The following is a 115343-nucleotide window of genomic DNA, read 5'->3' on the forward strand; positions in this document are numbered from 1 at the left end:
CGTGAGGGCTGCGGGAAGGAGAGCGGCGTCGGTGGCGAGGACGTGTGCGCAGGCGGACAGCAGGACCCCGGTGGAGGCAAGCCCCAGGCCGAGCGCCGGCGCGGGGAGTCGTCCCGTTGCGACGGGCATGATCGCGTGCGGGTGCCAAGGGCGGGCCTTGTGCGGGTGCACTGATCCATGTCCACCTCCTTCTTGACTCTCTCCGCGCTCTTCTTCGCGTGGGTTCGCGCAACTGACGTAGGGCGTCAGGGCGTCAGGGCATGGGGACGTGGGGCGTGACCCGCCCCTGGAGCGTCACGCCACTGTAACCAGTTGATTAGATGAATATCTAGACAGTCGCTGTTCCTCGCCCCTAGGCTCACCACGCCTCACACACCTCAGGGGGAGTCGGACGTGGCCAGAAGCAACACCCCAGTCAGCAGGCGGCAGTTGGTCCAGGGGGCCGCGCTCACGAGTGCGGCCCTGGTGGTGGGTGCGCCGTCCGCCGACGCGACGGGCCGGCCCACCCCCGGCGCACCCGTCGCCACGGCCGAAGGGGCGCAGTCGCTCAACTTCACCGAGGGCTCGGCAGCGATGGAGCCCGACAGGACGGTGACCAGTGCCTGCCAGTTCTGCAACTCGAACTGCTCCCTCTCCGTCGACGTACGGGCCGACCGCGTCATCGGCGTACGAAGTGGCGCCGACGACCCCGTACAGAACGGCAACATCTGTGTGAAGGCGCCGATGATGGCGGAGCTCGCGCACAACCCTCTGCGCCTCACCCACCCACTGATCCGTACCGGCGGCCGCAAGGGCTCGAAGGACTCCACCTTCCGGAAAGCCACCTGGGGCGAGGCGCTCGACGTCATCGCCCGGCAGTTGCTCGCCCTACGGGACAAGGGCGAGGCCGCCTCCATCGCGAACCGGACCACCGGCCGGTTGCCGCGGGGCACCGGCTCCCTGGTGGCCAGGCTGTTCACCCTGCTGGGCAGCCCGAACAACACCGATGTCGGGCCCGTGTGCAACGACGCGGGCGGAAACGCTCTCAAGGCGACCTTCGGCCTCGGCAACTTCACCAACGGGTACGGCACGGACGGCGCCACCGGCAGGGACGACCTGGGCTCGGCCGACTACTACCTCTTCCTCGGCACCAACCAGGCCGAGACCCACCCGGTCACCTTCGACTACCTGCTGCGCGGCCGCGCCCGCACGGGCGCCCGGCTGGTGGTGGTCGACCCGCGCCGGACCCCGACCGCCGCCGTGGCCGACGACTGGATCGCGCCCAAGCCCCACACCGATCTGGCCCTGGCTCTGGGGATGCTCCACCACATCCTCGACACGAACCTGCACGACCGCGCGTTCGTCGAGCGCTGGGTGGTCGGCTTCGCCGAACTCAAGGCCCACATGGCGGCCTCCCACTACACCCCGGAGTGGGCCGCCGACGTCACGGGTGTCCCGGCGGCGACCATCCGCCGCACCGCCCGCGACTACGCGAGCGCCAGGTCCGCGGCGCTCTTCTGCAACGCGGGGATCTCCCACCAGCTGGGCGCCTTCGACACGTACCGCGTACTCACCTTCCTGGCAGCCGTCACCGGCAACATCGGCAAGCTCGGCGCCGGCTGCAACTTCATGCACAACACCTGGCCCGGAGACCTCCACCTGCCGGCTCTCACCGTACGGACCCCGGATCCCGGCCAAGCCCTCCCCGTCGGCCCCGACTACTTCGCCGAGGCCGTACTCACAGGCCGGCCCTACCGCCTCAAAGCCCTCATCACACAAGGGAATCCGCTGGTCTCCTCGGCCAACACGGAGAGGGTGAAGGAGGCCTACCGCCGACTGGACTTCTACGTCTACACGGGTCTGTTCATGGAAGAGGCCGCCTACTACGCGGACGTGGTGCTGCCGGTGAGCTCCCCGCTCGAGTACGACGGGGTCTACATGCGGCGGGACGACCGGGCGATCCGCTGGCAGCAGGCCGCCGTACCCCGCTGCGGCGAATCCAGGCCGGACTGGGAGATCTGGATCGATCTGGCCCATGCGCTGGGCCGCAACGACAAGCGAAAGGGCTCCGCCTACTGGGCCGACGCGTTCCCGCGCGCCTGGAAGGACTACTCCGTCCTGTGGGCCGAGTTCGTGCGGCACACCCCGGGGGCGGGCGGGATGACGGAAGCGCGCATGCGCAGGCGGACCGAGCCCTTGCGCTGGCCCTGCCCCACACCGCACCATCCCGGCGTCAGCGCTCTCTACCAGGACCACCCGTCCTGGTACGAGGCCGCGGCATCGCTCGGCGGCGCCCCGGGGCAGAGATTCCTCACCCCCAGCGGCAAGATCGAGATCTACACCAGCGCGCTCGACCAAGGGCTCGCCGTCGCCGGACACCGGGCCCTCCCCGACTTCTACACCCATCCCGAAGTGACGGGCGCGCACCCGACGCTCGCGTACGAGACGCGTTTCGTCACCAGCCCGGTCAACCCGCAGGCCCTCACCCACCCCGTGAAGCTGGGCGTGAAGGGCAACGGGGACGTGCACCGCGGATACCCGCTGATGGGGATGACCGGCCGGCCCGGCGTGGCCCACTTCGCCACGGTCACCCACTGGACACCCACCGGCGCCCGGCTCAACGGGATCCGCTTCCTGCAGATCCACCCCGACACCGCCCGACGGCTGGGTATCGACGACCGCGACGAGGTCGTCGTGGAAAGCCCGCGCGGCAAGGTCACCGCCACGGCTCTGTACTGGCCCGGCATCCGCAAGGACACCGTGTTCATCCCGAACACCTTCGGCCCCGCCCAGCATCTCGCCGAAGACCTCGGGGGCACCCGGTACGAGGCCGTGAACGCCCTCGTCGACGACCGGTACTACGACAACCTCTCCGGACAGCAGGCGTACAAGTGTTTCGCCTGCCGGGTCACGAAGACCCCTTCCTGAGCCCTTCGGCCGGCCCGGCGCCGGCCCCGGGCAGGGGCCCGCCGCGCTGCCAGCTGGTTGCGCAATGATTAGACCGCTGTAAAACTGGGGCTGTGTCAAGCCTGGAAGTAGTTACGTCAGCGCCCTGCTGCCCGCCCGTCACCGCCGCGCCACTGGAGGCTGAGCGGGCCTCGGACATGGCCAAGATGTTCAAGGCGCTGGGTGACTCGATCAGGCTCCGCCTGTTCTCGATGATCGCGTCGGCCGCCGGTGACGAGGTCTGCGTCTGCGATCTGACGGGCCCCTTCGACCTTTCCGCCCCGACGATCTCGTACCACCTCAAGATCCTGCGCGAGGCGGGTCTGGTGACCTCCGAGCGCCGCGGCACCTGGGTCTACTACCGGGCCCGGCGCGACAAGCTCGGCATTCTCTCCGGACTCCTCGCCGTGGACACGGTGCCCGAGGCCTGCGCGGTCTGAGCCCGCGGAGCCCCTTCCTCGCACCGACCGGGCGCCGCCCTCAGACGCGCGAGACGATGCGCGGCGACCCCGCGGTTCCGGTGGCCGACCCGGACGGCTGGGTCTCCCGGGACGGCAGAGGGCGGTCGTCGGCGCAGGCGCACGGCCGGAGCCAGCCGCGATCGACGGCGTTGGCTCCGGCCTCGAACCTGCTGCGGGCGTCCAGGCGTTCCATCAGGTCCGCGATCATGCGACGGGCGGTGCGCAGACCGACTCCGAGCTTCTTCCGTACGGCGTCGTCGGTCAGTCCCTGGCTCATCAGGCGGAGAATCTCCTTCTCCATGGGGGTGGGCCGGTCCTGCGCATCACCCCCGCACAGGGAGTCCAGTGGCCTCATGGTCTCGCAGAGGCGCTCGAAGAGCGCCACCAGGCCCGTCAGGAACCCCGCCCCGCTGACCTGGACGGCCCCCGCCGCAGGGTTCCTGGGATCTATGGGCACCAGAGCGGTGGCGCGGTCGTAGACGACGAGCCACATCGGCAGCGTCGGAACCGTACCCACGCGTCCGCCGTCGCGCGCCAGCCAACGGGCGTAGCCGAGGGCCGCACGGTCGTTGTAGACGCTCTCCAGATGGATGTTCCAGACGGAGAGGCCGCGCTCCAGCATGTGCTGGTCGAGGGGGCGCCGCGCGAGCAGAGCCTCCTCCTCGACGGTCTCCGCGGGCAGCAGGGACATGCATCCGACCGTCGCCCGGCCGGCGAGCCGCTCCATCCGGGCCAGCACCGCGGCCTGCGATTCCAGACGCTCCCAGCCGGAGTGTGACGTCGACGGCTGAGCGACCTCGTACTCCTCGGCGAGCTGTTCGACGGCGTCCTTGATGTCGGCGAACTCCTGCTGTTTGCTCATGATCTCGGCCTGCCGCTGCTGGAGCAGGGTTCGCAGGGCGAGAGAGGGCTTCGCCGGGACGAGCGTTCCGCCGAGGGGGCGGAGCAAGGAGAGTTCCAGGAGCCGGTCGACGCTGCGTCGGATGTCGTCCCGGGGTGCGCCGAGACCGCTGAACAGGTCCTCCGGCGAGCAGCCGGGCCGCCCGAGTGCGAAGCGGTAAACCGCATGTGTCAGGTCGTCGAGTCCCAGCGGCTGCGACATCCGCCCCCCAGATGTGCTGGTGCTTCGAATGTCTTGAAGTTAGCACGGTCGGGGGCCAGTTGGGCGATCAGAATCGGCCGATGGCGCGGGGGCGACAGGTAGTTGCCGGGCAGCTTGCTGCCTCACCGGGAACTTTCTTCACCGGGGCACGACCCCTCAGTATCTTCCCGATTGCCACTGGCGTTCGACGCCGACAACCATGGGGAGACGCGTTGAGTTCTGTCGAGACCGACCCGCGACTGAAGGCCGAGAGTGTCACGATCAGGCCCCTGACCGCCTTCCGGAAAACCGTTCAGGTCCTCGGCTCCAAGAGCTACTCCAACCGCTACCTCGCCCTCGCGGCGCTCTCGGGCGAGCCGACCGTCATCGAGGGTGCTCTCGTCTGTGACGACACCCGGTATCTCGCCGATGCGCTGACCCGGTTCGGCCATGTCGAGGTGGAGGTCGACGCGGCGGCGGAGCGCATCACCGTCACACCGACCGGCCGCGCCATGCGCGCCCCGGAGGAGGACGTGTACGTCGGCGCGGCCGGCACCCCGATCCGTATCCTCATCGCCATGGCCGGGCACGCCGAGGGCACCACCGTCCTCACCGGGACCCCGCGCATGCAGGAGCGGCCGATGGGCTCCCTGCTCGAAGCGCTGCCGGGCCTCGGAGTGACGGCCGAGGCCGTGAAGGGCAACGGCAGCCCGCCCGTCCGGGTCACCGGTCCGAGTTTCCGCGGTGGCTCGACGCGGATCAGCGGGGCGGTCAGCTCCCAGTTCACCTCCAGCCTGCTGATCAACGCCACGCGCGCCGAGCAGGACACCGAGGTCCACGTCATCGACGAACTGGTGTCCAAGCCGTACGTCGAGATGACGATCGCGGCCCTCGCCGAGATGGGCGTCGTGGTCGAGCGGGACGGCTACACCCGGTTCGCCGTCGCCGCGGGCCAGAAGCTGCGCGGCGGCACGGTCCAGGTGGAACCCGATGCCTCCGGCATGTCCTACTTCCTCGCGGCCGCCGCCGTCCTCGGCGGCACCGTCACCATTCCCGGCATCGGCAAGGGATCGCACCAGGGGGACGTCGGCCTGGTCGCCGCTCTGACCCGGATGGGATGTACGGCGGACATCACCGACGACTCCATCACCCTGACCGGCGGCGAACTGCGCGGCATCGACATCGACATGGAGACGATGCCGGACGTGGTCCCGACACTCGCCGTCGTCGCGGCCTTCGCCGAAGGCACCACGCACATCAGCAACATCGCCAGCCTGCGGATCAAGGAATGCGACCGGATCGCCGCCGTCGCCACCGAACTGCGCAAGATGGGCATCACGGTCGAGGAGCACCCCGACGCGCTGACCATCACCGGCGGCACGCCCCGCGGAGCCGTCATCGACACCTACGACGACCACCGCATCGCCATGTGCTTCGCCGTCGCCGGACTGCGTACGCCGGGGGTGGTGATCAAGGACCCGGGGTGCGTCGCGAAGTCCTTCCCGACCTTCTGGCAGAAGCTGGACACCCTCGCCGGCCCGACCTCCAGCACCCTGTGAGCGCGGCGCGACCGGGCATCCTGCTGGTCCTCGACGGATGGGGGCACGCGGAACCGGGCGAGGCCAACGCTCTCACGGCGGCCGACACCCCCTGTCTCGACCGGCTGCTCGGCACCCCTTTCGCCGTTCTCGCGGAGGCGTCGGGCAGTGCCGTCGGCCTGTTGCCCGGCACGGTCGGCAACTCCGAGATCGGACACATCGTCATCGGGGCGGGACGGCCCGTCCCCTACGACAGCGTCCTGGTCGAGGAGCGGATCAGCAGCGGCGCTCTGCGGTCGGACGAGACCCTGAGCGCCGCGCTGACGGGCGTCGCACGCACCGGTGGCTCGCTCCACCTGATCGGTCTGACATCCGACGGCATGATCCATGCCAATGTCCACCATCTGCGCGAACTGCTGCACATCGCAGCCCTGTTCGCGGTTCCCGAGGTCAGGATCCACGCGATCACCGACGGTCGGGACGTGGCGGACGGCACCGCCGCCACCTATCTCGAAACGGTCGAGGGGTACGCCGCGGAAGCGGGCATCGGGAGGATCGCCACGGTCACGGGCCGTGGGTACGCCCTGGACAAGAGCGGTGACCTCGCGCTGACCGAACGGGCGGCCCGCGCCATCGCCGACGGCGCGGGCCACTTCATCGGTGAGCCGAAGGAGGCTCTGTCGACGACCGGACGCGGCGAGGAGTGGGTGGAGCCCAGCGTTGTCACCGGCGGTGACGGTGCGCCGGCCGGCCCGGTCCGGGACGGTGACGTCGTCCTGTTCACCAACTTCCGCAGCGACCGCATCCAGCAGCTCGCCGATCATCTCCACCGGGATCTGGCGGCCCGGGGCGTGACCTTCCTCAGCCTGGCCCAGTACGACACGGACGCGGCCATACCCGCGTTGGTCCACCGGGCCGACGCCGGGGGAGGGCTGGCCGCCCGGCTCGCGGAGATGGGTCTGCGGTCGGTGCGGATCGCGGAGGCCGAGAAGTTCGAGCACGTGACGTACTACCTCAACGGCCGGGAGGCCGCCGTGGCTCCGGTGGAGGAACACGTCAGGATCTCCGGTGCCACGCCGCCGGACTACCGGGCCGGACCGGAGATGAGTATCGGTCAGGTCACCGAGGCCGTCGGTTCGGCCGCCCGGCGCGACGACGTGCCGCTGGTGGTCGCCAACCTGGCCAACATCGACGTGGTCGGCCACACGGGGGACCACGCGGCCACCGTCCGGGCCGCCGAGCACACCGACCGCGCCGTGGAAGCCCTGTGCCGGGTCGCGAGCGAGACGGGACGCTGGGTCCTCCTGGTCGGTGACCACGGCAACGCGGAGAAGATGCTCACCGAATCCGACGGAGTCCGCCGCCCCTACGGCGGTCACACCACCAACCCCGTACCCGCCGTGCTCGTCCCGGCGGAAGGGCAGCAGGTGGACCGCCCGCAAGGGGCCGCCACGCTCGCCGACATCGCTCCCAGCGTGCTGTCGCTCCTCGGGGTCGGCCCGGCGCCCGCCATGACCGGCCGCGCGCTGTGGTGACGGTACGTCCCCAGCACGGAGAGAGCACCAGAACATGCCTGATCCGCCACCAAAGGAGGCACGTTGATGACTTCCCGGCCGAGACTCGCCCTCGTCGGTGACCGCAGCGATCGTGTACCCGCTCACGCCAAGTTCGACGAACTGGTTCCGCACTTCGGGGTGGAGGTCGACTGGCTGCCCAGTGCGGCGGTGACCGACGCCGTCGCCGACTACGACGGGATCTGGGTGATACCCGGCTCTCCCTACGTGAGCCAGGCCGGCGCCCTGCTGGCCATTCGTACGGCCCGTACGGCAGGCATCCCCTACCTGGGAACCTGCGGCGGCTTCCAGCACGCGCTCATCGAGTACAGCCGTAACGTCCTGGGGATCAGGGACGCGGAGGACGTCCAGTACGACGCGGATGCCACGACCCCGCTCATCGTCCCGCTGGCCTGCTCCCTCGTAGGGGAGACCGCGCCGCTCCACTTCGCCGCCGACAGCCGACTCGCCTCCGTCTATCCGGGGCGCGAGTCCGCGGTGGAGACCTATCACTGCAAGTACGGTCTCAACCCGGCCTACGAGAACGAGCTGCGGTCCGGTCAGCTCCGGATCAGCGGCTGGGACGCGGAGAAGGCGCCGAGGGCTGTCGAACTGCCCGGCCACCCCTTCTTCATCGGCAGCCTGTTCCAGCCCGAACTGTCCTCCACACCGACCGACATCCACCCGCTCATCAGGGCCTTTCTGGCGGCCGTCAGCGTGCGAGCCGGAGTGCGGGAACGCGGTCCGGTGGCTGTGGGGGAGTGAACCCGACCGTTGCCATTGACACGACGATCACGCTGATTCGATACTTGTTTAAGTAAGTGTTCATCGAATCAATGATCGGAGAGCAGCGGACATGAGCAGTGATCCGTCCGACGCATCTGAGCAGAAGCCCGTCGGTGGCTTCATCACGGAACCGCTCGTGTCCGCGGCGGCCACCACCGGTGGCTGCTGCGGCGAGCCCGCCGATGCCACGGGCGCGGTTCCCGGCGGCCAGGGCAGCGGTTGCTGCGGTGAGCCCGTGAGCGAGCCGAAGGCCGAGCGCAGCAGCTGCTGCGGCGAACCCGCCGCCCAGACCCCCCGAAGCTGCTGTGGTGACCCCACGGCGGCAGGCTGAGGAAGACACCCTTCACATGACCGGGACGGCACACGACCAGGGGCCCACCGCGGCAAGCGGGCCGGCGGACTCCTTCGACACCGAGCGCGCCCTCGCCACGCTCCGCTCCCTGTGCGTCCCGGACATGGCCGGGCGCGCACCGGGCAGTGCCGGACACGACCGCGCCACCCGATTCCTGGTGTCGGAGCTGACCGGCAGCGGTCTCTCGCCCGTCCTGGAGCACTTCGCCATCAGCGGGGTGCTGCGTCTCTCGGCGCCGCCGTACTGCCGTGCGGACGGGCCCGAGGGCGTCCGCGATCTCGTCCACCGCGCGGAATTCGCCGAGCACCCCCGTTCCGCCCCGATGCCGGCGCCGGTCTCCGGCGTTGCCTCGGCGGAGCCCGGGCCCGGCCGGTGGGCCATCGTGCGAGGCCCGTCCCAGGGGCCCGACTTCGCGGAACTCGCCGATGAACTGACGGCACGCGGGGTGGTGGGCATCCTGGTGGCTCAGCACGCCGACGCATCCGGGTACCTCACCAAACGGGTCCAGGGCCCACCCCCCGTACAACTGCCGGTCGTGGCACTCCTGCCGGAGCTGCTCGACGCCGTCACCGACGCGGCCGTCACCGCCCACGTACCGCTGGAGCGGGTGCCCGCCGTCGGAGCCAACATCATCGCGACACTGCCGGGCCGCGCTCCGGACGCCCGCCCGATCCTCCTGTCGGCGCACTACGACGGGGTCGGATCCGACCCCGAACTGCACTTCCCGTGCGCCGGGGACAACGCCAGTGGCGCCGCCGTACTCTGCGAGACGGCCCGCGTTCTGAGCCGGGCCGAACCGCTGAGCCGCCCCCTGATCTTCGCGCTCCTGGACGCCGAGGAGATGGGCACCCTTGGGTCGGGACACCACGCCCGGCAGCTGAGCGAGGCGAAGGTGCGGCCCGACGTACTCAACATCGACATGGCCGGCAAGTTCAACGGCAAGGTGGCCGTGGAACTGGGGCCGGCCGACCCGCCGCCCGACGGCCTCATCGCAGCGCTCGATGCGTCCGGCCGGCACCTGGGCATCCCCCTCCACGCCGCTCCCGTCGCATCCGACAACCGGCGTTACGCCGCCTCGGGCTTCCCCTCCGCGGGCGTCGGGCTCGGCGCGGCGCACTACCACTCACCCCTCGACAGCCCGGAGCGGATCGAGCCCGACGCCCTGCGCAAGGCGGGACAGCTCACGCTGGCCACGATCCGTCATCTCGCCGCCCACGGCTGATCCACCGACCGTCCCCCTTCATCCTGAGGAGCCCCTCCATGGCGACCACGCCCCAGCAGTCCGTCTCGACCCAGCTCATCCAGCTCGCCCCGAGCGTCGGCGAGCACCACGCCGCCTTCTCCAAGAGCTACCAGGACTTCTTCGGCGCCGTCTTCGACCACGACGCCCTGGAACCCAAAACGCGTGCTGCCGTCGCTCTCTGCGCGGCCCTGATGCAGGACCGTGAGGAAACGGTTCGCTCCTTCCTCGCCGCCGCCAAGAAGCTCGGCCTCAAGAACGAGGAGATAGGCCAGATCGCCGGCATCGTCGAAGCGATGAAGCTGGACGAGCTCCAGCGCCCGGCCGTACAGGCGGTCGCGGCCGCCGCGAAGAAGGCCAACACCTGCTGCTGAACAGGCCGGCCGCCACGCCCACCAGCCCACTCCACCTCGACGAAGGACATCGGTAGTGCCTGAACCATCCACCCCCGTGACCGGCACCGTCGTGATGCTCGGTGGCCGCAGCGAGCGAGAGTTCGGCGTCGTCAGGGAGCTCGGATACCGGGTCGTGCTCCTGGACGAACGGATTCCGTGGCACTGCATGCCCTGGGTCGACGCCCACGTGGACATCGGCCTGGACGACTGGGGCGCGGTGGCGGACGCGATCCGCGACGAGCTCGGGGACGAGCGGCCCGCAGCGGTACTGACGCACACCGAGCCGCGTCTGCCGCTGATGGCGCACCTCGGCAGCCTGCTGTCCCCCGGCTCGCCGGGGCTGGACGCGGAGGCCGCGGCCAACTGCCGGGACAAGTGGCGCACGCGCACCGTCCTCGAAGCGGCCGGCCTGCCCGTACCGCGCTTCGCGCTCGCCACGAGTGAGGACGAGGCGGTGGCCGCGGCCTCACGCATCGGCTACCCCGTGGTGGTCAAACCCCGCGACGGGGCGGGCGCCTTCGGTGTCCGGTGCTGCTTCGGGGAAGCCGAGGTGCGGGAGGCCTTCGGCGCGCTGGGCGGCTTCCTGCCCGACGGCCTGCCGGGGGCGCTGGTCGAGGAGTACGTCGACGGCCCCGAGTTCGCCGTACAGACCCTCACCCGCGGCGGAACCACGCAGCTCCTCAGCGTCTTCCGGCAGCGTACGACCCCGCCTCCCGTCTTCGTGGAGCTCGGCTACGAGCACCCGTGCGGCCTCGCGGCGGCCCACCACGAGGAGCTGGCACAGCTTCTCCAGGACACGCTCGACGCGCTCGGTCTGCGGGACTGGATCAGCCATACGCAGGTCCGGCTCGGCGCCGAGGGGTTCCGCGTCATCGAGGTCAACGCCCGCAGACCCGGCGGACGCCTGGTGGAGATGACCACCGCCGTCAGCGGCGTCGACATGGTGGAGGCCGTCACCCGCCAGGTACTGGGTCTGGAGCAGGCCCTGCCCGGTCCGGCCGTGGCCTTCGCCCGCTACACGAGCATCGTCTTCGACGAGCCGGGGACGGTTCTCTACGACGAGTTCGTGCCGGACGGGGAAGGCCCCGGCAGACCCGTCGTCGAGCTGGAGATCGCACCCGGCGAGACCGTACGGCCCAAGGAGGATCCCCAGGGCGGTGTCTACGGCCGCATCGTGGTGTACGGCGGGAGCGCCGAGGAACTCGACCGGGCGGAGCAGGACGTCCGCCGGGCTCTGGACCTCCAGGTGGTGTTCGGCGACGGCCTTGATCCTGCCCCGTCGGACAGCCGTGAATTCAAGTCGTGCTGCTGAGGTGCGCCCGATGATCCTCACCGACCCGGTCGGCCACCTGACCGGACAGCACCGGATCGAGATCCTGTCCACGATCCACGACGCCGACGCCGACGCGTGGAACAGGGTCGTCGGCCTGGCAGCCGGAAGCGTCTTCCACACCTGGCAGTGGCTCGCCGCCTTCGAGGACGCTCCGCCAGGAGAGTTCGAGCCCCGCCACATCGCCGCCTACCAGGGCGACGAACTCGTCGGGATCTGCCCCGCCTACCTGGTGCACGACTGCCCGCGCCTCTCCTACCTCGTCGAGCTGGGTGACTTCGCACCCACGGGACCGATACTCCTGGCACACAGCCTTGCCGCGCTGGACGGCGGCCCGTTGGCCGTGCCCGGACACGACGGCGCGGTGGACGCGCTGCTCCACGCTCTGGGGGAGGCGGCGCGTTCCGCCGGAGCCCGGGTCTGGGGTGTGGCCAACGCGTCGGCGGACCGGCTCAGCGGAAGGCTCATGCGGCAGGGCTTCGCCACCGCCCACATCACCACGTCCTACCGCTGCGCCACCGACGTGGAGACGGTCGAGGAGTACTGGGCCTTCGCCGAGGGGCACCGCCGCCGCAAGCTGGCCAGGGAACGCAGGCTCGCGGCGAGCGACCACACCGTACGTGACCGGCCCGCCGACACGGACACGACGATCCGTCTGATCCACTGCCTCCTCCAGGACCGCGACACCCCCACCGACGTCCTGCCCGCCACGTTCCTCCGGGCCATGCAGGCCAGGCTGGCGCCGTTCGAGCGGTCCATCACGGCCGTCGACGGCGCCGGACACACCGTCGGCGTCTTCGCCGGCTGGCAGTTCGGCCCGGTCTGGTCGATGTGGCTGGCCGGTCTGGACACCGAGCGCCTGCCGTCCTTCGTCCCGTACCGGGCGATGGCCGGCCGCATCGTCGAGAGCGCCGTCGCCACGGACGTCGCCACGGTCGACCTCGGCCGCTCCAACGGGATGGAGAAGCGCAAACTCGGTGCCCACCCCGTACCGCTCCACCTGGCGCTGAAGGCGGCCGACCGCGATGAGCAGGCCGCTCTGCACGCGTCCTGCCTGTGCCTGGAACAGCGTTGCCAGGGCCCGGAGGAGCAACTCGACATGACCAGGCGGTGCTGCTGATGAGCGCCGACATCCGTCCCGGTGTGGCCTGCCTCTCCGGGCGCCGCGTCGTGGACGTCCTCGATGCCCTCGACGTACACACCGTCCTGCTCGACGATCCCACGCCGCTGGAGCTGGCCTGCCGGGTCGACGTGCCCCTCGACATCGACCTCAGCGACTGGGCCGTGGTGGAGAGCGCGGTGAGCCGCATCCACGCCGGCCGGCCGCTCGAAGCGGTGTTCAGCGTGTACGACGCGCATGTGCCGCTGGCCGCCTACCTGGCCGCCCGGATCGGGGTACGCGGGCTCGACCTCTCAGCCGCCCTGGCCTGCCACGACAAGGCGCGCCTTCGGATGATGCTGGCCGCCGGCGGCGTACGGACGCCCGACTCCCTGGCGGTCGCCGATCCGGCCGATGCCCGGGCGTCGGCCCGGAGGCTGGGGCTGCCTGTCGTGGTGCGGAAGTCGGTCGGCAGGGGGCAGTTGCTCTGCCGCGATCCGGGCGAGGTGAAGCGGGCATCGGAGCTTCTCGGTCCCGGCGCGCTCCTCGTGGAGAAGTTCACCGACGGGCCTGAGTACGCCGTGCAGAGCTTCACCGTCGACGGGGTCACCGAGATCGTGAGTGTGCTGGCCCAGCACACGGGTCCGGGCCCGGGGCGGGCCGAGACCGGCTACGACCACCCCAGCGGTCTCGACCCGGTCCAGGAGTCGGAAGTGAAGGCCTTCTGCGTCCGGGCCCTGTCCGTACTCAACTTCGACCACGGTGTCTCCCACGTCCAGGTGAGGCTGACGGACGACGGGCCCGTCCTCGTCGACGTCGCCGCCCGGCCGCCCGGCGGGCAGCTGTGCGCCGCCACCGAACGGGTCAGCGGGATCGATCTGACGCGCGCGGCCGCGGAGATCGCGCTGGGACGGCCCGTCACACGCAGGCCGCCCACGGCGAGCCATGTGCTGTACCGATGTGTCGGCTTCGACCGCCCGGGCCGGATCGACTACGACGTCCGGGGCCTCGATTCCCCGGGCGTCTGGCTCGACGTCGAACCCGGCGACAGCGTCCGCAGCGTCGACGACCCCGAAGGCGGCAGCTGCGGCCGCATCGTGGTGTACGGCGACGATCCGGCGGAGCTGGAGTCCACGTACCACTCCCTCTTCCACTCGCTCCGACTCCGCGTCGAGCCAGACATCCAGTAGGTGATGGACCCTTGTCCACGCGCATTCTCGTGCTCGGCGGTCGGCGTACCGTTCAGCAGCTCCAGGAAGAGAGCGACTACGACGTCGTGTTCGCGGAGGAGAACATGACGCTCGAACAGGTCATGCTCGCCGACTACCCCTTGGAGGTCGACTTCGGCGACTGGGCCTCGGTCTCGCGCCAGGTGGCCGGGGTCCACGCCCAACAGCCGATCCACGCCGTCGTCACCGGGGTCGAGCGTCTCGTTCCGCTGGCCGGCCGGTTGCGGGAGGAGCTCGAGCTCGACCACGGCATCACCGAGCGGGCGGCCCGGAACTGCATCGACAAGGCGGCCACCCACCGCCTCCTCGAAGGGGCCGGAGTTCCGGTGCCGCGCACCCGGGTCGTGAGCGGAGCGCAGGAGGGCGGCGAGGCGGCCGAAGGGCTCGGTCTGCCCGTCGTGGTCAAGCCGCGCGACGCGTCCAGCGCGGCCGGGCTGGCGTACTGCGACACCCGCGCCGAGGTCGAGCAGGCCATCGCAGGAATCCTTGCGGGCGGCCGGGACAGCGCTCTGGTCGAGGAGTACGTACAGGGGCCGGAGTTCGGTGTCTTCGCCGCCCGTACGGCCGGAGCGACCCGGGTCCTGTGGGTGGTCGAGGGCGAGGTGGGGCCGCCGCCGACCTTCGTCAAGGTGGGCGGCCACTTCCCCGCCAGGCTCGGCGAGGAGAACAGGCGGGAGCTCGACCGGCTGGCGGACCTCGCTCTGACCGCGGTCGGCCTGGACGACTGGGTCGCGGCGCTCCAGTTCACCCTCACGGCCGACGGCTGGCGGGCGGGCGAGATCAACCCCCGTGTTCCCGGCGGCCAGGCCGTCGAGATGATCAGATCCACCACCGGCTGGGAGCCGAGTCTTGTCGCTGCCGAAGCCGCTCTCGGGCGGCAGGGGGAACCCCGGGCCGCCGACGCCGCCTGCGGCCTGTACCGGAGCATCGTCTTCGAGGAGGCGGGGCGCATCGACTACGACGCCGCTGCCATCGGCTCGCTCGGCGGACTCGAGTCCTCGCATCCGCCCTTCGTCGAGTTCGACGTCGCACCGGGCGAGCCGGTGCTGCCGGTCGGCCACCCGCGCGGCGGAGCCTTCGGCCGTATCGTGCTGGCCGGCGAGAGTCCCGAGCAGCTGGAGCGGGACCTCGCACGGGTCACGGAACAGCTGGCAGTCCGGCTGGCGGACGAGCAGGTCAACGAAGGTTCCGTGGACCGGGCGCATACCAGCTGCTGCTGACAACTCCCATCGGAGTCAGACCACTTGACGCTCCCGAGGCTCCGTGATTCGATACTTTTGAAAGTATCGAATCAGCGAAAATGAGAAGGGAGATGCCATGGCCGACGACATGATCGGATCCGGCTGCTGTGAGACCAGCGGCAACGAGGACGTCGCGGAAGACGGCACCGAGTGCGGCTGCGCCTGCGCCTGCTGCGACTAGTCCAGCGGCATGACGGCGGGCCGCACCCTTCCGGGTGTGGCCCGCTCGGACCGACTGCCCGAACCAACTACCAAGAGGGGGCTCGACGTTGAACGACTCGCTACGCGCGCTGCGCTTCATCTATGGCTACCCGCTGCGCTACCGCCGCGAGATGACCATCGCCACCGTGGTCATGTTCCTCGGTCTCCTCGGCAACATCGCCGTGCCACTCCTGACGCGGTACGCCATCGACGTCGGGGTACTCGGCGGAGCGACAGAGACCCTGCTCTACACCTCCCTGGGCGTCCTGCTCGCCGGCGCGGCGACCACCGCCCTGCTGCACTTCGGCAAGCGCATCAGGTTCTCCGTGGCCAGCAAGGCCGTGAACGACCTGCGGGAGGATCTCTTCCGCAAGCTCATCCACCTCGGCCCCGCCGACATCGCCGAGGCGTCCGGCGGCCGCGCGCTCACCCGCCTGATATCCGATGCCGTCTCCGTCCGCGGTCTCACCAACGGTGGTCTGCTGGAGCTGCTCAACCAGGTGCTCGTCACGCTCACCATGCTGGCCACGGCCATCGTCATCGACGCGCGCACCACGCTGCTGGCCGTCATCCCGATGGTCTTCGTCATCATCGGGAACTTCACCGTCCAGCTCCGCCTGCAGAAGGCGTTCACCGAGCTCAAGAGCCAGTTCACCAAGCTCCTGAGCGGGGTCGGCGAATCCCTCGCCAACATCAACGTCGTCAAGTCCTACGGCCGCGAGTCGGACGCCTCGGGCCGCCTGGACAAGGTCAACCAGGCGCACGCGGCGCGTGACGGCCAGATGAAGCGCACGTACAGCCGGTGGGAGGCGATCCTCAACGTCATCGGCGGTCTGCCCACCCCGATCGCCCTGTGGGTCGGCGGGCAGGGAGTGCTCAACGGCACCAGCACGGTCGGCGATCTCGTCGCGGTCGTGGCCCTGGTGATGATGTTCCAGATGAGCATCCACATGCTCGCCATGCACACCAACGGGGCCTTCCGGAGCGTCGTGACCGCTCAGCGCCTCCTGCGCGTCATGGACGCCCCCTCCGTCATAGCCGGCCACGACGGCCGCACCGACGTCCCGGCCATCGGCACCGTCGACATCCGGGGCATCGACGTCGACATCGCCGGTCGCCGTGTTCTGGACAACGTCGACCTCCACGTGGAGCCGGGCGCCGTCATCGCCCTGACCGGCCCGACGGGAAGCGGCAAGTCCACGCTCCTCCACGTCCTGGCCCGGCTGCGCGACCCGGACGGCGGCACCGTCACGTACGACGGCGTCGACGCCCGCGCGTACGCTCCCGAAAGCCTGCGCCGGCACATCGTGTGCCTGCCGCAGCGGCAGTGGGTCTTCGAGGGCACCCTCGCCGAGAACGTCCACTTCGTACGGCCCGAGGCCACGGACGAGCAGGTCGCGCAGGCGGTCACCGCCGCCGGCCTCTCGCACATCCCGCTGGACCGGCGCTTCGGCGCCAGCACCCTGGACCTGTCGGCGGGGGAGCGCCAGCGCATCGGCCTCGCCCGGGCGTTGCTGGTCAACCCCGACATCCTGCTGCTCGACAATCCGACGGCGAACCTGGACGCGGAGACCGAGGCCGCACTGCTGCAGACCATCCTCAAGGTGCGCAACGGCCGCACCCTGATCATCGCCTCCCAGCAGCCCGCGGTCACCCGGTACGTCGACCGCACCGTCAGCCTCGCCCTCCCGGAAGTCCCGGCGCAGGCCGTGGCGTCGCTCGCCGGGGCGGCCACCCCAGAGGGAGGAAAGGTTTCATGACCGTCACCTCGCACGAGGCACCTCTGGAGGGCAAGGAAGCCCGGCAGGCCCTGCTGAAGGCGGCCCGCAGATTCCTGCCCTACCTGCGGCCCCACTGGTTCTGGCTCAGCGTCGCCACGCTGATGGCCATCCTGAACTCCATCGCCACCATTGCCGTCATGTACACGGTGATGGCCGGTATCGGACAGATCGTCATCGGTGACATGAGCGCCGTACGGTCCACCGCCATCAACCTCGTCGTCCTGACCGTGGCGGAGAACATCATCCGGATCATCTACAACTCGGCGATGATCCGGATCAACGAGAGCCTGTCCGTCACCATCCGCAACGACCTGGTCGTACGCCTGCACAACGTGCAGCTGTCCCGGCACGTCTCCCAGGCCAGTGGCGAATGGGTCACCCGCGTGCTCTTCGAGGCGAACCGGTTCCGCGGCTTCCTCACCAAGTCCCTGATGGAGGTGGCCAACAGCGTCATCTGGTTCCTCGCGTTCGCCGTCTTCCTCCTCGCCCTCAGCCCCCTCGTGGCGCTGCCCACCCTGGTCACCATCCCCCTGATGGTGTGGATCGCGGTGGTGTGGACCAAGCGACTGCGTCCGGACACCCGGAAGCAGCGCGAGAGCTGGGACCAGATGGTGGGCTACCTCGACCAGCGCATCGAGGGCCTGGCCGACATCCGTTCCTTCGGCCAGGAGGAGGCCGTACTCGCCGACCTGCGCGCGCGGTCCGAGGAGTACAGCACGATTCACAACCGGCTCTCGCGCAAACGCCTCTGGCTCACCTCCCACCTGGGGTTCAGCGTCTTCCTCGCCCTGGGCCTGCTGATCTTCTTCGGCGGCCTGCAGATCATCAACGGGCACCAGCTCGGCTCGGGCTTCTTCTTCGACATGGCCGCCGGCATGATGCCCATGACCTGGATGCTGATGGGCACGGACACGATGATGGCGTCCATGGGCATGGCGTCCGGCACGGCGCTGGCCGCCGGCACGCTCGCCGCCTTCGCCCTCTTCGTCAAGCGCATGCTCAACCCCGTACGTGACCTCGCCCACCAGCTCGGACAGTCGTCCGACATCGCCACCTCCGCACGCCGCATCCTGGACGTCCTCGACCTGGAGGAGGAGCGGAGCGGCGCAGATACCCTGCCGCCCGTCGAAGGCTCCGTCGCCTTCGAGGACGTCACCTTCGCCTACGGCGACGGCCCCGACGTCCTCCACGGCATCACGCTGCGCGCGGAGCCCGGACAGCACATCGGCATCGTCGGCACGAGCGGCGCCGGCAAGAGCACGCTGATGCAGCTGCTGGTCCGGCTGTACACACCGACCGGCGGCACGGTCAGCATCGACGGGCACGACCTGACGGGCATGAGCAGCGCGTCCGTCCGCTCGCAGGTGCTCCTCGTCACTCAGGAGGCACAGCTCTTCGACGGCACCGTCACCGAGAACATCCTCTTCGGGCAGCCCGGCGCCACGGAGGAACAGGTGATCGACGCCGCGAAGACCCTCGGGGCGCACGAGGCCATCATGAGCCTGCGCAACGGTTACGAGACCCGCGTCGGCGAGCGGGGCTCCCGCCTATCCGTCGGTGAGCGGCAGCTGATCGCCCTGGCGCGGGCGATGCTCGCCGACCCCCGCGTCATCGTTCTGGACGAGGCGGTCTCCAGCGTCGACCCGGCACGTCAGCGACTGGTCCTCTCGGCGATACGCCGCCTCCTGGAGGGCCGCACGGCCGTCGTCGTCGCGCACTGGCTCCCCCTGGTGGAAGACCTCGACCAGGTCTTCGTCATCGAGGACGGACGGATCGTCGAATCCGGCCTGCCCGTCGAGCTGTTCACCGCGGGCGGGCGGCTCACCGAACTGTGCGACGCCCAGGAGGGCCGCACCCCCAGGAACACCCCCGGAAAGGACAACGCCCATGTCTGACACCAACCTCGGCAACATGTTCTGGAACGCCACCCAGCAGACCCCGACCGCGACCGCCGATGAGCCCAAGAAGGCCTCCTCGTGCTGCGGGCCGAAGCCGGCTGCCGAGGCGGCCCCGGCAGAGCCGAAGAAGGCGTCCTCCTGCTGCGGCCCCAAGCCGGCCGCCGACTCGGCCGCCGCGCCGAAGAAGACGTCCTCCTGCTGCGGGCCCAAGCCCGCCGCCACGACGGAGACCGAGGGCGCCGCGGCCCCCAAGAAGTCGTCCTGCTGCGGCTGATCACCACCGTACGAACGTCCCGAGGAGGACACATGACCTGGCGCACGGCCCCCCACCAGCCTGACGGAGAGGCCACGACAGCGGCGCACCCGGCCGGGCCCCGCACCACCCGGGGGGCTGCGCGCCGGGCCGCCACCGCGACCGTGTTCCTGCTCGCCGCGGTCCTGACCGGCTGCGGCGGCACCACGGACGCCGCCGGCGGATCGACCCCCGCCGGCGACCTGGACGAGAACTGCCGGGCGGCCAGGTCCGACGCGGGCCTGGAGGTCACGCTCACCGTGGCCCCCTGCCCGCCCACCGGCGGGGGAGCGGCCGGGACGGCCGGTATCGCGGTGAAGGACGCCGACGGCAAGGCGGTACCGGGCGCCAAGGTCGAGATCAACCCCGAAATGCCCAACATGAAGATGAAGGGCGGGAACCAGACGGCACGCCCCAAGGGTGACGGCTATGAAGCCAAGCTCGTCCTGGGGATGGCGGGTGACTGGCGGATCACTGTCACCGTCACTCCCGCGTCGGGTGAAGCGTCCACCACCGCGTTCAACCTGACGGCGAAGGACTGATCCGTGCTGAGCAGCCGCGCACGATCGCTGCCCGCGTCCAGCACCGCGGCCCTGGACGCCGAGATCAAGGCCCGCATCGCCGACGGCGCCGACATCATCAACCTCACCGGCGGCGAACTCGACTTCCCTACCCCGGAGCAGGCGGCCGACGGCGCTCGGCGGGCCATCACCGAAGGCCTCACCCGGTACACGCCGGTCGCCGGTGTGCGGCCTCTCAGGGAGGCCATCGCCCGGCGCCTCTCGGAGCACTGGGGCTGCTCCTACGACGCGGCGCAGATCGTCACGACGAACGGCGCCAAGCAGGCACTCGCCCAGGTCTTCACCGTCCTGTGCGAGCCCGGCGACGAGGTGATCCTCCCGGCCCCGTACTGGGTCAGCTTCCCCCACATGATCGCTCTCGCAGGCGCCTTGCCGGTGACGGTCCCGACCGCCGGCACCGGCTTCAAGCTCACCCCCGATGCGCTCCGGGCTCACCTGACTCCACGGTCCAGAGTTCTGCTGCTCAACAACCCGTCCAACCCCACGGGCGTGGTCTACGAACGCTCCGAACTCCTGGCCCTTGCCCAGCTGGCCGTGGAGCACGGGCTGATCATCGTGACCGACGAGATATACGGGGACCTGGTCCACGCCGGTGCGTCCTTCACCAGCGTCGCCTCGCTCGGCCCGGACATCGCCGAACGGACCGTCACGATCGGCGGCTTCTCCAAGACGTACGCGATGACCGGATGGCGCATCGGATTCGCGGCGGCGCCCCTGCCCGTCGCCGCCGCCCTCAGGGCGGTGCAGGGTCACACCAGCTCCGCCCCCTCCTCGATCTCGCAGTACGCCGCGCTCGCCGCGCTGACCGACGGCACCGAGACCGAACTGGCCAGACGGGCAGCAGAGTTGAGCACCCGGCGCACGATCATGCGCGACGGGATCCTCAACCTGCCGCCCATCCGGCTGACGGCACCGCCGCAGGGCGGATTCTTCGTCTTCGCCGACATCAGCGCCCTCTGCGCACGGCCGGGCGACGACGCCGGCAGCGTCGCCCGAGACCTTCTGGAACACGCGGGCGTCGCGGTCATGCCCGGCAACGACTTCGCGGCCCCGGACCACGTCCGGTTGTCGTACGGGGTCGCCACCGAGGACATCGCCCGCGCCCTCGACCGCATCGGTACCTATCTGAAGTCCACCGGAACCGGAGTACACCATGGATAAGGCCACCATCTTCGAAGTCCGCGGGATGACCTGTGGAGGATGCGCCAAGCGCATCCGTACGGCCATCGAGACCGACCTCGGTGAGGACACCACGGTGACGGTCGACCACAGGAGTGGCCGAGTGACCGTGACCTCCCCGCACGACGTCACCCCCGAGGCCGTCCGGTCGGCCGTGGAGCGCACCGGGTACGAGTTCGCGGGAACGGCGGCGTGAGCCCCTCCATCCGGCTCACGCTCTACGCCGCCGTCCTCGTCGGATGTTTCGGCCTGGCCTGGCTGCTCGGCAGAGCCCTGCCACCTCTCTAACCCGACAGCCCTACCGAAGGAGACCGCAGTCATGGCCGGCACTGCCACGACGGCACCAGCCGTAGTCACGCTCGATATCGGCGGCATGACCTGCGGGGCCTGCTCGGCCCGCATCGAACGCAAGCTCAACCGACTCGAGGGCGTGACGGCTGAGGTCAACTTCGCCCTGGAGCGCGCTCACGTCAGTTTCGACGACCGACACACCGTCGACGAACTGATCGACACGGTCGGCAAGATGGGGTACAGCGCTGTGCTGCCCCCGCCGCCCGAGGCCGCGACCCCGTCGGCGGGACCCGGCGAATCGGCGGACGAGGCCGCTGACCGTGAACTGTCCGCCATGCGGCTGCGCATCCTCGTATGCCTCGCCCTCACGCTGCCGGTCATGGCCATGGCCATGGTCATGCCCCTGCAGTTCGACCACTGGCAGTGGCTGTCCCTCACGCTCGCGGCTCCCGTCGCCGTCTGGGGTGCCTGGCCCTTCCACACCGCGGCCTGGAAGAACCTCCGTCAGGCCGCCGGGACCATGGACTCCCTGGTCTCCATCGGAGTCCTCGCTTCCTTCGGCTGGTCGCTGTACGCCCTCTTCTTCGGCTACGCCGGGGTGACCGGCATGCAGATGCCGTTCCTCATGGTCCCGACGCCGGGGCAGGGCTCGCACCACATCTACCTCGAAGTCTCCACCTCCTTGACCCTCTTCGTCCTGGTGGGCCGGTACGCGGAGCACCGGGCCAAACGGAGGGCGGGAAGCGCGGTGCGGGCGCTGCTCGAACTCGGCGCCAAGGAGGTCACCGTCCTGAGGGCCGGTCAGGAGGTCGGCATCCCCGTGGGCGAGCTGCGCGTCGGGGACCTCTTCGTGGTCCGCCCCGGCGAGAAGATCGCCACCGACGGCAGCGTCGTCGAAGGTGCCTCGGCCGTGGACGTCTCCATGCTGACCGGTGAGAGCGTGCCCCAGGAAGTGGCCGAGGGCGACGCCGTCACCGGAGCCACCGTCAACACCAGCGGTCGCCTCGTGGTCCGCGCGGAACGCGTGGGGGCCGACACCCAGCTCGCCCACATCAGCCGGCTGGTCTCCGAGGCGCAGGCGGGCAAGGCCCCCGTTCAGCGGCTCGCCGACCGGATCGCGGCCGTGTTCGTCCCCGTCGTCATCGGCATCGCCCTGGCGGTCGCCGGATTCTGGATCGGAAACGGCGGAGGCGCGGCCGCCGCGCTCACCGCCTCGGTCGCCGTGCTGGTGGTGGCCTGCCCCTGCTCCCTCGGGCTTGCCACCCCCACCGCTCTGCTCGTGGGTACCGGACGTGGCGCACAACTGGGCATCGTCATCCGGGGACCGCACATTCTTGAATCGACCCGGCGTATCGACACCGTCGTCCTGGACAAGACCGGCACCGTGACGACGGGCCGGATGCGGCTCGTCGCGACGGCATACGCGGAGGAAACGGACCGCGACGAACTCCTCACGCTCGCGGCCGCCCTGGAGCAGGCTTCCGAACACCCCATCGCGACGGCGGTGACCGCCGCGGCCGCCGAGGTGGCACCCGTGCTGCCCAAGGTCGACGCATTCCGTGCCAGTGCCGGCTTCGGCGTGGTGGGCCGCGTGGGGGAGCGCGACGTGATGGTCGGCCGGCCGAGCTGGGTCGGCGAGCGCATGGAGATGCCGGACGGCCTGCGGAAGAGCCTGGACGACCTGGAGAACAGCGGCCGGACGGCGGTGGCGGTCGGCTGGGACGACGAGGTGCGCGGACTCCTCTTCGTCGCCGACGAGGCCAAGCCCACCAGCCGTCCGGCGATCGACGAGATGCGACGGCTCGGGCTGACGCCCGTACTCCTCACCGGTGACACCACCGGGGCGGCCCGACGCATCGCCGACGACATGGGCATCACCGACGTCCACGCCGAGGTGCTTCCCCAGGACAAGGCGGCAGTCGTCCGCCGCCTCCAGGAGGAAGGCCGCACCGTGGCCATGGTGGGCGACGGCATCAACGACGCCGCCGCCCTCGCACAGGCGGACCTGGGCATCGCCATCGGAGGGGGAACCGACGCGGCCATCGAGGCGAGCGACATCACCCTGGTCCGCGGCGACCTGCGGGACGCCGCCGACGCCGTACGCCTGTCCCGGCGCACCCTCGGGACGATCAAGGGCAACCTGTTCTGGGCCTTCATCTACAACCTGGCGGGCATTCCCCTCGCCGCGTCAGGCGTCCTCAACCCGATGATCGCCGCCGCGGCCATGGTGCTGTCCAGCATCTTCGTGGTGACGAACAGCCTGCGGCTGCGCCGCTTCACGTCCTCGTCGCAGACGGACGCCGGCCGCTCCAGGACGAGAACGGCTACGGCACCGGCCTCTCCCCGGGACCTCGCGGGCGTCTCGTGATCGTCCACTCCCTGGGGCTGCCGGTGGCTCTCGTCGACGTCGATCAGGCCATGAGCGGCGAGTGGCGTGACCACGAGCACCAGGTGGACGTGGTCAGGGTGCAGGACCCGCCCCACCACGCATGGCCATGGCTGAGGGAGGCGGGATTCCACCCGAAACCCCAGGTGATCATGTGGCGCGCCGAGGTACTGGAGTCGGAGGACACCTACCTCGCCGCCCTTTCCGGGAAGGACCGCTACGACATCCGCTCCGCCTACCGGCGGGCGGGCGAGGCGGGCCTCCTGATCCGTACCGAGACGCTGACCCCCGAACTGCTCGACCAGTTCATCGAGCTGTACGAGCGACAGGTCGCCGGCATGAGGCACGGGTGGGCAGTCGCCGTCCACCAGCGTGCCGACATCCTCGACGAGGCCGATACCTACTGTGCGGTCACGGTCCGCAGCGGCAGCACCTTGGTGGGAGCCTGCCTGGATCAGGACCTGCCGGATCGTCAGGAGATGCGTGCGCGCTTCTCGGCCGTGACACCGGGACAGCGGAGCGACAGTCTCTCCCGGGTCCTCTACTGGGAGACGATACGGGAAGCACGGCTGAGGGGGAGGCGCTGGGCGACGCTCGGCCGGGACGTCAACCTTTACGGGCACCTGGGCAACGCGGGGCTGTTCAGCTTCAAGTCGAGGCTCGGCTTCACGGCAGTGCCCGGCCAGCTGGTGGAGCCCGGCACCGGATCTCACCAGGCCGACCGGGTGGTCGGCTTCGCCGCCCTGTCCGATCCCGCGCTGCTGCTCTCCTATGCGGCTGTGGACGGGGAGGAGGCGGCCGTGTCGGCGCCGCTGCTGGGCAATCTGTTCAGTGCCCGGGAAGTGGACCCCCGCCCCTTCCGAGGAGCTGGGCTGGCAGGGCTGACTCTGCATGAAGTCCGTCCGCCCGCGTGAGCCGGGAATGCCGTACGACGTTGCGCGGCGCCCCTGCCGGATGAGCGGCGGCGGGGGCTCGCGGTCGGCCGAAGCCGGAGTTCACCAGTGGCCGGGTCACGCCTTTGCCGAGGCTGCGGAAAGTATGCGTCCCATCGCCGCGAGCGTTGCCGGATCGACCCGGTAGTAGATCCAGGTGCCCCGGCGCTCGGAGATCAACAGCCCCGCCTCCCTCAGCCTCCTGAGGTGGTGAGAGACCGTCGGCTGGGAGACTCCGACGTCGGACACATCGCAAACGCAGGCCTCGCCGTCCTTGTGCGATGCGATGGCTGACAGGAGGCGCAGGCGGATCGGGTCGCCGAGCGCCTTGAACAGCTGAGCGGCTGCTTCGGCCTCTTCACTGCTCAGGGGACGTTCGGAGAGCGGGGGACAGCACGACTCCACCGCACGTTCGTCGACGAACGGGGTCGTGGACAGTGCTCTCATCCTGTTCATGGCTCTATATTGACATATCTCGAATCAGAGTGGCAGTGGCAGGTGGTGACCGGCTTGGGTCTTTGTGATCCTGGCGCTCCCTGGCGCTCGAAAACACCTCTCTGCGGTGTACACGCGCCCCCGCGGAAGCACCCGTCCGGACGCCCCGGGCAGGCGCTCCGCCCCGGGCAGTGGCCAGGATGGAAGGGGCTTCCCACGTACGAGGGAGAGGTATGACCGAGAACCGCTCGGACAAGGTCGCACGCGGTCGGCCCCGGGAGCATCGGAATCCACTCCCCGGCCTGCCCGACCTGCGGCGGGTCGGGGCGAACCCGGACTTCTGGTACCCGGTCGCGCTCTCACGGAGAGTGCGCAGCGGGCGGGTGGCCGCCACCGCGTTCGCCGGGGAGCGCATCGCGCTCTTCCGCGGCCGGAGCGGTGCCGTCCATGCGCTGGAGGACCGGTGCGCCCACCGGCAGGTGCCGCTGAGCATGGGCGTCGTGGACGGCGAGACGCTCCGCTGCTGCTATCACGCCTGGGCCTACCGCGGCGACGGCCGCATCTCGCAGATCCCCTACCTGTCCAAGGGCGACGGCCGGCCGCCACGCGGCGTGCGCGCCTACCCGGTGCGCGAGGCCTACGGCCTGGTGTTCGTCTTTCCGGGCGACCCGGAGAAAGCGGCGGTCACCCCGCTGCCCGACGTACCCGGCTTCGCCTCGTCGAAGTACAGGACCATGACCTTCTCCCGGACCGTGCGCTGCCACTACTCGTTCATGCACGAGAACCTGCTCGACATGAACCACCAGTTCCTCCACCGGGGCGTGGTCGGCAAACTCCAGCCGCAGCTGCTGGCGTACGAGAGCGGCTCGCGTTCGGTGGAGGCCCGGTATCTGTTCACCCACACCGGGGGCAAGCGCAACCGCAGTGCCCGCCTGCTCGCTGCCGAGGGCATCGGCGGCCGGGCGTCCAGCGACGTCATGACCATCCGCACCGAATACCCCTACCAGACTCTGGACCTGCTCCCGGAGAAGGCCGATCACCCGGCACTGCGTCTCTGGGCTGTGTACGTGCCCGAGGACGCGGAGCAACGCACCTGCCACGCCTACGGCCTGCTCATGATCGAGAAGCCCAGGATTCCCGCCGCACTGCATGTGGCCTGGCCGTTCATCCGGCACTTCACCGAACGGGTCTTCGCGGAAGACCGCATGGCCGTCGAAGCCGAACAGCGGGCGTGGGACGAGCAGGGCGAGGACCGCAACCACGAGGTCTTCTCCCTGATCCTGGACGTCCGCGACGTGCTGCGCACCAACGGCGTCCCTCTCACCCCCGACGCCACCGCCGGCACCCGGGCGTGCGACACCCGGGCGTGCGACGACCTGGTGCCCTGACCCGGCCCGCTCACCGGCAAACTGCGGACAGTGCTCACCCCTGATCAGAGCGTAGCGAATCGCGGGATTCACCCGCACCGGATCCTGCGACAGCCGTGGGTGTGCGCGTGCGCGTACGGGTGGCGCAGGGGGACGATGGGGAGGCCGGGGTACGGACTCCGCGGCCTCCCCATCGTCCGGCAGGCAGCGGTCCGGTCGGCGGCTGGAAGGAGCCTGGGTTATGGGTGTGACCGAGTCCTTTCGGGGCGAGCCGGGTACGGCGGGCGTGGTTCCGGCCGGACGGGGTGGCCTGCTGGATGTGCTGAACGTGGCCGCCGTCCTCCTCGATGCGGAGGGCAGGATCGACCTCTGGAGCCCGCAGGCCGAGATCCTCTTCGGCTACAGCGCCGAGGAGGCCCTGGGCCAGTACGCGGCCCAGCTGCTGATCGACAAGGAGCACCTGGACACGGTGCTGGCCTTGTTCGCCAGGGTGATGGACGACGGCGAGAGCTGGGCAGGGGTCGTTCCCGTCCGGAACAAGGACGGCAGCACGCGGCGGGTGGAGTTCCGCAACATGCGGTTGCAGGACGACCAGCGCGAATACTGGGCGCTGGGTCTGGCCACGGACCAGGCGACGCTGCAGCAGGTGGAGCGGCATCTGGCGCTGTCGGCCCAGCTGGTGTCCCAGTCGCCGATCGGGCTGGGCATGCTGGACACCGATCTTCGGTACGTCTCCGTCAACCCGGCGGAGGAGCGGATGAACGGTGTGTCCGCCGCCGAGCATGTCGGACGGCACGTCCACGAGGTGCTGCCCCACCTGGACCCGTCCTTCGAAGCGGTCATGCGGGAGGTCCTGGCCACCGGGGTACCGATGCTGGACCAGTACACCGTGGGCCGGACGGCAGCCGACCCGGACAACGACCACGCCTGGTCGATCTCCTTCTACCGGCTCGAGACCCCCAGCGGGGAAGTGCTGGGAGTGGCCACCTCCAGCGTCGATGTCACCGACCGGCACCGCGCCGTGGAAGAGCAGCGCCACACCGCTCTCACCCTCCAGCGCAGCCTGCTGCCCCATCCTCCTCCGCAGCGCCCAGGTCTCGACATCGCCTTCCGCTACCGCCCCGCACAGGCCACGATGGAGATCGGCGGGGACTGGTTCGACGTCATCCCTCTGAGCGGCGACAAGACCGCGCTCGTCGTCGGCGACGTCATGGGCAGCGGCGTCGGGGCCGCGGCCACCATGGGGCAGCTGCGCACCGCCACCAGGACCCTGGCCGATCTCGACCTGGCTCCCGCCCAGGTCCTGTACCACCTCGACCACATCACCGACGGTCTCGAGACCATCGCAACCTGTGTCTACGCTGTCTTCGACCCCCGCGCCCTGCTGTGCCGGCTCTCCCTCGCCGGGCATCTGCCGCCGGTCCTTCTCCACCCGGACGGCACACGCCGACTGCTCGACCTACCCACCGGAGCACCCCTGGGCGGCTGCGGCGTCTCTTTCGACACCACCACCATCTCCATCGCGCCGGGCGACCAGCTCGTCCTGTACACCGACGGTCTGGTGGAGACCCGCGACCAGCCGATCGACGAACGCCTGGGCGCTCTTCTCGACGTCCTCGACGACCCGGGCCGCTCGCTGGACGCGACCTGCGACCTTCTTCTGCACACCCTGCGTGCGGTGGGGGACCGCGACGACGTAGCCCTGCTCATCGCCCGGGCCGGTTCCTGAGCGCCCGCCGGACCGGCCGCGCTCAGGAACCGGCCCGGACCGTCGCGGGCTTCTCGGCGGGGACGAGACGGGGGACGAGACGGACGTAGAGGACCATGCCGAGTACTTCTACGAGGGTCTGGGCGACGACCACGGCCGCCGCGACCGACAGGGCGTCGGGCAGGGCGAGCGCGAGGGGCAGGACCACCAGTGAGTTGCGGGTCGCGCCGGAGAAGACGACCGCCCGGGAGGCCGGGGTGTCGAGACGGAACAGCCGGGCCACCAGTTTCCCGGCGAAGGCCATGATGATCAGGAAAGCCGCGTAGAACGGGATGACGGCGGCGACGTCGGCGAGGCTGTCGCCGAGCTCGGGGACCTGGGACGCGACCACGACGAAGAGGGTGGCGGCCATCAGCGGGACCATCGTGGTGGTCGCGGCGTCGGAGACCTTCCGCCCGGCGGGCCGACGGGCGGCCCATGCCTGAAGGGCCCAGGCCAGGGCGAGCGGGATGACGATCAGGACGACGAACGCCTCGACGAACGGGCCGGTCTCGACGATGTCGGCCAGTGCCGAGCCCATGAACAGGTACAGGAACCCGGGCAGCAGCAGCATCTGGGCGACCAGCAGCAGCGGTGTGGCGGCCAGCAGGCGGCGGCCGGAGCCGCCGGCCAGCCCGGAGAAGACGATCACGTAGTCCACGCACGGGCAGAGCAGGACGAGCAGCACGCCGATCCGTACGGCCCGGTCGGCGGGGAGGAGGACGAACATTCCGGTGACCACCAGCGGTACCACCACGAAGTTGACCACCAGGGCGGCGGACAGGAACCGGCCGTCGCGCAGCGAGCGGACCAGCTCGGCGGCCGGGACCTGGAGGAACGTCACGAACAGCAGCGCGCCGAGCACCGGGTTGATGGCGTGCTCCAGGCCGGGCCCGAAGGGCGGTGCCGCCCACCCCACCAGGGCGCCCGCCGCCATGGCCCCGAGATACACCGCGATCTGGTGGTGCTCCATCCGCTCGACGGGACCCGACCGTTCCTGCGACACCGCATGCTCCCTTGCCTACCCGCCCGCACCTGGCGGCGGCCGTTTCCGTCATCCTCACAGGCCCGGCTTCCGCCCCTGGCACGGGTGCCGGGATCACAGGCCCTGGTTTGCGGTGTTCCATCAGCAATTGCCTGGCAGGTGCGATGCGGTCACCATGGGGCCTTCTCCTCGGTACTACCGTCAGGGCGACGGCCGATGAGATCGCGGCCGGTACATCCGCATGTCTGTGAGGCACTCCATGGCTCTGAGTATCCGCAACCAGTTGGCCGGTACCGTCACGTCCGTCACCCCGGGCGAGGTCATGGCCACCGTGCAGGTCCGCCTCGAAGGCGGCCAGGACGTCACCGCCGCGATCACCCTGGAAGCAGTGAAGGACCTCGGGCTCGGGGAGGGCAGCGAGGTGGGGATCCTGGTGAAGTCGACCGAGGTGTCGCTGGCGACCGGCCCGGTGGAGGGCCTGTCCATCCGTAACCGCTTCCCCGGCACCGTCACGGAGGTCGCGACGGGCGGTGCGATGGCCTCGGTCAAGGTCGCGGTCGAGGGCGGAAAGCTGACTGCCGCGATCACCAAGGACGCGGTGGACGACCTCGGCCTCGCGGTGGGGACGCCCGTCGTCGCGCTGGTCAAGTCCACCGAGGTCTCGCTGACCGCTCGCTGAGAGACCCTGGGGGGCGGCTCGCCAGGTCCTGGCGGGCCCGCACGGGTCGCATGGATCGCACGGGTTGCACGGGCCTCGTGCGGGCGAATCCTCAGGCCAGATCGAGGAGTTGCTCGTAGAAGCCGCCGAAGCCCCGCGCCCGGTCCACGAGATGGATTTCGAGGATCCAGTGGCAGGTCCGCCCGGCCTTGTCCGTCCGCCGCAGCGGGGTGTCGTTCTCCGGCGTGATGTAGGACTCCGCCTTCGCGCCGTCGTTCACCTCGTGCGGGAACTCGCCTACGAGGTGCCCGGCGTGCCAGATGCCGATCTCCCACCCCGCCTCCCGCGCGAGACGTTCCACCTCGGCGTGGAGCCGGCGGCCGGTGATGGCGGGGTCGGCGGCGAAGAAGGCCCGTCCCGCGTCGAAGATCCGGGGGAGGTCGTCGAGCAGCCGGTGCTTGTGCGGGTCGTCGCCGAAGACGTAGGTGCGGCCGAAGTCCGCCTCGTACTCCTCGAAGATCGGGCCGAAGTCCGCGAACGCGACGTCGTCCTCGCCGATGGTCCGGTCCGGCGGGTTCTCCCGGTAGGGGAGCAGGGTGTTGGGGCCCGAGCGGATGATGCGCTTGTGCCAGTGCTTGGTGGTGCCGAACATCTCGTTGGCCAGGTCCCGGATGCGGTCGCTCACCTCGCGCTCGCCCACGCCGGGCGCCACCAGGCCACGCGCGGCCGTCTCGTCGAAGAGGGCGACCGCCTTCTCCTGAGCCGCGACGAGACCGGCGGCCCGGCGACTCTCGTCCGGTCCTGCGTGATCGACCCCGAACGTCATCCCGTTCCCCCGTCCAACTGCCGCCGTAGATCGCGCCCATCCTCACATAGGCGAGGCCCGGTCGGGGAAAAGGCCGCACATACGTCAGGGGAAGACGGTGCTGTGGACGCGGCGGAGGCTGAGGGTCAGCTGCGCGGGAGTGGAGCGGCGCCGTCGTCCTCGTACGCGTAGCGCCTGCCGGTCCATACGTCGCCGATGAGGTGGTAGCCGCGCTCCTCCCAGAACCCGGGCCGGTGACCCGAGAGGAGGCACGGTCGGCCGCTCTCCTGGCACTGGCGCCGTCTCCCTGCGGGCCGCTACGGCGGGACTCCGAGTCCCCTCGCACACATACTCTCCCCGACATCCGCGGCCGGAGCGGGCGGCACCCCCCGGGGCGCGTCCGGTGCGTGCCATTCGGCGGCGGCCCCCGGCCGGGTTCTCGGGCAGGTCGGGTCGGCTGTGAAGCGGCGGGGGTGCAGTAGGGTCCCCTCCCGGCGGTCCCCTTCCGCACGTCGGACCGGGCCGCACCACACCACCCCGCACCGAGGATCAGCCTTGACCCCGCATTCCCTGGCGTTCTACGTGGACGTCGTCACCACCGGCACCACGCTCGGCGTGGGGCCCGCGGACTCTCCGGACCGCGTCACCGAGGTCCTCGGGCCGGACTTCGCCGAGAACACCTTCGGCAGTCGCAGCATGTGCCGTGACTACGGCCTCGCCGAGTTCCACTGGGACCGCGCTTTCGCGGACCGCCCCTGGTCCGGCAGCCACTTCACCCTGCAGGTGCACCGGCTCGCGTACCGGGACCGCACCCTCGTCAACGATGAACTCCGGGCCCGGTACGGGAGGTTCACTCCCCGGCTCCGGTTCGAGAAGCTGCAACGTCTGCTGACGCGGCGCGGGGTCCCCCTGCTGGAGGTCCCGGAAAGCCCGGGGAACGCCCCGTACTTCCGTACTTTCTGGCAGCCCGGTTCGCATGTGGCCGTCTCCGTCATCGGCACCTACGGCGAGTACAGCACGCCGGACAACCTGCGGGTCGGTGACGTATACAGCATCCAGGCCCCGATGGCCGCCGCGGAAGTGGAGTGGCGGCGCAAACGGGTGGCCGGATGATCAGTGACGGAGACGGTCTTCCGGCCTGTTCACCCCGTGGGCCCGTCGTCGTGAGAGGTGGGCCGAAATGAGGCCCCTCGCCGTGGCCGCGGCGATACAGCCCGGCCAACGCGTCACTTCCCGAACGGGCGTGGTGTCATCGCGCCATCACTTCAGCCGGGCGGCGAGGCCGATGATTCCGGTCCTGACCCGAAGCCGCCGGTTACCGTGCCCCCGGCCATGCGCCGACCCAGACCCGGGTGATGGCGCTGATGTAGCGAGCCCCGCACCGGTCGACGGGCACCACCAGCTGGCTGCCGGCCGCGTCCAGGTCCTCATCGTCCAGACGGGTGGCCAGGAGGACGGGGGCGTCGCCGAAATCGGCGTCGATCTCCGCCCACGCCAGCACCGTATGGTGCCCGTCGCCACCGGACACCGCCAGGGCGAACCGGGACCGGTCCTTGCGCCGGCGGGTGTCGAAGAGCGGATGTGAGGCGAGGGCGACCTCGCGCAGCAGGGGCCCCTCGAACACATGGCGCTGCGGCCCGCTGGTGGCGCAGTCGAAGACGACCTCCGCCCGGTGCTGCTTCCATCCGTCGCGCAGGTCGGGCACCGTCAGGGTGGCGGGGCGGCCGACATCGCCGAGCACGGCCAGCGATGCGAGCTGTGTGGCAGGGGCGGGGTGTGGCGCACGGAGTCGGCTCATGGAGGATCCCCCAGTCGGACGGCCCGCGGGGCGGCTGCCAGGGAGGTATGCCCAGCGGGCGATCCGTCGAATCGTGCCTGCGAGGCCCTGTGCGCCTACGGCCTGGCTTCTGGGAACCCGTCCAGGGGATCCTCTTCACATCCGCCCACCCGACGGGTAGGCCCGGGCCCAGGTCGTGTGGACGCCCTCAGGCCTGGCTTCCGGGGCGATCGATGTGCACGTTGGTCGACTTGACCCGTGCCGTCGCCAGCACTCCCACTTCGAGGCCGAGTTCCTCCACGGACTCGCGGCTGATCAGCGACACCAGCCGGTGCGGACCCGACTGGATCTCCACCTGGGCCACGATGTCGTCCATCCTGACGGCGGTGACGATCCCGGCGAACGAATTGCGCACCGATGTCAGAGCCCCGCCGTCGGGCACCGGGTGCAGGCCGGCGGCACGCTCCGTGGCGAAGGCCGCCAGGCTCACCCCGTCGATCACCCGGTTCCCCGAGCTGCCCCGGTCCATCACGAGGTGACCGCCGTCCGCCCACCGGCGCACGGTTTCCGGACTCACGGCCAGCAGCTCTGCGGCCTGGCCAATGCTGTACGAAGGCACCCCCGCACTCTAGGCCAACGGCGAGGCCCCGTCGTCGCACCGGCGACTCGTCGACTCAGCGAGCACTGCGGAGGTCCGCTCCGCCGCGCCACTCTGGTCACTTCATGTCATGCGCAGCTCACTGCGACCGACAACGACGTTGGCCGGTCATTCAATTGACGTGACATCAGTCGTCCAGGTATCCGCTTTGCCCTATCGACAGCCCCGATCCAATTAGCTTAGGCTCACCTAAGTCGGGCTGGGCCGCTCTGTCGGCGTGCCCATCTCGCCTACCTTCCCCGGCGCCTGACAGGCGGCTTTCCCGCACGATGGGAGTGACATGTCACAGGTTCATCCTGGCGACGCACCACTGGTCCACGACCTCATTGGGATCGGCTTCGGCCCCTCCAATGTGGCCATGGCGATCGCGCTCAGAGAGCACAACACACGCGTCGGCGGGCAGGAGCCCGTCACCGCCCACTTCTTCGAGCAGCAGCAGAGCTTCGGCTGGCACCGCGGCATGCTGATCGACGACGCCACGATGCAAGTGTCTTTCCTCAAAGACCTGGTGACACTCCGGAACCCGGCCAGCGAATTCAGCTTCCTCTGCTACCTGCAGAGCAGGGGCCGGCTGATCGACTTCATCAACCACAAGAACCTCTTCCCCCTGCGCGTGGAGTTCCACGACTACTTCGAGTGGGCCGCGGCCAAGGTCGACGACATGGTCTCGTACGGCCACGAGGTCGTCTCCGTGACACCCTTCGTCCATGACGGCACCGTGGAGTACCTGGACGTGACCGTCCGGTCGGGCGGCGGCCTCGAAGTGCACCGGGCCCGCAACCTCGTCATCGGTACCGGGCTGCGGCCCGTCCTGCCGGAAGGGGTGCGGCGCGGCGAGCGCGTCTGGCACAACTCCGATCTGCTGCGCAAGGTCGACGGACTGGAGGGCACCTCGCCCTCACGGTTCGTCGTCGTGGGCGCCGGACAGAGCGCCGCCGAGAACGTCGCCTACCTCCACCGCCGCTTCCCCGAGGCCGAGGTCTGCGCGGTCTTCTCCCGCTACGGCTACAGCCCCGCCGACGACAGCAGCTTCGCCAACCGGATCTTCGACCCCGGGGCGGTCGACGAGTACTTCGCAGCGCCCGACAGCGTCAAGAGCCAGCTGATGGCCTATCACGGGAACACCAACTACTCCGTGGTGGACATCGACCTGATCGACGACCTGTACCGGCAGATGTACCGGGAGAAGGTCCTCGGCACCGAACGGCTGCGCTTCCTCAACGTGTCCCGGGTCACCGACGTCGAGGAGAAGCCCGACAGCGTCCGTACCACCGTGAAATCCCTCGTCACGGGCGAGGAGACGCCCCTGGACGCCGACATCGTGGTGTTCGCCACCGGCTACAGCCCCGCCGACCCGCTCGGACTCCTCGGTGAGGTCGCCGACCGCTGCCTGCTCGACGACGAGGGCCGCGTCCGGGTCGAGCGCGACTACCGCATCGCCACCGACCCCGCCCTGAGCTGCGGAATCTATCTGCAGGGCGGTACGGAGCACACGCACGGCATCACGACGTCGCTGCTGTCCAACACCGCGATACGGGTCGGGGAGATCCTGGACTCGCTGCTCGACCGGAGCGTCAAATCCACCTCGGACGAGGCCCGCCCGGTCACCGACGGCACCGGCAGCGCCGTCGCGTAGGCACATCAGGGGCGCACCCGGCGGCGGGTGCGCCCCCGCCCGGCCATGGGTTTCGGTGGATCAATAGGGATAACGTACGTCCATATGAGCACGACTGCAGTCGAGCGCCCCGTGCCCAGGGGTGCGACAGAGATCCGCCGCGGGCGGGTCGTGGGATTGGGCACGCTGGTGGCGTTCCTCGCGCTCGTCGCCACCCTGTCGTTGGCTGTGGGTGCCCGTTCGCTCACCCCCGCCGAGGTCTGGCACGGGCTGTTCGCGGCGGCGGACTCCGATCAGCGGCTGACCGAGATCCGGCTCATCGTGCAGACGGTCCGGGTGCCCCGCACGGTCCTCGCGATCGTGGCGGGGGCCGCCCTGGGCGTCGGCGGTGCGCTGATCCAGGGGTACACACGTAACCCCATTGCCGACACGGGGTTGTTGGGCGTGAACAGCGGTGCCTCGTTCGCCGTGGTGTCGGTGATCGCCGTGTTCGGCTTCACCGACCCGTTCCAGTACGTCTGGTTCGCCTTCGTGGGCGCGGCGCTCGCCGGTGTCGTCGTCTTCGGCCTGGCGAGCATCGGCAGGGGAGCGGGCAATCCGCTGACCCTCGCCCTGGCCGGGCAGGGCATCACGGTCTTCCTGATGGCGATGACCACCGCGGTCGCGCTGACCGACCAGAAGTCGCTGAACGCGCTGCGGTTCTTCAACGCGGGCTCCGTGGCCGGGGTGGGGTTCGACGTCATCTGGCCAGTGACCGGGTTCATCGCCGTCGGGCTCGTCCTGGCACTCAGCATGCTGCCCTCCCTCAACCTGCTCAACCTGGGCGACGACGTGGCGCGCGGGCTGGGCGTGAACATCGTGCTGAGCCGGGCCGTCGGCATCGTCGCCATCACCCTGCTGGCGGGCGCGGCCACGGCGGCGTGCGGCCCGATCGCGTTCCTCGGGCTCATGGTCGCCCACGTGGCCCGGTATCTGACCGGGCCCGACTACCGCTGGCTGGTGCCGTACGCGGGTCTGCTCGGCGCCGTCGTCCTGCTGGTCTGCGACATCGTGGGGCGCCTGGTGGTGCGGCCCGGTGAGCTGGAACCGGGTGTCGTGGTCGCCCTCATCGGCGCCCCGTTCTTCGCGGTCCTGGTGTGGCGGGGAAAGTTCAAGAGCGCATGAGCAGAGCAGACATGAGCAGGGCGGACATGAGCGCAGCGGACATGGACAGGGCAGGCGTGGACAAGGCGGACGCGAACCCACCGCTGGCGCCGGGCGTGCGGCTCGGGCAGGTGTCGTTCGTCTGGCGGCCCTGGCTCGTCCTGGTCTCGCTGGTGCTGGCGGGGGCCGCCTTCCTGGTGTTCTGTCTCTCCATCGCCGTCGGGGACTTCCCCATCGGCCTGTCGCGGGTGATCGCCACACTGCTGGGCCAGGGCGAACAGGTCGACGAGTTCGTCGTGATGGACCTGCGGATGCCGCGCGCCCTGGCCGGCCTCATCGTGGGGATCGCCCTCGGCGTGTCCGGCGCGATCACCCAGTCCGTCGCCCGCAATCCGCTCGCCAGCCCCGACATCCTCGGGATCACCAGCGGGGCCAGTGCGGTCGCGGTGTTCCTGGTGACGGTGTCGGGCGGAGCCGCCGCGGCGGTCGCGGGCACGGTGGGGCTGTCGGCGGCGGCGCTCCTCGGCGGTCTGGGCACGGGCCTGCTGGTCTACTTCATGGCCTGGCGGCGCGGGGTCGACGGTTTCCGGCTCATCCTCATCGGCATCTCGGTCACCGCCGTGATGCAGGCGCTCACGACCTGGCTCCTGGTGTCGGCCGACATCAGGGACGTGGCGCGGGCCCAGGCGTGGCTGGTCGGCTCGCTGGACGGCCGGTCGTGGGGCGAGGTCCACATCGCGTTCTGGGGCTCACTGGCCCTTCTTCTCGTGGTGGCCACCGCCGCTTTCCAGTTCAAGCCGATGCACCTCGGTGACGACGTGGCCGCCGGTCTTGGCGTCCGGTACACGAGGGTGCGAGCCGTCCTCCTGCTGTGCGCGGTGCTCCTGGCCGCCGTGGCGGTGAGCGCGGCGGGCCCCGTCCCGTTCGTCGCGCTGGTGGCGCCCCAGGTGGCGATGCGGCTGGCGAGGTGCCCGACGCCGCCGATGGTGGCCTCCGGGCTGCTGGGGGCGCTGCTCCTGATCGGTTCGGACCTCATCGCGCGGACAGCGCTGCCCATCACGCTTCCGGTCGGTGTGGTCACCGCCGCGATCGGCGGCCCGTTCCTCGTCTACCTGCTGGTACGGGCGAACCTCCGCCAGGGCGTGTAAGTAACGTCCTGAGGCGAACTCCCGCCGGAGGCAATAAGGTTAGGCGAGCCTAATTCGAGGGGGCGCTTGTGGTCGCGCAGTTCATCACCGAGACCCGGACCGAGGTCGAGGACGTCGCACGGCTGGCGGCGAGGGGCGTCACGGTCGGCTACGGCGGACGGGCGGTCATCGACGATCTCGACGTATCCATCCCGCCCGGCGTGGTCACCACGATCATCGGCCCCAACGGCTGTGGTAAGTCGACGCTGTTGCGCACCTTGACGCGCCTGCTCAAGCCGGCCAAGGGGACGGTGGTGCTGGACGGCGAGGACATCGACAGACTCAGGACCCGGGACGTGGCGAAGAAGCTCGGCCTGCTGCCGCAGGCGCCCGTGGCGCCCGAGGGGCTGACGGTGGGCGACCTGGTCGCCAGGGGGCGTCACCCGCACCAGAGCTGGCTGCGGCAGTGGTCGTCGGACGACGCCGGTGTCGTGGAGCGCGCACTGGCCATGACCGGGGTGGCCGATCTGGCCGACCGTCCGGTCGACTCGCTCTCCGGCGGCCAGCGTCAACGCGTCTGGATCTCGATGACCCTGGCCCAGGGCACCGATCTGCTGCTGCTGGACGAGCCGACCACCTATCTGGACCTCGCGCACGCCATCGATGTGCTCGACCTGGTGGACGACCTCCACGAGTCGGGGTGCACCGTCGTCATGGTGCTGCACGACCTCAACCTGGCCACGCGCTACAGCGACAACCTCATCGTGATGCGGGCGGGCTCGATCCTGGCGCAGGGGCATCCGCGTGACGTGATCACCGCCGAGCTGCTGTACGAGGCCTTCGGGCTGCAGGCCAAGGTGATCGACGATCCGGTGGGCGACCGGCCGCTCATCGTCCCGATCGGACGTACGCACGTACGGCTCGAACCCGTGACCGACCCGCTGGCGAAGTGAGCTCGAAACAGGGGGACTTGGCCGTTCGCTCGGCTCCGTCCGAGTGCGGGAATGTTATCAAGTAAGGCTAGGCTGGCCTCACTTCGGCGGGATAGGGTTTGCTCGCCCTCATAAAGGGGCGCAATGGACAGCGCGAAAGCAAGGGATTCCGGATGCTTCTCCATCGAACGACGCTTGTGAAGCCGTGGCGGCGGCTGGCCGCGGCACTTTCCGTCGCGACCCTCGGCGTCGGCCTCCTCGCCGGATGCGGTTCCGACACGGAGGCGAAGAAGAGCGACGACGCCCCGGCCGCCGACGCCGGCGCGTTCCCGGTCACGGTGGAGCACGCGTTCGGATCCACGAAGGTCGAGAAGGCCCCCAAGCGTGTCGTCTCCGTCGGCTACACGGACGACCAGGCCATCCTGGCGTTCGGCATCAAGCCCGTCGGCATGGTCGACCAGTACCCGAACCCGGTCGGCCAGACCCCCGACATCAACACCCAGTGGCCCTGGGTGAAGGAGCAGTGGGGCGACACCCGCCCCGAGGTCATCATGAACAACGGTGACGCGGGCCCCAACTACGAGAAGATCGCCTCCCTCCGCCCGGACCTGATCATCGCGGTCTACTCCGAGGTCGACCAGGCCGCCTACGACAAGCTCTCCAAGATCGCGCCCACCGTCGGCCGCACCAAGGCCGAGAAGGAGCCCTTCAGCGCTCCGTGGCAGGACAACGCGGTCCACATCGCCAAGGCGCTCGGCAAGGAGACCGAGGGCACCGCACTGGTGAAGGGCATCCAGGACAAGCTCGACACGGCCAAGAAGGACAACCCCGCGTTCGCGAGCCAGACCGCGGTCGCCCTGTCCTGGTACAAGGGTGCGGTGTACCCGTTCACCTCCACCGATGTGCGCGGCCAGCTCGTCACCGGCTCCGGGTTCGGCTACCAGACCGAGATCGACAAGATCGCCGACGGCAAGTTCTCCACCGAGCTCTCGCCCGAGCGCATCGACCTGGTCGACGTCGACCGCATCTTCGTCATCAACGACAAGGCGGACACGGAGGCGCTGAAGAAGTTCGAGCTCTTCGCCAACCTGCCCGCCGTCAAGAACGGCAAGGTCTCCTACCTCCTGGACAGCGAGGGCCCCGCGATCGGAGCCGCCATGTCCCAGGGCACGCTGCTCTCCCTGCCGTACGCGATCGACGAGCTCGTCAAGTCGGCCAAGTAGAGATGACGGCCGAACCGCCCTTCCCCCACCGAGAACTGGCGATTGCGTGACAGTCACCGACACCCCTGCGGTCCCGACGAAGCTGCGTACGGCGACGGGGAGGGAGGCCACCGGGTGGGTCGCGGCACACTGCCGCCGAGCCCCCTGGCTGACCCTCTCCACCGTGCTCACCACCGTGGCGGGAGCGGCCCTCCAAGTGGTCCCCGTGCTCCTGCTGGGCCGGGTGGTCGACGGGGTGGTCGGTGGCGAATCACGCTCGGTGCTCGTCACGGTCGGGGTGCTGATGGGGGCCGCCGCGCTGTTCGGCGCGGCGGCCACCGCGGCCTCCACGTACCTGATCGGGCGGCTGGGGGCGGAACTCCTCGCGCAGCTCCGGGAGAGCGCCGTCCGGGCGGTGCTGGGGATGCCGAGCGCCCGCGTCGAGCAGGTCGGCCGGGGCGATGTGCTCTCCCGGGTCGGCGACGATGTGGCCGTGCTGTCCAAGGGCATCCGGCAGGCCATCCCCACGGTGTTCTCGGCGGGGGTGCTGGTCGCCATCGCCACGCTCGGCATGTTCGGCCTGGACTGGCGGCTCGGCCTGGCCGGGGCCTGCGCCCTGCCGGCGTACGCGCTGGCCCTGCGCTGGTACCTGCCCAGGTCCGCGCCGCTCTACCGCGATCAGCGCATCGCCCAGGCCGACCGCGCGCAGGCGCTGATCAGCGGCCTCAACGGAATCGACACCGTACGGGCGTACCGCCTGGAGGGCGACGTCCGCGAGAAGGTCACCGCCGAGTCGTGGCGGGTGCGCAACCTGGGCGTCGAGGTCTTCCGGTTCTTCGGCCGGTTCGTCGGCCGGGAGAACCGCGCCGAGTTCATCGGTCTGGTCCTGATCCTGGTGGTGGGGTACGCCCTGCTGGAGGCCGACGCCGCCACGCTCGGCGAGGTGTCGGCGGCCCCGCTGATGTTCCACCGGCTGTTCACTCCGCTGGGCGCCATCATGTTCACCTTCGACGAGGCGCAGAAGTCGGGCGCGAGCCTCACCCGTCTGGTCGGGGTGCTGGGGGAGCCTGCCGAGGACCGGCTGGTGGGTGACGTGTCCGTCGCCCGGGCCGAGGCCGTACCGCACGCGGTGACCGTGGAGGGCCTGACCTTCAGCTATCCGGACACCGAGGAACCGGTCCTGCGGGACGTGAACCTGTCCATCCCGGCCGGCGGTTCGCTGGCGCTGGTGGGCGCGACGGGCGCGGGCAAGTCGACCCTGGCCGCGCTGATCGCCGGCATAGGGATCCCGCAGGCCGGGGCCGTACGCATCGGGACGCGGGACCTCGCGGGGCTCGACGAGGCCGAGGCGCGCTCCCTGGTGAGCATCCTGACCCAGGAGACCCACGTGTTCTCCGGGTCGCTCGCCGACGATCTGCGGCTCGCCGCACCCGAGGCGAACGACGAGCAGCTGATGGACGCGCTGCGGACCGTCGGCGCCGACGGATGGGTCGAGCCGCTGCCCGGCGGGCTGAACGCCAAGGTCGGCGAGGGCGGTGAGCGCCTGGATGTGACCAAGGTCGCTCAAGTCGCTCTGGCGCGGCTGGTGTTGAGCCGCTCGCCGGTGGTGGTCCTCGACGAGTCGACCGCCGAGGCGGGCAGCGAGGGCGCCGCCGAGCTGGAGCGCGCCGTACTGGCCGCCTGCGCGGGCCGCACCACGCTGTACGTGGCCCACCGGCTGACCCAGGCGATGGCGGCGGACCGGATCGCCGTGCTGGACGCGGGGCGCGTGGTGGAAGAGGGGACCCATGAGGAGCTGGTGGCTCTGGGCGGCATGTACGCGCGGCTGTGGCGCGCGTGGCGCGAAGGTAGTTAGGTCAACCTCAGTAAGGTTAGGCTAACTTGTATGCCTTGGAAGGGTGCTGAGTCTTCGATGACGGAACCGACCGCTCCTCACGTTCTTCTCTCTCCCACCCACTTCGCCGATGTACGCCGGCGCATCGGCGAATACGGCGACCGGACCATCGCCGAAGCGTGCGCCATCGGACTGGCGTACTGGGCCACGGGTGCCGGCCCCGACGGCATCGACCTCACCCCCGGCACCTCGTTCGCCGACGTCCTAGGCTGGGTCGACAACGGAGGTGGCGGCAGCCCGGGTTGGGAGGTCGGTGCGGACGGCCTGAGCATCACCGTCCCCGACGGCGTACGGCCCGCCGAAGCGCGGCTGGCACTGCAGGATCTGGCCGACTTCCCGGACCGGCCCGTCGGCACCATCGGCCCGTCCGGCATCGAGGCCCGGATCGCGACCCTGGCCGGATGGAACGACAACCGGGCCGACCGCATCCGCCCGACCATCATGGAGATGTTCCGCGAGCAGGCCCGCACCAGGCCCGACGCCGTCGCGATCATCGATGAGCACCGGACCCTGACGTACCGTGAGGCAGCCGATAAATCGGCCCAGTTGGCCCATCACCTCGTCCGGCGCGGCCTCGCATCCGAGGAGGTCGTCGGGATATCGCTCGGCCGCTCCGCCGACATGGTCATCGGACTCCTCGCCGTGCTCCAGGCCGGATGCGCGTTCGTACCGCTCGATCCGCAGTGGCCCGCCGCCCGCAGGGCCGTCGTCGTCGAGGACGCCCGGGTCGTCCTCCAGCTCAACAGCTCGGGCGAGTCCGACGGGGCCGAGCCGGACGCCGTCGCCGTCGACCTCGACGACTGGGCGTTCGGCTCCTGCCCGGCCGAGGCGCCCGAGGCGACGGTCCACGCCACCTCACTGGCGTACGTCATCTTCACCTCCGGCTCGACCGGGCGGCCCAAGGGCGCCATGATCCGCCACGAGGCGATCAGCGAGCGCCTGCTGTGGCAGGTGGGCGAGATCCTGCGGTTCGGCCACGACGACGCGTCACTGTTCAAGGCGCCGCTCTCCTTCGACATCTCCATCAACGAGATCTTCCTGCCGCTGGTCTCCGGCGGCAGGCTGGTGATCCTTCGGCCCGGCGGCGAACGCGACCCGCACCACCTGCTGAGCGTGATCGCCGAGCACCGCGTCACCTTCACCTATCTGGTCTCGTCCATGCTGGACGTCCTCCTGGAGATCGAGGGGGGATCCGGCCGCCTCGACAGCCTGCGCCACGTGTGGTGCGGCGGCGAGGTGCTCACCCCGGAGCTGTACGAACGGTTCCGCACCCGGCTCGACATCCCCATGTACCACGGCTACGGCCCCGCCGAGACGACCATCGGCGTCTCCCACGTCATCTACCGGGGCGAGGCCGAGCGCCTGTCGACCTCGATCGGCAAGGCCAACCCCAACACCCAGCTCTACGTGCTGGACGACGAACTGCGCCCGGTCCCGGTCGGTGTCGGCGGCGAACTGTACGTGGGCGGCCTCCTGCTGGGGCGCGGTTACGTCGGCGCACCCGGCCTCACCGCCTCCCGGTTCGTCGCCAACCCCTTCGCCACCGACGGCTCCCGGCTGTACCGCACCGGCGACCTGGCCCGGTTCGCCCCGGACGGGTCGCTCGACTTCCTCGGCCGCGCCGACAACCAGATCAAGATCCGTGGCATGCGGCTGGAGATCGAGGACGTCGAGGCATCCCTCGCCGAACACCCCCGGGTACGCCACACCTGCGTCGTCGCCAGGAAGAACAGCGCGGGCGGCACCTACCTCGTGGGTTACGTCATCCCCTCCTCCACCGGCGAGGAGCTCACGGCGGACAGCGTCAAGGCCTGGGCCACCGCCCACATGGTCGAGTACATGGTGCCCGCCCACCTCGTCGTCCTGACGGAGTTCCCGCTCACCGCGAACGGCAAGATCGACCGCGCCGCCCTGCCGGAGCCCTCCCGGTCCACCGGGGCCGTCGCGGCTCCCGCCACCGAGAACGAGCGCCTGGTGTGCGCGGCCGTCGCGGCGGTGCTGCGCGTGGACGAAGTCGGCGTCGACCAGGACTTCTTCCAGCTCGGCGGCGACAGCATCCTGGCGATCTCCCTGCTGAGCGCCCTGCGGGAGGCGGGCCTCCATGTGACCGCACGCCAGATCTTCAGCAACAGCACGGTCGGGGCACTGGCGGCGGTGGCGAGCCGCGAGGACGTCTCCACCGTGGACCACGCCGACACCGCGACCGGCTCCGTGGTGGGATCGCCCATCGTGCAGTGGCTCGGCGAGACCACCGACGCGATCGACGGCTTCGTGCAGTCGGTCGTCCTGAACACCCCGGCGGAGCTGACCGCCGACGCCCTCGACACCGTCCTCACCGCCCTCCTCGCCCGCCACGACATGCTCCGCGCCCGGCTGGTGCGCGGCGAGCGCTGGAGCTTCGACATCCCGCAGGCCGGACAGGCCACCGCGGGCTGGCAGGAGAGCGACGGGCCGCTGGAGGAGTGCGTCGAACACGCCACCGCAGGGCTCGACCCGGACAACGGTGTGATGCTGCGCGCCGTCTGGCGCCGCGAAGCACGCCAACTCGTCCTGGTCGCCCACCACGTGGTCGTCGACGGCGTGTCCTGGCGGATCCTGATGGACGACCTGGCCACGGCCTGGCGGCAGCACACCTCGGGCGCACCCGTCGAACTGCCCCCCGTCGGTACGTCGTTCAGGCGCTGGACCCAGCTCCTCGGACGCACGCCCTTCGACCAGGACCGCACGTACTTCGGGCGCGCCCTGCCCGGCGCCGACGCACCGATCGGCAGGCGCCCCCTCACCGAGGCCGACACCGTGGCCCGGGAGCGTACCCGGACCGTCTCCGTCGGACCCGAGGCCACGGCCGCACTGCTGGGCGAGATCCCCGCCAGGTTCCACGCGGGCGTCAACGACGTCCTGCTGACCGCCCTGGCCGTCGCCCTCGCCCGGTGGCGCCGCGACCGCGGGCAGGAACAGACCTTCGCCCACATCGAGCTGGAAGGGCACGGCCGCGAGGGCCGGTTCGTGGCGGACGCGGCCGGATTCGAACCCGAACTGTCGCGTACGGTCGGCTGGTTCACCACACTCTTCCCGGTGACCGTGGACCCCGGCACGGCCCCCGACCTCACCGCCCCCGCCTACCTCGCCGCCGCCCTCAAGGCGGTCAAGGAGGACCTCTCCCGGGTACCGGGCAACGGTCTCTCCTACGGCGCCCTGCGCTACCTCACCGACACCGGACCCACCGCCGCCGCACCCCAGGTGCTCTTCAACTACCTGGGCCGCTTCGACGCGGGCGCCGCCGGGGACTGGCAGCTCGCGGGCACCACAGGGCAGCTGGGCGAGAAGCGCGACCCCAGGATGCGCCTGCCGCGCGCCCTGGAGTTCAACGCGATCGCCGAACCGGACGGAGACGGCGCGTACGGGCTGGTCACCACCATCTCCTGGCCCGAGGGCGTCTTCACCGACGCGGACATCGCCACCCTCGGCGACTACTTCGGCGCGGCCCTGTCCGCCCTCGCCGCACTGGAGGGGGGCGGCCACACCCCCAGCGACTTCCCGCTGGTGCCGCTCACCCAGGCCGACGTGGAGGACCTGGACAGCGCGGAGCTGAGCGACATCCTGCCGCTGACGCCGCTGCAGGAGGGCCTCTACTTCCACTCGGTCTTCGACGACGACGCCACGGGCAGCTACGTCGAGCAGCAACTCCTCACGCTGGAAGGCGAGGTGGACGCCGAACGCCTCGCGGCCGCCGCCACCCGGCTGCTCACGCTCTACCCCAACCTGGCCGCCCGCTTCACGGCCCTCGCCGACGGCCGGGTCGTCTCCGTCGTCGAGAGCGGCACAAGCGCGCCCTTCACCACGCTGGACCGCCCCGCCATCACCGACGAGGAGATCCGCGACCTCGCCGAGCGGGACCGCCGCGCCGGGTTCGACCTCGCCACCGGCCCCCTGATGCGCTACACCCTCATCCGCACCGGAGCCGGCCGCAGCGTCCTGGTGCAGACCGTGCACCACATCATCGCCGACGGCTGGTCCGTCCCGCCGATGCTCCGCACCCTGCTGGCGGAGTACCACGCCCCGGGCTCCGTGTACCCGGTCGGCGGCTACCGGGACTACGTCGGCTGGCTCGCCGGACAGGACCAGGACGAGAGCGACCGCGTATGGCGCCAGGAGCTCGCCGGTCTGCCCGGTCCCTCCCTGGTCGCCGAAGGACACACCCCATCGGAGCGGTTCGCCGACATCGCCGCCGAGCCCGCCGACGACATCGACATCGCCGCACGGTCCGCGGGCGTCCCCCTGAGCGTGGCCGTCCACAGCGCGTGGGCGGTGACGCTGGGCGGCATTCTGCGCGGCCGGGACGTCGTCTTCGGTTCCACCGTCTCCGGGCGGGACGCCGAGGTGCCCGGCATCCGGGACATGGTGGGCCTCTTCATCAACACCATTCCCGTCCGCGCCCGCTGGGCCGCCACCGACACCGCGTACGACCTGCTCGCCGCGGTGAAGGAGCACCAGAGCGCGGTGCTGGCACACCAGCACGTCTCACTGGCGAGGATCGGCCGGCAGAGCGGCGCGGGTTCCCTCTTCGACACCCTCGTGGTGTTCGACGTGGCGACCGACGTGGACGCCCTGCGCGGGCCGGACGACACCCTCACCATCGCCGACATCGTCAACGAGGGCGCCCCGCACTACCCGTTGACACTGGTCGTCGAGCGGTCGCAGGACGGCCGCCCGCGCTTCAACCTGATCTACGACGGGGAGCTGCTGCGCCGGGAGAGCGCCGAAGCGATCCTGTCCACGTTCACCCGGACCCTCACCGAGCTGCTGAGCCGACCGGACGCCCTGGTGGACGCGCTGACCCCCGAGGCCGACAGCGCCCCGGAGCAGGTCGCCCCCACGACCCTGGGCGAGCTGTTCGACACCGCGGCCCACCGCGACCCGGCGGCCACCGCCGTGACCCAGTGCGCTCTGGACGGCAGCACGCGCTCGATGACGTACGGAGAACTGCGCGCTTCGAAGGACGAGTTGGCGTCGGCCCTGCGCGCGGCCGGAGTCCGCCCCGGCCGCCGTGTCGCCGTCGCCGTTCCGCGCTCCCTGGAGCAGGTCGTCGCCCTCGTCGCCGTCGTCACCGCCGGAGGCGCGTACGTACCGCTGGATCTCGCCTACCCCGACGAACGGCTGGAGTACATCCTCGCCGACGCCGCCCCCCAGGTCGTCCTCGTGGACCGGGAACAGCGCGACCGCTTCACCCGGCTGCTGGAGCGCGCCGGAGTGGAGGCCCGGGTGCTCGTCCAGGGTGACGATCTCCCGCCGGCCGACAGCGCCGCGCCCGGGCCGAGGCCGCAGGACCCGGCGTACGTCATCTACACCTCCGGCTCGACCGGCCGGCCCAAGGGCGTCGTTGTCCCGCACTCGGCGGTGGCGACGCTCCTCGCCAACACCCGTCCGGACATGGGCTTCGGCCCGGACGACGTATGGGTCCAGTTCCACTCCTTCTCCTTCGACTTCGCCGTCTGGGAGCTGTGGGGCGCCCTCGCGCACGGCGGCGAGCTGCTGGTGCCGGAGTACGGGCTGACCCGCTCGCCCGTCGACTTCCACCGGCTGGTCCAGGAGCGCGGCGTGAGTGTGCTCAACCAGACCCCGTCCGCCTTCTACCAGTTCATCGAGGCCGACCTGCACGCCGACCGGCCGGCCACGGCGCTGCGCCGCATCATCTTCGGCGGCGAGGCCCTAGACCTCGGGCGGCTGCGCGGCTGGGTCGAGCGGCACGGCACCGGTGCGCCCGAACTCGTCAACATGTACGGCATCACCGAGACCACCGTCCACGTCACCCACCGGGTGCTGACCGACGAGGACTTCGCCGGCTCCACCGACATCAGCCCGATAGGCGGCCCCATTCCCGGTCTGGCCACCTATCTGCTCGACGACCGGCTCCGGCCGGTGCCGCCGGGCCGGGTGGGCGCCATCTACGTCGCGGGCGACCAGGTCTCCCTCGGCTACCTGGGCCGCCCCGGGCTCACCGCGAGCCGTTTCGTGGCGAACCCGTTCGCGGGCGACGGCTCCCGGATGTACCACACGGGCGACCTCGCCCGGCGGACGCTCGACGGTGAGCTGCAGTTCGCGGGGCGCGCCGACGACCAGGTGCAGCTGAAGGGGTTCCGGGTCGAGCTCGGCGAAGTGGAGGGCGCGATAAGGGAGTTGGACGGTGTCGTCGATGTGGCCGTCACTGTGGCGGACAGCGGCGACCACCTCGTCGCGCACATCGTGGGAGCCGCGCCCGCCGACCTCACCGTCAGGCTCTCCGCCAAACTGCCCGTGCACATGGTGCCGGGCCGGGTGCTGCCGGTCGACTCGCTGCCGCTGACGGTCAACGGCAAGCTCGACCGCAAGGCCCTCACCGAGCGCGCCGCACAGCAGGACGGCCCGCCGGACACCACGGGCGGGTCCGACGCACCGAGCGCACTCACCGCCCTCGTCGGCATCTTCGCCGAGACGCTGCCCGGCGCCTCCGTGGACGCCGACACCGACTTCTTCGGCGCCGGGGGCGACAGCATCGTCGCCATCGCCGTGATCAACCGGGCCCGGGCACTCGGCCTGCCGATCGCCCCCCGCGACGTGTTCCTCCTCAGGACCCCGCGCGCCCTCACCGGTCACCTGGCCACGCACGCCCCCCGGGCCGCCGCGCCACCACCCTCCCGCCGCGAGGACGGCCCGCTGCCGCTCACGCCCATCATCCTGCGCCGGCGTGAACTGGGCGGATCACTCGCCCGGTTCGCCCAGGCCAGGACGGTGGCCGTCGCGGAGGGCACCGGCCTCGCCGACATCCGGCGCGCCGCGAACGCCGTCGTGGCCGCGCACCCGGCCCTCCGGCTGCGGCTGCACGTCGAATACGGTGTGTGGGCCCTGCGCACCGACCCCGCCCGTGAGGCCACCGTCGCCGCACCCGGCACCACCGACGCGACGGCCGCGGCGAACGAGGCCGCCGGACGGCTCGACCCCGAGGCCGGAGAAGTCATCGCGTTCTCCTGGCTCGCGGCGACCCGCACCCTGGTCGTCACCGTCCACCACCTCGCCGTCGACGCGGTGTCCTGGCTGATCATCCTGGACGACCTGGCCACCGCCCTGAGCGGGGCCGCCCTGCCGCCGCCGACCACCCCGTACGCCGAGTACGCCGAAGCCCTCGCCGTACGGTCCGCCGAATCGGCCGACGGCCTCGGCCACTGGATCACCACCCTCCAGGCCCCGCCGCTGGACACGGCCGCGCCCACGGAGCTGCGCGAGACCACCGTCGTACTCCCGCCCGACCTCAGCGACCTCGTGACGCGCACCGCCCCCGGCGCCCTCGGCGTCGGCCTCACCGAACTGCTCTGCGGCGCCCTGCGCACCGCGCTCACCCACATCCAGCCCACCCCCAGCGACCTGGCGATCGACCTGGAGCGCCACGGCCGGGTCCCGGCCGAGGAGCACCACGACTACACCCGCACCGTCGGCTGGTTCACCTCCATCGCCCCCGTACGGCTCACCCCGCACACCGACCCCGTCGCCGCGGCCCGTGAGATCGCCGACCGCCAGCCGGACGAGGAGGGGCACGTCGCCTACGGCCGGCTCAGGTACCTCAACCCGCAGACGGCCCCCCTCCTGACCGCCCGCCCCCAGGTCCTCTTCAACTACCTCGGCCGGGGAAGCGAGTCGGAGGCCCTGAGGATCACCGGCGGCGGCCAGGGCGACAGCCCGTACGCCGTCGAGGTCAACGCCTGGACCGACGACGCCACCGGCAGCCTGCACGCGGCCTTCACCCTCGCCGACGGCATCCCCGACGCGATCACCGGCCACTGGCTCACCGCCCTGGCCCGCATCGCGAACACCTCCGCCACGGCCGAGCGCACGGCACCGGTCACCCCGCTCCAGCGCGGCCTGTTCTTCCAGGCCCAGATGGCGGGCGCGGCCGGGCACTACGTCGCGCAGAGCTGGTTCACCTTCGACCGGCGCCTGGACACCGGCGCCCTGGCCGAGGCGATGGCCCACGTGATCGCGCGCCACCCGGTCGTCGGCGCGGGCTTCACCACCGACGACGACGGAAACCCGGTCCAGCTCCTCAAGGCGGGCCGGCGGGTCGACGTCCGCACCGTCGAGCTCACCACGGACGCCGAGGTCGAAGCCCTGCGCACCCGGGACCGCGAGAGCGGCTTCGACCCGGGGGAGCCACCGCTGATCCGGCTGACCGTGGTGCGGCTGCCCGGCGGCCGTGACGGCCTGCTGCTCAGCTACCACCTGCTGCTCTGGGACGGCTGGTCCCGCGAGATCCTGCTGCGCGACCTGTTCGAGGCGTACGAGGCCCTCGCCGCGGGGGAGCCGTGGGACGCCACCCCGGCCGTGCCGGGCTTCGAGGAGTACGCCCGGACCCTCGCCGCCAAGGACCCCGCCGTAGGGGAACGCTTCTGGGCGGAGCACCTGGCGGGCCTGCCGGGACCGACGCTGCTCGCCGGACCGGCCCCGGCCCTCAGTGAGGAGCTGCCGCAGCCGATCGTGCACACGCTCTCCGCCGAGCTGACGGAGCTGCTCCGGGAAGCCGCCCGGGTCCACGGGGTCACCCTGAACTCGGTGCTGACCGGTGCGTTCGGCCTCCTCCTCGGCGCCCGCACCGGCCGCAGCGACGCCGTGTTCGGCGTGACCGTCTCGGGCCGGGAGGGCGAAGGGCACGGCGACATCGTCGGCGTACTCCTCAACACCGTGCCCATGTGGACGCGGGCGCGCCCCGAGGAGACGGTCGGCGCCTACCTGTCGGCCGTCCAGGCGGCCCGGGTCGCGGCGATGGACCACGAGCACCTGGGGCTCGGGGAGATCCAGCGGGCCGCCGGGCTCGACACCCTGTTCGACAACCTCTTCGTGCTCCAGAACTTCCTGGACCTGGACGCCTTCGCCGCGATGAACGCCCGCCACGGCATCACCTCCGTCCAGGCGGACGACTCCACCCACTACCCGTACACCTGGGTCGTCACCCCCGGCGACCGGCTCACCGTCAAGCTGGAGCACCGCCACGGCGACCCGGAGTCCGCCCGCAGCCTCCTGGACGACTACCTGAGCGTGCTGGAGGACGTGGCGCGCTCGACGACGGGGCGGATGGGCGCTCTGCGGGGCCTTGGACCGGACCCCGAGCCCGCCGAACGTACCGACGTCGGCACGGACACCGTCGTGGACCGCTTCGACCTCGCGGCCGACCGCCATCCGGAGCGCGTCGCCCTCGTCGCCGACGGCGCGACCATGACCTTCGCCGAACTCCGCGACCGCAGCCGGGCTGTGGCAGGCGTGCTCGCCGGGCGGGGGATCGGCCCGGAGACGACCGTGGGCCTGGCCATCCCGCGCTCGCCCGACTGGATCGCGGCGCTCTTCGCCGTACTGCGGGTCGGCGCCGCGTACGTACCGCTGGAGCTGGACCACCCGGACGAGCGGATCGCGACCATCGTGGAGGACGCGCGGCCCGAGGTGATCCTCACCGTGAGCAGCGTCTCGCCCCGGCTCAGCGGCGAGCTGATCGAACTGGACCGCCCGCTGCCCGAGGCGGAGCCGTACGTCACGTTCGCCCCCGACGACCCGGACCGGCTGCGGCACCCCGCGTACACGATCTACACTTCCGGATCGACCGGGAAGCCCAAGGGCGTGGTGACCGAGTACGCCGGGCTCACCAACATGCTGATCAACCATCAGCGCCGGATCTTCGAACCGGTCCTCGCCGAGCACGGCCACCGGACCTTCCGGATCGCGCACACCGTGTCGTTCGCGTTCGACATGTCGTGGGAGGAGCTGCTCTGGCTCGCCGACGGCCACGAAGTCCACATCTGCGACGAGGAGTTGCGCCGCGACGCGCCCCGGCTGGTCGAGTACTGCGCCGAGCACAAAGTCGATGTCATCAACGTGACCCCGACCTACGCCCAGCAGCTGATCGCCGAAGGACTCCTGGACAACCCCCAACAGCGGCCCCCGCTGGTGCTGTTGGGCGGGGAGGCCGTCACCCCGGCGCTGTGGCAGCGGCTCGCCGCGACCGAGGGGACGGTCGGCTACAACCTGTACGGGCCCACCGAGTACACCATCAACACCCTCGGCGTCGGCACCTTCGAATGCCTGGACCCGGTGGTGGGCGTGGCGATCGACAACACCGAGGTGTACGTCCTCGACCCCTGGCTGCGACCGCTGCCCGACGGGGCACCCGGCGAGCTGTACGTGGCGGGCATCGGCATCGCCCGCGGCTACCTGGGCCAGAGCGCCCAGACCGCACACCGCTTCGTCGCCTGCCCCTTCGGTGCCCCCGGCGAACGCATGTACCGCACCGGGGACCTGGTGGTCCGCCGTCCCGACGGGAACATCAGCTACCTGGGCCGCACCGACCAGCAGGTCAAGATCCGCGGCCACCGGGTCGAACTCGGCGAGGTGGAAGCCGTCTTCGCCGCCCACCCGGCCGTACGGTTCGCCGCCGCGGTCGCCCAGCCCGACCCGCAGGTCGACGGGGCGTACCGACTGGCCGCCTATCTCGTCCTGGAGGGCGCGGAGTTGGCTGAGGTCGCCGCCGAAGTCGGCGCGGGCCTGCCGGACTTCCTGCGCCCGACGCATTTCGCCCAGGTCGACAGCATCCCGCTGACCGTGAACGGGAAGGCTGACACCAAGGCGCTGCCGGAGGCCAGGCCGCTCGGCGCGCTGACCACGGCGGGAGAACGCGGCCCGGAGACGGAGACCGAGACCGTGGTCTGCGAGTTCTTCGCCGAGGCACTGGACCTGGACGACGACGAGGTGAGCGCGGTGAGCGACTTCGTGTCCCTCGGCGGACACTCCATGCTGGCGGTGCGGCTGATCGGGCTGCTCCGCCGCGAGTACGGTCCTGTGGTCACCATCCGAGATCTGTTCACCCTGCGAACCCCGGAAGCGATTGCCCGCCACCTTGATGAAAACTGACACGCCTGATGAAATCTGAGACGAAGCGGCCCCGCCCCGGGGCCGCCATCCTGCGGACCGCCCTGCGCCGCAACATCGGCGCCATGATCGCGGGCACCCTCCTCATGGGCCTGTACCAGGCGGCGGAGACCGCGTTCCCCATCGCGCTCGGACTGATCGTCGAGCACACGATGCAGGACCGCAGCCTCGGCTCGCTCGGGGTGTCGATCGGCTCGCTCGCCGTGATCATCACGACGGTCTCCCTGTCGTGGCGGTTCGGCATGCGGGTGCTGCAGAAGGCCAACACGACCGAGGCGCACCGCTGGCGCGTCCAGGTCGCCGCCTGCGGGCTCCAGCCTGTGGCCAGGGACGTGGACGGCCTGAAGTCCGGCGAGATCCTCACCATCGCCACCGAGGACGCCGACCAGACCGCCGACATCATCGAGGTGGTGCCGCTGCTGATCAGCTCCCTGGTCGCGGTGGTCGTCGCGGCGGTCGCGCTGAGCCTGGCCGACATACGGCTCGGCCTGCTGGTGATCGTGGGGACCGTCGGCATCCTGTCGACCCTGGCGGTGATGTCCAGGCGGATCGGCGCGAGCACCCAGGAGCAGCAGGCCAGGGTGGCGAGGGCCGGTGCGAAGGTCGCCGACCTCATCATCGGGCTGCGCCCGCTCCACGGCTTCGGCGGCAACCACGCCGCGTTCGGGTCCTACCGAAAAGTCAGCACGGACGCCAAGCGCCAGGCGATCACCGTCGCCCGCGTGAACGGCGCCTACGCCGGCACCGCGCTGGCCCTCAACGCGGTCCTCGCCGCCGCGGTCTCCCTGACGGCGGGCTGGCTGGCGTTCGAGGGCCGGATCTCCATCGGTGAACTGGTCATGGCCGTGGGCCTCGCGCAGTTCATCATGGAACCGCTCAAGATGTTCTCGGAGATGCCCAAGTACGTGATGATCCCCCGGGCCTCCGCCGAGCGGATGGCGCTGGTCCTCTCCGCCCCGCCGGTGACGGTCCCGGGCCCCGAACGCCCGGCTCCGGGCGGGGACCTGGAGGTCGACGGCGTCCGCCACGGGACCCTGCGGGGGCTGAAGTTCTCCGTGGCCGCCGGGGAGTTCGTGGCGATCGCCCCCTACCAGCCGCGTGCGGCGGCCGATCTCGTCTCGGTGCTCGCCGTGAACGTGGCGCCCCCGGCGTACGAAGGAGTGGTCCGGGTGAGCGGGCAGGAGCTCGCGGACCTGTCGGTCGAGGCGGTCCGGGAGCACATGCTGGTGAACCCGTACGACGCGGAGATCTTCGGCGGCACCCTCCGGACGAACATCGACCCGTCGGGCAGCAGCCGGACGATCCCCGAAGCCGTCGAGGCGTCGATGCTGACCGATGTCGTCGCCCTCCACCGCGACGGGCTCGACTACGCGGTCCGCGACCGGGGGGCGAACCTCTCCGGCGGGCAGCGCCAGCGGCTCTCCCTGGCCCGCGCGCTGGCCGCCGACACCGACGTCCTGGTCCTGCACAACCCGACCACCGCCGTCGACGCGGTCACCGAACAGCTCATCGCCCGCAACATCGCGAAGCTGCGGCGAGGCCGCACCACGCTGGTGATCACCAGCAGCCCGGCGCTCCTGGACGCCGCCGACCGGGTGCTCGTCCTGGACGAGGGGGCCATCACCGCCGAGGACACCCACCGCAACCTGCTCGCGGGCGACGAGGCGTACTGCCTGGCCGTGGCCCGGTGAACCACCGGCGGGGGCGGTCGCCGCCCCCGCCGGTGCTCAGCCCAGCGCCCAGGCGACATCCCGGAGGAGGGCCTGCCGCCAGCCCGCCCGGTCGTGGTCCGACGCGGACCGCGAGACCCGCACGGTCGCCCCGGCCCGCTCGGTGAGCGACTCGGTCAGCTCGCAGTGGGGCAGCATCAGTGCCTCGTGTTCCCCCACGTCGAACGCGCAGCGCAGCGAGGACAAGTCGGGCCCCCGGAGCAGGAGTTCCGCGATGGTGCCGCCGACCTGCCCGCCGAGCGGATCCGGCCGCTCCTCGGCGCCGGGCGCCCACCAGAACGACCCCGACTGGCAGGCGATACGGGAGACCAGCTCCGGGAACTCCAGCGCCGCGTAGAGCGCGCTCAGCCCGCCCAGACTCTGCCCCGCCACCACCAGCCGGTCCACGTCCGCCCGGACACCGGACCCGGCCACCAGCGGCAGCAGTTCGTCCCGTACCGCCTCCCAAAGCTCCGGCCCGCACCCGAACTCGGCCGACCGGTCCTTGGACGGAAGGAAGACCAGGGTGACGGGTTCCAGCTCGCCGGCGGCCACGGCGGATTCGAAGGCCGTCATCGCCGGGTGGAGGTACAGCCAGTCGTCCCCGTCGAGCAGCAGGACCACCGGCCCGCCACCGGCGACCGGGTGGACACGGACGGTCCGCCGCCCGCCCAGCCGCTTGCTGCTCCACCGCAGCCGGGTCTCCGGGAGGGGCAGGATGTCGTCCGGGCCGACGGCCGGCCAGTGCGGCTGGGGCGGAGTGTCCGGGGTCGCGGCGATGGAGCGGTCACCGCCCGCCCCGGCCGGGTTGAGGGGGTCGGCGCGGGCCTCGCCGTCCACGAGGAACCGGTAGGTCACCCGCAGCCGCGCCGGCATGGGCACCTCGGCGTACCAGCAGTCCGTCGCGGCCCACCGCCGCAGGGTCACGGGTCCCGACCAGCTCTCGAAGTCGAGGTCGGCCGGAGACCCCCGCCACAGGAACAACGTCAGCCAGCCGTCGTCGGCGGGGACCGGCAGAGGGGTCCGCGCCGCGGCCCAGAACGCGTCGGTGCCGGGCTTGCCGGGAAGCCCGTATGCGGCGAAGGGACTCTCCGCGTCGTGCGGGAGACCGGGCCCGCGTCCGGGGCGGAGTTCGGGGCCGGTCATGGCCGGCCGGGGAGATCGTGGGCCGGGAGCCGGATGAGCAGGCGCATGAACATCTCCTGGTGAGAAGGGGAGGGGCTCGCTCTGGGTAAGGCGAGCCTAACCCGGCGATCTTCAGCACTCCAGGGGTACCCCGCATCGCGAACTCCCCGGTCCCGGGGAGCCGCAGGCCGACCGGCTCCGCGCTGCGAGCCGTAGGGGCTCTCGCTAGCGTGGGTGTGCAGAGCCCTGCCCCGACGAGCAGAAGGACCTCACGATGGCCCGACCCCCGCATGCGGCGCGAGGCGACATCGGCCGACGCGTCGCGGCGCGCCGCCTCCAGCTCGGTCTGTCCCGGGAGGACGTGGCCCTGCGGGCGGGCGCCGCACCCGGCTACATCGAGTACGTGGAGGAGCAGTCCGCGACCCCCGGCATCAGTTTCCTGCTCCGGCTCGCCGACGCCCTGGAGACCACGGTCCACGAGCTGACCGGGGGAACCGTGGACCTGCCGGGAGGGCCCGGACGGGCGGCCCGCGAAGCCCGGATGGTCGAACTCGGCGACACCGAGTGCTGGACCCTGCTCGGCGACCACGGCGTCGGGCGGGTGGCACTCACCCACGACGACGGGCCGGTCGTCCTGCCGGTGAACTACCAGGTGCTCGACGGCGAGGTCATGTTCAGCACGGGTGACCGCTCCCCGCTCGCCCGCGCCGCCGACACCGAGATCGCCTTCGAGACCGACCACATCGACGACGCCTTCAGCAAGGGCTGGAGCGTGCTGCTCGTGGGAACCGTCCGCGTGGTGGAGGACGAGGACGAGGCCCGCCGGCTCAGGGAGACGGCGTACTCGACCCCCTGGGCGGGGGAGGGGCGTGAACGCGTCATGGTCCTCGCGCCCCGCCGCGTCACCGGGCGCAGGATCATCGTGGCCGACGCCCCGGGGGAGCCCGGGTGATCCGGTAGGACGTGGAACGGGTGAGCCGGTCGGACCTGGAACGGGCATGACGGCTCATTCGAAGGGCACGACGGCGACCGGGGCCGGGCTGTGATGGATCACGGCGTGCGCGACGTGGCCGAGGTGCGGGCCCACCGGGGAGCGCCGGCTGCGCCGCCCCACGACCAGCAGACCGGCGCTCCGGGACGCGTCGACGAGCTCGGCCGCCGCCGGCCCGGCCACCGCCCGCTCCGTCACCCGTACGGCAGGGAACTTGTGCCGCCAGGGCCGCACCATTTCGGCCAGTCCCTCGGTGGCCTGCCGGCCGAGACCGCTGCCGAGGCTCGGGTCCAGGACGGCGGAGTACCCGTAGGCCGGGGGTGGGGACCAGCTGTGGACGACCCGCAGCTCCTCGTTGCGGCGGGCGGCCTCGCCGAAGGCGAAGGCGAGCAGCGGGTCGCACGGCTGCTCGGTGTCGACGCCCAGGACGATGCCCGCACGCGTGCTGCCGGCGTCCGCCCCGGACGAGGACGAATCCGACCGTACGAGCACCACCGGCCGCCGCGCACGGCCGACGACGGCGAGCGACACCGAGCCGATCAGGAAGCCGACGACACCGCCGAGGCCCCGCGACCCCAGCACGGTCACCTCGGACTCGTTCGCGGCGGCGGTCAGCACGCCCGGCGCCCGCCCGCGCGCCATCTCGGTGGCCACGTCGAGGCCGGGGCGGCCCTGCCGGACCCGGTCCGCGGTGGCGTGCAGCAGGCTCTCGTACCGCTCGACCAGTGATTCGGCGGAGAGCACCGGCACCTCCGCGGTGACCGGCCACTCCTCCACATGGACGAGATGCAGCGGAACGTCGAGCAGGGACGCCTCCTCCGCGGCCCACAGCGCTGCCGCGAGGCTCTCGGGGGACTCGTCCATTCCGACGGTGACTTGCGGGGTCATGCCAGGGCCTCCTCAGTGCGCGGGGCTCCGGGTGCGGAACCCTGTGTCCAGCCTCCCCGAGGCGGCGTCCGCCGGGTGAGGGGCCGAGAGGGCCGGATCGGGGCCGAAGGGCCCATCCCCGGTGGGCGCCGCCCGGTGCGAACGTGGAGGGGAGCCCGCGGCCGTCTCCGAGCTCCGGGCCACTCCCGAGGAGGAGCCATGACCAGCGACCTTCCCGACCCCGCGGAACTCGGCGCCGTCGTCGTCGGAGTGGACGCGTCCCAGCAGTCGCGCGCAGCCGCCCTGTGGGCCGCCGCCGAAGCCGAGCTCCGCGGGCAGCCGCTCGGCATCATCCATGCCGCCGACATCGAGGGGCGTTCCGTGCTCACGTCGGCCGAGACCCTCCAGGCACTGTGGGACACGGCACGTGACGTGCTGGACGAGACCGCCCGCGCCGTACGGGAGAAGTTCCCGGACCTGATCGTGACGGAGGAGCTCAGCCGCGGCGACGCGGTGGCCGGACTGCGCGCGGCGGCCGGTGCCCGGGGCACGATCGTCGTGGGCAGCAGGGGGCTGGGCGGTTTCGCCGCACTGACGCTCGGCTCCGTCGGGCTGGGCGTGGCCGCACGTACCGAGGTGCCGGTGGTCGTCGTACGGGGAGAGACCGACCGGCCGGCGACCGGGGTGGTCACGGCGGCCGTGCACGGCACGTCCGACCTCGACTGGCTGCTGATCGCCGCCGCCGAGGCGCAGGTACGCAAGGCGTCGCTGCGGCTGCTGAACGTCACCAACGTGCTGGGCTACGTCGGCAGGTTCACCACCATGCTCGACAGCATGGGGGAGATCACCGAGGAGAAGGTGCACGAGACGGCCGCCGTGGCCGACCGGGTACGGAAGCTGTACCCGGACCTCACCGTCACCCACGACGTCGAGACCGGGACCAGCGTGCCGGGCATCCTCGTCGAGGCCACGACCCTCACCGACCTGCTGGTCATGGGCGCCAGGAACCGGGTGCTCGGGTCGGGGGCCGCACTGGGACGGGTGCCCCACGCGCTGCTGCACCACGGGCACTGCCCGGTCCAGATCGTGCCCCCGGGGTACGCGACTGCGGGCGACGGCGGCTGAACACGCTGTCACTCGGTCGGTGGTCACTCCACGGTCAGGATCTCGTCGGCCGGCCGGCGCGGGGTGGCCGTACCCCGTGGCCCGTAGCCGAACCGGAACAGCATGTGGACGAAGCCGGTCAGGGAACCGGGCTCGCGGGTCAGCGAGCGGAGTTCGGGCCATTCGAGGGGCTGCGACATCAGCGATGCCGACACTCCGTCGAGCGTGGCCTGCAGAAGCACGCGCTCCATGGCCTGGCCCGCCCGCAGCCAGTCGGCCGGGGAGTCGTCCACCGTGCCGAGGAGCGCGATCTGCGGCCGCGCCTCGAAGACCGCGGCGGCCCGCCCCGGCAGGTCGTGCAGTGCGTCGAAGTCCCGAGCGGGAGCGGTCACCCCGTACTGCCTGGGGCCGAAGGCGTACGACGGGATGCCCTCGGTGGCAGGCCCCTCGTCGGCCTTCCCCGTGCGGGTCCAAGAGGCGATCTCCTCGCGCAGCGCGGTGTCGGCGGACTCGAAGAGCTCCGCGTCGCGCACCAGGTCCAGGACGGTGTCCGAGTGCCAGGACCCGGGCACGATCAGCCGGCACCCCTCCAGGAGGGCGGCGCCGCGGAGCCCGTCGAGTATCTCCGCCGGGATCCGTTCGTCGGAGAAGGGGAAGCGGCTGGTGTGGCGCTTGCGCAGGGCGGGGTACAGGTCCGCCGGGCCCGGCTCCGCCGGGTCGGGCTCCTGGAGTACGACATCGGCCAGATGCCAGGGGTCGCGGGGATCGGGCAGCAGCTCGGTGGCGGCGTCCCACCCGTGGTGGGCGGCGGACACCCGCAGATTGAACAGTGCGGCACCGCACCCCAGGTGCAGTCCGCGGCCGTCCGGGTCACCGGTCGGCAGCGAGCGCGACGGGTCGCCGTACAGGGCGAGCGAGCGGGTACCCGCGCGGTGGACGAACCTCCAGGGCTGGGCGTTGTGCATGGACGGTGCGGTGACGGCGTCCTCGACCAGCGAGGTCACGGTCTCCACGGGACGGTCGGTGATGGGCATGGCTTCCTCCCGGTGCTCCCTCTCACCTCCACCTTCCGCCGGGAACGCCCGGCGCAGCAGGGGCCGAACGGCCCTGCACCCGGACCGACCGGGGCCCACTGCCACGGTCCCAGCAGGGCACAGCCATGATCACGCGCGGCTCGACATGAGCGGGCGCGGTGCGGCGGCTACGTTGGGAGGTGCGGACACGAGCGGTCCGCCCCCTCGAAGCCGCCGGAGGCATGCATGGGCGGGGATGGCCGTGGGACCCAGCGGGCCAGGCTTCCGCGCTTGAGGCTCGACGAGCTGCTCGACGAGCTCCAGGGCCGTATCGACGAGGCACGGGGGACCCGCGACCGGCTCAACGGCCTGCTGGAAGCCGTCATGTCGGTGGGCCGTGAACTCGCTCTTCCGCAGGTGCTCAGGGGGATCGTCGAAGCGGCGGTCGTGCTCGTGGACGCCGAGTACGGAGCCCTGGGCGTGATCGGCGACGACCAGAAGCTCGCCGAGTTCCTCCCCATCGGCATCAGCGACGAGGTACGGGAACGGATCGGCGGCCTCCCCGCCGGACACGGGCTCCTCGGCGAGCTGATCCGGCACCCGGAGCCCCTGCGGCTGGGCGAGCTCTCGGCCCACCCGACCTCGTACGGCTTCCCGCCCCACCATCCGCCGATGCACTCGTTCCTCGGCGTGCCCATCAGGGTCCGCGAGGAGGTGTTCGGCAACCTCTACCTCACCGAGAAGCGCGGCGGGGCGGACTTCGACGCGGAGGACGAGGCCGTCGTCTCCACCCTGGCGGTCGCGGCGGGCATCGCCATCGAGAACGCCCGCCTCTACGAGGAGGGGCGGCTGCGGGAGCGGTGGCTCGCCGCGAGCTCCGACCTCACCAGCGCGCTGCTCTCCGGCTCGGCCGAGCCGGAGGTCCTCGAAGGGATGCTGGGCCGGGCCGTCGACATCGCCGGTGCCGACCTGGGCGTCTTCCACCTCGTGGAGCCGGACGGCGAACTGAGCGGTTCGCTCGCCCACGGGGAGGGGGCCGGGGCCCACCGCGGCCTGGCGCTGCCGACCACCCGGGGCACCCTCGCCGGTGCCGTGCTCACCGCCGACGAACTCATCACCGTTCCCGACGTCGGGAACGATCCCCGGATCACCGTGCGGCCGGAGCGCTGGGACGGGTTCGGTCCCGCGGTTGCCGTCGTCGTGGGGACCAAGGAGAAGCTGAGCGGGGTCCTGATCCTCGCCCGGCTCCGGGGCAAACCGCCGTTCGTCGGCCCGCAGATCGCCTCGCTGCCGGGCTTCGCCGGACAGGCCGCGCTGGCGCTCGAACTGGCCGAGCGCCGACGGGCCGCCGAGCGGGTGAGCCTGCTGGAGGACCGTGACCGGATCGCCCGTGACCTGCACGACCTAGCGATCCAGCGGCTCTTCGCCACCGGGATGACCCTGCAGAGCGCCCGCCTCTTCGTCGAGCACCCGGAAGCGGCCGAGCGGCTGGGCCGGGCGATCGACGACCTCGACACCACCATCAAGATCATCCGCTCCACCATCTTCGGCCTCCGGGAGCACGGACCGGCCGCCGACGCCTCGGGTCTCAGGACCAGGGTCGTCGAGGCGGTGGACACCGCCGCGCCCGCACTCGGTTTCCCGCCCGCGCTGAGGATGGAGGGGCTGATCGACACGGACGTTCCCCAGGACATGGCCGACCACGTGATCGCGGTGATCGTGGAGGCCCTGAGCAACATCGCCCGGCACGCGGGGGCCGAGGAGGCGGAGGTGTCGGTCGTCGCGGTCGACGGTGTGCTGACGGTGACCGCGACCGACGACGGCACCGGCCTCCGGGAGGGCGCCCGGGGCAGCGGCCTGCGGAACCTGACCGAACGGGCCGAGCAGTTGGGCGGCACCCTCTCCGTCGTCGGGGGCCCGGCCCCGCGGGGCGGCACCGTGCTGGAGTGGCGGGTTCCGTTGCCGGCGGGACGCGGGCGCGGGGGCGGGGGCAGGGGCGGGGCGCACCGTCCGCCCGGCTGACCGCCTCACCTCTCCTGCTGCTCCTGCCGCTCCTGCCGCTCCTGCTGTTCCTGGTGCTTGTGCTCCCGTACCTCCGTCGCGATGACGGCCGCCTGGACCCGGCGCTCCACCCCGAGCTTCCTGAGCAGCCGGGAGATGTGATTCTTGACGGTCTTCTCGGAGAGATAGAGCCGCTCGGCGATCTGCCGGTTGGTCAGCCCCTCGCCGATGAGGTCGAGCACCGACCGCTCCCGCTCGGAGAGGACCGACAGCCGCTCGTCCGCCCCGGGACCGGCGGTCCCGGGGGTGCGCAGGGTGCGCATGAGCCGGGCCGTGGTCTCCGGGTCGAGCATCGACCGGCCCGCCGCCACGGTCCGTACGGCCGACACCAGGTCCGAGCCGTTGATCTGCTTGAGCACATATCCGGCCGCCCCGGCCATGATCGCGTCGAGCAGGGCGTCCTCGTCGTCGAAGGACGTCAGCATCAGACAGGCCAGCTCCGGCATCCGGGAACGCAGCTCACGGCAGACCGTGATGCCGTCCCCGTCGGGCAACCGGACGTCGAGCACCGCGACATCGGGCCGGAGCGCGGGCCCCCGGGCCAGCGCCTGGGCGGCAGTGGCGGCCTCCCCGACGACCTCCAGACCGGGCTCCGCCCCCAGCAGGTCGTGCAGCCCCCGGCGTACCACTTCGTGGTCGTCCAGCAGGAAGACCCTGACCGGGGCCCCGGCTTCGGCGGTCGGTGTGCCGGTCATGTGCGGCCCCTGGTGGTCGGTCGACTGCCAGGGCCTCCGTGCGCACCTGACCCCGGCCCCCCGTCCTACCCGCATTGTCCCAGGGGCGGCGCCGAAGGGCCCCCTGGATCCGTTCACCGCTGGTCAGTGAGGGTGGCGATAGGCGTTGGCGTAGGCTTGCCCATCTGACTGGACAGACCTGCGCACCCGTTCCCGCGCAGGTGCGGTGGGGTGACTACGGAGGTTCGCGTACATGCCGAGCAGCAGTCGTACGGCACTGGTCGAGGACCTGATGGGGCGGTTCCCCGAGGTTCCCAGGGAAGCCGTCATCAAGGAAGACCTGCTGCGCGGCGGCATGGCCTTCGACGAGTCGGCGCTCAGCGGGTCCATCGGCGGCGCCACCGGTGACGTGAAGCCGAAGTCGTACTTCATCTTCTCCTTCGACCACCGCACGCTCCCGGAGCTCGGCGCCGCCGCGCTCAACCGGCCGCCCGAGGAGATCGTTCTCACCGGCGGCCCCTACGGGCTGCGCCGCACCGTCGTATCGGTGCGGGTCAACCCCGACTCCCCGTACGTCGTGCGGGGCGGCGAGGACGGCGCGCTCGGCCTCTACCTGGACGGGGCGCGGATCGCGGACGTCGGGCTGCCGCCGATGCCGGAGTACTACCGGCACAAGCTGTCCAACGGCAAGTCCGTGATGGAGGTGGCCCCGACCATCCAGTGGGGCTACCTCATCTATCTGACGGTCTTCCGGGTGTGCCAGTACTTCGGCGCCAAGGAGGAGTGCCAGTTCTGCGACATCAACCACAACTGGCGCCAGCACAAGGCGGCCGGCCGCCCGTACACCGGCGTCAAGCCGGTCGAGGAGGTGCTGGAGGCCCTGGAGATCATCGACCGGTACGACACGGCCGGTGTCTCCCGCGCCTACACCCTCACCGGCGGCTCCATCACCTCCCAGGTCGCCGGGCGCGACGAGGCCGACTTCTACGGGCACTACGCCAAGGCCATCGAGGAGCGCTTCCCCGGCCGCTGGACCGGCAAGGTGGTCGCCCAGGCGCTGCCCCGCGAGGACGTGCAGCGCTTCCACGACTACGGCATCCGGATCTACCACCCCAACTTCGAGGTGTGGGACCGCCGGCTGTTCCAGCTGCACTGCCCCGGCAAGGAGCGTTACGTCGGCCGGGACGAGTGGCACCGCCGGATCCTGGAGTCCGCCGAGGTGTTCGGGCCGCGCAACGTCATCCCCAACTTCGTCGCGGGCATCGAGATGGCCGAGCCCTTCGGCTTCACGAAGGTGAGCGAGGCCATCGACTCGACCACCGAGGGGCTGCGGTTCTTCATGTCCAACGGGGTCGTGCCGCGCTTCACCACCTGGTGCCCCGAGCCCACCACCCCGCTGGGCAAGGCCAATCCGCTGGGCGCGCCCCTGGAGTACCACATCCGCCTCCTGCAGGCGTACCGGGCGACGCTGGAGGAGTTCGGGCTCAACTCCCCGCCCGGCTACGGCCCCGCGGGACCCGGCCGCGCCGTGTTCTCGGTCAGCTCCTTCATGGACAGCCTCGAAGGCATGGAAGAGGAACCCGCCGTCTGAAGATCCCGGGGAACGGGCACCGTTCCCCGGGATCGGGCGCGATTCGGGCGCTCCACCCCGGCCGAGCGGGCACCGGGAGCGCCCGGAAAGCCCGCCGGTACGGGCGTGACCAGCGACGGTCTCCCGCAGAAACGGGCATGAACGGGCAGAGGGAATTCGGCGAAGAGCCTGGTCGAGCGGTCGGCCCTGCTTGTACAAACGACACATGGGCCCGAACGGACCGGGGCCACCGCCTGAACAGTGCCACCGCAAGAGCCAGGGATGTGTGTCGTGGACACCGACGAACGCCGCAGAGGAATTCTCGACACCGCCCGACGGGACGGATCGGTCGAGGTGAACGCCCTCGCGGCGTTGTTCGAGGTGGCGAAGGAGACCGTCCGCCGCGATCTGCACGTACTGGAGGAGCACGGCCTCGTCCGCCGGACCCACGGCGGCGCCTACCCGGTGGAGTCGGCGGGCTTCGAGACCACGCTCGCGGTCCGCACCACCCGTAACGTTCCGCAGAAGTCACGGATCGCGGCCGCCGCCGCCGATCTGCTCGGGGACGCCGAGACCGTCTTCGTCGACGAGGGCTTCACCCCCCAGCTCGTCGCCGAGGCGTTCCCCCGGGACCGGCCGCTGACCGTCGTCACGGCCTCCCTGGCCGTCGCCACCGTCCTCGCGGACGCCGAGAAGATCTCGGTGCTGCTGCTCGGCGGCCGGGTGCGCGGCTCCACGATGGCCACCGTCGACCACTGGGCCTCCAAGATGCTCGCTGGCTTCGTCATCGACCTGGCGTACGTCGGTGCCAACGGGATCTCCCGCGAGTACGGCCTCACCACCCCCGACCCGGCCGTCAGCGAGGTCAAGGCCCAGGCCATGCGCAGCTCCCGGCGCCGGGTCTTCGCCGGGATCCACTCCAAGTTCGGCGCCGTGAGCTTCTGCCGGTTCGCCGGTGTCGGCGACTTCGAGACCATCGTCACCGACGCGGGCCTCTCCTCGGCCGAAGCCCAGCGCTACTCCCTCATGGGCCCCCAGGTCATCCGCGTCTGACCCGGCCGCCCCCGGTCCCGTACCGGCCGCACCACCCCTGAGACCACCGCGCCCCGCCCCCCGTCGGGGCGCGGTTCGCCCTGCCCGCGCGCCGCCCCCGGCGCGACCCGCACGACCCGATCACCGAGCCGCTACGACTGATCAGGAGTCCCCATGCGCCACCACCCCCGCCGACGACACGGACCACACCGCCTGCCGCGCACCGGCGCCGCGGCCGCGGCACTCGCCCTCCTCGCCGCCGGCTGCGCCGGAGCGGGCGGGACCTCCTTCGGGGGAGGCGACGCCCTCAACGTCCTGATGGTGAACAACCCGCAGATGGTCGAACTCCAGAAGCTGACGAAGGAGCACTTCACCAAGGAGACCGGCATCACCGTCCACTTCACGGTGCTGCCCGAGAACGACGTCCGGGACAAGATCAGCCAGGACTACTCCAACCAGGCCGGCCAGTACGACATCGCCACCATCTCCAACTTCGAGCTCCCCTTCTTCGCCGAGAACGGCTGGCTGCGCCCGCTGGACGAGTACGTCGACGCCGATCCGGACTTCGACCAGCAGGACATCCTCCCGCCGCTGCGCGAGTCGCTGACCCACAAGGACGGCAAGCTCTACGCCCAGCCCTTCTACGGCGAGTCCTCCTTCCTGATGTACCGCAAGGACGTCTTCGAGAAGGAAGGGCTCACCATGCCCGCCGAGCCGACCTGGAAGGAGGTCGCCGAACTCGCCGCGAAGACCGACGGGTCGCAGCGCGGGATGAAGGGCATCTGCCTGCGCGGGCTGCCCGGCTGGGGCGAGGTCATCGCCCCGCTCACCACCGTCGTCAACACCATGGGCGGCACCTGGTTCACCGAGGACTGGCAACCGCAGCTGACCTCACCGGAGTTCAAGAAGGCCACCAAGTTCTACGTCGACCTGGTGCGCGAACACGGAGAGCTCGGCGCCCCGCAGTCCGGGTACGCCGAATGCCTCAACAACATGACCCAGGGCAAGACCGCCATGTGGTACGACGCCACCGCGGGCGCCGGATCACTGGAGGCCAAGGGCTCCCCGGTGAAGGGCAGGATCGGGTACGTACCGGCGCCCGTCGAGCAGACCGAGAGCTCCGGCTGGCTCTACACCTGGGCCTGGGGCATGCAGAACGCCTCCAAGAAGGCCGACGACGCCTGGAAGTTCATCTCCTGGGCCTCCGGCAAGGAGTACGAGGAGCTCGTCGGCGCCACCAGCGGCTGGTCCAACGTCCCCGCCGGGAAACGCGCTTCGACCTACGCCCACCCCGACTACCGCAAGGAGGCAGGGGCGTTCGCCGACGTCACCCAGCAGGCCATCTCCGCGGCCGACCCCAACAACCCCGGCACCCAGCCGCGCCCCACGGCGGGCATCCAGTTCGTCGGCGTACCGGAGTTCACCGACCTGGGCACCAAGGTCGCACAGGAGATCAGCGCCGCCATCGCGGGCCGCCAGTCGGTGGACGCCGCACTCGCCGCCTCCCAGAAGCTGGCCGAGAAGGTCGCGGAGGAGTACCGATGACCACCACCACCGCCGTGCGGCCCACCCCACCCCGGCCGGCCCCGGCCGCCCAGCGCCCCACGGGCAGCAGAGCCCGCGCCTGGGCCACCCGAGCACCCCTCCTGCCCGCCCTCGTCTTCCTCATAGCCGTCACCCAACTGCCCTTCGTGGCAACGCTGGTGATCTCCTTCTTCGACTGGAACTCGCTCAAGCCGGACCAGCGCCACTTCACCGGATTCGCCAACTACAGCTCCGTCTTCACCGACCCCGCCCTGCGCGAATCGGTCCTGACCACCGTCCTGCTCACCGCCACCGTGGTGATCGCCAGCGTCGTCCTCGGCCTCGCCTTCGCCCTGCTCCTGGACCGCACCTTCTTCGGCCGGGGCTTCGTCCGCACCCTGCTCATCACCCCGTTCCTGATCGTGCCGGTCTCTGCGGCGCTGCTCTGGAAACACGCGCTCTACAACCCCGAGTACGGGCTCTTCAACGGGGCGCTCAGCTGGTTCGGGAACCTCTTCGGGATCGAGGGGATCGCCCAGCCGGAGTGGACCTCCGAGATGCCGCTGATGGCCGTCGCCGCCGCCCTCGTCTGGCAGTGGACCCCGTTCATGATGCTGATCCTGCTGGCCGGGCTGCAGAGCCGCCCCGCCGAGATGATGGAGGCCGCCCGGCTCGACGGCGCGGGCCCCTGGCAGATGTTCCGCTTCCTGACCCTGCCCCACCTGCGCCGCTACCTCGAACTCGGCGTCCTGCTGGGCTCGGTGTACATCGTGCAGAACTTCGACGCCGTGTTCACCATCACCGCGGGCGGCCTCGGCACCGCCAACCTCCCGTACACCGTCTACGAGACCTTCTACCGGGCCCATGAGTACGGACTCGCGTCCGCCGTGGGTGTGGTCGTGGTGATCGGCACCGTGATCATCGCGACCTTCGCGCTCCGGGTGGTCTCCTCCCTCTTCCGTGAGGAGGCGAGCCGCGCATGAGCGCCTCGACCGCACCACCGCCCCGCACCCCCGCCACCTCGAAGAAGCCACGGCCCACGGGAAGCGCCCGCAGGCGCTCCACCGCACTGGGCCTGGCCGCCTGGGCCGTCGGCATCGTCTTCTGCCTGCCCGCCCTCTGGATGGTGCTGACCTCCTTCCACTCGGAGGCCGACGCGGCGACCAACCCGCCCTCACTGGCGGCCTCGCTGACGCTCGACGGCTACCGGACGTTCTTCGGCGGCGACGGCGGCCCGACCCCCTGGCCCCCGCTGGTCAACTCCCTCACCGCGTCGGTGTTCTCCACCCTCCTGGTGCTCCTGCTGGCGCTGCCCGCCGCGTACGCGCTCTCCATCCGGCCGGTGCGCAAGTGGACCGACGTGATGTTCTTCTTCCTCTCCACCAAGATGCTGCCGGTGGTCGCCGGGCTGCTGCCGGTCTACCTGTTCGCGAAGAACACCGGGCTCCTGGACAACATCTGGCTGCTCGTCCTGCTCTACACCTCGATGAACCTGCCGATCGCGGTGTGGATGATGCAGTCCTTCCTCGCCGACGTCCCGGTCTCCATCATCGAGGCGGCCCAGGTCGACGGGGCGAGGCTGCCCACCGTGCTGGGCCGGGTCGTCGCCCCGGTCGCCGCCCCCGGCATCGCCGCCACGGCCCTGATCTGCTTCATCTTCAGCTGGAACGAGCTGTTGTTCGCCCGGGTGCTGACCGGCGTGGTCGCCGGGACGGCACCCGTCCACCTGACCACCTTCGTCACCAGCCAGGGCCTCTTCCTCGCCCAGCTGTGCGCGGCGTCGGTGGTCGTGTCCCTGCCGGTGCTCATCGCCGGCTACGCCGCCCAGGACAAACTCGTCCAGGGCCTTTCACTGGGAGCAGTCAAATGAGGGCAGCCATCGTCGAGGCCCCCGGCAAGGTGTCCGTCACCACGGTCGAGGACCCCACGCCCGGCCGGCGTGACGTGGTCGTGAAGGTGGCGTCCTGCGGGCTCTGCGGCACCGATCTGCACATTCTCCAGGGGGAGTTCGCCCCCACCCTGCCGATCGTCCCCGGCCACGAGTTCGCCGGGGAGATCGTCGCCGTCGGCAACGACGTCACCGAACTGGCCGTCGGCGACAAGGTGGCCGTCGACCCCTCGCTGCACTGCCACGAGTGCCGCTACTGCCGCTCCGGCCGCGGCAACCTCTGCGACAACTGGGCCGCGATCGGCGTCACCGTCCCCGGCGGGGCGGCCGAATTCGCCGTCGCCCCGGTCGCCAACTGCGTCAAGCTGCCCGAACACATCGACGTCACCGACGCGGCCCTCATCGAACCGCTCTCCTGCGCCGTACGCGGGTACGACGTCCTGAAGAGCAACCTGGGCTCCGAGGTGCTGATCTACGGCTCCGGGACGATGGGCCTGATGATGCTGGAGCTGGCCAAGCGCACGGGCGCCGCGTCGGTGGAGGTGCTGGACGTCAACGCCCAGCGCCTGGAGACCGCGAAGCTCCTCGGCTGCACGGGAGCGGCCGCCCGGGCCGAGGAGTTCGACCGCCCGGGCGGCTGGGACGTGGTCATCGACGCCACCGGCAACGCGGGGGCCATCCAGGACGGCCTGGGCCGGGTCGCCAAGGGCGGCACCTTCCTCCAGTTCGGGGTGGCGGACTACGCCACCACCGCGGTCATCGAGCCGTACCGGATCTACAACCAGGAGATCACCATCACCGGTTCGATGGCGGTCCTGCACAGCTACGAGCGGGCCGCCGCGCTCTTCGCGAGCGGGGTGCTGGACCCGGCCGTCTTCATCAGCGACCGGCTGCCGCTGGAGCAGTACCCGCAGGCGATCGACCAGTTCAAGGCCGGGGTGGGGCGCAAGATCGTGGTGCAGCCCTAGCGCGCGGGGTGCGAGGGACGGCCCCGGTCGGCGGACCTTCCGGTCAGCGGCCGGGCAGGGAAGTGCCGGCGGCGAGCAGAAGTGTGTCCGGTGCGGCGCGGATGAAGGTGCTGTCGTCGGGGGTGACCAGGGTGAAGAGATGCAGCCCCGCCCCCGCGACCGTGATGTCGTACGGCTCGTACGGGAAGCCGGCGCGGTCGTACGGATCCCTGCGGGGTCATCGAGAGCGATCGCCGGCCCGCCGCTTCGTAGAAGAGGGCCGGCGGACCGTCCCCGTGCTCGTCCAGGGTGTAGCCGGTCGTGTCCCAGCTCGCCTCCATCCCCTCGTCGCGAGCGATGAGGAGGGCGCCGCGGCCGTTGGAGGTCCCGGTGCCACCGGGAATCCACGGCGAGAACACGCCGTCGGATTCGTCTTCGCCGGAGGCGCACCGGAGCTCGGGCCAGCGGCTGAGCCATGACGTGAGAAACCGGTCCACCACGGCGGCGGACGGTCACGTCCGCCGGAGGGCGCCCACGGTCTGCGGGGTGAGCCGGTCCGGGCCGCCGGACACCGGACCGGCTCACCTGCCTCACACCGTGCGGATCAGGGGAAGTTGACGACGGTCGAAGGGATCGTCGACGTTCCCGAGGTGGGGGAGCCGATGTTGTTGATCACGTGCTGGTACTGGCCGTTGCCGCCGAGCGAGACGACCAGCAGGTTGTGGAACTTCACGCCCGGTTTCACCGGGGCCTTGAAGCCGTGTTCCTGGATGATCGTCGGGTCGACGTTGTAGTAGCAGTAGCTGCCCAGACCCCAGCCCTCGTGCTGGTTCACGGAGTCGTCGACCCGGTAGGCCGCGTACCCCTTCGTGCTGCCGTTCTGGATGGCCGCCTGGTTGGGTGCGTCGTACGCCTTCTCGTTCTGGAAGAAGATCGTCCGGCCGCGCTCGCCGTACCACTCCACGTCGTACTTGTTGAAGTGTTCGACGAACAGGCCGGTGGCCAGGACGTCGTCGCCGTTGACGCGGACGCCGTAGTCGGCCCGGTTGGTCTCCCAGCCCCAGCCCTCGCCGTGGTCGGCGCGCCAGATCCAGGTGTGGTCGATGATGACGTCGTCGCTGTTGACCACCAGGCTGGTGGTCGCCTTGCCGGGGCCCGCGCCGCCGATGCGGATGAACACGTCCTGCACGGTGGTGGGGTTGACCGAGTGGTCGGTGGAGGCGCCCTGAGGGCCGACCTCCAGCAGGGTGGACGAGTTGACCGGTCCGGCGTCGATGAGGAAGCCGGCCAGCTTCACCCCGTCGACGTCGGCGACCTTCATCGCGGTCACCCCGTTGTCCGGGATGATCGTGGCGAGGCCGAGACCGAGGACGACGGTGTTGGCGCGGTTCACGTTGATGGTCTGGTCGATGTGGTAGACACCGGGCGTGAACAGCAGGTTGAGGCCCTGGGCGAGCGCCGCGTTGATGGTCGCCGCGGTGGCGCCCTGCTTGACGACGTAGAAGCGGTTCAGCGGGATGGACTCACCCTGCTGGTTCCCGCTGTCCCACGAGACGCCGCGCGCGTTGACACGCTTCGCCGGGACGAAGACCTTGTACTCGTTGCCGTCCAGGTAGAGGAACGGCTTCTCGCGCGAGATCGGAGTGGTGTCCAGCGTGGTGTACGGCGGGTTCGGGTAGCTGGACGCGGGCGCGCCCTGCACACCGGAGAAGGTCATGTTCCAGACCGCGTTGGTCCAGCCGCCCACCGAGCTGTCGCGGGTGTACCACTGCTGCTGGGAGTACGGGCCCACGGTGCCGTCGATCTTGCTGTCGGCGATGTAGCCGCCGCTGGCCCAGCCGTATCCGTCGGGCGCCAGGTTGAGCCCGCCCTTGATGTGCATACGGCGGAAGGGCGCGGCCTGGGAGACGGCCCAGCGGTTGGTGCCGTTGACCGGGTTGAGCGTGAGGTTCTCCGCCGAGCGCCAGAAGTTCTGCGTGGCGTTCCCGTCGAACCAGCCCGCGTCCACGGTCACATCGCCGTTGAACGTGGTGGCGTTGGGGTTGAGGCCGAGGCCGGCGATCTGGGTGTAGAACCCGATCTGCGCGTTGATGTTGTTGTACGTACCGGGCTTGAAGAGCAGCGCATGCCGTCCGGAGCCGAACTGCGCGGACTCCTGCTGCCGGAAGATCTCGTCGACCTTGCCCTGGATGTTCGGCGTGGAGGGGTCGAAGACATGGACGTTCGGGCCGAGGTCACCGCCGCCGGGAATCTCCGGGCCGCCGCCCCCGTCCCGCGTACCGAAGACCTTGAACTCCCAGAGGGAGTAGCCGTATCCGGTGGCGCGCTCCGTGCCGGTCAGGCGTACGTAGCGGGCCTCGCCGGAGACGGTGAGCGTCTCGTTCCCGCCCTGGCTGGTGGTGGTGCTGTACGCGGTCGTCCAGTTGGTGCCGTTGGTGGAGAGCTCGATGCGGTAGCTCTTCGCGTGCGCGGCCTCCCAGGCGAGCTCGACCCGGCTGAGGGCGGCCGGGGAGCCGAGGTCGATCCGTATCCACTGCGGGTCGGAGAAGGCGCTGGACCAGCGCGTCCCGCCGTTCCCGTCGACCGCGTTGCCCGCGGCCGTGCCGCCGTTCTCCTCGCTGGAGGCGGTCGTCGGGCTGCCCTGGGAGAGCAGGACGGGGGCGGCCTGGGCCGGGGCGGCCTGAGCCACTCCGAGCAGGGCCGCGACCAGCGCGGTCACCAGCGCGAAGCCGAGGCCGCGCCATCGGTGGAGTGCGGCCATCGGGGGCCGCGAGGGTCTGACGAGGGCAACAGACATGTCCTGGTCTCCTGAGGTGTCATATGTGCGGGGGCGGAGGTGGGGGGCGGGCGCAGCTCCCACGGGAAGGAGAGAGCGCTCTCTCGGTAGCCGAATGATTCTCCCGCGTTTCGGCCACGTCAAGAGTTGTGCACAGGATCGGTGCGATCGGCCTCCGGAGGCGCTTGATGTTTCATCTCCTGAAAGCACACGGGCAGTTGGTGGAGTTCTGTGACGACAAGTCGGGTGACGATCGACCGGCTGCCGGGCCAACTGCTCCGCAACCCCTTGACGGTTGACGCGGCTCCCGCCACTCTCCCCCTTGCGGGGGGAGCGCTCTCTCGGCCCAACCTCCGCTACAGAGCAAGGAGTTCCCATGAATGCCCGTGGAACACCACGGCTTCGAGGCGCCCTGGCCGTCATGGCCGCGGTGGCCCTCCTGTTCACCCTCTCGGCGGCGCTCGCCCCGGAGCGGGCCGTCGCCGCGGCCGTCCTCGTCTCCCAGGGGAAACCGGCCACCGCCTCCAGCGCCGAAGGTCCCTTCACCGCCCCCAACGCCGTGGACGGCAACCCGGCGACCCGCTGGTCCAGCGAGTTCACCGACGACCAGTGGATCCGCATCGACCTCGGCACGAGCACCGCGGTCGGCCAGGTCGTGCTGAACTGGGAGGCCGCGTACGCCAGGGGCTACCGGATCGAGCTCTCCGCCAACGGCACCGACTGGACGACGATCCACTCCACCACCACCGGCACCGGAGGCGTCGAGACCCTCACCGTCTCGGGGACCGGACGCTACATCCGGCTGCTGGGCACCCAGCGCGCCACCCCGTGGGGCTACTCCCTCCACGAGTTCCAGGTCTACTCCACCACCGGCGGCAACAACCCCGGCGGTGACGTCCTGCTCTCGTACGGCAAGGCCGGATCCGCCTCCACCTCCCAGCACGACGGCACCTGCTGGGAGTGCGGCCCGGACAAGGCCTTCGACCGGGACCCCGCGAGCCGCTGGGCCACCAGCCCCGAGGGCGGCTGGACCGACCCCGGCTGGATCGCCGTCGACCTCGGCGCCCCCGCCCAGATCAACCGGGTGGTCCTCCAGTGGGACCCGGCCTACGCCAGGGCCTACCGGATCGAGGTCTCCGACAACGGCGCCGACTGGCGGACGATCCACCAGACCGCCTCCGGCACCGGCTTCAAGGAGACGCTCGACGTCAGCGGCACCGGCCGGCACGTACGGCTGTACGCCACCCAGCGCAGCGGTCAATACGGCTACTCGCTCTGGGAGTTCCAGGTCTGGGGCACCGGCGGAGCGCCGATCCCCGCCCCGCCGCTGCCCGCCGACCCCACGTACGACCGGCTGGTCTTCAGCGACGAGTTCAACGGCCCCGCCGGTGCCGCACCCGACCCGGCCAAGTGGGTCCCGGAGACCGGAACCGGACCCAACAACGAGCTGGAGTACTACACGGACAACAAGAACGCCGCCCAGGACGGCAACGGCTCCCTCGTCCTGGAGGCCCGCCGGGAGGCGACACCGGGATCGGCCTGCCCGCCCGACCCGCTGAGCGGAAGCACCACGTGCCAGTACACCTCGGCGCGGCTCAACACCTACGGGAAGTTCCAGTTCACCTACGGCCGGGTCGAGGCGCGCATCAAGGTCTCCGGCACCCAGGGGCTCTGGCCCGCGTTCTGGATGCTGGGCGCGGACTACTTCGACAAGGGCCGCCCGTGGCCCTACACCGGTGAGATCGACATCATGGAACACGTCGGCAAGGAGCCGAAGACCGCCTACTCCACCCTGCACGCCCCCGCCTACAACGGCGCGGCCGGCTACGGAGGCCCCCACACCCTGCCCGGGGGCGCGGACTACGCCGACGACTTCCACACCTTCGCCGTGGACTGGAACAGCACCGGCATGACGTTCCGGGTCGACGGCCAGGTGTCGTTCCGGGTCGACCGGGACGAGCTGGAGCGCACCCGCGGACCCTGGGTGTTCGACCACGACTTCTTCCTGATCCTCAACAACGCGGTCGGGGGTGACTGGCCGGGTCCGCCGGACACCACCACCCGCTTCCCGCAGAAGCTGAGCGTCGACTACATCAAGGTCTGGCAGTAGCAGGGCCTCACCAGGGGCGCGGTCCGGGTCACCGTCGGTGGCCGGGGCCGCGCCCCGCCGCACCCGGAAGCCTCAGCGGGGCGCGTAAACGATCCACAGGGGCCCGGGGGCCAGGTCGATCCGCTCGCCGTCCGGGGTGGTGAACGCCGTGTCCGCGTCCGCCGAGGGGCGCGCCCACCGGGCCTCGTACGCCTTCCCGTCCCGCAGGACGTGCGCGGTCCCCGAGCCCACGGTCTCGGTGAACGGGGTGTTGTTCCCCGACCGGTCCCCGAAGGCCGAAGGGCGTACGGTCACGTCCTGCACGATCACCGTGGCGGCCCCGAGCCGCCCTCCCTCGCTCGTCCGGGCGGGGGAGCCGTCCATGGAGACCAGCCACCGCTCGCGCTCGGCGGACCAGGTGAAGGTGGTGCGCGCGGACGGGAAGCGGACCGTACGGCTCTCCTCGGCCCTTCCGCCGGGCGGCGCCGGGCCGAACCTCAGCCCCAGCGCCTCCACGGCCTCGGTCCCGGAAGCGGCGTACGGGATCCTCTCCGGCCGGAGGTACAGATTGTGCGGGGCCGGCCGCTCCGGCCCCCGGAAGTAGGCCCGGGGCGCGGCCGACGGCGGTACGGCGTCGAGGGGCGCCCGGTCGATGGCCGGGAGGAGCCTGCTCTGGGCCCCGGAGAAGGCGAGCACCGGCCGGTCGAACTGGCGCAGCAGCTCCAGATCGGTCTCCCGGGCGCTGCGGACCGGCCCGATCACCGGCGGCAGCTCGGAGGAGTAGACCGCGAGGAGCCGGCTGAGACCGGCCTCCACCTGTTCGACATAGACGATGTCCGCCTGGTCGAGACCGGTCTGCGGCCGGGCGGGCGCCACATTGTCGATCTTCACGGCGAGCACTTTCGCGTCCGCTCCCGTCCCGGACGGGCTGCTGCTCCGGCTCTCGGGCCCCGAGCCGTCCCCGCCCGTGCATCCGGCCGCGAGGAGGACCAGGAGGAGCATGGTGAGCAGCGCGGCGGCCGGTGTCCTCGATCGGGCTGATGCGTTCGATCGGGCTACGGACATGGCGACCGCCCTTCCGGGGCACCGGCCGGCCGTCCCGGCGGAGGGCTGCCGCGTCGCTGCCCTCTCTCCATCATCACGCACGGGGCCCGCTCACGGTTGCGTCCGCCGCCCGTACCCGCCCCCGAGGCCCCCGCGCGCCCCGGCAGGCCACCGCCCCCTCGGCCGACATGGCTGGAAATGCACTGTGCCGCGCGCTCGATTCCGCTTCCGATGGGACCGTTGGCTCTCTACGGTTGCACCAGCGGCGCTCTACGTGTCCGTACGGTGACGGGTGAGGCAGAGGGGGGTCCGGTGGAAGCCGAGTTGACGGCACTGGCGGCATCGGGTGCGACGGCCTTCGTGGGGCTGATGGCCACCGAGGCGTGGAACCAGGCACGCGGACGGGTGGCCCGGTTCCTGGCGCGGGGCGAGGACAGCGAGGCCGTGGACGCCGAGCTGGAGGAGTCCCGCGAGGAACTGATCGCGGCGCGCCGGAGCGGCGACGAGGACGGCGCCGCGGACGTGACGGCCGAGTGGCGGATCAGGATCCGCCGTGCCCTGCGGGACAATCCGGAGGCGGCGGACGAGCTCAGGGGGCTGCTCGACGAGCTGGCCCCCCTGCAGCCGACCGGTACCACCGTGTCGATCACGAACAACACCATCAGCGGGGGCCACTACAACGGTCCGGTGCTCATGGCCCAGACGATCCACGACGGCGTGCACGGGGCAGCGCGGCGGCAGGGACCGGGCACCCCGTGAGCACCTCGGGCCACCCCGGCCCGACCGGTCCTCATGCCCCGGCCGTCAGCCCGTGCCGGCAGATCGGGCAGCGGTCCCTGCCGTCCCAGTCGTCCCAGCCGAAGGACTCCGGCGAGAACGTCCGGTCCTCCAACTCCCTCCGCACCGCTACCCGGTAGGTCCAGACCCGGTCGAGGTAGGGGTGGTAGGCGTCGTGGAAGGCGGCGGAGGTGTGCCCGGCGCCCGTGCCCACCACGCGCTGGACCGCGCGCAGTTGCGCGAACATCGCCTGCCCGGCGCCGGCCACGTCGGCCGACGCGTCGATGAAGAACCGCTCGCGCACCTCGTGGACGGCCGCCTCGCCCAGGGCGGCGCGGGCGGCCCGGTCCGGGTCGGTGGAGGGGTCCTGGTCCTGGGCGATCTGCCGCAGCCGGGCGTGGCAGTCCCCGACGGCGGAGATGAACTCGATGTACACCGCGCGCCGCCGGTCCGCCGCCCCGCGGCTCTTCTCATGGCGCTGGCGCAGATGGTCGGCCAGTACGGTCCCCGAGATGGCGATGAAGCCACCGCTGACCGTCGCGACGAGCGTCCCCCAGTCCACGACTTCCCCCAAAGAAGTGATCGCCGTTGCGGCGGTTGCCGAATCTATCAAGTGCCGTCGCGTCAGGGGCCTTCGGACTTCGGTGCGGCGAACCGCACCGGGGCGCGGAAGCGGGCCTTGCGGGCGGCCCGGCGGAACGTGGTGAGGACGGCGGGGCCGGCCAGGGTGATGCAGACGAAGTTCGTGACGGCCCGTCCGGTGTCCCAGCCGAGGGAGGTCGCCACGTCGAAGGCGAGGTAGCGCTGCCACTGCTCGGTGAAGGGAAGGCCGGGCAGGTAGGCGATGGAGCTGTTCGGGTCCACCGAGAACGGCCAGAAGGAGAGGTTCAGCAGAAAACCGAAGAGGTAGCCGGAGAGCGATCCGTAGACCGCGAGCATCATCACCTCGCGGCGGCCCGTGGCGCGGGGCAGCAAGCCCGCGAGCATGCCGACGAACGCGCAGCCGAACATCTGGTACGGCATCCAGGGGCCGACCCCGCCGGTGATCAGCGCGGAGGCGAAGAGCGAGGTGCAGCCCAGCGTGAAGCCGAAGCCGGGACCGTAGACGCGTCCCGCCAGGACCAGGACGAAGAACACCGTCTCGATGCCCGCCGTGCCCGCGCCGAGCGGGCGCAGCGCCGCGTTGACGGCGGAGAGCACCCCGAGCATCGCCAGGGCCTTGGAGTTGATGCCGCCCTCGGCGATCTCGGAGATCACCACGCACAGGACCAGGACCAGCAGGACGCCGAAGATCAGCGGCGGAGCGTAGTTGGCCCCCAGGCGCCCCGGTGCGACGAGGAACGGCCAGAAGAAGGCGACCAGCCCGAGGAAGGCGGCCATGGCGATGACGATTGAGGCGCGCGGGCCGATGCGGATGGCGCCCGCGGGGCGCCCGGTGAGGTCCGGCAGCTCCGGGAGTTCCTTCACGCCCCCGCCTCCTCGGCCGGCAGCACCGACGTCACCTGGTCCACCGTCAGATAGGGCAGCGGCGAGAGGATCTTCGCCACCTGCGGGGCGAAGACGGGGGAGGCGACGATCACTTCGGTGGTCGGCCCGTCCGCGACGATGTCGCCCTCGGCCATCACCACCACCCGGTCCGCCGCGCGGGCCGCGAACTCGACGTCATGGGTCGAGATCACCACCGACCTTCCCTCGGCGGCCAGTTCGTCGACCATGGAGATGAGCTGGGTCTTCGCCCGGTAGTCGAGCCCCCGGGTGGGCTCGTCCAGCAGCAGCACCCGGGGTGCCGCCGTCAGCTGGATGGCGAGGACCAGCGCCAGCTTCTGCCCCTCGGAGAGGTCGCGCGGGTGGGCCGCGCCGTCGATGCCGGGAGCCAGCCGGTCCAGGATCACGCGGGCGGTGAGCCCGCCGTCCGACGCCGACGCCGACGACTCGATGTCGGCCTGGTCGAGCTCCTGTTCGACGCTCTCCAGGTAGAGCAGGTCGGTCGGGGTCTGCGGGACGAGACCGACGAGCGCTCTGGCCTCGGCCGCGGAGAGGTTCTTGGGGTCGCTGCCCTTCGCCGGTCCGCGCGAGCCGCCCGATCCACGCGAGCTGTCCGGTCCGCGCGAGCCGCCCGATCCGGTCCCGCCGACCGAGCCGCCCGTACCGTCCGCGTTGCCTGAAGCGACCCGTACCGTACCGGACTTGCGCGGCCCCGAGCCCTGGAGCGCCCACAGGAGCGACGACTTGCCCGAGCCGTTGCGGCCCATCAGCGCGGTGATCTCGCCGCCCCGCAGATCGAGGTCCACCTCACGGACCGCCGCGACACCCCGGTACGCCACCGTGATCCCGCGCGCGGTGAGCAGGGCCGCACCCGGCTCCTCCGGCACCGGGCGGACGGCCGGGGCCGGGACGGCCGCCAGGGCGGTGCGCAGCGGGGCGGCGGCCCGGCGGGCGTCCCGGACCGAGAGCGGCAGCGGCGACCAGCGCGCGGCACGGCCGAGCTCCACGATGGGCGGCGCGATCGACGACGTGGCGAAGATGTCCGCCGGCGGGCCCGAGACCACGCGGCCGTCGCCGGGGAGGTGGATGACCCGGTCCGCGTACTGCACCACCCGTTCCAGGCGGTGCTCCGCCAGCAGCACCGTGACCCCCAGGTCGTGGACGAGCCGGGTCACCGCGGCCAGGACCTCCTCCGCTGCCGTCGGGTCGAGCGCGGACGTCGGCTCGTCCAGCACCAGGACGCGGGGGTGGGCGGTGAGGACCGAGCCGATGGCCACGCGCTGCTGCTGCCCGCCGGAGAGCTCGTACAGCGCCCGGTGGCGCAGATCGGCGAGCCCGAGCAGATCGAGGGTCTCCTCCACCCGCTTGCGCATCACCGCCGGAGAGATCGCCAACTGCTCCATCGCGTAAGCGAGTTCCTCCTCCACCGTGTCCGTGACGAACCCGTCCAGCGGGTCCTGTCCGACCACACCGACGACATCGGCGAGTTCGCGGGGCGGGTGGCCGGCGGTGGTGCGGCCGTCGACGGTGACCGTGCCGTACAGCGTGCCGCCGGTGAAGTGCGGCACGAGCCCGTTGACCGCGCCCAGCAGAGTCGACTTGCCGACCCCCGTATGGCCCACCACGAGGCAGAGTTCGCCCTCGTCGACCACCAGGTTCACGTCCCGCAGGACCGGCTCGTCGGCCCCGTCGTACACGACGGTGACCTGGTCGAAGGTGATCATGCGGCTTCCTCGGTGCGCGGCGCGGAGACGTACGGGACGGGCTTGCCCGGCGGCGGCGCCAGGAACCCGGCCGCCCCGGCGAGCAGGACGGCGGCGGCCGGGACGAGCGGCAGCGTCGGCCAGCTGAGGGGATAGATGGACGGGTTCAACGCGGCCGGGTCGTAACCGACGTTGACGAACAGCAGCACCGCCGAGAGCACCCCGCAGGACGCCACCGCCCACTCCGCGAACCGCCAGGGATCGGGCCGGTACGTCGTCCGCGTCACCCGGCGCCCGCCGAGCCGCAGCCCGGCCAGGCAGAGCACCGCACCGGCCGCCAGCGCGGGCAGCCCCAGCAGCTTCGGGGCGGTCGGGTCGAGGAGCCCGTACGCCCCGGCGCAGAGCCCGCACATGCCCAGGAGCATCAGCGTCCCGGTCAGCCGGCGCGAGCCACGCGTGGCGGAACCCGCCCGCCCGTAACCGCGCGAATCCATCGCCGCCGCCAGCCGCAGCGACCGCTCCAGCGCGTCCTCCAGCACGGGCACCACGATGCTCCGCAGCGCCTTGAGCCCCTTGTTGCGCCCGGCCCGCAGCCGGCGGGCGCGCGCCACCCGCTGGACGCTCTGGACCAGTTGCGGGGCCACGCTGATCGAGACGGTGACGGCCACGCCGAGCTCGTACAGTGCGCCGGGCAGCACGCGCAGCGCCCGTTTCGGGTTGGCGAGCGTGTTCGCAGCGCCGATGCAGCACAGCATGCAGGCGAGCCGGAGCCCGTCCGTGGCGGCCGACAGCAGCGCCTCCAGGGAGACCGGGCCGCCGAGCTGGATCCCCGCGTACCAGTCCGGGGTCGGGATGTGCGGCAGGGAGAAGAGGTGGTGGTCCGTCGGCCGCATCCCGGTGGCGAAGACCGCCCGGAAGACCACCCGGATCGCGACGACCGTCAGCGCCAGATAGAGGTAGTACTTGAAGCCGCGCGCCCACGGGGCCTCGGTCCGCCGCATGGTGATGACATAGCCGAGCACCGCGAGGACCAGGAAGAGCAGCAGCGGGTTGTTGGTGCGGCTGACGGCGGTGGCCAGGGCGAGCGCCCAGATCCACCAGGCGAGCGGATGCAGGGTACGCGGGAGCCGCCTCCCGCCGGTGTCCGGCCCGGGGGCGGACACCGGCGGGCGGGCTTTCACAGCAGCGGTACGGGGCACAGGGGCGCTACTCCGCACGGCGGCGGCGCTTCGCGGCGAACACGGCCGCGCCACCGATCACCGCCACGAGCCCGGCCGTCGCAGCGACGGGCACCACCGAGCCGGAGTCGTGCTCCGCGTCCGGCACCGGGGCGGCGTCCACCACCTTCGCCGCACCGCCCGGCGCCGCCACCACCTCGCTCGGCGACGCGGAGGCCGGGACCGAGGCGCTGGGGGAGGGGGACGGAGAGGCGGACGGGGAAGCGGTGGCGGAGGGGAACGGCGAAGGGGACACCGCAGTCTCCGAGGGGGCCGCGTCGGGAGGCGGCGGGGCCTGGCCGCCACCGCCGGGCTGCTGTGGGGTGGTCCGTACGGGATCAGGCTTCGGTTTCGGCGCCGGATCGCCGCCCGTGGGGCGCGTGTTGTGGGCGCGCAGCTGGTCCGGCGTGATCGTCGGGCGGCCCTTCGTGCCCTCGATGTCCGTCCCCCCGAAGATCCACAGGTCCACGCTGCCCGGCCGGGGCTTGTAGCTCATGGCCCCGAGCTGGCTGTACTCCCAGGTGTTCTCGCCGGGGTTCGCGTGCCAGTACGACCAGTAGGCGGAGGCGGGCGGGGTGAGGACGCAGTCCTCCTGCTGGGGCCTCGGGTACTGCTTGCCGCCCTGATGGCCGCTGTAGCCGATCCGGCAGATGAACGCCGGGCCGTCGTGCCCGGTGCCGGTGGTCTGCCAGCCGCCCTGGTTGAGCAGCTCGTAGCCCGTGGTCGGCGTCGTACCGCACGAGCGGTAGACGGGACCGCCCCAGTGGCTGAAGTCGACGGCCAGGACGACGCCCGACGAGGCAGTGCACCGGCCGATCGGCTGTGGGGCGGCCCCCGCCGGAGAGGCGGGCGCGAGGAGCGCCGCGCCCGTCAGGCCGATCACGGCCAGGACAGGGCCGACGATCCGGCGGAAGCGGGACCTCACAGGTCACCGCCCACGGCCGTACGCCGGTGGCGGGCGGCCACGACCGCGCCCCAGCCCGCCATGACGAGTGCGGCGGCCGCTCCCGCCAGGCCGAGCGCCTGCGTACCGGTCGAGGCGAGGCCCCCACCGCCACCACCCGCGTCCACGATGCCTCCGCAGCCCGCGCTGCCGCCGGGCGTGACGATCACCGGCGTGGTGGAGGAGGACGGCACCGGATTCGGTGTCGTACCGTCCAGGCTGCGCGCCAGCACACCGAACGAGATGCCGGTCGAACCGCCCACCGCCTGCGTCGAGGCACGGAGGTCGGAGCCCCGCTGCCCCTCCTTGGCCACGTTGAAGCCGCCGTCCGCGTTCTGCTGTGAGGCGAGGAACGTGCGGGCCTTCGCGATCTGCTTGCCGTACTTCTCGGCATCCAGGGAGAGGCCCTGCACGGCGAGAGCCGCCGAGTTCACCGAGTTGCCCGCCGCGCCCGGGAAGCCGCCGTCCTTCAGCTGCTTCGAGGCGATCCACGCCAGTGCCTTGTCCACGGCCGCCGCGTGGGCGTCGCCGGGTACCAGGTCCAGCGCCATCGCCGCCATAGCGGTGGAGTCGACGTCCGCGTCACCGGTCGGCGGGACCAGGCTGGGCCAGGCTCCCGAGGAGGTGTTCTGGAGCCCGGCCAGATAGCCGACCGGGGCCTCGGCCGCCTTCTCCTCGCCCGCCCGCACCTGGGCGATGACGCCGAGGGACTGGCCGAAGACGGACATCGCGTAGGTGTAGGCGCCCTTGTCGGCGCAACTGCGGTCCGGCTGGGCGCTCTTCGCCGTGCAGACCGCGTCGGCCAGACCGGCGATCAGGTCCTTGCCGCCGAAGTCGCGCGGGTCGCGGTCGACGACCTGGGCGAGCAGCGCCGCCTTGCCCATGGAGCCGCCCATGGCGTGCGCGGAGCCGGCGTTGGTCCAGTCGTGCACCGTACGGGCTTCGCCGTCCTTGCCGCCCCGGTCCAGGAAGTCCACGATTCCGCGCAGCGCGTCGTTGTCGTGGCCGGTCGCGGCCAGCGCGAAGGCGCCGTCGATGGTGAGGCCGAAGTCGGCCCGCCCGGTGGGCCCGCCCGCCGCGTAGTAGCGCCCCTGCTGGAGGTGGGCGGGGCTGGTGAGGTAGGCGACGCCCTTCCTGAGGTTCGGGCCGTCACCGGAAGGAGGAGGCGTCGTGGTGGGCGGCGTCGTCGGGGGAGTGGTCGGCGGCTCGGTGGGCTCGGGCACCTTCGTGGTCAGGGTGACCAGGCTGGTGCCACTGCCCGCCAGCACGGCGGGGACCGTCGCGTAGAGCGCGGGGTCCTCGGCCCCCTCGTCCAACCCGAAGCCGCCGTAGGTGAGTTGCTCCCGCGAGAGCCACCAGATGGCCGTATCGGCCGCACGGACCTCACCGAGCGCGCGCAGCGCCTGCGCCGCGTAGGCGGTGGCCGGGACGGAGCCGGTGGTGGACCCGTTGTACCCGGGGAACGCGCCGCTCCTCAGCTGCGCCTTCTTGAGGTAAGCGCGCGCCTTGGCGACGGTGGCGTCGTGGCCGCCCGCCTCGTCCAGCACCAGGGCGACGAGACCGGTGGTCATCGGGTCGCCGTCGCAGAACTCGTCCGGGCCGATGAGGATGCTGGTCACCGAGCCGTCCTCGCAGACCAGTTGGGTCAGCCGGGTCACGGTCTCGGCCGGCGGTACGACCCCGCCGCGCAGCAGCGCCAGCACGGCCAGTGCCTGCCCGTCGCCGTACGAGGCGCCCCGGAAGTCGCCCTTGGCCGTGCACCCCGGGCCGGGGCCCGTCAGGCAGACGTTCTTCTCCAGGTCGCCGAGCAGATCGTGCCCGCCGAAGTCACGCGGGTCGCCCTCGGTGATCTCGGCGAGCAGGGCCAGCCGGGCCGCCGCGGCGGCGTCGGGCGCCTCCTCCGGGCCCGCCGCGTAGGCGTACTCATCGGTGCCCGAGGCGAGGCGTGCCACCACCTTGTCCAGGGCCGGGCTCCTGCCGCCGGCTGCGGCGAGCGCGTACGCGGCCTCGGTGGTGAGGAAGTAGTTCGGGGTCTCGGAGCCCTCGTCCACCACATGGCTGCCGTCGTGCAGCTGCTGGGTCACCCAGCGGGCGGCGGCCTCCACGTCGATCTTCCCGACCGGCACGCTCGGGCCGTCCGTCGGGGTGTCCGACGGATCCGGGGTCGTGCCCCCGCCCGCGCGGACGTCGTCGGGCGTGAAGGTGGGTCGGCCGGTGGTGCCGCCGACGTCCGTCCCGCCGAACACCCAGGCGTCCACGTCGCCCGCCCCGGGCTTGCGGTCCATGGCGCCGAGCGGACTGTAGGACCAGCTCGCCTGGCCGGGCGAGGCGATCCAGTACGACCAGTAGGCGGTGGCCTGCGGGGTGAGGACGCAGTCCTCGGTGGCCGGAGTCGGGTACTGCGTACCGGAGTTGAAGGAGCCGTTACCGAGGCGGCAGATGAAGCCGGGGCCGTCGTGCCGAGTGCCCTCGGTGGTGAACCCGCCGTCGCGCAGGAGCTCGTACCCGGTGGTCGGGGTGGTGTCGCAGCCGCGCACCACACCGCCGCCGAACGGGCCGAAGTCCACCGCGACGACCGCGCCATGGGTGGCCGTGCACTGCTCGACGGGGTCGGCGGCCGCCGGAGCTGCGCCGGTGACGAAGGCCACGCTCGCGGCGAAGGTCACCGCCGCCGCCGCGAACAGCGAGAGGATTCTCCTGCCGGCCGGCCGCCGGTCATGCTGCTGTGCGGTCCCCACCACGGCCCCTCGTGTCGTCCGGGCGGGCCATGCGTGGCAGACGGCTCCCCGGGACGCGGCCGTGAAAGGGCCGCCCGCAGGGAGCTGTTCGAACCACGCCGTAGTCCGCGACGGCGCTTCTCGCTGAAATTCCAGGCCCCAGGCATTCCGGCTCGCCCGCGCGGTGGCGGGCCTACGGTTGCGGGTCAGCGCCGGATTCCGACCGGCTTCCCCTGAGGCTGAGTGCTTATCAGGCGGATTGGAACACGCTCTCGAAGAGACCGTCAAGGTGGTCTGCGTCTCGTTGCTTTCGCGCCTCCCGTGCGCCCCCGGCCGTCCCTGGCGCGCCCTTGCCGCCTCGGGTAGCGTCCTGGCCTGCCACGAGGGGGAACCCGGTGCGAATCCGGGGCTGACGCGCAGCGGTGTGGGACGGCAGGGGGCCGTTCCCGAGCCCGAATGCCCTACTGGCAGCCGTATCACCGAAGCCGTACCCACGCGTTTGGGCGCCGGCCACCCACCTCTGCCCTCTGTGCGTACCCGGGGGCGTGCGGTGCCGTGCGCCCCTCATTCCAGGAGCAGGCACATGCCCCGTTCTGTCACCCCCCGTACCTCCCGTACCTTCCGTACCTCCCGAGCGTCTCGCCGCCTTGCCCTCGTGGTCCCCGCCGCCCTGGGGGCCTTCGTCCTCGCGGCGCTGCCCGCGGCCGCGACCTCGACCCCCGCCCAGATAGCCACCTCGAAGACCAACGGTGTGGCGTACCTCAAGTCCCTCCAGGCCGCCGACGGTTCGTACGCGGGCTCCGGGCTCTCCAACGAGTGGGCCTTCAGCACGTTCGCCGCCGCCGGGACGGCCGCCGTGGACGTGACGCCCGGCGGCGACGCGACGAAGAACGCCCGCACCGTCTACCGCAATCTGCTCTCCACCCCCGGCTGGCCCTCCGCCACCCCCGTCGTCACCGACTACGAGCGCGGCACGCTCAACGCGTACGCCGCCGGGATCGACCCCGCCCGCGTCTCCGCCTCGCGCAACCTGATCGCCGACACCTACGGCTACTGGCAGAACGCGGAGGCCGGGTACTTCGGCCCGTCCGCGAACTACAACGGGACGGTCTTCGCAGCCCTCGCGCTGGGCGGTGCCAGAACCCAGGCGGGCGCCCAGCGCGTACCTCAAGCGCTCGTCGACAAGATCGTCACCCGGGTCCGGGCCAACCAGCACAACGACGGCGGCTGGACCTACAGCAAGGCCGAGGGCAACGCGACCGAGCTGGCCAAGCCGGGCGACATCGACATGACGGGCGCCTCGATGGCCGCGCTCTGCGTCTCCGGCGTCCCGAACACCGACCCCGACATCGTCCAGGCCAAGGCGTTCCTCAAGAGCAAGCTGATCAACGCCTCCGGCGCGTTCAACGCCCTGTACGGCATCAACACCAGCTCCAACGGCTGGGCCGTCTCCGGCCTCAACGCCTGCGGCATCAACCCGCAGACCGGCGACTTCCTCACCCCGGCGGGGAAGACCCCGGTCGACTTCCTGATCGCCAACCAGTTCAACCCGGCCGGCGGCTTCAAGTACCAGCCCTCGGACACCACCCCGTCCGCCTACTCCTCCACCGACGCCCTGCGCGCCGTCGCCGGCGGCGGCTTCACCGCCGCACCGCCCACCCCGGTCACGGTCGGCGCGCCCACCTGGGTCGCGGCAAGCGGCTTCATCTCCGGTACGGCGACGAAGCTGGCGCTCACCGTGGACGACGGCACCGGCACCCTGAAGGTCTGCAACGTCGCCTTCACCCCCACCGGCACCACGACCGACCTCGGCACCGTCCTGGCCGCCGCGTCGACCGCCTCCACCCCGGCCGGCTGCGTCACCTCCGTGGTCCCCGCCTCCGGGACGGGCACCATCACCTCCATCAACGGCAAGGCCAACACCGGCTCAGCGACCTGGAAGGTGTCCACCGACGGCTCGGCGTTCGCCGGGGCAACCCGTAACAAGGTGATCGGCGTCGGCGACACGATCGCGCTGCGCTTCTCCTGACCCGGTCCGGCGAGGGGGCGCGCCCCGGCTACTCGGGCGCCCCCTTCACCGGGTACGGCACGAACGTGCTGCTGTTCTCGTCGATGGCCAGCGGCTGCCCCAGCGGCGGGACCGCGCGCTGCGGGCAGTCCAGCCGTTCGCAGATCCGGCAGCCCATCCCGATCGGTGTCGCGGCCGAGGCGTTGTCCAGGTCGAGCCCGTCGGAGTAGACGAGCCGCCCCGCGTGCCGGATCTCGCAGCCGAGCCCGATCGCGAACGTCTTCCCCGGCTCGCCCCAGCCGCCCCGGTGCCGGGTCACGGCCCGCGCGGTCCACAGGTAGCGCTGCCCGTCGGGCATGGCTGCGATCTGTACGTGGATGCGTCCGGGAGCGGCGAACGCCTCGTACACGTTCCAGAGCGGGCAGGTGCCGCCGGCGCGCGAGAAGTGGAACCCGGTCGCGGACTGCCGCTTGGACATGTTCCCGGCCCGGTCGACCCGGACGAAGGAGAACGGGACCCCGCGCAGCCGGGGCCGCTGGAGCGTGGAGAGCCGGTGGCAGACCGTCTCGTAGCCGAGCCCGAAGTGGTCGGTGAGGCGCTCGATGTCGTACCGGACCTCCTCGGCAGCCGTGTGGAAGGCGCCGTACGGGAGGATCAGCGCGCCCGCGAAGTAGTTGGCGACCCCGATCCTCGCCAGCGGCCAGGTCGCGGACCCCTCGTCGTAGTCCTCCGAGGCCAGTTGCGAGATCTCCCGGCCGTATTCGAGCAGCGCCAGCTGGGTGGCCATCCGGAAGGCCTGCTGCCCCGGCCGGAGGCGGCTGGAGAGGTACAGCACCCGCGCGTCCCGGTCGAAGTGGTGCAGCCGGCCCGTGTCCGCGCCGCCGGAAGTGCCCCTGCTGCTTTCGTCGCTGCCGTGCCGCGCCTGACGGCGGCTGCCCGACGCGCCCCCGGGCCTGCTCTGCCGGTCGGCGGCGGTGGCCAGCCGGATGCCGTGCCGCCCGGTGAGCCGGGCCGCGAGCGCGGTGACGACCTCGCCGGGGCGCACCCCGATCTGCGCCGCCAGCTCCTCCGCCGCCACGTCCGCCTCGTGCAGGTAGTTCTGCCGCCGGTAGAAGAACTCGCGGATCTCCTCGTGCGGGGAGCGCGGCAGGTCGGGACCGCCGCCGCCCCGCAGCTCGGCGGCCTCCGCGAGCCGTCCGGCCAGGGCCTGGTTGCGCCGGCCGAGGTCGAGCAGGACGGAGGCGACGCCGGGCAGCCGCGAGGCCAGCTCGGAGAGCTCGGCGGCCGAGACCCGGGCCGCGCCGACCTCGTCGGCGAGCGCCTCGCGGAGGTCGGCCAGCACGCGGGTGGTGTCCCGCTCCGAGAAGAAGCCCGGATCCACGCCGAACGCCTCGGTCAGCCGCAGCAGCACCGGCACCGTCAGGGGGCGCGAATCGTGCTCCATCTGGTTCAGATAGCTCGGCGAGATCGCCAGCATCCGGGCCAGCTCCGCCTGGCTCAGCCCGCGCTCCTCACGCAGCCTGCGCAGCCGCGCGCCCGCGTAGGTCTTGCTCACTCCGGGGCCCTTTCCGCCATGGTCCACATGTCGACAACCCTAGCTGCGAAGTGGTGGTCCCGGCCCTTCGCAACCTTGGCAAAGTGCGCGGAAAGATTCGCAGAACTTGGCATGCGTACCCGGTTGTTGGCACTCAGTGCCACTGTCAGAGTTGCTCCTGCGGCCCACCGGACACCGGCTCCGGACCGGGTTACCGAGCACGATTTCACGCCCTGACGTCGTACTCCTCGGGATTCCGGACCGATCGGCCGGGCGCATTGCTTACCGTTCCACCTCGGAGGTCCGGTGGGCCGCACCTGGAAGCCACGTCACTCAGTGACGCGGACTTCGCACCATTCACAAGATCGACCCACACGACTTCGGGAGTAACGCCATGGCGCAGGCAAGGACGACGGCGGAAGAGCTGGCGCAACGGTGGGCGAGCGACCCCCGCTGGAAGGGCATCGAGCGCACCTACAGCGCCGAGGACGTGGTGCGGCTCTCCGGCAGCGTCCGCGAGGAGCACACCCTCGCCCGGCGCGGCGCCGAGCGGCTCTGGCGCCAGCTGCACGAGCAGGACTACATCCACGCGCTCGGCGCCCTGACCGGCGGCCAGGCCGTCCAGCAGGTCAAGGCGGGCCTTCAGGCCATCTACCTCTCCGGCTGGCAGGTCGCCGCCGACGCCAACCTGGCCGGCCACACCTACCCCGACCAGAGCCTGTACCCGGCCAACTCGGTGCCGAGCGTGGTCCGCAGGATCAACAACGCCCTGCTGCGCGCCGACCAGATCGCCACCGCCGAGGACGCGGGCGACACCACCGACTACCTGGCCCCGATCGTCGCCGACGCGGAGGCCGGCTTCGGCGGACCGCTCAACGCCTTCGAGCTGACCAAGGCGATGATCGAGGCCGGTGCGGCCGGTATCCACTACGAGGACCAGCTCGCCTCCGAGAAGAAGTGCGGCCACCTCGGCGGCAAGGTCCTCGTCCCCACCGCCCAGCACGTGCGGACCCTCAACGCGGCCCGCCTCGCCGCCGACATCGCCGATGTGCCCACCCTGATCGTGGCCCGCACCGACGCGCTCGCCGCCAACCTCATCACCAGCGACGTGGATGAGCGCGACGCCCGGTTCGTCACGGGGGAGCGGACCGCCGAGGGCTTCTACCGGGTGCAGAACGGCATGGCCCCGGTCATCTCCCGCGGCCTCGCCTACGCCCCGTACGCCGACCTCATCTGGGTCGAGACCGGCACCCCGGACCTCGCCCAGGCCCGCGAGTTCGCCGAGGCGATCCACGCCGAGCACCCGGACCAGATGCTCGCGTACAACTGCTCGCCCTCCTTCAACTGGCGGGCCGCGCTGGACGACGACCAGATCGCCAAGTTCCAGCGGGAGCTGGGCGCGATGGGCTACCGCTTCCAGTTCATCACCCTGGCCGGTTTCCACTCCCTCAACCACGCCATGTTCGACCTGGCGCGCGGCTACGCCGAGCAGGGCATGACCGCCTATGTCGACCTCCAGGAGCGCGAGTTCGCCGCCCAGGAGCACGGCTTCACCGCGGTCAAGCACCAGCGCGAGGTCGGCACCGGCTACTTCGACCAGGTCTCCACCGCCATCAACCCCGCCTCCTCCACCACGGCCCTCACCGGCTCCACGGAGGAGGAGCAGTTCCACTAGCAGCCCCTGCCGGCCGCGGGGGCACCCACATCCCCCCGCGGCCGGGGTCCGCCCCCGCCCACGCCCCGCTGAGGAGACCCGTATGACCACCCTTGTCACAACCGGCCGCGTCCAGGTCCTCGGCGTACCGGGCGACCGGCACGAGGAGGTCCTCACCCCCGAGGCCCTCGACTTCATCGCCCGCCTAGACGCGGCCTTCGCCGCCCGCCGCTTCGACCTGCTGACCGAGCGCCGCCGCCGCTCCGCGCTGCTGCGCGGCGGCACCCCGCTCGACTTCTCGCGGGCCACCAAGTCGATCCGCGAGGACCCCGACTGGCGGGTCGCCCGGCCCGCCCCGGGCCTCACCGACCGCCGGGTGGAGATCACCGGCCCGCCCGACCGGCGGATGGCGGTCAACGCCCTGGGCTCCGGTGCCCAGGTGTGGATGGCGGACTTCGAGGACGCCACCTCGCCCACCTGGGAGAACATCGTCCAGGGCCAGCTGACCCTGATCGACGCCATCGACCGGCGCATCGACTTCACCAGCGAGGCCGGCAAGGAGTACCGGCTCACCGACCGGCCCGCCACCATCATGGTCAGGCCCCGGGGCTGGCATCTCACGGAGAAGCACCTCGTCATCGACGAACGGCCCGTTCCCGCCGCCCTGGTCGACTTCGGCCTCTACTTCTTCCACTGCGCCCGGCGGCAGCTCGACGCCGGCAGTGGACCGTACTTCTACCTGCCCAAGCTGGAGAACCGGTACGAGGCCCGCCTCTGGAACGACGTCTTCCTCCTCGCCCAGGAGCTGCTGGACATCCCCCGCGGCACGGTCCGTGCCACCGTCCTCATCGAGACGATCACCGCCGCGTTCGAGATGGAGGAGATCCTCTACGAGCTGCGCGAACACAGCGCCGGCCTCAACGCGGGCCGCTGGGACTACCTCTTCAGCCTGATCAAGAACTTCGCGCACCGCCCCGACTTCGTCCTCCCCGACCGGTCCACCGTCACCATGACCGCCCCCTTCCTGCGCGCCTACACCGAACTCCTGGTCCGCACCTGCCACAAGCGCGGCGCCCACGCCATCGGCGGCATGGCCGCCCAGGTCCCCGGCGGGGACGACGGGGCGCAGGAGGCGGCACTGGCCAAGGTCCGGCTCGACAAGGAACGCGAGGCGGAGGACGGCTTCGACGGCTCCTGGGTCGCCCACCCGGGGCTCGTCCCCGTCTGCCGGACCGTCTTCGACGGGGTGCTCGGCGACCGGCCGCACCAGCTGGAACGCACCCGCGACGACGTCCACGTCACCGCCGAGGAGCTCGTCGCCGTACGCCGCACGGCGGGGCGCCCGACCCCCGCCGGTGTCCGCGACAACATCGCCGTCACCCTGCGGTACTACGACGCCTGGCTGGGCGGCCGGGGAGCCGTCGCCCTCAACGGCCTCATGGAGGACGCGGCGACCGCCGAGATCGCCCGGGTCCAGATCTGGCAGTGGCTCAAGCACAGGGCCGTCGACCGCGAAACGGTGGAGCGGCTCTTCGAGGAGGAGCTCGCCACGCTCGGCGCCACGTACCCCTGGGCCCGGCTCGACCAGGTCCGCGACCTCTTCGAACGCACCGCCCTCGCCAAGGAGCTGCCCGCCTTCTTCACCACGGAGGCGTACGCACGCCACCTCGTCGGCCGACCGGTGGTGCAGGCATGAGCGCCCGCATCGCCCGGGTGGGCATCGTCGGCGGCGGTCAGATGGGCGCCGGGATCGCCGAGGTCTGCGCCCGTGCCGGAGTGCACACGGTCGTCTGCGAGGCGGACGCCACGGCCGCCGACCGGGCCCGCGAGCGGGTCGCGGTCTCGCTGGAACGAGCCGTGCAGCGCGGCAAGCTGGGCCGTCCGACCGCCGAGGACGCCCTCGGCAGGCTGGTCTTCACGGGCGACCTCGACGCCCTGGCCGACCGTCAGCTCGTGGTCGAGGCCGTAGTCGAGAACGCCGAGGCCAAGACGGAGGTCTTCACCGCCCTCGACAAGATCGTCGAGGACCCGGGGGCCATTCTGGCGACCAACACCTCCGCCATCCCCGTGATGCGTCTCGGCATGGCCACCCACCGCGCCGACCAGGTGCTGGGCCTGCACTTCTTCAACCCCGTGCCCGTGCTGCCGCTGGTGGAGGTCGTCCCCTCCCTGCACACCGCGCCCGCCACGGTCGCGGCGGCCGAGGAGTTCGTGACCTCGGTGCTCGGCAAGACGGTGGTCCGCTCCCAGGACCGGTCCGGCTTTGTCGTGAACGCGCTGCTGATCCCGTACCTGCTCTCCGCGATCCGGATGGCCGAGTCCGGTTTCGCGACCGCCGCCGACGTCGACGCCGGCATGGAGCTGGGCTGCGCCCACCCGATGGGCCCGCTCAAGCTCGCCGACCTGATCGGCCTGGACACGGTGGCCTCCATCGCCGCATCGCTGTACGAGGAGTTCAAGGAACCGCTCTACGCCCCGCCGCCGCTGCTCCAGCGCATGGTGGAGGCGGGGCTGCTCGGCCGGAAGACCGGCCGAGGGTTCCACACGTACGACCGGGGCTGAGGGGCCCGGGTTCCAGGCGCGGCTGAGGGGCCGCGACCGGTGACCGGACGGGGTGGGAAGCAGTTGACTGTGCTGCTTCCCACCCCGCCGCGGTGTTTCCCCGCCCCGAGCTGGGCAGCCTGGTCCAGACCTCTTGACCGAAGGTCTGGACCATTCTACGGTTTGGCAGGGTCACGACACAGGGCGGGTCGGGGCGAACCTTTCGCACCGACGGCGGCGGACCCGGGCAGGAAGGACTACGGATCATGGGCCGTACATCACGACTGCTGGGCCTCGGCCTGGCGGCGGCGCTCGTCGTACCGATGCTGGTCGGAGCCGCCCCGCCGAAGACCGCGGAAAGGAACACCGCCACGGCCGCCGAGACCTGCGCGGTCAAGTCGAAGCCGACCGGCAAGGTGCTCCAGGGATACTGGGAGAACTGGGACGGCGCCGCCAACGGTGTGCACCCGCCGCTCGGCTGGATCCCGATCACGGACTCCCGGATCACCCAGCACGGGTACAACGTCATCAACGCGGCCTTCCCCGTCATCCGCTCGGACGGCACCGTCCTGTGGGAGGACGGCATGGACAACACCGTCAAGGTCGCCACCCCCGCGGAGATGTGCCAGGCCAAGGCCTCCGGTCTTACCACCCTCATGTCGATCGGCGGCGCGACCGCCGGGATCGACCTCAGCTCCAGCGCGGTCGCCGACCGGTTCGTCGCGACCGTCGTCCCGATCCTGAAGAAGTACAACTTCGACGGCATCGACATCGACATCGAGACCGGCCTGGTCGGCAGCGGCAACATCAACCAGCTCTCCGCGTCGCAGGCCAACCTCATCCGCATCATCGACGGCGTCCTCGCCGCGATGCCGTCGAACTTCGGCCTCACCATGGCCCCCGAGACGGCGTACGTCACCGGGGGCAGCGTGGTCTACGGCTCGATCTGGGGCGCGTACCTGCCCATCATCAAGAAGTACGCCGACAACGGCCGCCTGTGGTGGCTGAACATGCAGTACTACAACGGCAGCATGTACGGCTGCTCCGGCGACTCCTACTCCGCCGGTACGGTCGCCGGCTTCACCGCTCAGACGGACTGCCTGAACAGGGGGCTCGTCATCCAGGGCACCACCATCAAGGTCCCCTACGACAAGCAGGTGCCCGGTCTCCCCGCCCAGCCCGGCGCGGGCGGCGGCCACATGTCCACCTCGCTCGTCTCCCAGGCCTGGAACCACTACAACGGCTCCCTCAAGGGGCTGATGACCTGGTCCCTGAACTGGGACGGCTCCAAGGGCTGGACCTTCGGCGACAACGTGAAGCGTCTGCAGGGCCGCTGACCCCGAGCCCACCGCGCCCCCGGTCCCGCCCCGGACCGGGGGCGCGGTGCTGTCCCGGCCGGGCGGCCACGCGAGGAAGGCGTGAACCCGTCACGCACCCATGCGGGGCAAGGAGACAGAATCGGGTACGGATCGGGGTGATCGTCCGCCCCGGGACGGCGGCCCGCTCCCCGGGCCGGTGATGACGAAGACGCAAGAGGAGACCCCGATGGTGCACGCACGGGCCGGGCAGCCGGCGCAGTCAGCGGACCTGGTCGACGTGGCACGGCTGGTGACGGCCTATTACGCCCTCCACCCCGATCCGGCCGAGCCCGCCCAGCGGGTGGCCTTCGGCACCTCGGGCCACCGCGGCTCCGCCCTCGCGGCCGCGTTCAACGACGACCACATCGCCGCCACCACCCAGGCGATCTGCGACTACCGGGCCCGGCAGGGGACCGACGGGCCGCTCTTCCTGGGCGCCGACACCCACGCCCTGTCCGAGCCCGCCCGGGTCACCGCGCTGGAGGTCCTGGCCGCCAACGGGGCCACCGTCCTGATCGACAGCGACGACGGCTACACCCCGACGCCCGCCGTCTCGCACGCCATCCTGACGTACAACCACGGGCGCACCGACCACCTGGCCGACGGCATCGTGGTCACCCCGTCGCACAACCCGCCCGCCGACGGCGGCTTCAAGTACAACCCGCCCAACGGCGGACCGGCCGCCTCGGACGCCACCTCCTGGATCCAGGACCGGGCCAACGCCCTGATCGAGGCCGGACTCGGGGAGGTCCGTCGCATCCCGTACGCCCGCGCGCTGGCCGCCGACACCACGGGTCGCTACGACTTCCTGAGCCATTACGTCGACGACCTGCCCTCCGTCCTCGACCTCGACGCCGTACGGGACGCGGGCATCCGGATCGGCGCCGACCCGCTCGGCGGCGCCTCCGTCGGCTACTGGGGGCGGATCGCGGAGCGGCACCGGATCGACCTCACCGTGGTCAACCCGCTCGCCGACCCCACCTGGCGGTTCATGACGCTGGACTGGGACGGGAAGATCCGGATGGACTGCTCGTCCCCGCACGCCATGGCCTCGCTGATCGAACAGCGCGACGCGTACACCATCGCCACCGGCAACGATGCCGACGCGGACCGCCACGGCATCGTCACCCCCGACGGCGGCCTGATGAACCCCAACCACTACCTGGCCACCGCCATCGACTACCTCTACACCCACCGCGAGGGCTGGCCCGCCGGTACCGGCATCGGCAAGACGCTGGTCTCCTCCTCGATGATCGACCGGGTCGCCCACGACCTCGGCCGCACCCTGGTGGAGGTACCGGTCGGCTTCAAGTGGTTCGTGGACGGGCTGTTCGACGGCAGCCTCGGCTTCGGCGGCGAGGAGTCGGCCGGCGCCTCGTTCCTGCGCCGCGACGGCCGCGTCTGGACCACGGACAAGGACGGCATCCTGCTGGCCCTGCTCGCCTCCGAGATCACCGCCGTCACCGGCTCCACCCCCTCCCAGCGGTACGCCCAGCTCACCGCCCGCTTCGGCGACCCGGCGTACGCCCGCGTGGACGCGCCCGCCACCCGCGAGGAGAAGGCGGTCCTGGCCAAGCTCTCCCCGCAGCAGGTCAAGGCCGACACCCTCGCCGGGGAGCCCATCACCGCGGTCCTCACCGAGGCACCGGGCAACGGGGCCGCGATCGGCGGCCTCAAGGTCTGCACCGACAGCGCCTGGTTCGCCGCCCGCCCCTCGGGCACGGAGGACGTCTACAAGGTGTACGCGGAGAGCTTCCAGGGGCCCGAACACCTCGGGCGGGTCCAGGAGGAGGCGCGCGCCCTGGTCTCGGAGGCGCTGGGCAGCGCCTGAGCCGGCGGGTACGCGACCACCGTGCCCGGCCCGCTAGGCGCCCGGCACGGTGGGCTGCACCTGACGGAGGAACGTCGCGTTGTCCGGGGTGCGCCGGACCTTGTCCAGCAGCGCCTCCAGGGCGCCATGACCGTCCCGGGCATGCAGGGCGCGGCGCAGCGCCCGTACGGTGGACAGCTCGACGGGGCCCGTCAGCAGCTCCTCACGGCGGGTGCCGGAGCGGGCGATGTCGACGGCGGGGAAGACCCGCCGGTCCGCCAGCGAGCGGTCCAGGCGCAGCTCCATGTTGCCGGTCCCCTTCAGCTCCTCGAAGAAGAACTCGTCGGCGCGGGAGCCCGTCTCCACCAGCGCGGTCGCCAGGATGGTGAGCGAGCCGCCCTCCTCGGCGGACCGCGCGGCCCCGAACAGCTTCTTGGGGCCGGCCAGGGCCGCCGCGTCGACGCCGCCGCTCAGGGTGCGGCCGCCCGATCCGGCCGCGTTGTTGTGGGCGCGGCACAGCCGGGTGAGGGAGTCCAGCAGGACCACCACGTCGCGGCCCTGCTCGACGAGGCGCTTGGCGCGCTCCACGGCCAGGTCGGCGAGGGCGATGTGCTCCTTGGCGGGCCGGTCGAAGGTGGAGGCGTACACCTCGCCGCGCACGGAGCGCCGCATGTCGGTGACCTCCTCGGGGCGTTCGTCCAGGAGGACCACCATCAGATGGCACTCGGGGTGGTTGGTGGCGACGGCGGCGGCGAGCTGCTGGAGCAGGACCGTCTTGCCGGTCCTGGGCGGTGCGACGAGCAGGCCGCGCTGGCCCTTGCCGACGGGGGAGACCAGATCGACGATCCGGAGCGCCGGACCGCCCTTCGGGGTCTCCAGCCGCAGCCGCTCGGTGGGGTGGACCGGGGTGAGGTCGTGGAAGTGGGCGCGGCCGCCCGAAGTCTGCGGCGCGAGGCCGTTGACCCGGTCGACGGTGTCGAGGACGCGGGGCCGCTCGCAGCTCCCCTCGACGGCGTCGCCCTTGCGCAGGCCGTACCGGCGCATCAGCGCGGGAGAGACCTTGATGTCGTCGGGGGAGGGGTGGCCGGCCCGGACACGGAGCAGGCCGTGGCCGCCGGGGGCGGTGTCCAGGAGACCTGCGGCCCGGACGGGGCGCGGCTCACGGAGTACGGGGCGTTCGAGTGTGGTGGCCATGGGAGGGGTCCTTTCGCGGACGTGGCGAATGAGGGACCGGCGTACGGAGGGGCGGCATCGTCACGCCCGCACCGGGGCACGGAAGCCCGACAGCCGGAAGGAGAGACAGCGAGAAACGCTGGGAAGAAGCTGGATCGCCGGTCCTGCGAGGACGGGCGCAACAGCGATGGAGAGAAAACAGCACCGGTGCCCGACGAAGGGGCATCCACGTATGCTCATCGCACTGTAGCACGGTCCATCGGGAAAACGCGCCGAGGGCGGTGCGGACCCGGTACTGCCGGGTCCGCACCGCCCTCGGCGGAGCTGCTGGTCACCGCCTGCTCAGGAGGTCACCCCGAGCAGCGGCCCCCACGCTTCCAGGGCCGGCTTCTCGGCGAGGTCGGCGAAGGCCACCTCGATCCCGTGGTCGCGGCGCCAGGCCGCCGCCAGGGACATCAGACGGACGGAGTCGAGCCCGTAGTCGACGAGGTTCTCGTCGAGCGGGATCTCCTCCGGCTCCTCGCCGAGGATGTCGGCGACATCGGCGCGCAGCTGTTCGAGCGTCAGGGTCACAGCGGTCACTTCCCTTCGAAGACGGCCCGGGCGGTGGTGACGACGGCACACTTGCCGGCCGCCCAGCGCAGCGCCATCGCGTGGTCGTCGGCCGAGAAGTCCGCGACCGCGTCGGCCACCACGAACGCCTGGATGTCCTGCATCCAGGCGTCGCACGCGGTCATCAGGACACCGATGTGGGCGTAGACGCCGGTGAGGACGATCTGGTCGCGGCCCTGCTCACGCAGCCGCTCCAGCAGATCGGTGCGGACGAAGCCGCTGTACTTCCACTTGGTGATGACGGTGTCGCCGTCGTCGGGCGCGACCTCGTCGGCGATGGCCGCCGCGTGCTCGTCGGCCGGCAGACCGGGGCCCCAGAAGTCCTGCTGGAGCCCGCGCTCCTCGGCGCTCTGGCCGCCGGGCTGCGCGGTGTAGAGGACCGGCACGCCCAGGCGCGCCGCCTCCTTCTTCAACTCGGCCACGTGCGCCAGGAGTTCGGGCACGGGTGCGGCCTGCCGGTCGTACGCCGACAGGAAGTAGTTCTGCAGGTCGTGGACGAGCAGCACGGCGCGCGCCGGGTCGACGGTCCAGTCGACCCGGTTGGCGGGCAGCTCGTCGGCGGACGGCATGGGGTAGGGGGTGATGGCGGGCAGGGCCATGGTGGAGAGGGTTCCGTTCGAAGGTTGCGGGGACGTGCGGCGGAAACGTCAGAGGGCGGGAGCAGGCGCGGGTGCGGCGGTGCGGGCGGCGGCGTTGCGCAGATCCTTCTTGGAGACCTTGCCGACCCCGGTCTGCGGGAACGCGTCCACGAACTCGACCCGGTCCGGCACCTTGTAGGCGGCCAGACCCCGTTCCCGTACGAACCGTTTGATCGCCACTGCCTTCAGCGGACCGGCGCCCGAGCGCAGGATCACGTACGCGCAGACGCGCTCACCCAGATACGGGTCGGGCTCGGCCACCACGTTCGCGTCGTGCACGGCCGGGTGGGCGAGGATGTGGTTCTCCACCTCCTCGGCGGCGACCTTCTCGCCGCCCCGGTTGATCTGGTCCTTGGCGCGCCCCTCCACGACGATGTGCCCGCTCTCCGTGACCCGGACGACATCGCCGGTGCGGTAGAAGCCGTCCTCGGTGAAGGAACGGGCGTTGTGCTCCGGGGCGTTCCAGTAGCCGCGGATCGTGTACGGGCCCCGGGTCAGCAGGTGGCCCGTCCCGCCGGGCTCCACCTCCCGGTCCTCGTCGTCGACGACCAGAATCTCGTCGTCCGGGGAGATGGGCCGGCCCTGAGTGGTGACGATGGTCTCCACCGGGTCGTCCAGACGCGTGTAGTTGACCAGCCCCTCGGCCATCCCGAAGACCTGCTGGAGCGTGCAGCCGAGCGCGGGACGCACCCTGCGTGCCGCCTCCTCGCTGAACTTGGCGCCGCCCACGAGCAGCACGTCCAGGCTGCTGAGGTCGTGCGCGCTGCCGGGTGCGGCCTCGGTCCAGAGGAGGGCCAGTGGCGGCACCAGGCCGGTGATGGTCACGCCCTCACGCTCGATCAGCGGGAAGGCCACCTCGGGCGAGGGCTGCGGGCACAGCACCACGCGACCACCCGCGTACAGCGTGCCGAGCGAACCGGGCGACGACAGAGGGAAGTTGTGGGCGGCGGGCAGTGCGACCAGGTAGACGCTGTTCTCATCGACCCCGCAGATCTCGTTGGAGCCCCACAGCGAGTAGATGTAGTCGTCGTGGGTGCGCGGGATCAGCTTCGGTACGCCGGTGCTGCCGCCGGAGAGCTGGAGGAAGGCCAGGTCGTCGGGGCGCGGCCCGCCGTAGCCGACCGGCTCCTCGGCCACCTCGGCCAGCGCCTCGAAGTCGCCGGGGTCCCCCTGGGCGACGAACACGTACTTCAGCGTGGGTACTTGGGCGTGGGTCTTCGTCGCAAGCTCCCGGTAGTCGTAGCCGCCGTGCTCGGCCGCGATGACGTAGGCGACCGCCTCGGTGAACTCGCAGAAGTAGGCGATCTCGGTCTCGCGGTGGGCGGGCAGCGCGAAGACGGGCAGCGCGCCGATCCGGAACAGCGCGAAGATCACCTCGAAGAACTCGGCGATGTTGGGGAGTTGGACCACCACGTTGTCGCCCTTGGCGATCCCGCGGGCGAGGAAGCCCGCGGCCAGCCGGTCGGCGCGCCGGTCGAGATCGGCGTAGGTCCATCGGCTCCCGGCCGCCGGGTCGACGATCGCGATCCGGTCCGGGTGCTCCTCGGCGCGCTGCCGCAGCATCTCGCCGAAGGTCTCCCCGCGCCACCAGCCGGCCGCCCGGTACTTCGCGGCGAACTCGGCGGGCCAGGTCGGCGCCGCTTGCGTACTCACAGCTCGGCTCCCACGGCGCTGAGGAAGGTGCGGAACTTCGCCGCGGTCTCGGCGGTCTCCGCCTCGGGCTCGGAGGCGGCGACGATGCCCGCACCGGCGTACAGGCGCAGCGTGCGCTCCTCGGCCTCGGCGCAGCGGATCGTGACGACCCATTCACCGTCGCCGTCGGCGTTCCCCCAGCCGACGACACCGGTGAAGAAGCCGCGGTCGAACGGCTCGGTCTCCGCGATGACCTGACGGGCCGTCCGCGTCGGCGTGCCGCACACGGCGGGCGTCGGGTGCAGCGCCATCGCCAGGTCCAGCGCCGAGGTGCCGGGGGAGGAGAGGGTGCCGGTGACCGTGGTGGACAGGTGCCACATGGTGGCGGTGCGGATCAGCGTCGGGCGGGCCGGGACGGTCATCCCGGTGCAGTGCGGGGCGAGCGCCTGGTGGACGGCGTCCACGACGACGGCGTGCTCGTGGAGGTCCTTGACGGACTCCAGCAGCGTCGCGGCCCGGCGGACGTCCTCGGCGAGGTCGTCGCTGCGGGGGGTGGACCCGGCGAGCGGGTTGGCGACGACCTGGTTGCCGTGGCGGGAGACGAGCAGCTCGGGGCTGGCGCCGATCAGGGTGCGGTCGGGGCCGGTCGGCAGCGCGAAGGTGTAGCCGGAGGGGTCGCGGCGGGCCAGCCGCTGGAGCATCCCGGGCAGGTCGAGCGGGGCGCCGGAGGTGAGTTCCAGGGTGCGGGCCAGCACCACCTTGCTGAACTCGCCGCGCCACATGCGGGCCACGGCGGCGGCGACGCCCGCCCCGTAGACCTCGGGCTCCGGCACCGGCCGTATCCGCCAGTCCGCGGCGGCGGAGGGGCCGGCGGGCAGGGCGATGAGCGGGTCGGAGGCGAGCGGCGGCGCGGTGCGCACCGCCGCCGGCACGGTGAGGGCGGCGGGCGCCGTGTGGTCGAACGGGATGGCGCCGATCACCACGGGCGATTCCTGTCCGGCGGCGACGGCCTCGGTCAGGGTGGCGTTCACCCGGTCGGTCAAGGGTCTCTCGTCGTAAGGGACTTCGCGTCCCGGTCCGCGTGCGAGGAGCGTGCGCCCGGGCGTCGCGAGGAAACTGGCGCCCGGTGTGTAGGCGTCGAGGAGCGACGTGGCGGCTCCTACCGCGGGGTGGGCCGACTCGGCCGGGGGTACGTGCGTGGCGACCTGGGATGCCGTCGACACGGGGACTCCATTCTCGATGGTCCCGTCAGCGGGTGCGGGGGGCTGGATGGGAGGTGAAGCGGTACGGAGGGGAGGTGCGGGGCCGCCGGTCAGCGCAGGGTCGCGCCGCCGTCGACGTACAGCTCCTGGAGCGTGATGTGGCGGGCGCGGTCCGAGGCGAGGAACGCCACCGCGTCGGCGATGTCGGCGGGTTCGGCGATCCGGCCCAGCGGTATGCCGGTGCGGTACGTCGACGGGTCGCCGTCTATCACCCGTGCCTCGGCGCCCGGGTCGGTCCACAGCGCCCGCTGCATCGCGGTGTCGGTGGAGCCGGGGGCGACGATGTTGCACCGCACGCCGCTGCGGGCGAGTTCGAGCCCCAGACACTTGGTGAACATGGCTGCGGCCGCCTTGGAGGCGGCGTAGGCGGCCATGCCGGTGCGCGGGATCCCGGCGGCGTTGGAGCCGACGGTGACGATGCAGCCGGACTTCCGGGTCACCATCAGCGGGGCGACGCTCTGCGAGACATGGAAGACGCCGGTGGTGTTCACCGCGAAGGTGTCCGCCCAGTCCTGTGCGGAGAGCCCGGTCGCCGGGCCGGTGCGCAGGATGCCCGCGACGTTCACGAGGACGTCCACCGGGCCCAGTTCGCGTTCGACGCGGGCCACGGTGTTCTCCACCGCAACCCGGTCCGTGACGTCCATCACATAGGGTTCCAGACAGCCCGCCGAACGCTCTCCCGCCGGCAGTTTCTCCTGCCGTCGCGGCCAGTCGGCGGCCAGCGCCTCGATGGTGTGCCCGGCCCGGTCGGTGGCCGCCACCTGGGCGCCGAGGTCGGCGAGCAGTTCGGCGACAGCGGCTCCGATGCCTTGTCCGGCACCGGTCACCAGGGCCGTGCGGCCCTCGAACTCGCCACTTCTGCCCGGTATGTGCTCAGGCATGAAACTACCTCCCCCTGGGTGTTAGGTAAGGGTAACCTAAATTGATTCGACCGCCCAGAAGGGTGTCGAGCCGTCGATATACGGTTAGGTTAGCCTCACCTTATGCAAACGCCGCGCACGGGGACCACGGCCTCGGCTCCCGAACACGACTCCTCGACCGCCCAGTTGGACGGAGAGGTGAGCGAACGGAGGGCGAAGACACCGCCCGCCGGAGCGGAGGAAACCGCTCCGGAGCCCGGCTCCAGACCCGGTTCCGTACCCGGTACGGAGATATCCCCGGGCACGGAGACGGCCCCTGGCGCGCCCTCCACCGGCCGCCGCACCGTGGCGCTCGCCGTCGCCGGTCTCGCGGTGGCCGTCCTGCTGCTGAGCGGGCTTTCCCTCTCCATCGGCGCGGGGGAGGTCGGCGTCGGCGGAGTGCTCGACTATCTGCTCGACCGGGGCGGGGCCCGCGACAACGCCCGCCTCTCCCTCGTCGTCGGCGACCTGCGCCTGCCGCGCACCCTCACCGCCCTGCTCGTCGGCGCGGCCCTCGGTGTCGCCGGATGCCTCCTCCAGGCGGTCACCCGCAACCCGCTCGCCGAGACCGGACTGCTCGGCGTCAACGCGGGCGCGTCCCTCGGTGTCGTCGCGGGCATCGCGCTCCTCGGCTTCGATTCCGGTTACGCCTACCTGGTCTGCGCGTTCGTCGGCGCGGTGGTCGCCAGCGGCCTGGTCCTCCTCATCTCCGGGCGGCGCGGCGGCGGCTCTCCCATGCGCCTAGTCCTCGCCGGTGCGGCGCTCGGCGCCACCTTCGGCGGACTCACCAGCGTCATCGTCGTCAACTCCGCCGAGACCTACGACAGATTCCGTTTCTGGGTCCTCGGCTCCCTCGCCGGGGTCGAGGGCTTCGGTGAACTCGGCCGCCTGGCCCCCGTCCTCGCCATCGGATTCCTCGTCGCCCTGCTCGTCGCGCGCCCGCTCTCCGCCCTCGCCCTCGGCGACGACCTGGCCCGCAGCCTCGGCCACCGGCCGCCCGTCATCCGCACGGTCGTCGCCGTCGGCGTCACCCTCCTCACCGCCTCCGCCGTCGCGCTCGCCGGGCCCATCTCCTTCCTCGGTCTGCTCGCCGGATTCCTCGCCCGAGCCATCGCCGGCACCCGGCTGGCCGCCCGCCTCCTGCTCGCCGGACTCATCGGCGCCTGCGTCCTGGCCGTCTCGGACGTCGCCGCCCGCGTGGTCTCCCGGCCCTTCGAGGCACCCGTCTCCGTGATCGTCGCCCTCATCGGCGCCCCCGTCCTCATCGCCATCGTCCGCTCCAAGCAGCTGTCCTCGATGGGCATGACGGAACCGGCCACCGAGGAGCGCGCCCCCGACCGCCCGCGCCGCTTCAAGCTCGCCCTGCCCCGCCCGAAGGGCCGTACCCCCAAGGCCGTCCGGGTCCGCCCGCCCGACACCCTGGTCGTCCGGCGCGGTCCCCTCTCCCTGCTGATCACCCGGCGCGCGGCCCTCGCCGCCGTCGCGCTCGCCGCGGCCCTCCTGGCCGCCGTCGTCCTCTCCGCCTACGCGGGCCAGAGCGACATGGGCGTCGCCCGCACCTTCCGCGCGGTCATCGGCCAGGGCGACCGCTTCGACGTCCTGCTCGTCCAGAACTTCCGCCTCGGCCGCATCGTCGCCGGACTCACCGCGGGCGCCGCCCTCGGCCTCGCGGGCTGCCTCACCCAGACCCTGGCCCGCAACCGCCTCGCCACCCCCGAGCTCCTCGGCGTCAACGACGGGGCCACCGCCGCCGTCCTGCTCTCCGTCACCCTCAGCTCCACCGGAACGTTCGGCGCCTGGTGGGCGGGACCGATCGGCGCCCTGGTCGCCGTCATCGTTGTCACCACCGTCTCCGGCGGCCTCGGCCAGCGCGGCTACCGCGTCCTCGTCGTCGGCCTCGCCATGTCCGCCCTGGCCTCCGCCATCACGCAGGTCGTGCTCTCCCGCCGCTCACTCAGCTCCGCGAGCTCGCTGTACGTGTGGACCTCCGGCAGCCTCAACGGACGCAGCTACTCCGTCGCCGTACCCGTCCTCATCGGCCTCGCGATCCTCGTCCCCGCCAGCCTCGCCGTCGCCCGCCACCTGGGTGTCCTGCGCTTCGACGACGCCACCGCCTCCTCCCTCGGCTCCGCCCCCGGCCGGGTCCGCGCCCTCGCCCTGCTGCTGGCCGTCGGCCTCGCGGGCCTCGCGGTCGGCATCTGCGGCCCGGTCGGCTTCGTGGCGCTCGCCTCCCCGGTCATCGCCTCCCGGCTCGCCGGCCCCCTGCGGGTCCCGCTGGTCGGATCGATGCTCACCGGCGCCGTCCTCGTGGTCGCCGCCGACACCCTCGGCCGGATCGCCTTCGACGGCGTCGAACTCCCCGTCGGCATCGTCACCACCGTCCTCGGCGGCCCGTTCCTGCTCTGGGTGCTCCTCGGCCGCTCCGCCGCCACCCGCGTCTGAAAGGCGGCCCGCACATGACCTACCCACCGCGCCGCAACCCGCCCGCCCCGCCCGTGTCCGCGGGACCGACCCGATCCGAGGTACCCACCGTGCGAAGCCCCTTGCTGCGTACGCTTCTTGAGGACGTACGCGAGGGCAAGCCCGACGCCGAGGAGGCGTTCTGGAGTTACGTCTCCGAGACCGGCGCCCCCCTCGTCGAACCCGACCCCGAGGGCGAGGCCGACCACCGGCTGGTCACCTTCGTCCGCCGGGAGGACCCCGCCCGCCCCGCCACCCACGTCCTGGCCCTGGTCCACACGGTCACCGACAAGGACCGGCACGCGGGCGACCTCGCCCCACACCTGATGGAACGGGTCGAGGGCACCGGGGTCTGGGCCATCAGCCACCGGCTCCGCACCGACCACCGCGCCTCGTACCAGTTCCACGCCACCTGCGGCACCCGCGAGGACGCCCTGCGCGCCGACCGCCCCTCCTGGCGCCGGGTCCTCGACCACGCGGAACCCGACCCGCTCAACACCGGGGCCCCGCTGCCCTCCCGCGACGGCCGCAACCCCGCCTCCGTACTCGAACTCCCCGAAGCACCCGACCAGTCGCACACCCGGCGCCGCGAGGACGTGGACCGGGGCCAGAGCCTCGACACCGAGGTCGACGGGCGCCGGATCACGGTCCACCTCCCGCCGGGACACCGCCCGGACGCAGGCCCGTACGCGCTCGCCGTGCTCCTGGACGGCGAGATGTGGGGGCCGGTCCTCGGCGTCGGCGACATCTTCGACAACCTGCACGCCGACGGCGAACTCCCGCCCACCGTCGCGGTCCTGGTCGACACCATGGGCCGCCGCATGGAGGACCTCGCCTGCAGCGCCCCGTTCGTCGACTGGCTCGCCGACACCCTGCTGCCCTGGACCGAGCAGGAGTACGGGGCCGGGGCGGACGCCGCCCGGACCGTCGTCGCCGGACAGAGCGCGGGCGGCCTCACCGCCGCCTTCGCCGCCTTCCAGCGCCCCGACCGCTTCGGCCTCGCCCTCTCCCAGTCCGGCTCCTTCTGGTGGCCCGACGACGACCGAGAGGGCGAATGGCTCACCGGCCGGTACGCCTGGGCGGAGCGCAGGCCCATCACCCTCCACCTGGAGGTCGGCCGGCAGGAGTGGATGCTCCTGGAGGAGAACCGCAGGTTCCGCAACATCCTGCGCGCCCGCGGATACGACGTGCGCTACCGGGAGTTCAACGGCGGCCACGACTACGCCTGCTGGCGCGGCGGCCTCGCGGACGGCCTGGCGGCCCTGCTCGGCCCGTAACGCATCCCGCACCCCCACGAGAACGCGAAAGGGGCGGGGCGGCATCCCCCCTCCGGATGCCGCCCCGCCCCTTACCCGTACCCGCTCAGCCCTTGACGGCCCGAGCCTCGTCCGCCGCCAGGCCCTCGCCCGGCGGCGCGTCCTCGTCGTCGAAGGGCGGCGGCTGCGGGGCCTCGCGCGGCAGCCGCAGCGCGATCAGCGCCCCGGCCGCGACGAGCGCGGCCGTCACCCACACCGCCGTGCGGTACGGACCCGGGTCGGCGGCGGCCTCCGTCACATGGCCACCCCCGATCACCGCCGCACAGGCGGCGATGCCCAGGGCACCGCCGAGCGTCCGGACGATCTGGAACAGGCCCATCGCCTGGCCCATGTCGGCGGGCCCGATCGACTCGAACCCGGAGATCTGCACGGTGAGCACCGCCGTGCCGAGCACCAGACCGATCAGGAACATCAGCCCGCGCACGCTCCACGCGTTCTCCGCGACGCCCGGGATCGCAAGCGTCGCGAAGACCGCCGCGGCGACCAGCAGCGCCGGTACGGTCAGCAGCCGCGGGCCGAGCTTCGGCAGCAGCCGGTCCACCACCTGCGAGGCCAGCATCAGCCCCACCGCCTCCGGGAAGACGCTCAGCCCGGCATCGAGCGCCGAAGCGCCCAGGCTCGCCTGGTAGAGCAGCGGGAAGACGAACAGCACGCCCATCAGCCCGGCCGCGGTGACCCCGGCCAGCGCGGACGCCGACCCGTACACCCGGTCGGCGAGCAGCCGCAGCCTCAGCAACGGCGTCTTCGCCCGCACCTGGTGCAGGACGGCCGCCACCAGCAGGACGGAGCCGAGGGCCGCGCTGACGGCGACGGCGGGCCGGGTCCAGCCCTGCGAGGGACCGAAGCCGAGCGCGTACGTCAGCAGACCCAGCGCCGGAGTGGCCAGCCAGAAGCCGACGACGTCGAACTTCCCCTCGGGGCCCTCGACATGCTCGCGTAGACCGAACACGCCCAGCAGCACCGCCGCCGTACCGATCGGCACATTCACGAAGAACAGCCAGTGCCAGGAGAGGTGTTCGGTGAGCAGACCGCCCAGCGGCGGACCGAGCGCGGGCATCAGCGCCGTCGGCACAATCAGTACCTTGGCCAGCTTCATCCGCTCGTGCGGCGGGAACGCCCGGAACAGCAGCGTCATCCCGACCGGCGTCAACAGCCCACCGGCCAGGCCCTGTACGGCCCGCGCCACCACCAGGGTGTTCAGGTCCGGGGCCAGTCCGCAGACCGCCGAGGCGATCGTGAACGCGGTCAGCGAGCCGAGGAACACCCGCTTCGTTCCGAACCGGTCACCCAGCCACCCCGCCACCGGCAGCCCCACCGCGAGCGCGACCAGGAAGGCCGTCTCCACGGTGTTGGCGGCCGACAGCGGACGGCCGAAGTCGCCCGCGATCGTATAGAGAGCCGGGTTCACGATCGTCGAGTCGAGGCCGTTCATGCACATCGCGGCCGTGTAGACGAGGACGACGGCGACCCGGGGACGTATCCGGGGCCGGATCAGCAGCCCGCTCACCGGGCGGTGACGGCGACGGGGCCGGCCCAGTGCGCGTTGATCCAGTCCAGCGCCTCCTGGCGGGCGCACGGACCGTGAGCCGTCGACCAGCCCGCGGGCACCGGCGCGAAGAGCGGCCACAGCGAGTGCTGCCCCTCGGCGTTGGTCAGGACGAGGAACTGCCCTTCAGCGTCGAAGGGGTTGGCGGGTGCGTCACTCATCGGTGTCACTTCTCCAGCTCGGTGAGTCGGTCGGCGACCACGCGGGCGATGTGCGCGATCGGTTCGGGCAGGGTCATGTCCTTGTGCGAGCAGGCGACGTTCGTGTTGTCGATGCGCCCGCTCACATACGGGGTCCAGGTCTCCGGCGTCAGGGTGTCGTCGATGGTGTCCACCGTGGCCCGGAAGAACAGCACATCGCCCCGGAACACCCGGTGGTCGTAGGCCCGTACGAGATCGTTGGTGTTGAGGTACACCTCGCCGAGCGCCTCGATCTTCGCGGCCGAGAGCGCGGCCAGCGGGGAGCCCTCGCGGCGCAGCACCTCCACCACGTTCGCCGTCGTCAGCTCCTTGTCGCCGAGGCTGTCGGGGCCGTAACCGCCCATGGTCAGCAGCGATTCGAGCGGCTCGGCCCGGTCGGGCACCGGTAGATCGCGGAAGCCCTCGGCGGGGTAGGCGTCGAGGATCGCAAGCAACTCGACCTCGTGGCCCGCCTCTTGGAGCACCGCCGCGATCGCGTGGGCGATGATGCCGCCGGTCGACCAGCCGAGCAGCCGGTAGGGCCCCTCCGGCTGGACCTCGCGGATACGGGAGGCGTAGTGGGCGGCCAGCTCCTCCAGGGTGGCGGGCAGGGGCTCGTCCGCCGTCGCCTCACCGACGCCCTGGGCCTGGAGACCGTAGATCGGCACATCGGCCGGGAGATGGCGGATCAGACCGGCGTAGCACCAGCTCAGACCGCCCGCCGGGTGCACGCAGTGGACGGGGGAGCGGTCGCCGGGGCGGGCGGGCCGCAGCGGCAGCAGCACGTCGAGCGGATCGTCCTCGCGCGAGATGTCCAGCGCCGCGTCCAGGGCGGCGGGCGTCGGCGCCTGGAAGACCGTACCGATCGACACCTCGATGCCGAACGCGGCCCTGATCCGCCCCGCGAGGCGCACCGCGAGCAGCGAATGGCCGCCCAGGTCGAAGAAGTTGTCCTCCACCCCGGCCGACGGCAGCCCCAGCACCTCGGCGAAGACCGAGCAGAGCTGCTCCTCGCGGACCGTGCGCGGCGCCCGGCCCCCGCCGCCCACCGGAACATTCGGCGCGGGCAGCGCCTTGCGGTCCAGCTTGCCGTTGCCGGTCAGCGGCAGCCGGTCCAGCACGACCACGGCCGAGGGCACCATGTGCACCGGCAGCAACGCCGCCGCGTGCTCGCGCAGCTCGCCCGGGACCGGGTCGGTGCCGGGCGCGGAAACCACGTAGCCGACCAGCCGCTTGTCGCCCGGCACATCCTCACGGACCACGACCGCCACATCCGCGACCTCCGGATGCGCGGCCAATACGGCCTCGATCTCGCCCAGTTCGATGCGGAACCCGCGGATCTTCACCTGCTGGTCGCCGCGCCCGAAGTACTCCAGCGTTCCATCGGCACGCCGCCGGGCGAGGTCGCCCGAGCGGTACATCCGGGTCCCGCTCTCCCCGAAGAGATGCGCGAACGGATCGGCGACGAAGCGCCCCGCCGTCAGGTCCGGGCGGCCCAGATAGCCGAGGGCCACGCCCTGGCCGGCGACGTACATCTCGCCGGTGACCCCGGGCGGCACCGGCTGGAGACGGTCGTCCAGCACGTAGACGCGCAGGTCGGGGATGTTGACCCCGATGGTGCTGGAGACTGCGGAGGCGGCCGTCGCCCGGTCGAGCGCCAGGTAGGAGACATGGACGGTGGTTTCGGTGATGCCGTACATGTTGACCAGCGTCGGCGCGTTCTCGTGGTGGCGCGTGTACCAGTCGGCGAGCCGCCCCAGCTCCAGCGCCTCACCGCCGAACACCACATACCGCAGCGCCAGGTTGTGCCCGGGAGCCTCCCTGTCGGCGGCGGCCAGCTGGTAGAACGCGGACGGTGTCTGATTGAGGACGGTCACCCGCTCATCGGCCAACAGCCGCAGGAACGCCTGCGGGTCACGGCTCGTCAGATGCGGTACGACGACGACCCGTCCGCCGTACAGCAGCGCGCCCCACAGCTCCCACACCGAGAAGTCGAAGGCGTAGGAGTGGAACAGCGTCCACACATCGTCGGGACCGAACGCGAACCAGTGCTCGGTCGCCGTCATCAGCCGCGTCACATTGTGCTGGGTGACGACAACTCCCTTGGGGCGGCCGGTGGATCCCGAGGTGTAGATGACGTACGCCGGGTCCTGCGGGCTCAGCGGCCGCGTCCGGTCCGACTGGCTCAGCGGCCCGTCCGGGAAGCCCGCCGCCTCGTCCACCGTGATCAGCGGCAGCTCGTGCGCGGGCAGCCGGTCCGCCGTCGCCGCGTCCGTGATCAGCGCGGCCGGACGGGCGTCCTCCAGCATGTACGCCAGCCGGTCCGCCGGGTAGTCCGGGTCCATCGGCAGATACGCGGCGCCCGACAACGACACCGCGAGCAGCCCCGCCACCAGGTCCAGCGAGCGCGGCAGCGCGAGGGCCACGATGGAGCCGGGCCCGATGTTCCGGGAAGCCAGCAGCCGCGCCAACGACTGCGCACGGGAAGAGAGTTGGGCGTACGTCAGCGACTCGCCCGCACAGCTCACGGCCACGCGATCCGGGTGACGGCGCGCCGCCACCTCGTAGACCTCGGTGAGGGTGAGCGGCACCGGGCGGTCGGCGGGCACGCCGTTGGCCTCGACCAGGGCGCGGTGCACCTCGTCCTCACCGAGCACGGGCAGCAGCCCGACCGGGGTCTCCGGCTCCGCTGCCGCGGCGGTCAGCAGCCGGGCCAGCCGGTCCGCGAGCGCCTGCGCGGTCGTCCGGTCGAAGAGGTCCGTGCGGAACTCCAGGAACCCGGCGATCCCGCCGCCGGCCAGCTCACCCGCGTTGAGGGTCATGTCGAACTTGGCGGTGCCCGACGGTACGGCGGCGAGCCGCGCGGTGGCGTCCGGGCCGAAGGCGGCGGGCCCGTCCGCGATCGACTGCCAGGCCAGCATCACCTGGAACAGCGGGTGCCGGGCCAGGGAGCGCGGCGGGTTCAGCGCCTCCACCAGGTGGTCGAAGGGCAGCGCGTCGTGCTCGTACGCGGCGAGGGTGGTGGTGCGCACCCGGTCGAGCAGGGCGCCGAAGCCCGGGTCGCCGGAGGTGTCCGTGCGCAGGACCACGGTGTTGGTGAAGAAGCCGACCAGCCCGGCCGTGGTGTCGTCGTCGCGGCCCGCGACGGGGGTGCCGAGCGGGATGTCGGTGCCGCAGCCGTGCCGGGTCAGCAGGGCGGCGAGACCCGCCTGCACGGTCATGAAGACCGTCGCGCCGTGCGCCCGGGCCACCCGGCGCAGCGCCTCGTGCGTGGTCGCGTCCAGGGCGAACGGCACGGTGTCGCCCGCCGAGGTGGCGACGGGCGGCCGGGGCCGGTCGGTGGGCAGTTCCAGCTGGTCCGGCAGCCCGGCCAGCGCCTCGCGCCAGTGGGCGAACTGGGCCTCGGCGAGCGGGGTGGGGGCGGCGGGGGTGCCCAGGAGCTGCTGGAGCCGGGCCGCGTGGTCGACGTACTGGCCCGCCAGTGGCGTGAATGCGGGGGCGCTGCCCGCGACACGGGCGGTGTAGGCGGTCGCGAGGTCGCGGGCCAGGGGAGTGGTGGACGCGCCGTCGCCCGCGATGTGGTGGAGCAGCAGGAGCAGGGTGTGGTGGGCCGGGGAGTCGCTGAACAGGACCGTGCGCAGGGGCGGCTCGGCGGCCAGGTCGAAGCAGTGCCGCACCGCCTCGGTGAGGTCGCTGCCGGGCTCCGCGAGGCGCAGCACCGGACGGGCCGCCTCATGGCCCGGGGGAAGAATCACCTGGTGAGGGGTGCCGTCCCCGTCCGCGCCGGGACCGTTGTCAGTGGGCGGATATACCGTTCTCAGTGTCTCGTGACGGTCCACCAGATCGTGCAGGGCGAGCTGGAGCGCGTCCCGGTCGAGGGGGCCGTTGACGCTCAGGACGAGCGGGATGTTGTAGGTCGGGCTGGGGCCTTCGAGGCGGTGGAGGAACCAGAGCCGCTGCTGGGCCGGAGAGAGAGGGAGGGGACCGGTGCGGGGGACGGGCGAGAGCGGTACGGACGCGGTGGCCGCGCCGCTGCGGGTGCGGACCTGGGCGGCGATGGCCGCCGCGGTGGAGTGGCGGAAGACGTCGGCTATGGAGAACGGGACGCCGAAGTGCTCGCGGACGCGGGCGGCCAGCCGGGCGGCGAGCAGGGAGTGCCCGCCGAGGTCGAGGAAGCCCGCCTCGGCCGCCGGGGGCTCCGCGATACCGAGGACGTCGGCGTAGAGACCCCGCACGATCTCGGTGTGCGGGCCGCTCTCACCGACGACCTCCGCCCCGATGGCGGGGGAGAGCGGTTCGGGGTCGGGCAGCGCGCGGTGGTCCAGCTTGTCGTTGGCGGTACGGGGGAGGGCGTCCAGCAGCGTCACGGTCGCGGGGACCATGTGCTCGGGCAGGGCGGCGGCCAGGTGGTCGCGGAGGGCGTTCGGGGTGGGGGGTGTTCCGCCGTCCTTCACCGGGACCGCGTAGGCGAGGAGCCGCTTGCCGTGCCCGGTCTCCCGGGCGATGACGGCGGCCGCAGCGACCTGCGGGTGCGCCGCGAGCCGGGCCTGGATCTCCCCGAGCTCGATCCGGAAGCCGCGGATCTTCACCTGGTCGTCGCTGCGCCCGAGGAACTCCAGTGTGTGGTCCTCGCGGCGGCGCACCAGGTCTCCGGTGCGGTACATCCGGCCCCCGGGCACGCCGTGGAGCGCGCCGAAGGGGTCGGCGACGAACCGCTCGGCGGTCAGGTCGGGGCGGCCGAGGTAGCCGATGGCCAGGCAGGGACCGGCGATGTACAGCTCACCGGTCACCCCGGCGGGCACGGGACGCAGGGAGGAGTCCAGGACATAGGCCCGCGATCCACGCACGGGTCTGCCCCCGGGCCGGTCGGCGGAATCGCCGGGCAGCCAGTAGTAGGCGTCGACGGTCGTCTCGGTCGGGCCGTAGAGGTTGACCGGGTGCACGCCGTCGGCTGCGGTCAGCCGCTCCCAGAGGGCCGGGGGCACGGTCTCGCCGCCGACGACCAGATGGGCGGGGTGGTGGCGCCCCTCGTCCAGCAGACCTTCGGCGATCAGCGCTTCGGCGTAGGAAGGGGTGACATCGAGATAGTCGACACGATGGGTACCGACGTACGCGGTGAGGACCGCGGGGTCCCGGTAGGCGGCGTCGTCCAGCAGGTGCAGCTCATGGCCGTGGACCATCCACAGCAGCGGGTCCCAGGACGCGTCGAAGGCGAACGACGCGCTGTGGGCGACCCGGAGCCGCTCCCGGCCGGTGCGGGCGACAGCGGGGGCGATGTGGTCGGTGAGGTGGCCGGCGCCGAGGTTGGCCAGCGAGGCGTGGCTGACGAGGACGCCCTTGGGACGCCCGGTGGAACCGGAGGTGTGGATGAGATAGGCGGCGTCACCGGGCACGGGCCCGGTGGCGGGCGGGCCGTCCGGGCAGGCGGCCAGCGCGTCGGCCGTCGCCGGCTCGTCGAGCGCGACGGTGGCGAGACCGTGCGGCGGCAGCGCGGCCAGGGTCTCGGCCGTGCCGATGACGCAGACGGGCCGGGCGTCCTCCAGGACGGCCAGCGTCCGGGCGGCGGGGTGGCCGAGGTCCAGCGGCTGGCAGACGAGGCCCGCCTTGAGCACGGCGAGCAGCGCCACCACCATGTCGGCGGTCCGGGGCAGGGCGAGCGCCACCGTGGCACCGGTCTCCGCCGGGACCGCGAGTCCGGCCAGCAGATGGGCCAGCCGGTCGGACACGGCGTCCAGCTCGGCGAAGGTGAGGGTGGCACCGGAACCGGATCCGGCACCGGCTGCAGCACCCGCGCCGGCGTCAGCACCGGAACCGGCACCGGCACCTGCACTCGCATCAGCGGCGCTCTCCGTCTCCCCGGCCCCCCGGAACGTCCCCGCCAGGGTCGAGCGTACGGCGACGGCCCCGGGCGTCAGCGCGGCCTGCGCGGTGAACGCCTGGGGGACGGTCAGGGCGATGGCGGGCTCGGTGCGGCCCGCCGTGGCCCCGCGCACCTGGTCGTCGGTGAGCAGGTCCAGGCTGCCGACGGGCCGGTCCGGGGCGGTGAGCAACAGTTCGGCCAGGCCGTCGAGATAGCGCAGCCAGGTCTCCTCGTGCGCGGCGAGCCCCGCCTCCCCGTACGCGGCCGGGTCGGCGTCCAGCGTGAGCCGCAGCCCGCCGTCCGGCCCCGGGGCCGCGCCGACCGCGAGGCTCTCCACGGGACCCGCGGCGAGGTTGCGCACGGTGCCGGGGAGCCCGGCGAAGTCGAGGGCCCCGTCGAAGGGCTTGATGTTGACCATCGGGCCGGTCAGCGGCGCGTCGGCCGACTCCAGGGCCAGGTCGCGGCGCAGGTCGGCCTGCGGGTACCGCTGGTGGCGGCGGACCTCGCGGATCTCCAGCACGACCCGGCGCAGCAGCTCGGCCCCGGTGTCCTGCGGGCGCACGGCGATCCGCAGCGGCAGCACGTTCACCGTCATGGCGGGGGTGCGCAGGGCGGCCGGGCCGCGCCGGTTGGACAGGGGCAGGCCCAGCACCACGTCCTCCGTGCCCGTGAGCCGGTGCAGATGACCGGCGGTCGCGGCGACGACGAGCTCGGCCCAGGTCGCCTTCGCGGCGCGCGCCGCCCGGGAGAGCCGGTCCAGGGTGCTCGCGGGGAGGTCGGTGATGCGGTGCAGGAGTCCGCCACCGGCAGAGGCATCGGACGTGGCGGGTGCTGGCTCGGGGGAGTACCCGGCCATGCGTTCCGCCCAGAAGGCGCGGTCCTCGGCGTACTCCTCGCCGGACAGATACGCCGCCTCGGCGTCGGTCAGCTCGCTCAGCGAGGCGAACCGGCCCTCGGGCGCGGGCTCTTCGGCGACGGCGGCCGAGTAGAGCTCGGCGACCCGGCGTCCGATCAGCGAGAGCGCGTAGGCGTCGACGGCTATGTGGTGGACGCGCTGGTACCACCAGTGGCGGCCCTCGCCCACCCGGATCAGCGCCTGCGTCATCAGCCCGTCGGCGGAGGCGAGGTCCACCGGCCGGGCCAGATCCTCCCGCATCCACGCCACGGCCTGCTCCTCCGTCAGTTCGAGGCGGTGGAGGCGGGGTTCGGTGCGCGTGACGTGCTGTACGGGTGTGCCGTCGACCTCGGTGAGCCGTACGGCCAGCGTCTCCGCCTCGCCCACGGCCCGGCCGAGGGCCTCGGTGAACAGGTCCCCGTCGAGCGGCCCCTCGATCTCCACGCGGTCGGCCGTGTTCAGCTCCGTGCCGAGCGGCGCCAATTGGTGCGCGTAGTAGATCCCCGACTGGGCGGTCAGGAGAGGCAGCGCTCGGGAGGGAGGACTGCCGGGGTGCGCTGCCGAAGAGCTGGTCGGGCGGTTCGGACGCTCATACATGTGTGTGACGACTCCCCTGAAGGACAACGGACACCGGGCCACCAGGCTCCCCGGTACGCACTTAGGTAAGGCTAAGTTAACCTATTTCCGACAGTGCAGGCGACCGTCCCCGGGCGGTCCGGAACGCCAGGAGAGACCCATGACCGTCCCCGGAACCGAACGCGCCGCGACACAGGACTGCGAGGTGGCCGACGAGCGGCTCGGCGCCCTGAGGAGCGCCGTCCGGGACACGGTCACGATCCACGCGGAAGCCCTGCTCGACCTCAGCCGGCGCATCCACGCCGACCCCGAGACCGCCTTCGAGGAACACCGGTCCGCGGCTCTATGCGCCGAACTCCTCGCCGCGCACGGCTTCGAGGTCACCGCACCCGCCCACGGCCTGGAGACGGCCTTCCGGGCCACGATCGGCTCGGGGCCCGTCACCGTCGCCATCGCCTGCGAGTACGACGCGCTCCCCGGCCTCGGCCACGCCTGCGGCCACAACCTGATCGCCGCCGCCGGGGTCGGCGCGGCACTCGGCCTCGCCCCGTACGCCGACGAACTCGGCCTGACCGTCCGGGTGATCGGCACCCCCGCCGAGGAGCGAGGGGCGGGCAAGGCGCTCCTCCTGGAGGCCGGAGCGTTCGACGGTGTGGACGCCGCGATGATGGTCCACCCCTGCCCCTTCGAGCTGGCCGACTTCCGCTCGTTCGCCCTGGGCACCCTGGACGTCACCTACACCGGCCGCTCCGCCCACCCCAGCCTCAACCCGCACGAGGGCCGCAACGCCGCCGACGCGCTCACGGTCGCCCAGGTCGCCCTGGGGCTGCTGCGCCAGCAACTGCCGTCCCAGTGGCGGGTGCACGGCATCACCACGGCGGCCGGCACCTCGCCCAACGTGATACCCGACCGAGCCACCGCCACGTACGAGATCCGCGCGCTCGCCGCCGAGGACCTGCGGGAGCTGCGGCAGCGCGTCGAGGACTGCTTCCGGGCCGGTGCGCTCGCCACGGGCTGCGAAGTGACCCTGGAACAGCCCGAGCCCGACTACCTGGACTTCCGGGGCGATGCGGAGCTGCTCCGGCTATGGACCGCCAACGCCCGCGAGCTCGGCCGCGCCGAGTCCGTCGAGCGCCCGCCCTTCGCCTGCACGGACATGGGCAACGTCTCGCACGTGGTGCCGTCCATCCACCCGGTGCTGGACATCAGCGGGGGAGCCTGCGGGCCGCACGAGCCCGGGTTCGTGGCCGCCGCGGTCTCCCCGGCGGCCGAACAGGCCCTGCTGGACGGTGCGGTGGGCATGGCGTGGACGGCGGCGGACTTCGCGGCGGCCAGACAAGCTGCCTGAACGCCCGCCCCGAAGGCCTGACCTCACCGGGCCCCGCGGCCCGGCCCGGCCCGGAGACCCGGGCCGGGCCGAACGGCGTTCCGGGTGCGACTACTTGGCGGAGAGCGCCTTGACGTAGTCCTCCATCACGACGTCGGCCGCCAGCGGCCCGCCGCGGGTGGACCACACCGAGCCGTCGACCGTCACGACCTGCTTGTTCTTGACGGCGCCGAGCTCCTTGTAGGCCGGCTTGTCCTGTACGTCCTTGAGCGCCTTGGCGCCGTCCGAGGTCAGCGTCGACAGGAACAGCCAGTCGCCGTCGATCTCGTTGATCTTCTCCAGGCTCAGCGACGGGGTGTGCGCGTTGCCGTCCTTGTTCTGGGACTTGGGCCGCTTCAGCCCCATCTCCAGCGCGACACCGCTGGCGAACTGCTTGTTCTCCATCCAGCTCGGCCCGTCCGGGTTCCAGCGGACGATGGAGACCTCGGCGCCCTTGTTGGCCCCGAGCTTCTCACCGGCGGCCTTGGCGGCGGCCTCGTGGTCGGTGATGAACTTGTTGGCCGCGTCCAGCTTGTTCACGGCGTTGCCGACACCGCGGAAGAACAGCTTCCAGTCGTCGGTCGGCGCCATCGTCACCAGCGTGGCCGGGGTGATCTCGCGGAGCTGCTTGAGCACCTGCTCGTCCTGCATGTCACCGGCGAGGATCAGGTCGGGCTTGGCGGCGACGACCTTGTCCATGACCGGCTGGAG

Annotated in this window: 82 protein-coding genes and 1 riboswitch (2 of these 83 cut by a window edge); of the genes, 52 read left to right on the plus strand and 30 right to left on the minus strand. The window is 71.6% G+C overall.

The window, feature by feature from the left end; translation table 11 throughout:
- A protein-coding gene (locus tag IE264_RS16115) for a CopD family protein (RefSeq protein WP_158706488.1) crosses the window boundary here: on the minus strand, positions 1-129 show its 5' portion. It extends 480 nt beyond the left edge of the window; 129 of the gene's 609 nt are visible here — the first part of the coding sequence; the start codon lies at positions 127-129; its stop codon lies beyond the left edge, outside the window.
- Positions 130-393: 264 nt separating this feature from the next.
- Here IE264_RS16115 and IE264_RS16120 point away from each other — a divergent pair, with 264 nt between their 5' ends.
- Together IE264_RS16120 and IE264_RS16125 are read left to right on the plus strand one after the other, a co-directional pair.
- Positions 394-2907: a molybdopterin-containing oxidoreductase family protein gene (locus tag IE264_RS16120; RefSeq protein ID WP_032754251.1), complete on the plus strand. Its 2514-nt coding sequence runs from the start codon at positions 394-396 to the stop codon at positions 2905-2907.
- A 176-nt stretch (positions 2908-3083) separates the two neighbouring features.
- Positions 3084-3365, plus strand: coding sequence for an ArsR/SmtB family transcription factor (locus IE264_RS16125; protein ID WP_015606835.1), 282 nt, complete (start codon positions 3084-3086; stop codon positions 3363-3365).
- Positions 3366-3405: 40 nt separating this feature from the next.
- Here the strand turns inward: IE264_RS16125 and IE264_RS16130 are convergent, their stop codons facing one another.
- A complete protein-coding gene (locus IE264_RS16130) occupies positions 3406-4488 on the minus strand; it encodes a helix-turn-helix transcriptional regulator (RefSeq protein WP_032754254.1) in 1083 nt (360 codons plus the stop codon).
- A 212-nt stretch (positions 4489-4700) separates the two neighbouring features.
- On the opposite strand from IE264_RS16130, the gene aroA reads away from it, so the two are divergent.
- The 18 genes from aroA (at position 4701) to IE264_RS16220 (ending at position 24753) form a co-directional block, all read left to right on the plus strand.
- Positions 4701-6026, plus strand: coding sequence for a 3-phosphoshikimate 1-carboxyvinyltransferase (gene aroA, locus IE264_RS16135; protein ID WP_032754257.1), 1326 nt, complete (start codon positions 4701-4703; stop codon positions 6024-6026).
- Positions 6023-7540 (plus strand): 2,3-bisphosphoglycerate-independent phosphoglycerate mutase, encoded by a 1518-nt coding sequence (gene gpmI, locus IE264_RS16140; protein ID WP_032754260.1) that lies wholly within the window; start codon positions 6023-6025, stop codon positions 7538-7540. Before aroA ends, gpmI begins: the two co-directional genes overlap by 4 nt.
- A 66-nt stretch (positions 7541-7606) precedes the next feature.
- Complete coding sequence (locus tag IE264_RS16145; protein ID WP_015606831.1) at positions 7607-8323, plus strand: CTP synthase C-terminal region-related (seleno)protein; 717 nt, start codon at positions 7607-7609, stop codon at positions 8321-8323.
- 91 nt (positions 8324-8414) lie between these two features.
- Complete coding sequence (locus IE264_RS16150) at positions 8415-8675, plus strand: hypothetical protein (protein ID WP_078657350.1); 261 nt, start codon at positions 8415-8417, stop codon at positions 8673-8675.
- A gap of 16 nt (positions 8676-8691) precedes the next feature.
- Positions 8692-9918, plus strand: coding sequence for a M28 family metallopeptidase (locus tag IE264_RS16155; protein ID WP_229887558.1), 1227 nt, complete (start codon positions 8692-8694; stop codon positions 9916-9918).
- Positions 9919-9956: 38 nt separating this feature from the next.
- Complete coding sequence (locus tag IE264_RS16160) at positions 9957-10310, plus strand: carboxymuconolactone decarboxylase family protein (protein WP_015606828.1); 354 nt, start codon at positions 9957-9959, stop codon at positions 10308-10310.
- 76 nt (positions 10311-10386) lie between these two features.
- Positions 10387-11643: an ATP-grasp domain-containing protein gene (locus IE264_RS16165; protein ID WP_229887560.1), complete on the plus strand. Its 1257-nt coding sequence runs from the start codon at positions 10387-10389 to the stop codon at positions 11641-11643.
- 10 nt (positions 11644-11653) lie between these two features.
- A complete protein-coding gene (locus IE264_RS16170; protein WP_032754269.1) occupies positions 11654-12781 on the plus strand; it encodes a GNAT family N-acetyltransferase in 1128 nt (375 codons plus the stop codon).
- Complete coding sequence (locus tag IE264_RS16175; protein WP_229887561.1) at positions 12781-13950, plus strand: ATP-grasp domain-containing protein; 1170 nt, start codon at positions 12781-12783, stop codon at positions 13948-13950. The genes IE264_RS16170 and IE264_RS16175 overlap by 1 nt, the downstream gene beginning before the upstream one ends.
- A gap of 11 nt (positions 13951-13961) precedes the next feature.
- Positions 13962-15209, plus strand: a complete 1248-nt coding sequence (locus IE264_RS16180) for an ATP-grasp domain-containing protein (protein ID WP_032754274.1) — start codon at positions 13962-13964, stop codon at positions 15207-15209.
- Positions 15210-15499: 290 nt separating this feature from the next.
- The gene (locus tag IE264_RS16185; protein ID WP_015606822.1) at positions 15500-17191 is read left to right on the plus strand and encodes an ABC transporter ATP-binding protein; all 1692 of its coding nucleotides are present in this window, start codon (positions 15500-15502) and stop codon (positions 17189-17191) included.
- Positions 17188-19107, plus strand: coding sequence for an ABC transporter ATP-binding protein (locus tag IE264_RS16190; RefSeq protein WP_032754279.1), 1920 nt, complete (start codon positions 17188-17190; stop codon positions 19105-19107). The genes IE264_RS16185 and IE264_RS16190 overlap by 4 nt, the downstream gene beginning before the upstream one ends.
- Entirely contained in the window at positions 19100-19384 is a 285-nt protein-coding gene (locus IE264_RS16195) for a hypothetical protein (RefSeq protein ID WP_032754282.1), read from the plus strand. The genes IE264_RS16190 and IE264_RS16195 overlap by 8 nt, the downstream gene beginning before the upstream one ends.
- Before the next feature lie 32 nt (positions 19385-19416).
- Positions 19417-19944 carry a FixH family protein gene (locus IE264_RS16200; RefSeq protein ID WP_015606819.1) on the plus strand — a complete coding sequence of 176 codons (528 nt, stop codon included), beginning with the start codon at positions 19417-19419 and terminating at the stop codon, positions 19942-19944.
- A 3-nt stretch (positions 19945-19947) separates the two neighbouring features.
- Positions 19948-21144, plus strand: coding sequence for a pyridoxal phosphate-dependent aminotransferase (locus tag IE264_RS16205; RefSeq protein ID WP_032754284.1), 1197 nt, complete (start codon positions 19948-19950; stop codon positions 21142-21144).
- A complete protein-coding gene (locus IE264_RS16210; protein ID WP_032754287.1) occupies positions 21137-21358 on the plus strand; it encodes a heavy-metal-associated domain-containing protein in 222 nt (73 codons plus the stop codon). The genes IE264_RS16205 and IE264_RS16210 overlap by 8 nt, the downstream gene beginning before the upstream one ends.
- A gap of 123 nt (positions 21359-21481) precedes the next feature.
- Positions 21482-23821 carry a heavy metal translocating P-type ATPase gene (locus IE264_RS16215; RefSeq protein ID WP_032754290.1) on the plus strand — a complete coding sequence of 780 codons (2340 nt, stop codon included), beginning with the start codon at positions 21482-21484 and terminating at the stop codon, positions 23819-23821.
- Positions 23818-24753, plus strand: coding sequence for a GNAT family N-acetyltransferase (locus tag IE264_RS16220; RefSeq protein WP_032754292.1), 936 nt, complete (start codon positions 23818-23820; stop codon positions 24751-24753). The genes IE264_RS16215 and IE264_RS16220 overlap by 4 nt, the downstream gene beginning before the upstream one ends.
- 96 nt (positions 24754-24849) lie before the next feature.
- On the opposite strand, the gene IE264_RS16225 is transcribed toward IE264_RS16220, so the two are convergent.
- Positions 24850-25227 (minus strand): ArsR/SmtB family transcription factor, encoded by a 378-nt coding sequence (locus tag IE264_RS16225; protein WP_015606814.1) that lies wholly within the window; start codon positions 25225-25227, stop codon positions 24850-24852.
- Between the two features lie 212 nt (positions 25228-25439).
- On the opposite strand from IE264_RS16225, the gene IE264_RS16230 reads away from it, so the two are divergent.
- Entirely contained in the window at positions 25440-26594 is a 1155-nt protein-coding gene (locus IE264_RS16230) for a Rieske 2Fe-2S domain-containing protein (RefSeq protein ID WP_032754295.1), read from the plus strand.
- 220 nt (positions 26595-26814) lie between these two features.
- Complete coding sequence (locus tag IE264_RS16235; RefSeq protein WP_032754298.1) at positions 26815-28302, plus strand: SpoIIE family protein phosphatase; 1488 nt, start codon at positions 26815-26817, stop codon at positions 28300-28302.
- 22 nt (positions 28303-28324) lie between these two features.
- Here IE264_RS16235 and IE264_RS16240 read toward each other — a convergent pair whose 3' ends face one another.
- Positions 28325-29326 carry an arsenic resistance protein gene (locus IE264_RS16240; RefSeq protein ID WP_032754301.1) on the minus strand — a complete coding sequence of 334 codons (1002 nt, stop codon included), beginning with the start codon at positions 29324-29326 and terminating at the stop codon, positions 28325-28327.
- A 238-nt stretch (positions 29327-29564) separates the two neighbouring features.
- Here IE264_RS16240 and IE264_RS16245 point away from each other — a divergent pair, with 238 nt between their 5' ends.
- Complete coding sequence (locus tag IE264_RS16245) at positions 29565-29984, plus strand: TOBE domain-containing protein (RefSeq protein WP_032754303.1); 420 nt, start codon at positions 29565-29567, stop codon at positions 29982-29984.
- 91 nt (positions 29985-30075) lie between these two features.
- Here the strand turns inward: IE264_RS16245 and IE264_RS16250 are convergent, their stop codons facing one another.
- The gene (locus tag IE264_RS16250; protein WP_032754306.1) at positions 30076-30789 is read right to left on the minus strand and encodes a M24 family metallopeptidase; all 714 of its coding nucleotides are present in this window, start codon (positions 30787-30789) and stop codon (positions 30076-30078) included.
- 534 nt (positions 30790-31323) lie between these two features.
- Between IE264_RS16250 and IE264_RS16255 the strand changes: the two genes are divergently transcribed.
- Positions 31324-31881 (plus strand): hypothetical protein, encoded by a 558-nt coding sequence (locus IE264_RS16255; RefSeq protein WP_032754309.1) that lies wholly within the window; start codon positions 31324-31326, stop codon positions 31879-31881.
- 202 nt (positions 31882-32083) lie between these two features.
- Here IE264_RS16255 and IE264_RS16260 read toward each other — a convergent pair whose 3' ends face one another.
- Together IE264_RS16260 and IE264_RS16265 are read right to left on the minus strand one after the other, a co-directional pair.
- Positions 32084-32566, minus strand: a complete 483-nt coding sequence (locus tag IE264_RS16260) for a molybdopterin-binding protein (protein ID WP_032754312.1) — start codon at positions 32564-32566, stop codon at positions 32084-32086.
- 187 nt (positions 32567-32753) lie between these two features.
- Positions 32754-33164, minus strand: a complete 411-nt coding sequence (locus IE264_RS16265; protein WP_015606806.1) for a TOBE domain-containing protein — start codon at positions 33162-33164, stop codon at positions 32754-32756.
- Positions 33165-33483: 319 nt separating this feature from the next.
- Here IE264_RS16265 and IE264_RS16270 point away from each other — a divergent pair, with 319 nt between their 5' ends.
- From IE264_RS16270 to IE264_RS16305, 8 genes are all read left to right on the plus strand, one after another.
- Positions 33484-34839: a lysine N(6)-hydroxylase/L-ornithine N(5)-oxygenase family protein gene (locus IE264_RS16270; protein ID WP_015606805.1), complete on the plus strand. Its 1356-nt coding sequence runs from the start codon at positions 33484-33486 to the stop codon at positions 34837-34839.
- Between the two features lie 84 nt (positions 34840-34923).
- The gene (locus tag IE264_RS16275) at positions 34924-35982 is read left to right on the plus strand and encodes a FecCD family ABC transporter permease (protein WP_190167652.1); all 1059 of its coding nucleotides are present in this window, start codon (positions 34924-34926) and stop codon (positions 35980-35982) included.
- Positions 35983-36008: 26 nt separating this feature from the next.
- A complete protein-coding gene (locus IE264_RS16280; RefSeq protein WP_015606803.1) occupies positions 36009-37109 on the plus strand; it encodes a FecCD family ABC transporter permease in 1101 nt (366 codons plus the stop codon).
- A gap of 68 nt (positions 37110-37177) precedes the next feature.
- Positions 37178-38041: an ABC transporter ATP-binding protein gene (locus IE264_RS16285; protein WP_015606802.1), complete on the plus strand. Its 864-nt coding sequence runs from the start codon at positions 37178-37180 to the stop codon at positions 38039-38041.
- Between the two features lie 152 nt (positions 38042-38193).
- Positions 38194-39243, plus strand: a complete 1050-nt coding sequence (locus tag IE264_RS16290) for an iron-siderophore ABC transporter substrate-binding protein (RefSeq protein ID WP_015606801.1) — start codon at positions 38194-38196, stop codon at positions 39241-39243.
- A 46-nt stretch (positions 39244-39289) separates the two neighbouring features.
- Complete coding sequence (locus IE264_RS16295; RefSeq protein ID WP_032754320.1) at positions 39290-41077, plus strand: ABC transporter ATP-binding protein; 1788 nt, start codon at positions 39290-39292, stop codon at positions 41075-41077.
- 57 nt (positions 41078-41134) lie between these two features.
- Complete coding sequence (locus IE264_RS16300) at positions 41135-52039, plus strand: non-ribosomal peptide synthetase (RefSeq protein ID WP_032754322.1); 10905 nt, start codon at positions 41135-41137, stop codon at positions 52037-52039.
- 8 nt (positions 52040-52047) lie between these two features.
- A complete protein-coding gene (locus IE264_RS16305) occupies positions 52048-53748 on the plus strand; it encodes an ABC transporter ATP-binding protein (RefSeq protein ID WP_032754325.1) in 1701 nt (566 codons plus the stop codon).
- 36 nt (positions 53749-53784) lie between these two features.
- Here IE264_RS16305 and IE264_RS16310 read toward each other — a convergent pair whose 3' ends face one another.
- Entirely contained in the window at positions 53785-54912 is a 1128-nt protein-coding gene (locus IE264_RS16310) for an alpha/beta hydrolase-fold protein (protein WP_032754327.1), read from the minus strand.
- A 253-nt stretch (positions 54913-55165) separates the two neighbouring features.
- On the opposite strand from IE264_RS16310, the gene IE264_RS16315 reads away from it, so the two are divergent.
- Complete coding sequence (locus tag IE264_RS16315) at positions 55166-55843, plus strand: helix-turn-helix domain-containing protein (RefSeq protein WP_032754330.1); 678 nt, start codon at positions 55166-55168, stop codon at positions 55841-55843.
- A 54-nt stretch (positions 55844-55897) separates the two neighbouring features.
- On the opposite strand, the gene IE264_RS16320 is transcribed toward IE264_RS16315, so the two are convergent.
- On the minus strand, positions 55898-56770 hold the full coding sequence (locus tag IE264_RS16320; RefSeq protein ID WP_032754333.1) for a universal stress protein: 873 nt from the start codon (positions 56768-56770) through the stop codon (positions 55898-55900).
- Between the two features lie 198 nt (positions 56771-56968).
- Here IE264_RS16320 and IE264_RS16325 point away from each other — a divergent pair, with 198 nt between their 5' ends.
- Entirely contained in the window at positions 56969-57874 is a 906-nt protein-coding gene (locus IE264_RS16325) for a universal stress protein (RefSeq protein WP_015606794.1), read from the plus strand.
- 23 nt (positions 57875-57897) lie between these two features.
- Here IE264_RS16325 and IE264_RS16330 read toward each other — a convergent pair whose 3' ends face one another.
- Positions 57898-58887, minus strand: coding sequence for an Acg family FMN-binding oxidoreductase (locus IE264_RS16330; RefSeq protein WP_032754336.1), 990 nt, complete (start codon positions 58885-58887; stop codon positions 57898-57900).
- 225 nt (positions 58888-59112) lie between these two features.
- Between IE264_RS16330 and IE264_RS16335 the strand changes: the two genes are divergently transcribed.
- The gene (locus IE264_RS16335) at positions 59113-60888 is read left to right on the plus strand and encodes a sensor histidine kinase (RefSeq protein WP_032754339.1); all 1776 of its coding nucleotides are present in this window, start codon (positions 59113-59115) and stop codon (positions 60886-60888) included.
- 5 nt (positions 60889-60893) lie between these two features.
- On the opposite strand, the gene IE264_RS16340 is transcribed toward IE264_RS16335, so the two are convergent.
- Positions 60894-61622 carry a response regulator gene (locus IE264_RS16340; protein ID WP_032754342.1) on the minus strand — a complete coding sequence of 243 codons (729 nt, stop codon included), beginning with the start codon at positions 61620-61622 and terminating at the stop codon, positions 60894-60896.
- A 232-nt stretch (positions 61623-61854) separates the two neighbouring features.
- On the opposite strand from IE264_RS16340, the gene IE264_RS16345 reads away from it, so the two are divergent.
- The 6 genes from IE264_RS16345 to IE264_RS16370 all read left to right on the plus strand — a co-directional run bounded on the left by IE264_RS16345 (position 61855) and on the right by IE264_RS16370 (position 68583).
- Positions 61855-63192, plus strand: a complete 1338-nt coding sequence (locus tag IE264_RS16345) for a radical SAM protein (protein ID WP_015606790.1) — start codon at positions 61855-61857, stop codon at positions 63190-63192.
- Positions 63193-63462: 270 nt separating this feature from the next.
- Positions 63463-64224 carry a DeoR/GlpR family DNA-binding transcription regulator gene (locus IE264_RS16350; RefSeq protein ID WP_032754931.1) on the plus strand — a complete coding sequence of 254 codons (762 nt, stop codon included), beginning with the start codon at positions 63463-63465 and terminating at the stop codon, positions 64222-64224.
- 153 nt (positions 64225-64377) lie between these two features.
- A complete protein-coding gene (locus IE264_RS16355; RefSeq protein ID WP_032754345.1) occupies positions 64378-65748 on the plus strand; it encodes an ABC transporter substrate-binding protein in 1371 nt (456 codons plus the stop codon).
- Positions 65745-66710 (plus strand): carbohydrate ABC transporter permease, encoded by a 966-nt coding sequence (locus tag IE264_RS16360; protein WP_015606787.1) that lies wholly within the window; start codon positions 65745-65747, stop codon positions 66708-66710. The genes IE264_RS16355 and IE264_RS16360 overlap by 4 nt, the downstream gene beginning before the upstream one ends.
- Positions 66707-67597, plus strand: a complete 891-nt coding sequence (locus tag IE264_RS16365) for a carbohydrate ABC transporter permease (protein ID WP_015606786.1) — start codon at positions 66707-66709, stop codon at positions 67595-67597. The genes IE264_RS16360 and IE264_RS16365 overlap by 4 nt, the downstream gene beginning before the upstream one ends.
- Positions 67594-68583, plus strand: a complete 990-nt coding sequence (locus tag IE264_RS16370) for a zinc-dependent alcohol dehydrogenase family protein (protein WP_015606785.1) — start codon at positions 67594-67596, stop codon at positions 68581-68583. Before IE264_RS16365 ends, IE264_RS16370 begins: the two co-directional genes overlap by 4 nt.
- Positions 68584-69166: 583 nt before the next feature.
- Here the strand turns inward: IE264_RS16370 and IE264_RS16375 are convergent.
- On the minus strand, positions 69167-71359 hold the full coding sequence (locus tag IE264_RS16375) for a discoidin domain-containing protein (RefSeq protein WP_015606784.1): 2193 nt from the start codon (positions 71357-71359) through the stop codon (positions 69167-69169).
- Positions 71360-71714: 355 nt separating this feature from the next.
- On the opposite strand from IE264_RS16375, the gene IE264_RS16380 reads away from it, so the two are divergent.
- A complete protein-coding gene (locus IE264_RS16380; RefSeq protein WP_015606783.1) occupies positions 71715-73448 on the plus strand; it encodes a discoidin domain-containing protein in 1734 nt (577 codons plus the stop codon).
- Positions 73449-73520: 72 nt separating this feature from the next.
- Here the strand turns inward: IE264_RS16380 and IE264_RS16385 are convergent, their stop codons facing one another.
- The gene (locus IE264_RS16385) at positions 73521-74492 is read right to left on the minus strand and encodes a DUF3048 domain-containing protein (RefSeq protein ID WP_051821695.1); all 972 of its coding nucleotides are present in this window, start codon (positions 74490-74492) and stop codon (positions 73521-73523) included.
- A 291-nt stretch (positions 74493-74783) separates the two neighbouring features.
- Here IE264_RS16385 and IE264_RS16390 point away from each other — a divergent pair, with 291 nt between their 5' ends.
- A complete protein-coding gene (locus IE264_RS16390; RefSeq protein WP_015606781.1) occupies positions 74784-75230 on the plus strand; it encodes a hypothetical protein in 447 nt (148 codons plus the stop codon).
- Between the two features lie 31 nt (positions 75231-75261).
- On the opposite strand, the gene IE264_RS16395 is transcribed toward IE264_RS16390, so the two are convergent.
- The 6 genes from IE264_RS16395 to IE264_RS16420 form a co-directional block, all read right to left on the minus strand.
- Positions 75262-75810: a hypothetical protein gene (locus tag IE264_RS16395; RefSeq protein ID WP_032754350.1), complete on the minus strand. Its 549-nt coding sequence runs from the start codon at positions 75808-75810 to the stop codon at positions 75262-75264.
- A 62-nt stretch (positions 75811-75872) separates the two neighbouring features.
- The gene (locus IE264_RS16400; RefSeq protein ID WP_051821696.1) at positions 75873-76715 is read right to left on the minus strand and encodes an ECF transporter S component family protein; all 843 of its coding nucleotides are present in this window, start codon (positions 76713-76715) and stop codon (positions 75873-75875) included.
- Positions 76712-78457 (minus strand): ABC transporter ATP-binding protein, encoded by a 1746-nt coding sequence (locus IE264_RS16405; RefSeq protein ID WP_032754352.1) that lies wholly within the window; start codon positions 78455-78457, stop codon positions 76712-76714. The genes IE264_RS16400 and IE264_RS16405 overlap by 4 nt, the downstream gene beginning before the upstream one ends.
- Positions 78454-79635: an energy-coupling factor transporter transmembrane component T gene (locus IE264_RS16410; RefSeq protein WP_032754355.1), complete on the minus strand. Its 1182-nt coding sequence runs from the start codon at positions 79633-79635 to the stop codon at positions 78454-78456. Before IE264_RS16410 ends, IE264_RS16405 begins: the two co-directional genes overlap by 4 nt.
- A gap of 7 nt (positions 79636-79642) precedes the next feature.
- On the minus strand, positions 79643-80578 hold the full coding sequence (locus tag IE264_RS16415) for a hypothetical protein (RefSeq protein WP_032754358.1): 936 nt from the start codon (positions 80576-80578) through the stop codon (positions 79643-79645).
- Entirely contained in the window at positions 80575-83334 is a 2760-nt protein-coding gene (locus IE264_RS16420; RefSeq protein WP_032754939.1) for a prenyltransferase/squalene oxidase repeat-containing protein, read from the minus strand. The genes IE264_RS16415 and IE264_RS16420 overlap by 4 nt, the downstream gene beginning before the upstream one ends.
- A 364-nt stretch (positions 83335-83698) precedes the next feature.
- Positions 83699-83775, plus strand: a riboswitch (cobalamin riboswitch).
- 121 nt (positions 83776-83896) lie between these two features.
- Between IE264_RS16420 and IE264_RS16425 the strand changes: the two genes are divergently transcribed.
- The gene (locus tag IE264_RS16425) at positions 83897-85342 is read left to right on the plus strand and encodes a prenyltransferase/squalene oxidase repeat-containing protein (RefSeq protein WP_032754361.1); all 1446 of its coding nucleotides are present in this window, start codon (positions 83897-83899) and stop codon (positions 85340-85342) included.
- A gap of 28 nt (positions 85343-85370) precedes the next feature.
- On the opposite strand, the gene IE264_RS16430 is transcribed toward IE264_RS16425, so the two are convergent.
- Complete coding sequence (locus IE264_RS16430) at positions 85371-86876, minus strand: short-chain fatty acyl-CoA regulator family protein (protein ID WP_032754363.1); 1506 nt, start codon at positions 86874-86876, stop codon at positions 85371-85373.
- A 373-nt stretch (positions 86877-87249) separates the two neighbouring features.
- Between IE264_RS16430 and aceA the strand changes: the two genes are divergently transcribed.
- The 5 genes from aceA to pgm all read left to right on the plus strand — a co-directional run bounded on the left by aceA (position 87250) and on the right by pgm (position 94239).
- Entirely contained in the window at positions 87250-88530 is a 1281-nt protein-coding gene (aceA, locus tag IE264_RS16435) for an isocitrate lyase (RefSeq protein WP_015606772.1), read from the plus strand.
- Between the two features lie 82 nt (positions 88531-88612).
- Positions 88613-90205, plus strand: a complete 1593-nt coding sequence (gene aceB, locus IE264_RS16440; RefSeq protein WP_032754365.1) for a malate synthase A — start codon at positions 88613-88615, stop codon at positions 90203-90205.
- The gene (locus IE264_RS16445; RefSeq protein WP_032754367.1) at positions 90202-91071 is read left to right on the plus strand and encodes a 3-hydroxybutyryl-CoA dehydrogenase; all 870 of its coding nucleotides are present in this window, start codon (positions 90202-90204) and stop codon (positions 91069-91071) included. The genes aceB and IE264_RS16445 overlap by 4 nt, the downstream gene beginning before the upstream one ends.
- A gap of 245 nt (positions 91072-91316) precedes the next feature.
- Positions 91317-92387, plus strand: a complete 1071-nt coding sequence (locus IE264_RS16450) for a chitinase (RefSeq protein ID WP_015606769.1) — start codon at positions 91317-91319, stop codon at positions 92385-92387.
- Positions 92388-92595: 208 nt separating this feature from the next.
- Complete coding sequence (gene pgm / locus IE264_RS16455) at positions 92596-94239, plus strand: phosphoglucomutase (alpha-D-glucose-1,6-bisphosphate-dependent) (RefSeq protein WP_032754369.1); 1644 nt, start codon at positions 92596-92598, stop codon at positions 94237-94239.
- Positions 94240-94272: 33 nt separating this feature from the next.
- On the opposite strand, the gene rho is transcribed toward pgm, so the two are convergent.
- The 6 genes from rho to IE264_RS16485 form a co-directional block, all read right to left on the minus strand.
- A complete protein-coding gene (gene rho / locus IE264_RS16460; RefSeq protein WP_032754371.1) occupies positions 94273-95412 on the minus strand; it encodes a transcription termination factor Rho in 1140 nt (379 codons plus the stop codon).
- Between the two features lie 321 nt (positions 95413-95733).
- Entirely contained in the window at positions 95734-95973 is a 240-nt protein-coding gene (locus tag IE264_RS16465) for a phosphopantetheine-binding protein (RefSeq protein WP_078618624.1), read from the minus strand.
- Positions 95970-96602 (minus strand): isochorismatase family protein, encoded by a 633-nt coding sequence (locus IE264_RS16470; protein WP_015606765.1) that lies wholly within the window; start codon positions 96600-96602, stop codon positions 95970-95972. The genes IE264_RS16465 and IE264_RS16470 overlap by 4 nt, the downstream gene beginning before the upstream one ends.
- Before the next feature lie 48 nt (positions 96603-96650).
- On the minus strand, positions 96651-98294 hold the full coding sequence (locus tag IE264_RS16475; RefSeq protein WP_032754374.1) for a (2,3-dihydroxybenzoyl)adenylate synthase: 1644 nt from the start codon (positions 98292-98294) through the stop codon (positions 96651-96653).
- Positions 98291-99496, minus strand: a complete 1206-nt coding sequence (dhbC, locus tag IE264_RS16480) for an isochorismate synthase DhbC (protein ID WP_032754376.1) — start codon at positions 99494-99496, stop codon at positions 98291-98293. Before dhbC ends, IE264_RS16475 begins: the two co-directional genes overlap by 4 nt.
- 89 nt (positions 99497-99585) lie before the next feature.
- Entirely contained in the window at positions 99586-100416 is an 831-nt protein-coding gene (locus IE264_RS16485) for a 2,3-dihydro-2,3-dihydroxybenzoate dehydrogenase (RefSeq protein ID WP_015606762.1), read from the minus strand.
- A 102-nt stretch (positions 100417-100518) separates the two neighbouring features.
- On the opposite strand from IE264_RS16485, the gene fhuB reads away from it, so the two are divergent.
- Both fhuB and fes read left to right on the plus strand, forming a co-directional pair.
- The gene (gene fhuB, locus IE264_RS16490; protein ID WP_190167653.1) at positions 100519-102876 is read left to right on the plus strand and encodes a Fe(3+)-hydroxamate ABC transporter permease FhuB; all 2358 of its coding nucleotides are present in this window, start codon (positions 100519-100521) and stop codon (positions 102874-102876) included.
- A 14-nt stretch (positions 102877-102890) separates the two neighbouring features.
- Positions 102891-104171, plus strand: a complete 1281-nt coding sequence (fes, locus tag IE264_RS16495; protein ID WP_032754378.1) for an enterochelin esterase — start codon at positions 102891-102893, stop codon at positions 104169-104171.
- An 85-nt stretch (positions 104172-104256) separates the two neighbouring features.
- Here fes and IE264_RS16500 read toward each other — a convergent pair whose 3' ends face one another.
- The 3 genes from IE264_RS16500 to IE264_RS16510 are packed head-to-tail and all read right to left on the minus strand — an operon-like array spanning position 104257 to position 113287.
- Entirely contained in the window at positions 104257-105717 is a 1461-nt protein-coding gene (locus tag IE264_RS16500; protein ID WP_032754380.1) for a DHA2 family efflux MFS transporter permease subunit, read from the minus strand.
- A complete protein-coding gene (locus tag IE264_RS16505) occupies positions 105714-105917 on the minus strand; it encodes an MbtH family protein (protein WP_032754381.1) in 204 nt (67 codons plus the stop codon). The genes IE264_RS16500 and IE264_RS16505 overlap by 4 nt, the downstream gene beginning before the upstream one ends.
- 5 nt (positions 105918-105922) lie before the next feature.
- Complete coding sequence (locus tag IE264_RS16510; RefSeq protein WP_032754384.1) at positions 105923-113287, minus strand: non-ribosomal peptide synthetase; 7365 nt, start codon at positions 113285-113287, stop codon at positions 105923-105925.
- A 139-nt stretch (positions 113288-113426) separates the two neighbouring features.
- Between IE264_RS16510 and IE264_RS16515 the strand changes: the two genes are divergently transcribed.
- A complete protein-coding gene (locus IE264_RS16515; RefSeq protein ID WP_032754386.1) occupies positions 113427-114614 on the plus strand; it encodes a M20 family metallopeptidase in 1188 nt (395 codons plus the stop codon).
- 90 nt (positions 114615-114704) lie between these two features.
- Here the strand turns inward: IE264_RS16515 and IE264_RS16520 are convergent, their stop codons facing one another.
- On the minus strand, positions 114705-115343 hold the 3' portion of the coding sequence (locus tag IE264_RS16520; RefSeq protein ID WP_032754388.1) for an ABC transporter substrate-binding protein. The gene runs 375 nt beyond the window's last position; only the last 639 of its 1014 coding nucleotides appear in the window; its start codon lies beyond the right edge, outside the window; its stop codon occupies positions 114705-114707.

It is taken from the genome of Streptomyces microflavus (assembly GCF_014650075.1).
Taxonomy (GTDB): domain Bacteria; phylum Actinomycetota; class Actinomycetes; order Streptomycetales; family Streptomycetaceae; genus Streptomyces; species Streptomyces microflavus.

Coding starts and splice junctions, on each gene's coding strand:
- IE264_RS16235 (WP_032754298.1), top strand. CDS start 26,815: ATGGGTGTGACCGAGTCCTTTCGGGGCGAGCCGGGTACGGCGGGCGTG.
- IE264_RS16450 (WP_015606769.1), top strand. CDS start 91,317: ATGGGCCGTACATCACGACTGCTGGGCCTCGGCCTGGCGGCGGCGCTC.
- IE264_RS16275 (WP_190167652.1), top strand. CDS start 34,924: ATGAGCACGACTGCAGTCGAGCGCCCCGTGCCCAGGGGTGCGACAGAG.
- IE264_RS16215 (WP_032754290.1), top strand. CDS start 21,482: ATGGCCGGCACTGCCACGACGGCACCAGCCGTAGTCACGCTCGATATC.
- IE264_RS16190 (WP_032754279.1), top strand. CDS start 17,188: ATGACCGTCACCTCGCACGAGGCACCTCTGGAGGGCAAGGAAGCCCGG.
- IE264_RS16315 (WP_032754330.1), top strand. CDS start 55,166: ATGGCCCGACCCCCGCATGCGGCGCGAGGCGACATCGGCCGACGCGTC.
- IE264_RS16515 (WP_032754386.1), top strand. CDS start 113,427: ATGACCGTCCCCGGAACCGAACGCGCCGCGACACAGGACTGCGAGGTG.
- IE264_RS16345 (WP_015606790.1), top strand. CDS start 61,855: ATGCCGAGCAGCAGTCGTACGGCACTGGTCGAGGACCTGATGGGGCGG.
- IE264_RS16365 (WP_015606786.1), top strand. CDS start 66,707: ATGAGCGCCTCGACCGCACCACCGCCCCGCACCCCCGCCACCTCGAAG.
- IE264_RS16260 (WP_032754312.1), bottom strand. CDS start 32,566: ATGAGCCGACTCCGTGCGCCACACCCCGCCCCTGCCACACAGCTCGCA.
- IE264_RS16405 (WP_032754352.1), bottom strand. CDS start 78,457: ATGATCACCTTCGACCAGGTCACCGTCGTGTACGACGGGGCCGACGAG.
- IE264_RS16175 (WP_229887561.1), top strand. CDS start 12,781: ATGAGCGCCGACATCCGTCCCGGTGTGGCCTGCCTCTCCGGGCGCCGC.
- IE264_RS16510 (WP_032754384.1), bottom strand. CDS start 113,287: ATGTATGAGCGTCCGAACCGCCCGACCAGCTCTTCGGCAGCGCACCCC.
- rho (WP_032754371.1), bottom strand. CDS start 95,412: ATGGCCACCACACTCGAACGCCCCGTACTCCGTGAGCCGCGCCCCGTC.
- IE264_RS16290 (WP_015606801.1), top strand. CDS start 38,194: ATGCTTCTCCATCGAACGACGCTTGTGAAGCCGTGGCGGCGGCTGGCC.
- IE264_RS16160 (WP_015606828.1), top strand. CDS start 9,957: ATGGCGACCACGCCCCAGCAGTCCGTCTCGACCCAGCTCATCCAGCTC.
- IE264_RS16270 (WP_015606805.1), top strand. CDS start 33,484: ATGTCACAGGTTCATCCTGGCGACGCACCACTGGTCCACGACCTCATT.
- IE264_RS16250 (WP_032754306.1), bottom strand. CDS start 30,789: ATGACGTTCGGGGTCGATCACGCAGGACCGGACGAGAGTCGCCGGGCC.
- pgm (WP_032754369.1), top strand. CDS start 92,596: ATGGTGCACGCACGGGCCGGGCAGCCGGCGCAGTCAGCGGACCTGGTC.
- IE264_RS16195 (WP_032754282.1), top strand. CDS start 19,100: ATGTCTGACACCAACCTCGGCAACATGTTCTGGAACGCCACCCAGCAG.
- IE264_RS16170 (WP_032754269.1), top strand. CDS start 11,654: ATGATCCTCACCGACCCGGTCGGCCACCTGACCGGACAGCACCGGATC.
- IE264_RS16485 (WP_015606762.1), bottom strand. CDS start 100,416: ATGCCTGAGCACATACCGGGCAGAAGTGGCGAGTTCGAGGGCCGCACG.
- IE264_RS16310 (WP_032754327.1), bottom strand. CDS start 54,912: ATGACCGGCCCCGAACTCCGCCCCGGACGCGGGCCCGGTCTCCCGCAC.
- IE264_RS16145 (WP_015606831.1), top strand. CDS start 7,607: ATGACTTCCCGGCCGAGACTCGCCCTCGTCGGTGACCGCAGCGATCGT.
- IE264_RS16505 (WP_032754381.1), bottom strand. CDS start 105,917: ATGAGTGACGCACCCGCCAACCCCTTCGACGCTGAAGGGCAGTTCCTC.
- IE264_RS16230 (WP_032754295.1), top strand. CDS start 25,440: ATGACCGAGAACCGCTCGGACAAGGTCGCACGCGGTCGGCCCCGGGAG.
- IE264_RS16130 (WP_032754254.1), bottom strand. CDS start 4,488: ATGTCGCAGCCGCTGGGACTCGACGACCTGACACATGCGGTTTACCGC.
- aceB (WP_032754365.1), top strand. CDS start 88,613: ATGACCACCCTTGTCACAACCGGCCGCGTCCAGGTCCTCGGCGTACCG.
- IE264_RS16370 (WP_015606785.1), top strand. CDS start 67,594: ATGAGGGCAGCCATCGTCGAGGCCCCCGGCAAGGTGTCCGTCACCACG.
- IE264_RS16355 (WP_032754345.1), top strand. CDS start 64,378: ATGCGCCACCACCCCCGCCGACGACACGGACCACACCGCCTGCCGCGC.
- IE264_RS16340 (WP_032754342.1), bottom strand. CDS start 61,622: ATGACCGGCACACCGACCGCCGAAGCCGGGGCCCCGGTCAGGGTCTTC.
- IE264_RS16200 (WP_015606819.1), top strand. CDS start 19,417: ATGACCTGGCGCACGGCCCCCCACCAGCCTGACGGAGAGGCCACGACA.
- IE264_RS16330 (WP_032754336.1), bottom strand. CDS start 58,887: ATGCCCATCACCGACCGTCCCGTGGAGACCGTGACCTCGCTGGTCGAG.
- IE264_RS16425 (WP_032754361.1), top strand. CDS start 83,897: ATGCCCCGTTCTGTCACCCCCCGTACCTCCCGTACCTTCCGTACCTCC.
- IE264_RS16245 (WP_032754303.1), top strand. CDS start 29,565: ATGGCTCTGAGTATCCGCAACCAGTTGGCCGGTACCGTCACGTCCGTC.
- IE264_RS16380 (WP_015606783.1), top strand. CDS start 71,715: ATGAATGCCCGTGGAACACCACGGCTTCGAGGCGCCCTGGCCGTCATG.
- IE264_RS16375 (WP_015606784.1), bottom strand. CDS start 71,359: ATGTCTGTTGCCCTCGTCAGACCCTCGCGGCCCCCGATGGCCGCACTC.
- IE264_RS16335 (WP_032754339.1), top strand. CDS start 59,113: ATGGGCGGGGATGGCCGTGGGACCCAGCGGGCCAGGCTTCCGCGCTTG.
- IE264_RS16125 (WP_015606835.1), top strand. CDS start 3,084: ATGGCCAAGATGTTCAAGGCGCTGGGTGACTCGATCAGGCTCCGCCTG.
- IE264_RS16325 (WP_015606794.1), top strand. CDS start 56,969: ATGACCAGCGACCTTCCCGACCCCGCGGAACTCGGCGCCGTCGTCGTC.
- IE264_RS16305 (WP_032754325.1), top strand. CDS start 52,048: ATGAAATCTGAGACGAAGCGGCCCCGCCCCGGGGCCGCCATCCTGCGG.
- IE264_RS16320 (WP_032754333.1), bottom strand. CDS start 56,770: ATGACCCCGCAAGTCACCGTCGGAATGGACGAGTCCCCCGAGAGCCTC.
- IE264_RS16385 (WP_051821695.1), bottom strand. CDS start 74,492: ATGTCCGTAGCCCGATCGAACGCATCAGCCCGATCGAGGACACCGGCC.
- IE264_RS16210 (WP_032754287.1), top strand. CDS start 21,137: ATGGATAAGGCCACCATCTTCGAAGTCCGCGGGATGACCTGTGGAGGA.
- fes (WP_032754378.1), top strand. CDS start 102,891: ATGACCTACCCACCGCGCCGCAACCCGCCCGCCCCGCCCGTGTCCGCG.
- IE264_RS16300 (WP_032754322.1), top strand. CDS start 41,135: ATGACGGAACCGACCGCTCCTCACGTTCTTCTCTCTCCCACCCACTTC.
- IE264_RS16225 (WP_015606814.1), bottom strand. CDS start 25,227: ATGAACAGGATGAGAGCACTGTCCACGACCCCGTTCGTCGACGAACGT.
- fhuB (WP_190167653.1), top strand. CDS start 100,519: ATGCAAACGCCGCGCACGGGGACCACGGCCTCGGCTCCCGAACACGAC.
- IE264_RS16155 (WP_229887558.1), top strand. CDS start 8,692: ATGACCGGGACGGCACACGACCAGGGGCCCACCGCGGCAAGCGGGCCG.
- aceA (WP_015606772.1), top strand. CDS start 87,250: ATGGCGCAGGCAAGGACGACGGCGGAAGAGCTGGCGCAACGGTGGGCG.
- IE264_RS16470 (WP_015606765.1), bottom strand. CDS start 96,602: ATGGCCCTGCCCGCCATCACCCCCTACCCCATGCCGTCCGCCGACGAG.
- IE264_RS16445 (WP_032754367.1), top strand. CDS start 90,202: ATGAGCGCCCGCATCGCCCGGGTGGGCATCGTCGGCGGCGGTCAGATG.
- IE264_RS16280 (WP_015606803.1), top strand. CDS start 36,009: ATGAGCGCAGCGGACATGGACAGGGCAGGCGTGGACAAGGCGGACGCG.
- IE264_RS16360 (WP_015606787.1), top strand. CDS start 65,745: ATGACCACCACCACCGCCGTGCGGCCCACCCCACCCCGGCCGGCCCCG.
- IE264_RS16150 (WP_078657350.1), top strand. CDS start 8,415: ATGAGCAGTGATCCGTCCGACGCATCTGAGCAGAAGCCCGTCGGTGGC.